The following is a 115,343-nucleotide window of genomic DNA, read 5'->3' as shown; positions in this document are numbered from 1 at the left end:
ACATCATGTTCATCATGTCTTTCTGGATCTTATGTAAGCGTGGTTGCCATTCGTGTTCTGGTCCAAGTTTAGCTCGCAACAGGCCGATGGTAGAATTTACTTCATCCAGTGTACCGTAGCTTTCTACTCTTACATCGTCTTTATCTACACGGCTTCCGCCGAATAAGGCGGTCGTACCCCGGTCTCCTTTTTTAGTATAGATCTTCATAATAAGTTGAATGTATAAATTCCTCCGTAATTAATTTTTTCTGACATGATTTCGTTGAGTGGCCGGGCTTCCAGCAGATGTCGTGCTGCACGGATTACGCCTGCATGGGTTACAATAACGATGCGATCCGCGAAGGGAATTGTTCTTAAAAAAGCATCTAGTCTTGCTACCAGTTGTTGTAATGATTCACCTCCCGGAGGGCCCGAAGTGATGTAATTAGCTCCCCAGTGATCCATCAATTGACGATCAATGTCATTCCATTTCATTCCTTCCCATTCGCCAAAATTCAATTCCTTCAGTCGTTCATCCGGGACAAAGTTTGCTGAAAGGGTTTGAGCCAATAACTGACATCTTTGTAAAGGACTGGTATATACTTTGTCGAAACGACCCAGGCCAGCGATGATCTCACTATGCAGGGTTTCATATCCTGCCGGCAAAGGTACATCCAGTTGCCCATAACAAATTCCAGCTTCAATCGCCGGTTGTACATGTCTTACAAAGTATAATTCCATATCGCCAGTAAACACAGGTAAAAAATAAGCTCATTCAATTGTTGTGTAGCCCCCAAACAATCTCCTGTATACCCATCTATCCACTTCTGGAAATACCATCCTAAATACAATGTCATCGTAGCACAAGGAATTACACTGATCCATGCAGCTTCCACACCAAGTATAGTCAGTGGTACGAATCCGGTAACCGTCGCAAATACCAAAGCGCCGATACCGACCGGGGTGATCACGGCACCCACCTTACTGGTTCCATCCAGGCGGGCATACTCCAAAAAACGCATCATAAACAGTGGTGGAACCCTGCTGATTGTATGCCCGCATACATAGATCAAAAAGAACTGATCGGGCAGCAACGTTCCTAGTTTCGCGAGTACGAATATTTTTAATCCAATACTACATACCAGCGCCATCACACCATAAGCTCCAGTGCGGGGATCCTTCATAATCTCCAGGATCTTTTCCTTTGTCCAACCACCACCAAAGCCATCTGCCACGTCTGCCAGTCCGTCTTCATGAAAGCCACCTGTCATCAGCAGTGTGGCTACAATCGAGAGTACAGATGCTACATACGGGTCTTTGAATAGCAAATGCCCCAGATAATATACCGTGGCACCAGTAGCACCTACCAGAATACCTATCAGTGGCAAATACCTGGCGGCACTTTGTAATCCGACAATGGTGTGATGTCCCGCCGGCAAACGGGTGAAAAACATCAAAGCGGCCCTGAAGTACAGGATTTCCCTTTTGATCATGTTAGTCTTTATTAGTTACACCCGCAGATGCAAAGCTGGCCATTTCATTCAGGAATGCTACGGCTGACTGTACCAGCGGATATGCTACAGCTGCACCGGTGCCTTCTCCTAAACGCATACCCAGTTGCAATAACGGATCTGCATGTAAATAATTTAATAATTGCTGATGTCCCTGCTCGTTTGATTGATGTGCAAATACACAGTAATCCAGTATTGCAGGATGTAATGCAGCTGCAACCAGCAAGGCAGCTGTAGTAATAAAGCCATCTACCAGAACAACCATTTTCAATTCAGCGGCTTTCAGCATGGCACCGCAGATCATGGCTACTTCAAAGCCGCCAAAGGTCCTTAGTATTTCCAGCGGAGATTTGATAGCAGGCGTTTGTGTACGCAGGGCTTCGCCCAGGATTGTTTTCTTCTTTTCCAATCCTTTATCATCCAGGCCCGTACCTCTGCCTATGCATTGTTCCAGTGGCAGGTTACATAAAAGACTCATCAGCAATGCAGCAGCCGAAGTATTGCCGATACCCATTTCACCAAATCCGATCACATTACAACCGTCTGCATGTAATTGGCTTACCAGTGATGCTGCACGACTGATGGCGGTGTTACATTCTTCTACACTCATGGCAGGTGCATGGAGATAGCTTTGAGTACCTGGAGCTACTTTTAAGTCAATCAGATCCGGATGGGGAGGAAAGGTATAATTCACACCGGCATCGACAACTTTGATGGTGATCTGGTGCTGGCGGGCAAAAACATTGATACCTGCGCCACCCTGGAGGAAGTTGTATACCATCTGCCAGGTCACTTCCTGGGGGAAAGGGCTTACGCCTTCTTTAGCAATGCCATGGTCACCTGCGAATACAACGATGGTAGGTTTTGTTAATGTTGGCGAAAGGGTGTTTTGAATTTTCCCGATCTGTAAGGCGAGTTTTTCAAGTTTGCCTAAGGAGCCTGGTGGTTTGGTTTTTAAATTGATTTTTTCGGTGAGGGCAGCGTCAAGGTGGCTGTCAGGTGGTGTGATGTTAAATTCGGTCATGTCTGTTTAATTATAATGGGTGGTGCGGAGATTATCAGGGTGGCCTTGTCAGTTTTGTTACTGAGGTGGAGGTGCTGAGATGTCAGGGTTGCCTTGTCAGTTTTGTTACCGAGGTGGTGGTGCTGAGATGTCAGGGTTGCCTTGTCAGTTTTGTTACTGAGGTGGTGGTGCTGAGATTGTCAGGGTGGCCTTGTCAGTTTTGTTACTGTAATGGTAGTTCTGATAATATCAGTGCTGCCAGTTTTATTTAACTGTAATGGCTAGTCCTGATACCATCAGCGTTGCCTTATCCGCTTTTTGTGCGATGTATTGGTTCATCCATCCCTGCAGGTCGACGAACTTCCTGCCGATTTCAGTATCAGCGTGTACGCCCATACCGATTTCGTTGGAGATGATGATGAGATTAAATTCCTGAGCAGCAAAGAGGTCAAATTCTGCTTTGGCCTCCCTGAGTGCGATGTCTATGTTATAATGTGCATCGGTAAAGAAGTTGGTCAGCCACAGGGTGACGCAGTCAAAAACCACGGTTCTGTTGGGCAGTAATAGTTTACTGACTTCTTTCTCTTCTTCTATATTTTCCCATTGATGATCACGTTCCTGTTTATGCAACTCAATCCTTGCCTGGTGTTCTGTATCCCAGATGCGGCTGGTAGCCAGGTAAACAGGGTTTGGGGTCAGCTGCGAGGCTGTCTGCATAGCAAATTTTGTTTTGCCGGACCTTTGTCCGCCTGAAATGTAATGGATCATCTGTTATAAGTTTAAGTAAGTAGCACCAATTCCTTTTGCCAGCTCGGCCGCCCTGCCCAGTTTCACAAAACCACTTTCAATGTTAACGACAGTGGTTGCAGACAAAGTCCGGAGGTGTTGTTTGAAATAAAGGGCCGCGTCCTGCAAACTACCGCCGGTATTGATCTTCCCATCTGTGAAGATGTAAAGTTGTGTCCTGTCGGATGTTTTCATTTGTTGTATAAGTTGCAACCCTGCTTTCAGATTGGTCTTGCCGCCTGACCGCAATTGGGCGATCCTTTCGATAAAACTGGTCGTGTCTGTTGTATAATGTGATACCAGTTGTGCATCGCCCTGTGCAAGGGCAACTGCGCCATAGCGCAGCCGTTTGTGTTGATGCTGCGCAATAGTTTGAGCAATGACTCCCTTAATATAAGCGATCTGCCTGTCTTTGATCATTGAGCCGCTGCTGTCAATTAAAAATAACAAAGACAGGGCAGCTTTTGAAGATTTACGCTGGTATTTTATTTCAGGCTGGCCGGTGAGTAAGTAATTTTTTACTGTGCCGAGCAGATCGCGTGTCTGATGATCATTGCCGATAACGGGAGTGGTCATTACAGGCATTGGCAGGCCCTTTTTACGGCCTTTCGGCCCACCTTTGAGATTTAACCTCTTTTCAGTGCCAGCTGCCTGTAAAAGGTAATTATTTAAATCGTTCTGACCTTTTTCGGCTCCCCCTCCTTATCGCCCGAAGGCTTGCTTTCGCGGGAAGAGCTTTGAGGCGGCGGTGTTTGACGTGAACGGTGGGAGAGGACAAAGTTTTGAACTACATGCACATCTTCTTCCCTTATAGTATTTTGTCCATGAAACGCGGCATGTGCCCTGGCTGCTTTCATCAATAATATATCTGCACGCATCCCTTCCACCTGGTGCCGGATACAAAGGTCAGTGACTACATCATAGGTCTTTGTTGGAATCGTAACCGCGGGTAAAAAATTCTGAGCAGCTACGATCTGCGCTTCAAGCATCTTTTCATGGTCACTATATTTTTTAATAAACTTTGCTGCGTCTGTATCAAAAGCTATCCTGCGCTGTACAATCTCCATGCGCAGCGCTTTATCTGTAGGTGTACTGATATGTACACTTAATCCAAAGCGATCTAACAACTGCGGACGCAGATTCCCTTCTTCCGGGTTCATCGTGCCTACCAGGCAAAAGCGGCTTTCCATCCATTGGGAGATGGTATCTCTTTCCAGATAATAGCCACCGCTTGCCGCCGCATCCAGTAATACATCCATGAGATAATCACTCAGGAGGTTTATTTCGTCTATATAGAGAATACCATGATGTGCTGCTGCCAGCAAACCGGGTTGTATTTCCAGCCGCTTTTCGTTCAGGAGCACATCCAATTTTACATTGCCCAGCACACGATCTTCTGTTGCACCTATTGGCAGGTTTACAAAAGGAATATCCTGCAGGAGATGACTTAGCCCTCTTACAGTGGTGGTTTTACCAGTGCCTTTGTCACCCAGTGCCAGTACGCCTCCCAATCCGGGATCGATCATACACAGTGTCAGCGCTAGTTTAAATTCTTCCTGTCCGCAAATGGCAGTAAAAGGATACGTGATCATACAAAACAATTATATACCCATACACAGCCTACTCCAATTGAGAAGAGGCCGACGATGGCGTTCATTGATTTGAACGCCACCTGATTTCTTTCAATAAAACGGGATACGGAAAATGCCAGTACACAACTATAAGTGGTCATGGCAATAACGATCCCCAAACTTTGCAATACGATAATCCACATGGCCGTACCTGCATCTTTTGATGCCAGTATAAGGGCGATGGCACAGGCGCCGCCTGTACCTGCCAGGCCATGAAGCATGCCTACCCAAAAGCTACGGCTCAGGGGATTCATGGCGATTTCCTGCCCTTGTTTGCCATGGATGTGCAGGGCATTGTTCAGGTGGTCGTGCGCTGCAAATTCCTTGTGGGTAGCCATCAGTTTTTTCAACTGGTGGTTGCGGCGGATGGCGGAAATTCCCAGCCATATCATGACGGGGCCTACCGCCATTTCAGCATAGGCGGATATATTCACAGGCAAAGCCGATTTCAATAATAAAGCGAAAAAGCTGAAGAGGATCAAAGAAACGGAGTGACCTAATGCCCATTGGGAAGATCGCCAGATGAGTTTGCGGAGACTTAGTTTGTTGTTCGCTTTTTCAGATGCCAATACTGATACGGCGGCCATATGGTCCGGTTCAAAAGAATGTTGTACGCCTAATAAAATAGAATCTGTTAATAAAAATCCAATCATATTATATTGTCATTCGCATCAATCAATAGTATTTCAAAACCTCGCTGGCAGGCAATTAAATTTTCATATGCATCAATCAACAAAATTTCCAATCATCACTACCAGCTAATTATATTGTCATTCGCATCAATCAATAGTATTTCAAAACCTCGCTGGCAGGAAATTAAATTTTCATATGCATCAATCAACAAAATTTCCAATCATCACTACCAGCTAATTATATTATCATATGCATCAATCAATAATATTTCCAAGCCTCGCTGGCAGGCAATTAAATTTTCATATGCATCAATAACAAAATTTCCAATCATCACTACCAGCTAATTATATTGTCATTCGCATCAATCAATAATATTTCCAGTCTTACAGCAGGGATGATCGCTTTACATACCGCATAGCAGCGTGCTGCCAATGCTTTGTAGAAAGCCTCTTCTGCATTAAAAGGAAACAATTCCGTCAGTCTGCGTGCCAGATTCAGATCCAGAATGGGCTGACATTGTTCCGGAGGATACCCGCAACCCATAGCCAGTTCATAAATGAATTGTTTATCCCAGCTGGATTTACCACTATGTGTGTCCAGCTCTCCCTGTGCCAGTTTGCAGGCCTTGCCCAGCATAATACCCATTTTCACTTTCCGCAGGGGAGTCGTTTTTTATTTTATCCAATGTTTCACCAATCCAGTTACCATATTGCACAAAGGCAAATTCCGGCAGAAGCGCGAAGCGCTTTCTTAATATATTTTCAGACCGACCGCCTGAATTGATCACGACGGTATCGCAACCATTAGCAATCGATACATCAATGCCCTGTGTAATACTGGCAATATAAGCAGAGGCACTGAATGGTTTTACAATGCCAGTGGTACCTAATATTGATATACCACCAAGAATACCGATACGTGCATTCAACGTCTTCTTTGCGATCTCTTCTCCATTCACTACGAACACCTGTATGTCTACACCTTGTGTAAGCTGGTACTGATGCCGGATAAAATTCACTGCATCGCGCATCATTTTTCTTGGAACGGGATTGATCGCAGGCTCGCCTACTCCAATGGCCAGGCCGGGTAATGTGACTACACCTACACCTTCGCCTCTGAGAAAAACAATATCATCTCCTGTATTTAATGAAACCCTGCTTCCGATGGTGGCTCCATGTGTTGCATCCGGATCATCGCCACCGTCTTTGATCGTGGTGCAGGTTGCACTTAAATTATTAAATGAACAGGTTACTTTGAATAATACCTTTTGACCGAGTGGTAATGTGATCTCAATTTCTTCAACAGGAGCCTGAGTCAACAGGGCTATCAGGGCTGCCTTGGTACAGGCAGTTGCACAGGCGCCGGTGGTATATCCTGTTCTTAGAGACATGCCACATAAACTTTTAAATGATCTAATAAATCATCTTCTTTTACGGATATAAACCCTGCCGGCATAACAGGCCTGGAAATGATAAAAATGGGAATGTTAGCTGCCAGTGCTTCATTGATCTTGACAGATAATAAACCTGATTCACCACTTTCTTTTGTCAGTATACCTGTAATGTTGTGCAAAGCAATCAGTGCCGCTTCATTGCCCGGCATTTCCATGATCAGTTTTTCTTTTGGAAAACCTGCTGCCAATGCCTGTTCCAATGAACTATCCCTTGGCAGGATCCTGAAAACTGTTTCATTATGCTGCCAATACCTGGTTAGTTGACGGATTGTCTGTACACCAGTTAAGGCTAATAGCTTTTTTACAGGATGTACGGACAAATAGTCCATTGCTGCATCATAACTTTCAAAGTAATTCACCAGCGGATGTACTGTACGTGCCGGATATTCTCTTTCAAAGCGTAAAACAGGCAAGCCTGCTTCCGCAATTGCCTGGTGTAATACGGTTGCAAACGGATGACTGGCATGAACTATTACACGTACCCCCTGATCTTTACAGAAAGCCTGTAGTGCAGCAGGGGTGAGTGCTCCATGCCTGTATGTGCCATAAGTCTGCGATGGCATGTCGATTTCCGATTTGGTAGAATAGCAATAAGGTAAGCCTGCCTGTTCCAGCAGGGCCATGGTTTTTCTTCCTTCTGTCGTTCCACCAAATACGAGTATCATGAATATGCTTTTATAGTTTTACCTGTTCTGATCGTCATTTTGTCCTTCCATCAAATACAAGTATCATTATTATACATTTAATGTTTTACCTGTTCTGAATGTGTGTTTCCATTCAGGACTATATAAATGTGATCTGTTCTTTCTTGCACCAATTGCATCACCGACAATGACCAGGGTAGTGAGGGTTAGTTTATTATCCCTGATGATCTGAGCAAGATCTTTTAACTGACCGGTAAATACTGCTTCATCTTTCCATGTCACCCTGTACAATACTGCCACCGGTGTGTCAGGTGCGTAATGTTCCAGTAGTTGTGCCTGTACTGATTTCGCAATAGTCGCACTCAGGAAGATACACATGGTTGCCTTGTGCTTTGCCATCTCATTCAGTTTCTCATTTTCCGGTAACGGGGTCTTACCGGCACCACGTGTTAAGATGATGCTTTGCACGACTTCCGGGATGGTAAACTCAGATTTCAGATAAGCTGCTGCCGCCTGGAACGAAGAGATGCCTGGTACGATGGAGTAGTCCATGTCTTTCTCATCAAAGATGGTCATCTGCTCCTGTATCGCGCCATATATGGAAGGATCGCCGGATTGTAAACGCACGATCAAATGCCCTTTCGCATAATGCGTTTCCATAAGACTGATCTGATCTTCCAGCGTCATACTGGCGGAGTTACGTACTACTGCGCCTGTTTTCGCATAATAGGTGAGTTCTTCCGGAACCAGGCTACCTGCATACAAGATCAGGTCCGCAGTCTCTAATAACTGCTTTCCTTTGATACTGATCAATTCAGCATCTCCCGGTCCTGCCCCTACGATTACCACTTCTGCTTTGCGCACCGCGCTTTTATCAATGGCAATTGCCAGGGTATGTTTTTTGCCGGAGGCTACAGTTATCTTTTGCTTTTCAAGAAGTAAACCGTTATTACCGGATAGCAGCATGGCAGCCGCTTCAGATACACTGTGTACGCCCAATTTAGACAGGACTACTTCAGATGCATTTGGGACTACCTGTGTATTTAATTCATCGGCAGTAAAGGTGATAAAGGGTATACCTAATGTTTGTGCTAAGGCAATGAAAGCAGTTTCGTCTCCTTTGATATCAATAGACCCGATTGCATTTAAAGCGGATAAAGCCAGTCCCTGTGTGTGAAACTGCTCACGGAGTGATGCTTCCAGCAGGTCAGTTTCAATATCTCTTGAACATCCCATACCTATATTTAATACAGGTGCATGGTAATGCAATACCGGAATGGGGGCCTCATAGTTTTTATAAGTAACCGCAATCAGCAATTCATATTTCGAAAAGTCGATCTCGTCATAAGCGTAATAAATATCAGCAAAGGCAGGCTTCGTTCTTTCCAGGTGCTGTGTACCTTTGTCTTTGATATCTAATAAAACTGCTGTGGGTTTGTTATTGACAAATAAAGCAATTAATGCATTATTTGTAGCGGCTTTCCAGTTAAACTGCGCAGCCAATGTATCCAGTGCCCATAACTGTTGCAGGTCGCTACTGGTCGTGATCACGGCCTGTCCGGCTGTAGCACGTGCCAGTTTCGTGGCTAATGCGTTTGCGCCGCCTTCATGGCCGGATACGACTGCCTGCACATAATACCCATGGTCATCCATATTGATGACTGCGGGGTCTGTATGTTTGTTTTGTAAATAAGGCGCAATACTTCTTACACAAATACCTAATGCGCCAATGAATACCAGGGTATCGAACTTATCGTAACTGGTCTGTAAGAAATCTGCTATAGCAGGGATGTTGGTTACCTGCTCATGTGTGCGCGTACTTACCACTACAGCATGAGGAAATTCCTGCCTGATGCGCAAACCTAATTCCACGCCTCTGTCTGTACTGGCTATGATCGCTGTTTTGTTCATGTTTATATTTTTTCTGCCGTGAGGACAGTGATCGGATTATGATCGTCAATTGTAATATCTACAGGGGCATGCAGGTGATAGCCTAAGGTCGTCATGGTCTGCGTAAATTGTGCCCTGCTTTCGGGTTTGACCGCATTCATGACAATGCGAGCGTCTTTTTTTATATGCAAATGCAGGAAGTGGATTAAGGCATCTAACCTGTTTCCGTGCCCGCCGATAAATATCGCATCGGGTAGGGGATAGCCAGATAAGTCCTGTTCGAAAATATCACCCATCACCTTTATAATTCCGGGTACTCCAAATTTGCAGGCATTTATATCCAGCAATGCATCACATGCTTCTCTCTTTTCAAAAGCGACTACCTGTAAATGAGGGAAATTATTCCTGGCTTCAATGGCTACTGAGCCTGTACAAAAGCCGATATCCCATAATACACTTCGCTGAAACAAATCCAATTGGGTCAAACTCAATAGCCTTATTGGCATCTTGGTGATCATGTTTGGCCTGTTCGGTAGTCCTTCGAATAATGCATCTGGAATGCCTGAATATTTTTTGCGCGGCGTGGTTTGTATTAATAATACACAATTCAAGGAGTGAAATAAGCCGTTTGTGGCTTCTGGTAATGAGTGTGTTGTGATTTTTTCCTCCACACCCTCCAACGCTTCACCTGTTATCATTGTGTAGTTGTTATACCCAAATGATAAAAGTCTTTTTGCTATAGTACCAGGTGTCTTTACGCCATCTGTCAATACGCCGATCAGCTTTTCTCTTTTGATCAGTGCTGTATCTAATTCATCCCATCCACGCCCGTGAACAGATGTGTTATACAATCCGGCATAAGCAATATTGCATTTCTGACATAATAACTGTAAGCTATTAAAATAAGGATAGACCTTCATGGCTGCCTTTGGATCATACTTCCGGATGCTATTTGCAAATCCATAAAATAATGGATCGCCTGAAGCAAAGATCACTACTGTGCCATCCAGCTGGCGATACTGTTCTATCAAGCCGGGAATATCAACTGTAATATTGATCCATTCGTATTTTTCCGGCAGATATGGCTGTATCCGTTCAAGGTGTCGCCTGCCTCCTGAAAAATACCGGTGTTGTGGTAATAGGGTCCGTACTTCATCCCCTAAGGTGAAGTGTGCATGATCTGAAATCCCTATGACCACGTATTTATTCATAAGAAAATGCTGCATTTACAATACTTGCTGCCACATTGCTACCTCCCTTGTGACCTTTTATTATCACATAAGGAATATGCTTCATGGCCTGCAATTTCAATTTTGATTCCACCACATTCACAAAGCCTACCGGTGCACCAATGATGCCTGCAGGTTTAAAACTACCATATCCCAAATGGTCGCATAACTCAAACAACGCTGTCGGTGCATTTCCTACCACAAACAATGCCTCCGGGTGTTTCTCTATCGCCAGCCGCATGCCGGCCTGACTTCTTGTCAAGCCTTCCTTTGCCGCGAGTTCAAGCACGCCTTCTGCATTTAAGTAACAATGTACCTGGGACTGGTATTTTTCCAGGAAAGAACGGGTAATACCGGATTGCACCATTGTCACATCCGTTACAATCGTACCGCCTTGTTGCAGGTATTCCTGCCAGCGGCCAATAGCGTTATCGTTAGAATGATACAGATTCTCATATTCAAAATCAGCCGTTGTGTGTATACAACGCATTACCGCCCACTTATCGGCAGGTGATAAATCAGTACGTTGCATTTGCGCGGCGATCTGTCTGAAACTTTCATCCTGGATCTCCTGTCCGCTTTGTGGCTTTCTATCTAAATAACCACGGGGCGTTACTAAGAAGTTTTTGAACTGGTATGTTTGTGAATTGCCCACCATTACCAGCGAGAACATATCTACTGCTTCTACAGGCAATTCTTTTAGTGTGGTAATGAGGATGTTTTCTTCAGGGCGTGTTACCTGACGTATTATTGCCACAGGAGTATCTGGCGAACGATGTTCTAAAAAGATCTCTTTAAAGCGTTCCAGTTGCCAGAAGCGTTTTTTGCTTCTTGGATTATATAATGAGGTGACGAAGTCACCAAAGGCAGCCGCTTTGATACGTTGCTCTATGGTGGTCCATGGTGTCATTAAATCGGATAGGGAGATGCAGCAGAAGTCATGACCGAGTGGCGCACCAAGTTTACCTGCAGCGGCTATGAATGCGCTGATACCCGGAATGGTCTGCAATGCAATATCATTTTCCGGGTGTCTGCCTGCGTACTGGTATACCAGTGATGCCATGGCATAAATACCGGCATCGCCAGAACTGATTACAACTACATGCTTACCGGGGGCACAGCTATCTACTGCCAGTTCTGCACGTGCTTCTTCTTCAGCAAGGTCTTTGCCAATACATTCGCAGGTGGGTTTTAGCAAATGACTGATGAACTGGAAATAGTAACTATACCCAATCACGATATCTGCACTTGATAATACCTGTTGTGCGACTGGCAAAATGTAATCAGCGCCGCCGGGACCTATGCCCACTACACTTAATCTCATAATTTCTTTAAAATAATCAGCGAAAAATAAGGTAGCTCCCTATCTTTAATAGCCTGTATATCTGTTGTGATAAACTGATCGGGAGTACCCAGTCTCTCGCAATACATCATCCGCAATGCCCTGTTGTGCATCACCGGCAACAAGGTTTTGATCACACTCCGCACCTTAATCAGTACTACGGTATCAAAGGAATCTAATAAATGGTTCAGTTGTTTAGCATCCTGCATGCGTGGCAGAATGGCAATTTTCTCATTCAGTACACCTAATGGAGACTGGTGTGCGGCCGCTCCATTCAGGAAAGATGGTACCCCTGCTATGATCTCCACATCTAACTTATATTGCTGAATATGTTCCATCAGGTAAGCAAATGTGCTGTAAAAGGAAATATCCCCTTCGCTTACAAACGCTACCTGTAACCCCATCTGGTAATCCTCCCACATCTGCAGGAACGTATTGGCATATGTGCCCGCAACCTCGCTTCTGTTGTTACTCATTTTCAGGAACATGCCCCTGAATTTGCGCTCATCCAGTTGATGGTATTGCAATATGCCCAGGGAGTAACTGATGGTACTGCCATCCTCGAGCAAAGAGCCCGGATAATAAATTTTATCTACCTGCTGCAACACCTGCAGGCCCTTCACGGTTATCAATAAAGGATCGCCGGGGCCAAGAGATATGCCATAAATTTTACCATGTTTTGCCATAACTCAGATCCCCAATATCTTTTTAAATTTACTGATCACCTTATTCCCCGATTCAATCTTCTCATCTTCTTCAAACAATATCCCTTTCACTGCCAAATGGTGTCCCACCTGCTCTTTGCCCACTTCCTCCTCAAATCCAATTATCTGAGTTCTATACTTACAAAGCTGGCAATTCATCTCCGGTCTTCCAACCTCCACCTCCCTGATCCGTTCATCGATCGTGTCTAACAATAGGTCATCACATTCGAAACCTGAAGTGTATAGTATTGTTTTATCAGTCTGAGCCTTGTATTCGTCCAGTTGCGTATATATCTTTTTCAATAACACGCCTGTAAACAAAAATACCGGCACTGCAATGATCCGCTTATAGGGCAGGAGATTCACCAGTGGTAAGGCCTCCTGCAGCAAAGGTTTTGTCACCCCGATATAGGCTGTTGTTGCAAAGCCAAATCCCATTCCTTCCCACAGCATCCGGGTCATCTTCGCCACATCAGCATTGGCATCAGGATCGGAAGTTCCTCTGCCAACTACCAGCAGACAGGTATCAGAAAGATCTCCTGTACCACCTGCTTCCCGTATAAGTTTCTGTGCGAGTTTTAAAATAGATGGTGTAATACCTATGTGCCTGCCCAGTCGTATCGTCAATCCTTCATACTGGCTTTGCAGGGTATTCATCTCATAAGGAATATCGTTCTTGGCATGCGCGCCGGCAAAGAGAATTGCAGGAATCGCCAGAATTTCACGCACTCCCGCCAGATACATGCGTTCTACCGCCGCTGCATACACGGGATGTGAAAATTCCAGAAAGCCATAATCGACTATATAGTCCGGGTACTTCTCTTTGAGCAACGCGACCAGCTCTTTAAATCCCCGTACTCCTTCCGGGTCCCTGCTGCCATGTCCGCATATTAATATCCCTTTCATAATAATGCCAGTGGATTAGGGTGTTTGAATGTATAACCCAGGCGGCGCTTGATCTTATCAGAATTGATAATCTTAAAACACAACGGCTTGCCTTCGGCAAAGGTAGGAACTTCCAGTCCTGCTTTTTCAGCTGCCAGTGTGTAATAAACTTTGCGGGTCGGGTGTTCATCGGCGGCAGCATGGAAAATGTCTTCCCAGACCTCCTGTTCAATGAGCGCACTGATCAGTCCCAGGCAATCATCCTGGTGAATCACATTGATAGGGGCATCCCCGTTTTCCACGTCCTTTTTGCCAGCCAGGAAGCGCGCCGGCATACGGTCGTACCCGATCAAGCCTCCTAGTCTAAGTATGGTAGTAGTAAATTTCGCTTGTGAAAGGAGCAGGTTCTCTGCATGCAACAGGGCTTGTCCGCTACCTTTGGTAGGGGGTACGCTATCTTTTTCCGTTATTTCCCTGTTCAGGTCAGGGTATACGGAGGTGGAGCTGATAAACAGCACGTGCCTGACGGGGCTTGGCTCAATTGCCTGAATCAGTAAGGCAATCTGGGCAGGGTGATAAGTGGTAATATCCGGCCTGCGACCGGGGGGAAAATTGATGATCAGGATATCGCTATCCAGGAATCCCGGCAGGTCATTACAATCAATGGCCTGGTCGGTGATGGTGACCTTGTAGGGGAGTACCCCTTTTTCAGACAGCGTTTCCAGCTTTTCTTCACTGGTCACAGACCCCTTAACCTGGTATCCCTGCTGAACAAAAAGTTCGGCTAATGGTAAGCCGAGCCAGCCACAGCCCAGGATGCTGATGGATCTGTTCTTTGTATATTCATTCTGTTCCATTGCCTGATTTACTGAATTTGTGCCTCAAATATAAATCAGCATACAATGAAATGATGATACTTATGAAAATTATTCCCACAATATTGTTCTGCGTGTCGCTCAATTCCAGGGAAGTATTCCATGTACTGAGTATTTTGTAGATGGGAATAGCGAAACACATGATTGTGATCAGTACATTCAATTTGAACCGGTGGTTCTGGATCTTCTTCTGGTCAAAGGTCTTGAGTAGTTTGCTGAGCAGCATGGAATCGCAGGTGCCCGTAAGGATTAATCCTATAGAAAATACAACGCCACCGAGGATCGCGTAGATCCATTGGTTTGATACTGCTACAGCATAGCCAAAGGCTGCAATCTGCGAAGAGGTATCGAAGATGAATCCGAAGATGATGCCTGTGAGTATTACAGTAAAAGGATTCAGGCTTTTGTTGAATGCATCCGGGATTAATTTCTGTCGGATACCGGTCATTTGTACCTGACCTCTCTTCAAATAGATCAGGTTCGAAATACCCATAAATAACAACATCAGCGAGGCAGTCCATTCTACTACGATATCCAGCAGTGGCGGGATATTGAAATTGTTCTTCAGTATACAAAGGAACAATGCGATGGCGGTGACCATAATACCATGTCCAAATGTAAAGAGGGTACCTACCCATTTGCTCCACATACTTTTGTTCATGTGGAGTCGGTAAGTATAACCATCGATCACAGTAATGTGGTCCGGGTCCAGTCCATGGCGAAGGCCAAGAACGGCCAATACGATAAATCCTGAAATATTGGTTCCCATGATTTTAAAAATATACGCTCAAACTTCCTTTATGAAAAGGGCGTGCCTGGTGTGATGTGATTCAACATTTTCGTAGATGGCGATGCAGTGGTTTATTCTGCTTTCGCGGTGCTAAACTTTACAGGCTGTAATTCCATGGCATCTGCTTCCGGAAAGCAGAGTTGGGGTTTCAGTAAAGTATTTTGTAAGAGGTGCTGAGTTACAATATCACGCGCAACCTCTGGGTTTACGCTACCATACCAGGCTCCTTCGGGGTGAATGAATACAATAGGTCCGCTGGTACATTGCCCCATACATTTGGTGCGTATGGTATGAATTTCGTCATCCATGCCATGTTTGGTGAGGTGTGCCCTCAAAGCTAAAGTGTTTTCGTCTGCACCGCCTTTAGCACAGGTTCCACCATTGCAAATAAAAACCATCTTCTGAACCCTGGTCAGATCTTTAATAGCCATACCTTTAAAACATTTAATGCAGTTAATTACCCGTTAACGATTAAACAAGCAGACAGGAGAAAAGGCGGCAGGAGCAAACACTGCGTAAGTTGTTTGCCATCCCTGTACTTTTTTCCCGAAAGCATTGGATAAGTAGTTATAGTTTTTGGCAGGTCTTCTGACTTGTTCCACTTTTAACGCCTTCCCGTTCCGGTTGGAACAGTGGCTTTGCAGATGTTAAAAGCGATTGATGGAACTTACAGCAGCGGGAACTGTTCCGGATTTACACCGGATTCCCTTTTAATTTTATCAGCCTGGGAGGCAGATAAAAACCATAAACCGGGGTAAAAGTAGTAAATAAAATTAACTTTGCGGAAGTTAAGAACAATAAACCCACCCTATGAAGTATGACTATATGAATAGTGGAGGGATGAGTGAGGTAACGGATGCGTTAGATTTGTTGGGGGATAACAAATTGGTCTTTGGTACAGGTTTCAGTGTGCCCATTTATTATTTTGAATACAATGCATGCAATAATACTATCAGTACCACCACCACGAAAGTTACTGCGTGATTTATAAACATCACTTTTCGTAACTCTTCATGTTGAATTTCCCGCTGGTACTCACCGATATAAGGCTTCTCTACCACCACACCATGATACACATTCGGGCCGCCGAACCTGCAATTCATAATCCCTGCCAGCGCCGACTCCGGGTAACCTGAATTTGGACTGGCGTGCTGATGGCCGAATTTAAATATATACTGCCATCCCCGTTTACTGAAGGAGACCAGCACCATCAAAAACGCCGTCACCCTCGCGGGGATATAGTTTGCCACATCATCCAGTCTGGCGGCAAACCGCCCAAAATATAAATAGCGCTCGCTTTTATATCCAATCATAGAATCCAGGGTATTGATCATCTTATACAGCATCATAGCCGGTACACCACCTACTGCATAAAAGAGCAGGGGGGCAATTACCCCATCACTTAGGTTCTCTGACAAGGTCTCCAATACCGCAATCCGGACCTGGTTCTCCTGCAGCTTTAAAGTATCCCTCCCTACGATCCAGGAAAGACGTTTTCTGCCCGCTTCCAGCCCCTGATGGTATAAAGCATCATAAACAGCTGCGCCCTCCTGTAAAAGGCTCTTATTGGCCAAACCGTAAAAAACAAAAATACTGTTGAAAATATACCTTGCCCAAAGCGGAAGAATTTCCTGCATGTAATAGAAGAAAGCATACACCCCGAGGCACAATACCACGGTTAATATAGCTCCTTTCAGAAAACGTTTGTATCCATTATTGAGTTTCTTTTCACCGAATGTGATCAGGTTCCCAAATAACCGCACCGGATGGGGCAACCACCGTGGGTCGCCCAGCAGCAAATCTAACACATACCCCACCACCAAAGGAATCCATATTATTTTTCCATCCATGCATTGATGCCTTTAATCAATAAAGCATTTTTCTCTGGCGTCTGTGTCGCCACCCTGAAATGTTTCGGACTTAGACTTTTGAAATTGCTGGCATCCCTGATGAGTAAACTATGTTCCTCTACCAGATATGCCTTTAAATCAGCAGCAGTACCATTTATTAACTCACATAAAAAGAAGTTCGTCCGGGTAGGCATCACATTCACATGAATACTCAATGCTGCCATTAAGTTAGCCGTATCCTGCAATAAATCTACTGCATTAAATGTCAGCTGTTCTTTATTCGCCACGATATACAAGCCCGCTTCAATGGCCAGTGCATTCACAGACCATGGCATTTTGGAGAATGTAATTTTAGCAATCGTATCCCTGCTACTTAATAAATACCCTAGCCTCAAACCTGGTATTGCATAAGTTTTGGTGAGTGATTTGATGATAATTAAATTCGGTAAGTCATGCAGTGAGGTAACCAGGGATTTTCTTTCATGGGTAAAGTCTACATATGCTTCATCGATCACAAACGTCACTGTAGTATTGCTTAGCAACAATGCCTGTAGAAATTCAACTGATAACAACGCCCCGGTAGGATTATTAGGATTACCTAAGAATACCAGCGCTGTCGTAAAGATAGTATCCTGTTGCAGAGAAGACCATTCAAGATGCGATACTGAAATATCATTCACCCTGCAGGCATCTTCATACTCTGCAAATGCAGGAATGACAACCGTAGCCGACTGGCCTCTCCATGCATGGGCTACCAGGTAAAAAGCTTCTGTTGCGCCATTGGTGGCTAAGACCTGTGATGGCGTAATCTCATGCCATTGGGCCAATGCCTCCTGCAAACTTTGTGCGTTTGCCTGCGGATAATTTTTTAATCTGAAAAGCTGCGTGCTCAGGTGTTGTACCAAACCAATGGAAAGTCCTTTGTAATAAACGTTAGAACTAAAGTCAGCAAGAATTTCCCGGGAATACAGATACCTGTCATCTCCATGACCTAATATCATTGTTCACTTTTTAATTGACTGTAAATGTAGGCAATATCGACATGTTCGCGCAGATGTTGTGCCAGTTTATCGTACTGCTCGTGTTTATAATTGTTGTAATCGAAAGGGGCGGAAGCTTCCAGGCTGAAGGGAGAAAGCAGGTCGTCCACGACTACAGGGTTATCCAAAATGCCATGTACATACGTGCCCCAGCAGCGGTCGTTCAATAAATACCCATCACCGTGGCCATGGAGCATTGTATTCAATGGGGTGCTGCTGGCGGTAATCCCCATATGAATCTCATATCCTTCACAGGTAGCAGCACTATTTTTATATTGAAAGGTACATTGCTGCGTGGTCTTTACTTCTGTAAGTACTGTTGTAACCGGCAGCAACCCCAGCCCGGGCATAAAGGAAACAGTGCCTTCCACACCCGCAGGATCTTCCACACTCTGCCCCATCATCTGGTAACCACCACAGATACCAATCACTGTCCTGCCGCCTTTGAATGCCTGTGTGATGGCGGTCGCCACACCATTATTTTTAATGTCTACCAGGTCTGCTATGGTATTTTTACTACCGGGTAGTATCACAATGTCTGCCTGTGCAATTTCAGCCGGGTTATTGCTATAATAGAGGTGTACGCGCTCATCTTTTTCCAGTACGGTAAAGTCTGTGAAGTTGGACAAACGGTTTAGTAAAACTACTACTACATTAACTTTGCCACTACCTGCCTGTTGTTGCTTATGGGCCAGTGCCACAGAGTCTTCTTCCTCTACATAGATATCTTTGCGAAAAGGGATGATGCCAACTACAGGTACACCGCACAGCTCTTCCAGCAAGGTTTTGCCGGTTTCAAAGAGACGGGCGTCGCCACGGAATTTATTGACGATGATGCCTTTCAGCAATGCTTTTTCTTCAGGTGGTAAAAGGGCGATCGTGCCATATACACTCCCAAAGATGCCGCCTTTGTCAATGTCTGCTACGAGGTAAACATCGGCCTTTGCGTGCAGTGCCATCCGCATGTTTGTAATATCCCTGTGTTTCAGGTTTAGTTCACTGATACTACCTGCACCTTCCATTACGACAGGGTTGTACTGTGCCTGCAACCTGTCAAAGGCAGCTTTGGCAGCATTCAACAATTCCTGTTTGTTATTTCCCATGAAGTAATCATAGGCCGACTGGCTCCCAACAGGTTTACCCATCAATACGACCTGAGAGGTCTTGTCATTCGTAGGTTTCAGCAATACAGGATTCATATCGGCACTACAGGGCAACCCACAGGCTTCCGCCTGCACTGCCTGAGCACGGCCTATTTCAAGTCCGTCGGGAGTAACAAAGCTGTTGAGCGACATGTTCTGTGCCTTAAACGGAGCTGGTTGGTAACCATCCTGTTTGAAGATGCGGCAGAAACCGGTATTAATAAAACTTTTCCCGACGTCTGAAGCGGTACCTACAAACATGATGGGTTTTAATTGCTGCATAGCGTTGGGCGAATAGATAATTTTGCAAATGTACTATCTTTGACCAAATGAAGAAGCCTCAGTTTTTAATCGCAGCACCATCCAGCCATTCAGGCAAGACCACCCTCACTTTGGGGTTGTTGCGGGCATTGCATAACAGGGGCTTGCAGGTACAGCCTTTTAAATGTGGCCCTGATTATATTGATACAACCCATCATACCCGGGCCGCCCGCAGGCAGAGCATCAATCTCGATACGTTTATGATGAGTGAGGCACATGTGCAGGAGCTATATAGTCACTACAGCAGTGATGCAGATGTGGTGGTCACAGAAGGAGTGATGGGGTTGTATGACGGAGCCGTGAAATGGGAGGGGAGCAGTGCGGCAATCGCATTGTTGCTGGATATACCTGTGATACTGGTGGTGAATGCCAAGGCAATGGCGTATTCAGTGGCGCCGTTGTTGTATGGGTTGAAGAATTTTAATACTGATGTAAAGATTGCCGGGGTTATTTTCAATTTTGTCAACACAGAGAGTCATTATCAGTTCCTGAAGGATGCGTGCCATGATGTAGGTATTATGCCATTGGGGTATATTCCTGTGAACGAAGAGATAAAGATCCCTTCCAGGCACCTGGGGTTGGCATTGTCAGGGGAAAATGATTATGAGGCGATTGTAGAGCTGGCAGCTGCTCATATAAGTAGGTCCGTGGATATTGATGGGTTATTGGCATTGACGGACACACACAAACCATCATCCAATATTAATCATTCCTTTCCTGAAAAAAAATACAGGATCGCTATTGCCAAAGATGAAGCCTTTAATTTTATCTATGAAGAAAATATTCGCCAGCTAACGCAACAGGGAGACGTTGTGTTTTTTAGCCCATTGCATGATAGCTCCTTACCTGAAGCAGATTTACTATACCTCGCCGGCGGATATCCTGAATTATACCTGTCCGTCTTAGAGAAGAATGAAGCTATGCGTATGGCAATCCGCGACTATTCCAGACAAGGCGGACGTGTGATGGCAGAATGCGGGGGGATGATGTACCTTGGCAACGTTATTACTGACCAGGAAGGCAACCGCCACCACATGTGTGGTGTACTTGACCTTGAGACCAGCATGGTTGATAGTCGCTTATCACTGGGTTATCGCAAAGTACAAATTTCAGATGCAGTTTTGAAAGGGCACGAATTCCATTACTCTCACGCCACCTCCAATCTTACCACCATCGGCGAAGTACAGAACGCCCGTGGTAAAGCCGTACCGACACCTATTTACAGGCAACAAAATGTGATCGCCTCCTACATTCATTTTTACTGGGGCGAAGACGTCGCAATACTATTATCATTATGGAACAAGTAAAGCTTTTTATGATCCTTGCAGGATGTAAGCCTGCAGGCAGACACACAGAACAACATGATGTATTCTTTACTATCGCTCCTTCACTGAAAGAGGTCATACCTGCGCTGGAAGCCTTCTGGCCTGAAGCAAAAGGGAATCTTCACCTTGATGCTTTCCGGGAAGTGACGCTTGTAGATGATATGCACGTAAAAGTGATACCCCGTGCAGAAAAGGAAGCTGGTGGTACACAACTGTACTTTATCAACCTTGGAGGATACAAAGAGAATGAAATGGAGGAATTCCATTACAAATTGCTTTCTACAGGTAAGGAAAAGAACGAAGCGCTACGAAAAGCAAAAGCTACTGCATTTTTCAAGCATACCACATTCCCCGGTGCTACATCCCACATCGATGACAAGTATGGTGTAGATATCGATGATTTTGCACTGATAGAAGAAATACTCCCTGTTACTATCAGGGCGCAATATGCTTTGCAATTAACTCCTGCTGGTCCAGATGCAAAGCCAGATCATTTGCACCTGGGATATTTTAAACTGGACCGCATACTGAAAGGAGAATATACTTCCGAATAACCCCTCTTCAATTATTTTTCAGCTTTTAAATCCATCTGAATTTATTTCCCGTATCTGAATATGTAGCAAAACTACATCGTCAGATACGGAAGCTCGTCTCTATAATTTACACTCTATTTTATGATAAGGAAAGCTCTGAAAATCCTGCCATGGGCGGGTGGTATACTCGTGTGCCTTGTACTCGTACTGGCCGTACATATTTACCTTGTAACCCGGCCAAAGCCAGCGGATGCGCATACACGAATCATGGCCAGAATGGACATTCAGCAATCACTTACTGCCAAAGAAGGAGAACAGGTACAGGCCTGGCTCTATGCACAGCCCGGCGTAGATCATGTATTGGTAAATGCCGGAACACGTATCGCTATATTTACTTATTCTCCATTGCTGGCCGATGCCAACGACATCATCAGCAGGTGTGGTCAGTCACTACATTATACGGCTACACGATTTGTGCCCAGCGCCGCCGATATGCAGAAAGGCTGTCCGGCTATGGCACAGTCATTCTCCGGGAAAATTTTAAACTTATTCATCAGTAAAAAATAGAAAATGAAAAGTAACGCAGCACTGTTATTATTAGCTGGTATCTTTGGCACAGGCCTGTTCCTCACCTCGTGCAAGAAAGATTCAGACAAAACGGAAACAACAAAAACATTGTACGATTCACTCGGAGGATCCACTATGGTGAATGATCCTGCCAATCCAGGTACTATGATTCAACAGGGCCGTCTTGGCATTCGTTCTGTCGTAGACAGTACTATCTTCGTGATTGCAGCAGATACTGCTATCAATGGATTTTTCCAGGCGCTGCTGGCTGAGGTTACCGCCGGCAATACCAGCGGTTTTGAAGTCCTTAGCAAGAACCTCACTGATTTTGTATGCGTAGGTACGGGTGCTACCAGTTATACTTATGGTGGTAAAAGCATGACCGCTGCACATGATCCGGCACAGAATTCCCGCATGAATGGAAAGGCTGCCAATGATGATTTCGATGCATTTGTTGCAGACCTCGTAAAAGGTGCAAAGAAAAATGGCTTGTCTGATCAGTTGATCGGAAGGGTAGGTGCACTAGTAGAAACATTGCGTACACAGGTCGTACAAAAATAATCTGTTTAAAAAAAGAACAGGTGTCTCAACATTGGTTGGGACATTTGTCGTTAGGGTCTTACGGCTCGCAGCATTTCTCTTTTTCCCGGAGGGCCTGCTAATTTTTCTACCTTGAAACCTGCTGCCTGCATTGCTCTTCTTACATCTCCTTTACTACAATAGGTAACCAGCATTCCTCCCGGTTCCAATAAGCTATATAATTTTTCAAAGACAGCTACCGACCATAATTCCGGTTGGGATGCAGGTGCAAAGGCATCGTAATAAATCAAATGAAAGGGTTGGACAACAGGGGTTACATCTAATAAAGATGCATGGGCTTTGTGCAAGGTAAATTTTTCTGAAATTTTTACATCTTTATTCCAGGGGTATTGATGTAGATCGGTACCATAATTTAATCCTTCTATTTCCTGTGCCGTCAGGGGAAATTGTTCTACTGCATAGTAATACACAGGTATAGTAGCATACTGTAAAGTGAGCAAAGCATTCAGTCCGGTACCAAATCCCATTTCAAAGATGCGGATGGCAGGTGCCTGTATAGCCTGTAAGCCCGCATGGATAAATACATGCATACTTTCCTGTATCGCTCCGTGTGTGCTATGATATGTTACGTTCATGTCCGGAATAGCTATTGTATGGGAGCCATCAGCCGTGACCAGTAATTCCCTTTTCATAATACAAAGGAACTTAAAAACAACTTAAAAACCTCCCCCTGCTATGTCCCCGCATCCATACAAGGTAACTTTAAGAACATCCCCATAATAACCAGAAAACCCGATCACGCATGAAACACACCTATGTTGGCGGTCTGATACTCATCAGCGCCCTCTTCTTTGCTGCATGCAGCAAAGAAACGACCAAATCTGCTCCTGACACTACCCCCGTTTCCACCACTACCGTTGCCACTGACAACTCAGCCCAGGCAGGTATGGTACTAACTCCCGGTGGTTGGCGCCCAGCTGACAAAGTCAGCAAAATCGAACAAGGACAACACCTGGATGTACAGGGTGGCCGTTTAAGAGCCATCGATGATGCTACCGGCAAAGTAGCCAAAGACTTCGGCGCTATCCATGCCGATGCCGGCTCGCTTCCAGATTATCCAGGTAATGTAAACAGCGCTGCTCCTTTAGCGCGGAAAGTAAAACCCCTCAGCTCCGGTTGGATTGCTTACACTTACTGGAGTAACCCGGTGTCTACACCGATTTCTTATTTCTCTACCACCTGGACGGTACCCCCTGCACCTTCTACTTCCAATGGGCAGACCATCTTTATGTTCAATGGTCTCCAAAACAGTTCCTACATCCTGCAACCCGTTTTACAATGGGGCCCTTCTGCAGCAGGTGGTGGTAACTACTGGGCCATTGCCAACTGGTATGTAGATGGTTCCAGCGGAACTGCTATCTTCAGTAACCTCGTCAGGGTGAGTGCCGGTACGAGTCTTACAGGTATCATGACCCTCACTGGCAGCAGTGGCAGCTCCTATAGCTACACTTCTGCTTTCACCGGCTATTCTTCTATCAATCTTTCAGTGAGTAATATCCAGAAGCTCTATTGGGCGGCTGAGTCGCTGGAAGTATACTATCCTGTAGTATGTACTGATTATCCGAATACTACTAAGACGAGATTCAGTAATATTCAGATACAGTTACAGGGTGGTTCGCAATCAGCATTGTCCTGGACAGTGGCGAATGCGGTGACAGATTGCGGACAGCATGCAACTGTGGTGACGAATGGTACCCCGAATGGTGTGGTAGATATCTATTATTGAAAAAAGCAAATGTTAAAAAGCGCATCTGTCTCCTGGCAGGTGCGCTTTTTTATTTTAATAAGTACAGCAGGCGTAATAGCTCTGCCCACCTGCGCCAGGTGTTCATCAATTACAGATCTGCCGATATGGTGGAATATGAACGGGTAGGAGGATTCGATCATACGGGGAAAGGACAGGGAAAAACATAAAGGCAAAAGATTAGCGTCATACAACGCGGCTGTTTAATTGTTTATATTTGTTATAGCTAATAATATTATGAAGAAAGATAATAGCAAAGCAGCCGCAGGAGTAAAAGAAATTGCAAGGCTTGCACAGGTATCTATAGCAACGGTAGACAGGGTAATTCACAACAGGGAAGGAGTATCTGAGAAGACAAAGGCCAGGATCCGGGAGATAATGAAAAAGCTGAATTACCAACCCAATGTGCTGGCCCGGCGCCTGGCACTGGCCAGCAGGGGAAATCTGCGGCTGGTCACGCTATTGCCTGTCACCTCGCCAGAAACAGCTTTCTGGGAAGCACCAAAGGAAGGGATTGACCAGGCCGAAAATGAAATCAGGCAGTATGGAATAAAGGTAGAGCGGCTTTTCTTTGACCAGAACAATGAAGCCACTTTTAAAAAGCAGGTAAAAAAAATCATACGCTCTGCCCCGGATGGGATCCTGCTAACACCCACATTTTCTGATACGGCCTTAGAGCTCATTGATTACTGCAAGGAGTCTGGTATTCCCTATGTGCTGATCAATACAGATATTCCCGGCTTTAACGCCATGTGCTATATAGGACCTGAAAACTTTCATAGTGGCTACGTGGCCGCTCAGCTTGTAAATTATGGCATCCGGGAAGGGCAGAAAATTGTTATTACGAAAATCGCGCAGGAGATAGATACTAACTATTCCATTTTGAGAAAGGAAGAAGGCTTCAGGACATATTTCAAAGACAATCAGCTGCCTTATGAGCTGATTACATTCGATTCTAAGGATACGGATTATGAAATAGTGGCGCGCCATCTGACAAAGCTCCTTAAAAATGATAATGCCATCGGCGCTATTTTTGTCACTAACTCCAGGGTATCACTGGTGGCCCGTTGTCTTGAAAAGGCTGGCCTGAAACACCTGATCCTGCTGGGATATGATTTTATTCCTGATAATGTAAGCTATCTCCAGTCCGGAACTATAAACTTTCTGATCTGTGAGAAGCCGCGTGAGCAAGGATACCGAGGTATCATCACTTTGTTCCAGCACCTCGTTTATGACCAACCCGTAGAGCCTGAATACCTAATGCCAATTGAGATTGTCACAAAAGAAAATTGCCGGTACTATCGGAATTAAAAAAAGCACAATGTTTTGTAGCCAGCACTTAAATCTTTAATTGCCAGGATCCATACTTCTTTGCCCTACTGGCAGTGAGCAGGAGCTTTATCCCCCATTGAAAGCATACCTTCTGGAGTTGATTTTACCGTCATTGGAAGACCAGCTGATTCTTAGTTTACTTATAGCTTTTCGTTTGATAAATTATCTCAATCAAAAAAAATAATGAAAAAAACGGGTACGTACCCGTTTTTTTCATTATTTTAGTTAAACGATAGCAGTTGTTGTTACATCACACGTAAAATGAGAAACTATGATAAGGCATTGCATATGGCTTTGTTGCTTATTATTTACTATGGAAGCCCGCAGCCAATGGTTCGATGTAACCAGCTATGGAGCCATTGGAGACAGCACCACTGATAATACAGCTGCTATTCAAAAAGCAGTGGATGCTTGTGCTGCCAAAGGAGGAAAGGTGTATTTTCCAGCGGGGAAATACCTGAGTGCAACCGTTTACCTGAAAAGTAATGTCACCTTATATATAGCAGGAGGAGCCACCATCCTGGGACAGAAGGATACAAAATTATACCCGCATCAGCAGGCCGGTATTAGATTTTATGGAGATGAATGGGCACAGCAGGCACTCTTCTTCTGCAAAGGCCAGGAAAACGTGCACATTGAAGGAAATGGTATCATAGATGGACAGGGTGCAGCATTTGTGACCAATACACTAAAGAAGCCGGACCGATACCGCAATCGTCCATACCTTTTGTGGTTCATAGGGTGTAAAAATATCTCTGTGCGGGACATTACACTACGTAATTCAGCCTTCTGGATGCAACACTACCTTGACTGTGACGATGTAAAAATTCAGGATATAAGAATCTGGAACCATTCCAACAAGAATAATGATATGATGGATATTGATGGCTGTCGTAATGTAGTCATATCTGGCATCAATGGGGACAGCGATGATGATGGAATTACGATCAAGAGCACATCGCCACGTATTTCTGAAAATATTACTATCAGCAATTGTGTGATTAGCAGCCACTGCAATGCGTTGAAGTTTGGTACAGAATCCACCGGTGGTTTCAGGAATATTGCCGTCACCAATTGTGTGATACGGCCATCGGCGCAATTAATTACCATTTACGGCAAACCTGCAGGAAACAGCGGTATTTCACTGGAAATGGCGGATGGCGGCATCATGGAAAATGTATCCATTAATAATATAGTAATAGATGGACCACAAGTGCCATTGTTCATTCGCCTGTGCAACAGGGGCAGGAAATATAAGGAAGGCGGCGCAACACCAGCTCCCGGAATAATAAGAAATATACATTTGTCAGATATTCATGCTACAGGTGCCGACGTTACAGGATGCTCCATCACAGGTATTGCAGGTACTCCCTTGCAGGCGGTCTCTCTGTCTCATATTACTATCGAAACAGCTGGTGGTGGCAAAGCCTCCGGCCAGCCAGTGCCGGAGCTGGAAAAGGATTATCCTGAAGCTACCATGTTTGGCATATTACCAGCCTATGGCCTGTTTATAAGATATGCAAAGGATATAAGATTATCTGATATTACATTCCGTGCCAAAGAAAAGGACAGCAGGCCAGGCCTGATGATCAGCCATACACAACAATTTGCCTGTACTGATCTGGATGTAGGAGGAGTAAGCATACAGGATAGCAGCAATGGGTTTACACAGGAGAAAGGTGCAAAAAAGAAATTAATTGAATAATTGCGGGTACGTTACCGGAAAAATTCTTATATTGTATTAGAGGTATTTCATTTTCATGTAAATGTTCGTTTAAACGCACTATAGGTAAGTAGGAGCTAATTTATCAGGGGGGACAATTCTTTTATTCCAGTGGATATTCATAAACTATGACAGCATATAGAAATCTATTTCTATTAATGGGGATGTTTTTGCCCATGGTATTCACGCACGCAGCTGTTCTACCAGTAATTCCTTATCCGCAGCTTGTAAAGGTGGGGAAAGACAATGTCAGCATGCCTGGAAAGTTACTGCTGACCGGAAAGGACAGTGCTATGCAGGCACGTCTCCTTCGCCACTGGCAGCTGCCGGCAGCATCCGGCCCGCAGGAAGGCGTTAGCTTATATATCATTAGTGGTAATTCATCCATCTATGAGCTTGTCCGGCATTATGCACAAAATAATATTGAGAAAATTGGAAAAGAGGGATATATACTAGTCATCAATCGCCAACATCGGTTCATAGCTGCTAACGATGAAGTTGGACTGTTTTACGGTTTACAAACGCTCATACAGCTTACACGGGCACATTGGCAAACAGCAGTCACCATTATTGACTGGCCTGATTTTCCCGCCCGGATAGTGTTTGACGACATCAGCCGCGGTCCCATATCGACAGTCGATTATATAAAAAAGCAAATTCAACGCCTGGCAGCGTTAAAGGTCAATTATCTCTCGTTTTATATAGAGCATGTAGTACAGCCATTATCTCATCCCGATTTTGCCCCGGCAGATGGAAAGCTGACTATCCGGCAAATCCGTGAACTAAGCGATTATGCAGCAGATTATCACATGCAGCTGATAGGAAATTTTCAATCGTTCGGCCACTTTGAGAAGATCCTGGCATTACCTCAATACAGACACATGGGAGAATCAGCTACGCTCATCTCACCACTTGACGACAGTGCACGCAGATTCCTGACGGATGTAATAGGAGAGCTGTGCGATGCTTTCAGCGCACCCTGGTTTAATGTAAACTGTGATGAAACATTTGGAATTGATAAAGGACGATCAGCAAAATATGTTGACAGCGTAGGCATCCCTAAGTTTTATGCCGGCTTTATCCAGTTATTGTATGATGTAGTGAAACAACATGGTAAAAAAATGATGATGTGGGGAGATATGGCCTTAAAGCATACTGAAATTCTGGACCTCCTCCCCAGAGACATTATGTACCTCTCCTGGGAATATGGGGACCAGGCGAACTTTGATCAGTGGATAAAACCTTTTGCCCGGCGGGGATTACAGTATATGGTATGCCCGGGTATTGTCAATTCTTACCGCATGTTTCCTGATATGATCATGGCGAAAAAAAATATAGGCGGATTTGTTAAACAGGGCAGGGAGAGCGGTGCCGCTGGTGTGTTTACTACGGTGTGGGATGATGGCGGCACCTACCTTTTCGATGCGGACTGGTATGGGGTTTACCTTGCTGCAGACAAAAGCTGGAATACGGGGGCTGATGGGTTTGATCACCGCTTTGAAAACGTTACATATGGTACGGATAATGGTAACTATGTAAATGCTCTTTTTACCCTGATGCAGTTGCGTGAACTGCCAGTTACCTATAACCTGAATGATCAGCTGTGGAAACAGCAGATTGTACCGGACAGCGGCAAACAAATGATCCTGAACAATAACAGTATAGCCGGGGCATTACATATTGTGAGAATAGCCGATAGCCTTTGCCACCGGGCAGCACCTGTGCTTCATCCGGAAGATCTTGCAGCGATGCAGCTGGTCATCCATCAATATGAGCTGATGTTGCGAACCAGGCAGGCTATGGTAGATCCTGATATGAGCACAGACAGTCTCGTAGCAGCCTATAAGGCGACTGCCGAAACCTTCAGAAAACTGTGGTTGAATGAAAATCAACCGTACTGGCTGGATACGGTGTTACGATCCTGGTCACAAAAGGTGAAGGAATTACAGAAGCTGCCTGCGCGTAGAAAAGATATCATTCCAACAAACTCCTTTTACTTCACCAATTGGTTGCTGTGCGGTAACCTGCCGTCAACAGATGGAATGGATAAGGCGTTGCAGCCTTCGCCTGGCGATGTATACATTTATGATGGTAATAAGTATCGCTGGCAGAAGTTTGCAGCCACCAACGGAGGTATTATCGATCTGGAAGAAAAATACCTGCCATCTGTTATATATGCCTATTGCCAGCTACAAACAGACAGCGCCAGGGTAGCAGATGCATGGCTGACATCAGGAGACAGCACGGTGTTGTATTGTAATGGCCGTGAAGTAAAAACTGTGCAAAACCGGATTCAACTACCATTACATGCAGGGATAAACCACCTCCTCATCCGGAGCACTGGAATTTGCCGCAGCTTTACCTTCCGACTACAGGATGACCTTGTAATCACTAATCATAAGCACAAATACCAGATAAATTCAAAAACCAACCGTTATGAAGTGGATTAAAACAGTTTTAATGTGCCTGCTTACGATATCAGCCCCGGCGCAGCTGAAAAAGAAAGATGTCGTCAGGGCCATCGATCAGACTGCACGGTATGTGGCAGATGTATTGATCGATTCCGCAGGTAAGTCCCGCTGTGATTATAATGTGCTGGAAGGGAAATGGTATCCCTACGAAGTGCCCTGGCATACTGGACAGGCCGTAAATGCACTACTGGCGGCTTATAAGGTAACAGGCAATAAACATTATCTCGATGCGGCGAAAAGAGGGGGCAATTACTGGATCAATATGGAAATAAAGGACGATCCCAAACTGAATGGCATGGTGAGCGCTATCCATGGCGATGTGCTGGGACAGGACTATTATGTATTTGCTACTGTTTCTGATGGAACGCCGGGTATCTATGAGTTGTCCAGGGTCACCAAAGATCCTGTATATGCAAAAGTGGCTACCGGTGCAGCGAAGTGGATGCTGAAAAACATGTATTACCCGCAGATGGGCGTGTGCTACGACCTGATAGATGTAAAAACAGGGGAGGTGGTGAAAGAGAACAGCCCTTTCTGGAAAGGCAAAAAGAAGCAGGAGCTGTATGACGTATCAAGGCCAAACACAGAGGGCTCCCTGTTTAAGGATGCATATGAGTTTTCAGGAGATACAGCCTTTCGCAATGCATTCATCCTCCTATGCAACAGCCTGATTGAAAAACAGGGGCCTGAAGGCTTGTGGATGCGGTTTACACCCAATTCAATGGAAGCACATTCCTTTCATCCCCGTTTTTCTTTGTGGTATGCTGAATCGCTGATAGAAGCGTTTTATCTCACAAAGGATAAAAAATACCTGGAGGCAGCTGCCCGCACAGCGCGGCTTTTTGCAAACGCCCAAACGGAAGAAGGAACTATCTATTATGATAACTATATAAATGGACGGGCGCCCGATAAAGGTTCAGCCACCGGTTCGGCAGTATCGCTTGCCGGCATTGTCTGGATCAAGCTGGCAGAACAGGGATACACAGCGTTTAATGAGAATATAGAAAAGTCGGCAGTATGGCTTATGAAAAACAGGTTCGCCGAAAATCATCCTGATCCAAACCTCCGGGGGGCCGTACTTGAAACACGCACAAGATTTAAGAAAGGGAAAATATGGCTCACTAACAGGGATATCGGAACTTCATTTGCAGTCCGGTTTCTTTCGGATTATCTGAATTATAAGTTTAAGTAGGGTCTATTAATTATTCAACCAAAATTATCTCTACATGAAAGCAGGTATTCACCTGTTACGGACGCTATTTTTCTTTACAGCGTCACTGATATGCCTTATATCGGATGTAACAGCACAACAGTCGCCGGGCAATATAAAAGGCCTGATTACAGATACGGAAGGTAATGCCCTGCCGGGAGCTTCCGTGAAAATTAAAGGAACTACAAAAGGGGTATCTTCCGGTACCGCCGGCACCTTTGAGTTGCAAGGTGTAAAAGAAGGCTCCTATACCCTTCAGATCAACTATATGGGGTACGCCCCGATGGAAACAGAGGTGAAGGTAAAAGGTGGTAGCACAGTAGTGAAGGATATAAAGATGTCGTCAAATGTTCACAGCCTTTCCACTATCCAGGTATCCAGCGTAATGGAAGGCCAGCAGAAAGCCCTGAACCAGCAGCGGAATGCCGACAACATTAAGCAGGTGGTCTCTGCTGACGTGATGGGCCGTTTTCCTGATCTGAACGTGGCCGAATCTATGCAACGCCTGCCGGGTGTCACCATTGGCCGCAATACCAGTGGAGAGGGCGCCACAGTACAGCTGAGGGGTACGCCGGGGAACTTTACCAACATCAATGTAAATGGAGAGCAGATCATGGGTTCTTCTGAGGACGGTGAACGTAATGCTACCCTGGATCTCATCCCTGTCAATGTACTTTCTTCCATGGAAGTGATCAAAACGCTTACCCCGGACCTGGACGGAGACGCTATCGCGGGGGTCGTGAATATGAAATCTCCTACCGCCATCTCCCTGAAACCCAGGCTTGCCCTTGACGCAGGACTTGGCTATAACCAACTGAGAAGTAAATCCAACGGGATTGGCAACATTTCATACGGCCAGCGTTTCTTCCAGAACGAGAACAATCCAAACGGGAAGCTTGGTGTGATACTCACTGGCAGCTATTACCGTACTACTAACGGTTATGATGAAGTAAATGCACAGGTATGGGAGCTAAAGGACTTTGGAGACGGGAAAGACTCTATCTATTTCCCTACTGATATCAGGTATCTCTACATGGAAAATCAGCGAACAAGGGTAGGAGCTTCTGCTACAATCGACTATAACTTTTCTCCGGTAACTAATCTTGTGCTGAACGTGATGTACAGCGACAGGGATAATAACATGACTAGATACAGGAAACGCACCCGCATGCAGACAAAGAATACCTCTGTTGATGCAGACGGCAATTATGTGACAAGTAAGGGTCGTTCATACAACGAAATAAAAGATGCATCAGAAGATAATGGGAACCTGAATTTTAATCTCCAGGGAGAAACCCAGATCGGAAGAGTAAAGCTGGATGGAGGCGCATTCTATAGCATCTCTAAACTGAAAAGCAGGAACAACACATTTAACTTTATTACAGGAAATATACCTCTGACCATCAGTAAACTGAACGAAGATTATCTAATGGCTACAGGTACTGACTGGCGGAATGATGCTTCCCTTTTTACCTACAACACCATTGAACGTGATTACTTTAATACTGAAGGCAAAAATTTTGTTGCTAAAATCAATGCCACAGTGCCCTATAAAATAGGTAACAACTCAGCCATCTTTAAAGCAGGCGTGAAGGTGAAGTCCATGCACAATAAGCGGTATAAGCTACCCAATACGCTGGTAGCTAACTTTAGCGGTGATGCCGCAGATGGTAAGCTCACTAACTTCGCAGGCCTCACCAATGTTGATGATGAGCTGCTGGACGGAAATTTTGACTTTGGTCTGGGTGTCGATAAAGCCTCCACCATCAACTACTTTAACAAGCATTATGCTGCCAGCGATGGCACTTTTACCACGGATGAATCCAGTACACGCGTAAGCAAAGACGCTTATTTTTATGATGCTGTAGAAACCATAACAGCAGGATATGTCATGAACCGGATACAGTTCAACCGGTTTATGTTACTGGGCGGCCTTCGTGTAGAACGCACAGACGTAGACTACAAAGGCAACATCATTACCCAGGACGAGGATGAACAGTGGGCTTCTACCACCCTGGCAAAGAAAACAAACAGCTATGTGCGATTCCTGCCCAACATCCAGGGTAAATATGATCTTACAAAGTCATCTCTGATCCGTGGTGGTGTGACCTTTGGCTATTCCCGTCCGAATTTCGCAGACCTCGTGCCTGGGCGAATTATCAATATCCTCAGCGAAACCGTGACCGATGGTAATCCTGAGCTGAAGCCGGCATTCTCTACCAATGTAGACCTGATGGCAGAAAAATACCTGTCTAACCTGGGTATCCTTTCCGGAGGCATCTTCTATAAGAAGATCGACAAGTTTCAATACAATAGCGTGATCAACCTGGCCGGAGATGAATTTGACGGGGCAGATCAATATACAGGCTGGAGATATTACCAGACGCTGAATGGTAACTCTGCTAATGTATACGGACTGGAGTTGAATGCACAGGCAAATATGACCTTCCTTCCGGGATTTCTGAAAGGATTCACCATTTTTGCTAACTATACCTACAGCCACTCTGATGCTGATGCACAGTTCCGCAAGAACTTGCGTCTGCCTGGTCAGGCCACCCACAGTGCCAACGGATCGCTGGCATATTCTTTAAAAGGTTTCACTATCCAGGGTAATCTTAACTACAACGGATCTTACGTCGTAAGCCTGGGTGATAATGCGGATAAAGATGTGATCAGGGATGCACGCATACAGGTGGATGCCAATGCATCGTACCAACTCAGCAAATACTTTACTGTATATGTGGAAGCACAAAATCTTACAAATGCTCCCCAGCGCTCTTATTTCGGTAACAAGCAGCGCATTTACGAAAAGCAATTTTATTCTTATTGGGGACGTGCCGGCCTCAAATTCAGATTTTAAACAAGGTGGAAAATAAAATAAGCATGACAGCAATTACAGCAGGACAGTTAGCCGTTAATATTTATGAAAATCGCCAGGCGCTTGGACAAGCTGCAGCTACGATGGCTGCACAGCAGATAAAAGAGCTGCTGCAGCAGCAGCCTGTGGTCAATATCATCTTTGCCGCTGCCGGTTCGCAGCTGGAGTTCCTGGCTGCTTTGATCAGGGAAGACCTTGAATGGAACAGGGTTCAGGCATTCCATATGGACGAATACATGGGGCTGCCGGATGGACACCCACAGCTGTTCAGTAATTTTCTAAGAGAAAAGATTTTCGGCAAAGTATCGTTTAAAAATATTTTTTACATTAACGGACAGGCCACTGACATTCATACTGAATGTAGCAGGTATGCGGCTTTGCTGAAAACCAATCCTGTAGATATCACCTTCATGGGCATTGGTGAAAATGCCCACCTGGCCTTTAACGATCCGCATGTGGCTTTGTTTAACGACAGCAAGCTGGTGAAAATAGTAGACCTGGACGAAGCCTGCAAGCAGCAGCAGGTAAACGAAGGTTGCTTTTCACAACCCGCTGATGTACCTCCATATGCTTATACACTCACTATTCCTGCTCTGCTTAACGCGAAGTATATTTACTGTATGGTGCCAGGAGCCACCAAGGCACAGGCCGTATATCATACATTAAAAAATGATATCTCAGAAAAATATCCTTCCACCATCTTAAGGGAACATGAAAACACAACCATGTTCCTTGACAAGGAAAGTGCGGCACTGATCATCTGAATCCATCTACCTCCGGCTGCTGGGTTTTACGGGGGGCAGTATTGTGCCTTATTTCCAATCATCTGGCCACAGGTTCTCATGAGTTGCAGCGCAAAGCTTTGGCAATAGGATCGGCTGTACTTATTAGGGATATTACTGGAGGCGCTTTAATACCCCAGCTTTATGGCTGGTTGTCAGGTCTCATTCATCATCAGTATGCATATATCATTTTATTGCCAGCCTTATACATGGCTGGTTTATTATAGTTTTTCGGGAAAACCAAATAAGTTAAATTATAAGTCATGAGAAATTATCGCTGGGTCATTTGCGGCATGCTGTTTTTTGCAACCACCATCAATTACCTGGACAGGCAGGTAGTCGGCTATCTGAAACCCATACTTGAAAAGCAATTTAACTGGACAGAAACTGACTATAGCCATATTGTAATGGCTTTTACCGCTTCCTATGCCATCGGACTGCTAGTATTCGGCCGCATTATCGATAAGATTGGCAGCAAGATGGGATATACCATCTCCATCGCAGTATGGAGCCTGGCAGCCATTTTACATGCCGTAGTAAGATCTACACTTGGATTTGGCATAATCAGGGCATTCCTGGGCCTTGGAGAATCCGGTAACTTCCCGTCTGCTATTAAAACTGTTGTAGAATGGTTCCCTAAAAATGAAAGAGCCATGGCAACGGGCATCTTTGATTCCGGCTCCAATATCGGTGCAGTAGCAGCACCGCTGGTTATTCCGTGGTTGCTAGGCGCCTTTGGCTGGCAGGCTGCATTTATCATTACCGGTAGCCTGGGAGGCTTATGGCTCATCGGCTGGGTGCTTACCTACGACAAACCAGAAAATCATAAAAAAGTATCTGCAGCCGAATTGGCGCTGATAAAAAGCGATAACGAGCCTTTGTTGAATGGGACCGTGTCCTGGAGCTGGTTATTTGGGCTGAAGCAGACCTGGGTGTTCATCATCGGAAAGTTTTTTACTGACCCGATCTGGTACTTTTTTATGTACTGGCTGCCGTCATATTTTTCCAGTGCGTTTCATCTGGACCTGAAGAAACCTTCTCCTCCGCTGATTATAATATATACTGCCGCTACCCTGGGTGCGCTGGGTGGTGGTTACTTGTCTTCCTTCCTCCTTAAACGAGGCTGGCCGGTGTATAAGGCCCGTAAGATGGCCCTCCTGATATCTGCACTTGTGGTATTGCCAATCTTTGCTTCCCGTTATACTGAGAACATCTGGATAGTAGTAAGTCTCATTAGTCTTTCCATCGCAGGGAATGCTGCCTGGAGCGCCAATATCTATACGGTGGTATCCGACATTTTGCCCTCGGGAGCAGTCAGCTCCGTAATAGGCATAGGCGGCATGGCGGGAGCCGTAGGCGGCGTGCTTTTCCCAATTGCTATAGGATTAGTATTGGACCATTACAAGGCCTTAAACCAAATCACAGCCGGCTACAATATTATTTTCATTTACTGCAGCCTGTCTTTCCTGTTGGCATGGTTGCTGATCCATTTTTTATTACCTAAGATGACGCCTGTTACTAAGGTCTCATAAAGCATTTCCTTTCCCTCCATTCCCAGAACGACCATATCCCAATTGGAAATAAGGATAGCAGGACCAATCAGGTTTTATTAGGATAAGCGCTTATGCAAAAGGAAACTACAATGCATTATATTATCCCTGTTATGGGTCAGAAAGCTGCTATCCGGAAACAAAGGGCAAAACCGGGACAATAAATAAAATTAGTTACTGACTCTACAAATAAAGGTTCATTAAGCCAAATTATTAAATTTTTCCCACTACGATTAAAACTTTTCCTTTTTGCGTAAACCCTTACGCCTTTGTGTGGGTTAGTTTTGCAAGCCAAAAACCAAGGACATATAAACTGGACCTTTTATGAACCAAAACGTCACCCGTTACACTTTTACCACAACGCTGCTTTTTACATTACTACTTAGTTCCCTTTGGAACATCGCCAAAGCTGACGAGTTCCTTTCCGCTATCAGGGGGAAAGTTATTACTTCCGATGGTCAGCCTGCCCCTTACGTAACCGTACAGGTCAAAGGCACCGGTAGAGGAATTGTTACAGATCAAAATGGTGAATTCATTTTCAAAAAGATAAAACCCGGTACATATACATTGCAGGTTTCCCTGATTGGATATGAATCCGTAGAGGAGGTGGTAACCGTGGAAGAAGATAAGGTCGCTCATGTAACCATCCAGCTCAGTGCTACCAACCAGCAAATGAAAGAGGTGGTAGTTGTGGCCGATGGAAACAAATACAAGTTAGATGCGCCATCGACCTCCCTCCGTATTGCTACCCCTATCAAAGATGTGCCGCAAAGCATCGAAGTACTCACCCACGAAGTATTGCAGGATCAGCAGATCTTTGATATGCAGGAAGATGTATCCAGGAATATCTCTGGCGCTATGCGTATCGGTCACTGGGATATTTATACTAAAATTCAGGCCCGAGGCTCCCAGCTCTCTGCTTTCAGAAACGGTATGAACGTAGTAAGTAGCCCATGGAGCCCGCTTACCGAAGATATGAGCATGGTAGACCGTATCGAAATTGTGAAAGGCCCTGCGGGCTTTATGCTTTCCAGCGGGGAACCTTCCGGCTTCTATAACGTAGTGACCAAGAAGCCTACTGGGTTGAGTAATAATAATGAAATTGCGCTGACCGTAGGTAGTTTCAATACTTACCGTGGTACACTGGACCTGGATGGCAAGCTCTCCAAAAACGGCCGCCTGCTGTACCGCCTGAATGTAATGGGTACACAGCGTGATTCCTGGCGTAATTATGAATTCAATAACCGTTACTCTATTGCACCGGTATTGAAATACCTGATTGACGACAGAACATCTGTTACATTGGAATATAACCGTCAGTTTGTGCAGGAGCAGGTAATTGGCAGCAACTATGCCTTTTCCCGCAAAGGGTATGCTGATCTGCCTATCAACTTCACCACTGCCGATCCAAAACTGGATCCTACTAAGATCACAGATCAGAGTCTGACGGGTACTTTCGAGCACAACTTCAACAACAACTGGAAATTTACTGCACAGGTGGCCTACCTGCAATATGACCAGAGAGGTCAGAGCATGTGGCCTTCTTATTTCTCTTCTTACAATGATAGTCTGTTGCAAAGAAATATCGGTATCTGGGATGCACTGGCCATCAACCGTACCGGCCAGTTCTTTGTAAATGGTAAATTCAAAACCGGTCCTGTGACCCACACCGTACTGGGTGGTCTGGATATGAAACGTAGCCAGTACTGGGCTGACTGGAATCAATCACATGCCCTGGGTGATACTACCTTCAACATTTATAAACCCACTTACAGCAACGTAACACAACCTACCTGGGATCGTTCTCAAAACATTCGCGTAAGAGGTGTGGAATATGACTATGGTTATACCACCGAATACCTGCAGGATGAACTCGGTTTCCTGAATAATACCCTGCGCCTGACAATTGCCGGCCGCTATACTACCAATATTTATAATAACCCTTACTCCACTACTAAAAATGAAAGTAAGTTCACTCCACGTGTAGGTCTGAGTTACTCTGTAAACAGCAGTCTGAGTGCTTACTTCGTATACGATGAAGTGTTTATGCAGAATGGTGGTACTGATTGGGAAGGAAAAACTTTCAAACCGCTCACCGGGTCTAACACGGAACTGGGTGTGAAGAAGGAATGGTTCGGTGGTCGCTTTAGCACCAATGTAGCTATCTATCAGATCGTGAAGAACAATGTACTGGCTACAGACCTGGAACATGAATCACCTACCGCTGGGTTCATCTATAGCCGTACTAACGGACAGCAGAAAATAAAAGGTGTGGAAGTGGATGTAAAGGGTGAGCTGGCGCGTGGTCTGAGCGTAGTAGCCAACTATGCTTACACCGATGGTCAGGTAACGAAAGACTCTTATGCCAGCCTGGTGGGTAACTACATATCCGGTACTGCGAAGCATATCCAGAATAGCTGGGTTACTTACCGTGTGCCGGCAGGTGTGCTGAATGGGTTGCGCATCTTTGCCGGTTACCAGTGGCAGATAGGCCGTATTGCTGGCCAGGTATATGATAAGTCTGAAAACTTCCTGCCTGATTACTTCAGACTGGATGGTGGTGTTGGTTACAACATTAACAAATTCAGCTTTAACGTGAATGTAAATAATGTACTGAATAAATACCTGTACACAGGGGCACCTTCTTACGACAACAACGGCAACCATATTTATTACTGGCAGGCCGAAGCCGGAAGAAATTTACGCGTGTCTACAAGCTATCGTTTCTAAGCATCCTATTCAATGACTAAGGGGTGCATGGCACCCCTTAGTCTTCTATTTAAAGCAAACTTATGACCTTTAAACAGATCACTGGAAAATTACATTTATGGCTCGGGCTTTGTTCCGGGCTTGTTGTTTTAATACTGGGCATCACCGGTTGTTTGTATGCTTTTATTGAAGAAATAAAACCGGTGGTCTATCATCACCGCATGTATGTAACTGTTCCGCCCAATGCAGTTCGTTTGCCCCTGGCCACTTTACAGGCCAATGCACAAAAGGCTGTCGGTGCAGATAAACCATTGCAGGTAGCGGAGGTGGTGACCGCACCGGATCGTACGGTATATTTCCGTACTGTGAAGGTGAATGAAGAGAAGATTTTTTACAACGGTTACCTTGAATACTTTTACAAGGTATACGTGAATCCCTATACGGGAGCAGTTGTAAAAGTAGAAAATACAAAATGGGAATTCTTTAACCTGGTTATTAACCTTCATGTCAACCTGTTTATGGGGCCTGTGGTAGGTAATAAGATCATTTCGTGGAGTGTGGTGATTTTCGTTGTGATGCTTATCTCAGGACTTATACTCTGGTGGCCGAAGAACAAGAGTGCTATGAAACAACGGGTATGGTTCAGATGGAAAAAGGATACCAGGTGGAAGCGCAAGAACTACGACCTGCACAACATTGCCGGTTTTTACGCCATGTTCATCTTACTGGTGATTGCGCTGACAGGTCTGGTATGGAGTTTTGAATGGTTTAATAAAGCTGTACAATGGACGGCCAATGGTGGCAAAACTGCGGCGGAGCTGCATGCCGTTACCTCTGACACACTTGACCTGCGCCCGTACTCCATGGATAGAATTCTACATACAGCCCTGAAACAGGATCCTGCTGCTACTTCTCTGTTCGTGACCATACCTAAAAATAACAAAGCGGCGGTTTCAGTATATGCCCGGAACGCCCGCAGGCCTTACTTTACCAGCACCAGTACGTTCTATGACCAGCATAGCGGTAAACTGCTGAGAAGAAGTGAATTGAGTAACCGGAACAATGGAGAAAAGGTGATCTCATTTAACTATGATTTGCATGTGGGCAGCATATTAGGTCTGCCCGGAAAAATGCTGGCATTCTTTGCTTCCCTCATTGCTGCTTCTCTGCCTGTGACCGGTGTATATATCTGGTGGGGCAGAAAAAATAAAAAGACGACAAAAAATAAAAAACAGGCATCACGCAAACCTGCAGTCAGCATACCTGTGTAAACTATTTATTATTATGATTTTTGTTAACTTATTCCCTTACTATTAAGGGCGGCACTGCTGTATACAGACTATTTTCCCGTCATATCTTTATCGGTTCAATAAGGTCATTATTTAACGTAACCAAAATAATGAACAAGACAGACACAATCCGTATCCTATTGGCGGATGCACAGCCTGTGTATAGAGAAGGAGTCAGAAGTCTGCTCGTTAGTCAGGAGAACCCTTATGTAATACAGGAAGCGGGGAACACAGATGAGTTCAAACAAGTGTTAAAAACATACTATCCTGATATATTGATCCTCGATTATAACCCGGCATTCTTCAGTCCCGATGTAGTAAGCGCTGTGCCCACCCTGATTCCCTCGTGTAAAGTAATCATTATTTCCAGTCAGCAGACGAAAGCGCACATACTTCGCTCCCTGGAACTGAATGTATACTGCTATCTCACAAAAGAATGTGAAAAGCAGGAATTGCAGGAAGCCATTACCGGCGCTTTGCAGGGGCGAAAAAAATATGCACCGTTTATTGTAGATCTACTGCTGGATGATAGACGTAATACCTCTTATAGTACTACTATCCTGACTGGTAAGGAAACTGCTATCATTCAGCAGATAGCCTCCGGCAAAGCCAACAAAGAGATTGCCGCAGCGTTAAATTTAAGTCCGCACACGGTACATACGCATAGAAAGAACATAATGAAAAAATTGAATGTCCATTCGGCAGTCGGGCTTGCAAGTTTTGCAATAGAGAATGGTCTCGTTACTTAATGTGCCTGCCGCAGGCTACCTCCCCACAAAAAAGGGTGTGCCATAAATAAATGAAAATCCTGCTTTATCAGGTATCCGAATGCAAAGAGGGTGTATCTAATTTCAGATACACCCTCTTTTTTGTGTGAGAATATACCCTTTATAGGGTAGGCTTTTACCACTTGTGTCTACCCTCTTTTTACCCCAATCAGGCGATTGCCATTCTATTATGGTATACCTAGTTTTACATCAATGAAAAACTGCCCTTAACCCATCAACAATAACAATTTTATGAATACTGAAAAGGTTTACGACTTCGCGGCTATTGGTGCAGGTCCCTTCAATATCAGCCTCGCTGCCATGACACAACCCATTAAAACACTCAATGGTATTTTTCTGGATCAGCGCGAAGGTTTCAACTGGCACCCTGGTATGCTGCTCCAGGACACCACTTTACAAGTTCCTTTCATGGCGGATCTCGTCACCATGGCAGATCCTACCAGTCCGTTCAGTTTTCTGAACTACCTGAAAGAAGAAGGACGTATCTATTCTTTTTACATCAGGGAAAATTTTAAAATACTGCGCCATGAGTATAACAGGTACTGCCAGTGGGCGGTAAAAAAGTTAGATAATCTGCATTGGAACACACGGGTAGATGATATCGTATGGGATGATAACAGAACGCACTATACGCTTACCTGCAATAACAGAGTTATTCATGCAAAAAGATTGGTATTGGGAACCGGCACTGTTCCTTATGTACCAGCTATGTGCAGGGAACATATGAAAAATGCCATCCATTCATCTTCCTATCTTGAAAATAAAGATAACTTACAAAGTAAGCGTAGTATTACCATTGTAGGTAGTGGACAGAGTGCTGCGGAGATCTATTATGATCTGCTGGGAGATATAGACACCTACGGATACCAATTGCATTGGATCACCCGTTCTCCCCGGTTCTTTCCGCTTGAATACAGTAAGCTTACACTGGAAATGACCTCTCCTGAATACGTAGATTATTTTCATGCATTGCCGATGGAAAAGAGAGACCAACTGAGCCGCAACCAACGGCATTTGTACAAAGGGATTAATAACGACCTCATTGGCAATATCTTCGATCTGCTGTATACAAAAAGACTCCAACACGATATTACCGTATCGCTGCGTACAAATTCCGCATTGAAGAAGGTCGCTTATGACGATGGCTTCACGCTGGACTTTTTTCAGGAAGAAGTGGAAAAGCATTACAGGCATCATACAGAAGGCCTGATCCTATGCACTGGTTATCACTACAGCATGCCGGCTTTTTTAAATAATATCAAAGACAGGATTGCCTTTGATGAGAAAGGCCGGTTCGATGTAAGCCGTAACTACAGTATTGGGCAAAACATCTATGTACAAAACGCGGAGTTACACACCCATGGATTATCTACACCAGATCTGGGGATGGGCTGTTATCGCAATGCCATCCTGATCCGCGAGATGACCGGTACCGACTACTATGCGATAGAGAAGCGAATTGCCTTCCAGCAATTTATGGTGACCGATGAAGAACAAATCTTACAAAACATACCCGAACTGATATAAGTATGAAGGTGAGGAATTTCTTGATCATCATGACGCTGGTAGCGGTGGTGAGTGACTATTTATTGCATCCTTTTTACCCTCATTTCTTCAAATCCCAGTTTGGGATCACGGATCCGAAAGCCGTGGGTTTTTATTTCAGTACGGTATGTGCGACAGTGATGATCGCCTTCCCGATTTGGGCATGGATTTCAAAAGGTAAGTCGGAACTGCGTATTCTCGTATATACACAGCTGATAGCCGGTGCATTGGCCGCCAGTTGTTTCTTTATCACGAGCTATATACACTTCTGGATCGTTTCCTTATCGATTATCGTCTTTAAAGGGAGCTACCTGTTGGTGTATCCTTTTATCCTGCGCATTACAAAGAAAGAAGAACATACCAATATCATCGGGTTGCTTGCTGTGATCATTCATTGTGGCAGTGTACTCGGTGCTGTGTTTGGAGGTATGCTGATCGACTGGCTGTCTCCGGCATGGATCTTTATAGGCATGGCTGCAGGCGATCTTATACAGGCTGGTATGAGTTTTTATTTGTTGCAAACCGCTGGCTCTGATCAAGTGCCTACTGTGGAAAATCCACAAAAGATTAAAACCAGTATCTGGCCACAGGGCATGGTATTGAAACTCGGCATTATTACAATGATCCTTTATTTCAGTGATTTCATCATCCGGCCATTTTTTGTGCGGTACTGGGAGAGCCTTACGAATAGTAATAGCAAAATTTTGTCCGGCACTGTATATGCCATTCCTGCCGTGGTGGCTATGGTTGGCCTATATGTAAATAAGAAACGGCATAGGCAGCGCAATGTATACCAGGGTATTATCTCTGCATTGCTGTTTGGACTGGCAGGTTTGTTATTACAGGGGTATCCGTTGGCCGGCGCTGTATTTATTGGTCGTTGTATTTATGGTTGGGCTTTCTTTCAGGCGGCAGTCCGCTTCGATGCTTTGCTCTTTCATGTGAGCGATCCGGTAGCATATGCCATTGAATATAGTAAGATCCATTTCTTTCAGAATATGGGCGTGTTGATAGCCAGCACAATGGCTGGGGTGCTGGTAGATCAGTTTAGTCTGCGCATGCCCTTTATGGTAGCCCTTTCGGGTTTCGCCGTTGTAACCGCCCTTTATTATTATGTAATCAGAACACAGACTTCCCAAACGTCAAAATTGATAGTATGAAACAAGCCGCACATGTAGTATCCAATTTACAACCCCTGCTATGGGCTCGTGCCAACCAGTTGCACGTATGTAAGATCATTAGTGAGTTTGCCCATGAGCTCTTGCTTGCACCCATTTTGCAATATGAAGAGAACGGATGGGGGCATTATAATCTGGTAAGTGAAGATATCGTTTATAGTTTTCGTGCCAGGATACTAAGCCTGCAGCACTGGTATATAGACAAAGATTCGCTGAAGAAATTCCGGAACGGTGAACAAGTACCTTTAGACAGCCTGCACTTTATACTGGAATTCAAAGACCAGTTGAATATTTCTACAGAACAATTGCCCAGTTATCTGGAGGAGATCACCAGTACTTTATACGGCAGTACTTATATGATGGCCAATCATACACTGAGTGCAGCAGACCTGGTGAATGCAGATTACCAGACTATCGAACACGCCATGACCAGCGGACACCCCTGTTTTGTAGCTAATAATGGCCGCATCGGGTTTGATGCACTGGATTACAAGGCTTATGCGCCGGAAGCAGATACAAAGATCCGGCTGATCTGGTTAGCAGGCCATAAAAGCCGTGCGGCTTATGCTGCGGTAGATAGCCTGCCTTACCAGTTATTGATGGAAAAAGAACTGGGCGAACGCACGCTGGAGGCTTTCAACAAAGTCCTGAAAGAGAAAGGCGTAGACCCGGCTGATTACTTCTTTATTCCCGTACACCCTTGGCAGTGGTACAATAAATTAGCAATTGTGTTTGCACCTGATATCGCTAATAACTTATTGGTTTGCCTGGGTGAAGGACCGGATGATTTCAGTGCACAACAATCCATTCGTACCTTCTATAATCTCAGTCATCCGGATAAGCATTACACCAAGACCGCTATTGGGGTGCTCAATATGGGGTTTGTAAGAGGACTCACGCCGTATTACATGGATAGTACACCTCCCATTACAGAGTGGATTAAGTCAGCCATTGCGGGTGATCCTTATATTCAAAAATCAGGATTTACATTATTATGTGAAGTAGCGACAGTCGGTTACCGGAACTTTTATTATGAGCCATTTGGAAAAACGAGTTCTTATAATAAAATGCTTGCTGCACTGTGGCGTGAAAGCCCGGCCACTATATTGAAACCGGGAGAGAGACTCATGACAATGGCTGGTTTACTACACATCGATTTCAATGGTAACTCCTTATTACATGAGTTGATCAAGGCATCTGGCTTCTCAACAACAGACTGGTTACGAAAGTATTTACAGAGTTATCTCACGCCTTTGTTGCATTGTTTTTATGAGCATGACCTGGTATTTATGCCACATGGAGAGAACCTGATATTGGTATTGGAAAATCATGTCCCTGTCAGGGCGATTATGAAAGACATTACAGAGGAGATAGGGGTATTTAGTTACAAAGAAGAGATCCCTGAAAAGGGTAGAAGGATCTGTGTAGAAGTGCCGGAAGAATTACGTGTATTGAGTATCCTCACAGATGTGTTTGATTGTTTCTTCCGTTTTGTAGCCCAGATACTGGTAGAACATTGTGACTATGCAGAAGACAAATTCTGGCAGCTGGTGGCAGCCACTATTCATGCCTACCAGGAAGAGCATCCGGAACATGCAGAGAAGTTTGAACAGTATGATCTGTTTGCAGAAGAATTCATTTTGTCTTGTCTGAACAGACTGCAATTAAGAAATAATAAGCAAATGGTGGATCTGGCCGATCCGGCGGGTAGTTTGCAGTTGGCCGGTATGCTAAAGAACCCGGTCGCAGTATTCAAAAAAGCAAATGTCTCCCTGCTGGATGTATGATGACGAAAGGTGAAATGATTACGGATATCATCCGGAATCGCAGGAGCATTTTTGCGGATTATTATATAGATAAGCCTGTTCCCAAACCGGTTATAGAAGAAGTATTGACAAATGCAATTTGGGCGCCAAATTATAAAATGACCCAACCCTGGCGGTTTATTGTATTGCAGGGCGCACAGCTGATAAAGTTCGGATCGTATCTGGCGGATTACTACAGCACACAGTATGAACGGTTGTTACATTATCCTGCCAGAGCAGGATGTGTGATCGTGATCATCATGACGCGGAGTATGAAGGTAGTCATAGAAGAGTGGGAAGAACTGGCAGCAGTGGCCTGTGCCGTGCAGAACATGGCGCTGACCTGCACCGCCTATGATATAGGTGGATATTGGGATAGCTGCGCTGCCTGTATAGAATATGCCGCACGGTTTGAACTGGCACCAAATGAAAGATGCCTGGGATTTTTCTACATGGGTTATTATGATATGGCTGAATATACTTCCAGTAAACGGCGGACAGGGATTGAGAAAAAAGTGACCTGGTTAACATGAATACATATCTCCCCATCTTACTTGGAAAACTACAAGGCGTATTTGGCTACGTGGTCCTTGGCCTTGTTGTAATAGAATGGCTCTTACTGGTGATCAGTAAAAAAATGGAAAGCAACAGAGAAGGCTGGGTGAATGTATTATCTTATGTATTGGATAGCATTCCATATTTCTTCCTGGGCAAGGTGGTGATCTTTGGCACGATGATGTGGTTGTACCAATACAGGATCACCACACTGGGCGATGCCTGGTACATATGGATCCTCACTTATCTGGTGTACGATTTTATGTTTTGGCTGGTACACCTGTTAGGCCACCAGGTGCGCTTCTTCTGGTGTATACATGGTGTGCACCATACGGCCGAAGAGATGAAACTCACAGTGGCCGTGCGGGGATCCTTCCTGGGATTCCTGCATATCCCACTCACAATTATCTGGCTACCCATTTTAGGTTTTGATCCATTCATGATATTTATCTGTGAGTCTATTGCCAGACTTTATGGTTTGTATGAACATGTCAATGATCACTTTGACCGCTATGTCGGGAAACAACGATTCCTTGAATTCCTGTTTATCACACCATCTGTACACAGGGTACATCATGCAAAGAATTATATCTACCTGGATCGCAATTATGGTGAGACCTTCTCTATATGGGATAAATTGTTTCGCACGTTTCAGACAGAACTGGATGATATCAAACCCGTGTATGGCATCCTGAGTGAAAAGATTAACCCCAAAAGCCTCTGGCAGGTACAACTACTACTCTGGCGGGATCTATGGATGGATATCCGGTCTGCCCCCCGCCTGATTGATAAAATACGCTATGTCCTCAAACCTCCTGGATGGAATCATATAGACGGTGGCAAAATGGCTGCTACATACAGGGATGAAGCCTGGAAGGAATATCAATATCCACTTTCTAAAAAGAAAAAATATGGAACCCAATACAGCGAACATGCCACTGATGGAACCCATGCATGATGTGTTGCTCTCCGTAACACGCGCCTATCCGCCAATGGCCCCACTCGTTATAGACATTACACCACGTGAAAGGGCTGCACTGACAAAACTGGGCGATATGCTGGCATTGGCATTTGGTAGCTATGAAAATCCGGCATTCATTGCCGAGTTGCATTTACATGCATTTCAGTTATTGCCAGAAAGAATATCACGTATCCTCAGCAGTTTTGGCACTGACTTCTCAGCTTCTCAATATGGGGCGATCGTACTGAGAGGGTTGGTGAATGTAGATCAGGATCAGCTGGGTCCTACACCCCCTTCTTATAAACAGATGGATTATACGAAGATCAACCGATATGGTTTTATCTGTGCGTTGTTGCATGGAGCGGTGCCTTCCAAGCCGGTACAGTACTATGCCCAGCGCAAGGGAGGTGGGTTATTGCATGCGATAATTCCCGATGAGAAAATGAATTTTACCCAGACAGGGTCCGGGTCAAGAACGGATTTGTTTGTACATACGGAAGATGCTTTTCTCTTTAATGCGGCGGATTTTTTGAGCTTTTTGTTTTTAAGGAATGAAGAAAATGTACCGAGTTCCCTGTATAGTATTCGTTCGCATGGAATGCTGGGACCGGAAATGGAAGCATTGTTCCAACCTATTTATAAATGCCCGAAAGATGCGAATTATGATGCTGATATGGCGAAGGGAGAGGAAGTGACTACACCGGTTTTGTATGGAAACAGGGAGAATCCTTTCATTCGATTTGATGCGGCAGAGCAAATATACAATGAAGCGGCCGGGCAAACTCCGGAGGCAATGGCTCACCTGAAGCATTTCTGGGAGGAGGCGAGGCAGCTGATATACAATGATTATATACCGGAGTCAGGTGATCTCATTTTTGTGAACAATCATTTGTGTGCCCATGGCAGAAATGCATTTGTGGCAGGATATCGGAAAGAGAATGACAGGATGGTGAAGTGTGAGCGGCGAATGATGTTGAGAATGATGAGTAAGACCAGTCTCATTGGCATCAGGGGAGTAACGCACGCGGACGACCCTTATTTAATTATGGAAGAACATTATGGCAGTCTATTTAAATAAATCAAACATGAATCAACCAACCCTGGTTGCTGCACCTGTAAAAGATCTCTTTTATGAGGGGGCAGCGGCAGAATACAATGCTGCTATCACGGCTGCTGCAGAGCGGGTGACGGCTTTTCTGGAAAATAATAAGCGACCATTTAGCGGGATAAAGCCCGCAGCTTTGCTGGCGCAGTTCAGGGAAGTGGATTTCGACACCCCGCTTCCTGATTATGAGCGATTGTTTGAAGAGGTGGATCGGTTGTATATTCAGCATGCAACGGCCTTTCATTTGCCTAAGTATATTGCACACCTGAATTGTCCGGTAGTAATACCGGCGCTGGCGGCAGAGGTGATCATCAGTGCGATCAATAGTAGCCAGGATACCTACGATCAGAGTGCGGGTGGAACATTTATGGAGCGGAAACTGATAGACTGGACGGGTGCGCAGATCGGGTATGATGATCAGTGTGATGGCGTGTTTACAGCAGGTGGGTCCCAGAGTAATATGATGGGGTTGTTGTTGGCAAGGGATTATTATGCGCTGAACTTCCTGCATCATAATATTAAGCTGGATGGGCATCCGGTAGAAGCCAACCGCTTCAGGATATTTGTATCTGAGAAGGCACATTTTAGTAATCAGAAGAATGCTTCGCTGATGGGGTTGGGAGAGCAGGCGGTGATAAAAGTGGCGACTGATGAACGGTTTAGGATGGATGTGGGTGCGCTGGAAGCCGCGATTCAGAAAGAAAGAGAATTGGGGAATATTCCAATAGCAGTGATAGCGACGGCTGGTACCACGGATTTCGGGAATGTAGATCCGTTATCGGGTATAGCAGGGGTGGCAAAGCGCAATCAGTTGTGGTATCATGTGGATGCGGCTTATGGTTGTGGGTTGTTATTGACGGATAAGTATCGTTATTTGCTGGATGGGATTGAGTTAGCAGATTCGGTGACGATTGATTATCATAAGTCGTTTTTTCAGCCGATCAGCGCTAGTGCATTTATTGTGAGGAACAGGGTACACCTGAATATTATCAGGCATCATGCAGATTATCTGAATCCGAAGGAGCAGGATTATGATGCGCTACCAGCTCAGATCAATAAATCGGTGACGCAGAGTACCAGGCGGTTTGATGCATTGAAATTATGGTTTACTTTAAGGCTCATGGGCAGGCAGCAGCTGGGGGCGTATACCGATACGATTATAGAAACGGCAGAAGCGGCGGCGTGTTTGATAGAGGAGCAGGAGGATTTCCAATTATTGAGTCATAGTGATCTGGGAGTGTTGGTATTTAGGTATTATCCGGCCGGCTTAAATGTATCGCCCTGTGAGTTGAATAAAAAGATAAAAGAGCGGTTGTTTTTTAGCGGGGAAGCATTGATAGCAAGTACGAAAGTAGATGGGAAGTTTTATCTGAAGTTTACTATTTTGAATCCTTTAACTACGATTGAGGATATCAAAGAAATATTAAAAGCAATCAGAGAAATTTAATATAACATACCGCCCCCTTTTGTAGGGGGCGGTATAGAAATTATAGGTGCTTGGGATAATTTAATAGTTTTACACTATATATCTTAAACCCTTGCTGATCCTGAATATAATTCGCGGCAAAACCAACTGTAACTTTAGTTTCTTCCGTCAGCGTAAACGTAATCTTTGGATCACTGAACAGCGTATAATGAATCGTCGTATTCCCGCTTATATCCCCATAATCCGGAATCGTATCCAACCCCGGGGCTACTACAATATAAGTCGGATCCTTTGTTCCCTGCCAGTCCAGATCAGATACATCAAAAGTATAGGTACCCGCAGGCAGCGCACTGCCGGTAGTCTGCCAGATCTTGCCATTATGAATAGCCGGAGATCCCCAGCCACTTTCCATATCTATGGTGCCTCCTTCATCTGTTGCATACCCACCATACCCGTCATGGCTTTTTGCCGCCGTATTGGCAATCCAGTCCGTCAGTGTACCCCAGCGGCCACCTGAGTGCAGACCTGCGATCGTGAATGGGGTGGAGGTATTCTTCAGATATTGGGAGGAAATATCTTTGGATGGGCCAATGACCAGCGCATCTACATCTACAATCACAATTGTTACCGCGGCATTGGAAGCTATTTCATACTGCCCTGTACTTTTCAGTCTTACTGCCAGCGCGAGCTTCTTACCTTCGTAATCAGATGATTTTAACTGATCGATATCGAGTGATAGAAAAAAGGTCCCCTCACTTTTTCCGGCAGGAACACTGACAGAAGTTGGAAGGGTATAGAGCAATTCCGGCATTAGTATAGTATTCGCGTCCAGGATATTGTTGAACTTTAAGAGATCAATAGTATCAGCATCGGTTGTAACATTGACAGTATAACCTGCTGGTTTGTACGTACTTGCCTGGGCAACACCCAGGATGATATTGAGTTTATTGGCAGCCGCATCAATGGTGTAATTATAGGTGGAAGAATCCGTACCGGTTGGCACAGGATAATTAGCACTGATACCACCAGAGATATTGAGCGCCTGAGGCATGTAAATATCAGGAATGCCATAACTGTCGGCGTCCTTTTTACAAGCCCAGAGCGATAAAAGAAATATGAAAATGATTGATTGTTTCATAGATTGAATTTTTTAAATGAATTACCAACCCGGGTTTTGCACCAGCACTCCTTTGGAAATACTGATCTCCGTCTGCGGAAATGGATAATAATACATCTTACTGGCATCAAAAACGCGCTCTTCTACGCTGAAGGTGGTATATACTCCATTATTCACTTTTACGCCTAAAAGAGGCTTATTTAAGGCCGTTGCAGCATCCTTCCACCTGAGCAGGTCCCAGTATCTATAATCCTCAAATGCTAATTCAATTCTTCTTTCATGCTTTACAGCAGTTCTGAATTCGTCCTGACTGGTGGCTGTCACCGCCGGCATATTTACCCCTGTTCGTGCACGCACCATATTGATCGCGGCCCTGGCTGTTAATCCATAACCATTATCATTATCCGGACCATAGGCTTCATTCATCGCCTCTGCATATTCCAGCAATACTTCTCCATATCGCATCACCACCCAATGGTGTGTGGCAGTACCTCCCTGCACAAGATTCAATCCATCATTCAGGAATTTTTTCAGATAATACCCCGTCTTACTTGCATTTGTATTTGCCATATCATCCGTACCACCCGGGGCTTCGTTGATCACCCTGCTATTCCAGGTACTTCCATTTGTTACAACACTCATCCCCAGTCTTGGATCACGGTTGGTATAAGGGTTCGCGGGATCCGGCGTACCTGTATATTCATAATCTGATACAAGATTTTCAGAAGGTGTTACCCCGCTCTGACCACCGGAAGTACTGATGGGATAGTTCAGGGTTTCCATGTAATGATTCGCTGCCTGCCTGACTGCCAGAATCGTTTCGCCGCTGCTTAACGTATTACTTTGTAAAAAGTAATTCCTGTAATCAGCCGATAAACTATATATTCCTAACGCAATCACATCATGGGCAGCAGCAGCAGCCTGCTGCCATCTCACCACATCTCCGCCTGTATTGTGCAATGGACTGGCCCAAAATAGTAATGCTCTTGCCTTTAATGCCAGTGCCACCCCCTTTGTAAACCGGCCATCATAATTGGAAAAAGAAGAGGTTTTCCAGTTCACCTGCAAACTGTCCTGATAGGATGTTACCTCATCAACTATAAAACTCATCACACTATCATAAGGCGTAGCCGGCATAATCGTATTCTCATCTGCATTCAGCACCCTCGTCAGCAGCGGTACACCTCCATATCTTTTTGATAATTCAAAATAGAAGTATGCTCTTAGAATGTGTGCTTCCGCCCTGTACCATGCCACATTCGTCACATCATTTTTGTAACTGATAGCCCCGGCAGCGGAGATCGTGTCCCTGTTAGCACCTAAGATATCTTTGTAATTCACGGAGTGTTCAAGGAAGTAATTCGCCGCCCTGATACCCCTATAATAGCTAGTGTAGTAGTTATCCGGGTTCGTCGTTGCATTCCAGCTTCCCTGGTTAAACAGCTGTGCATTGGAAATACCTGAAGTTTGTTCCGCCTCGTCTGTGGCCGCTGCAAAAAGATTATCATCCACAGATAAAAAGCCATTCCTGATATATGCATATGGCGCATTGCCCAGGGAGATCAGGGTACTGTAATCCGAATTGAGCGTCTCGTCTGTTTCGGATGAATCGATCTTTGTATTTAGGAAGTCTTTTGAGCAGGCACTCAGCACCAGCAAAATGACTATATAGATTGTTAGTTTCTGCATGAGGGTCATTTTATTAGTTAAATGAAACACTGAGTCCACCGATGTACGACTTCAGTCCAGGGTATCCTGTTGGGGTCTCCGGATCAAAGTTGTAATCCCTTAAGAGCTTGCTGATGGTGACAGGATTCGTCGCACTCATAAACAGGCGCAAACGGCTCAGGTGTGCTCTTTTCAGGAATGCCTCAGGCAAAGAATAGCCTACTTCTATATTCCTGATGCGCAGGTAATTGTTTTTCTTTATCCAGAAAGTTGAATTCCGGTAATTATTGGTATTTGACTGGGTCGTGAGCCTTGGATAGGTAGCCGTGTTCCTTGTGTCAATACCTTCTGACGGATAATAGGCCCAGGCACCTTTGGCCATTGGGAAGGCATTGTTATTACTTACGAATGCCAGGGTCTGCGTGGCTGCATTTAGCAGATTGAAATCAGCACCAGCACCTCCCTGAAATAGGATCGCCACATCAAAACCTTTGTAATCCAGTGATGCATTAAAAGAATAATACAGAGATGGATAGGCCGGATGCCCGATTTTAGTCACGTCATTCTGATCCACGAATCCGCTATTGTCTAGGTCTTTGTATTTCAGATCTCCGGGCTGTACTGCACCAAAAACTGGTACTGGTTGTCCTGACTTTAATGTACCATCTGCATTGAAATCGTCTGTCTGGTAAAACCCTTCTGATATTAACCCCGTGGGCGTATTGACAGATAACCCTGTCGTTTTGCTAAAACTATTCACAGGCGCAATTTCAGCTTTATAGTCTACTGTGTTCTTATGATACAGCATGCTGCCCCCTACATGGTAACCCAACCCTTTCCATGTATCATGGTAGTTCATCGTGAGTTCAAATCCTTTATTCGTCATCTTCCCGATGTTCTTATACATCAGTGCCGTGCCAATAGTAGCGGCATAACTGGCCTGATCGTAGGTGATTATACCCCCACGTTTATCCATGTATGCATCTGCTATAATATCCAGTTTCTTAATCAGGGTCATATCAAAGCCGACATTATACTTCATGCTGTGCTCTGCAAAGATATCAGGGTTGGCTATATAGGTAGGTGCGATGGCTGTGTTAGAATTCAAACTGGTCACCCCCGTATAGAATGCGGTGGAGGTGCCATAATACTGCTGGTAAAGATACCTGCCCTGGGCAGAATTTTCATTTCCTGATTTGCCAGCAGAAGCTCTCACTTTCAGGTAACGAGGCGCTGTCAGTGCGATCCATCCCGCAGAGATGGCCGGATAGAAACCATGGTTCTGCCCTATAGCATAGTTGTCTGAACCGCTATATCCAAAACCAAAGCCCAACATATACTTTTCACGGTATGTATAGTTAATGGTGCCGCCTAAGTTCGTATAGTGATGGAAGATATTATTGCCTGTATTATATCCTGAACCATTGAAATTGCCATTCCAGTCTTCTATATAGTTGCTGGCAAAGTAATTCACCAGTGCATGTACAGCATGGGAACCAAAAGTACGGTCATACCCTGCACTCAGGTTCGCTTGTTTCCAGTCGTACTGGTTAGTCGGTGAACTGGCACTGGCTACAAGATCTGAAGTAACATCTGTTGTCGTTTGCACGCCATTATAATAACGTGCATAAGTAGCTGTTTTGCTGGCAGCGCTTCTGGTCCATGTATTGAAACTCACTGCTTCATTCAGGTATAACCCGGGAGTAATGAAATCCAGTTTTTCTTTCAGGTTAAAATTCGCCTGTAATGTTCTGTCATGTGTCGATGTCCAACCCAGTGCTTTCAGCGATGCCACAGGGTTATTTGAATAAACGGTCGTACCTGACCAGTTGCCCGTTTCATCTTTCACCGGGTACACATTGGAAGGGTATACTGCCATATTATTCCATAAGCTCGGACCGTTGAAGTTCGGATATCGCCTGTCTTCAATACGGCCACCCAGGTCTACCCTGGCTTCGAATATTTTGAAGAAGCTAAAATCCAGGTTGGCCCGCAGGTTAAAGCGCTGGATCTGTGCATTTGAAGTAGTGGAATTTGTTTCCACATTATACAAACCCTGGTTCTTCATGTAATCTACGATGAGTGCATACCGGGTAGTCGTGTCACCGCCACTGAAAGTAATATTTGCATCTCTGAATACGGCGTTCTTTTTCAGAACCTCATCAAACCAGTCTATATCTGTACCAGTACCATTTTTATACGCCTCCAGTTGTGTGGTGGTATACTTTGGCGTGTAAATATATTGATGGTTGTTTACTGCGTACAGGTCATTGCTCACTGCCTGATTATAGAGCCGTGCATAGTCATAAGACCGCAATGGTTTATTGATATTTTCCGCCTGTTGTACGCCATTCCTCACCTGCACCTGTACGGTGGGTTTGCCTGCATGGCCTCTTTTTGTAGTGATCCATAGTACGCCGTTTGCGCCACGCATACCAAAGGCAGCAAGTGCAGCGGCGTCTTTATATAATTTAACTTCCGCAATTTCTATGGCAGATAAATACTGGAAGTAGGTATTGTTCACCTGAAATCCATCTACAAATATGGCGAGGTCATTATTATCGTAAGTGCCCATGCCGCGAATTACAAAGCTGGCATTGTCATAGCCCGGCTCGCCGCTGGCCTGTTCGGTAATGATACCTGGCAGACGGCCATAGAAGGTATTGGTGATATTTGCAGCCGGTGTCTTGTATAATTCCTCCCCGGATACCTTTGACACGGAAGCCGTAGGTATCGAATCCGGAACGGATTGCGCCAGCACTTTACCGGAAAAGGCCAGCATATATAGTAGCGTTCTGTAGCGCATGTTCAATAATTTTTAAAGCGTGATTAGTAGCCGGGATTCTGAATCAGGGTACCCTTGTTGATTTCCGTTTGCGGGAAAGGATTTAGGAACTGGCGGGGTGCCCAGAAGCCCTGGTACATTTTGCCATCATGATAGTCTGTATTACCTGTCATTTTTGAGCCTACATCACTGTTAAAATGCAGGGTACGAATCACGCCGCCAATCAGGCCATCGCCGATGTCAGTTCTTTTCCAGTGTTTGATATCATGCAGCCAATAGTTCTCATCGAAGAACTCTGCCGCCCATTCTCTCTGGATAATCTTTCTCAATTTTGCCTGATCGGTTTCAGTAATAGCTGGTAGGCCGGCACGCTGATGAATGATGTTGAGTTTAGCCAGTGCATTGGCAGATTGTCCCAATTCATTATACGCTTCTGCAGCAGATAAGTAATAAGCTGCGAGGCGGAAGATAGGGAACTCAAACCAGTTACGGGTGCCTGCTTTGTAATAGAACTTTACAGGTACTGCGGCTACGTTCATCGCCCATTGAAAGAGGTTGGAATTCGCCCAGTTATTATCATTCGGGTTGTTCCAGGTGTCAATTTCCCATGCTTTAAAGCTCGCTTTAAAACGGGGTTCCATCGCCTGCATACGGGTGGTGTAGTCAGAGAAGGCCGTGGTGGATGTTGGCCATACCTGGTCGGTTCCATCTGCTTTGTAGTAGTTCTCAAGATAACTGGTGGTGAGGCCGTTCCCATATGCCTGCCAGTTATGCATGTTGTAAAACGTGTTCATGCCACTACCACCGGCATCGTATTTAAATGCCAGTATGATCTCGGCATTGGCAGGGGTGGAGGTCGCTGTTCCATAATCATCCAGCGGATTGCCGGTATTGATGATCTTAATACCTGCATTGTTCTCTGCTTCTTTGATCACAGCTTCGGCAGCGGTGGCAGCCGTTTGCCAGCGGGAAGCATCTTCATTGCCCATGCAAATGAGGTTATTATTTGCTCCCAGATCCAGGTAAGGCGTAGCCGTATTAAAGAGTGGACGTGCCGCGTATAACAGCGCTTTTGCTTTGATGGACAAGGCGGCGGACTTCGTCATCCGGCCGGTCCAGGTAGCAGACCATACGGCTGGCAATACAGCTGCTGCTGCATCACACCAGCTACTGATAGAATCTATTACTTCCGCTACAGGAGCACGGGGAATATTCAGATCATCGTTTACCGTCAGTGATTTGGTCACGATAGGAACCCCTCCGTACATGATCACCATTTGTTCATAGTCGTAAGCGATCAGTGCCAGCATTTCTGCTTTCACAATGGCTTTGTCAGCGGCCGTCATGTCGGTAACCTTGTCGATGTTTTCCCTGACCAGGTAGGCTTGTCTGATGGCGGTGAAATTATAGGCGTAGCCATCCATGTCTTCCGTATTGCCTGTTGCTGTGAGGCCGGTACTGGTGGCAATACCATAGCCCCATGTCCAGGAGAAGCCATAGGTAAGGGCACCGGATATATTGTCCTGGATGAGTGAGTTCCAGTAAGCCTGGTAGGGCAGACCCTGGCACAGCACTTTCTTATAGGCGTTGGCGATAGCTCCCTGCGCTTTGATAGTTGTAGAGAATATCGAATCTGTCGTTGTTGTATTGGAGATGGGCATTTGCAGAAAGTCCTTCTGGCAGGCAAACAGCAACAGCACCATGCATATAATATAGTAAGGTTTCATCTCAAATGTTTTTAGTGGATCAGAACTGGATATTGGTACCAAAGTTGAACGTGCGGGTCAGCGGGTACATATATCCCATACTGTTCTTGCCATCGTCCGCCAGCTCAGGGTCAATGCCTTTCATCACTTCTTTGCTCCAGGTAATGAGGTTATTACCATTGGCATAGAAACGGATACTGCGAATATGCGCACGCGTGAGTAATGCCCTGTCCTGGATGCTGTAACCTATTTCAAGGTTCTTAAGACGCTTGAAGTTATTAGACTTGAGCCAGAAGTCGCTGAACAGGTTATTGGGTCCGGAACCACTGAAAGAGAAGGAGGGATAGGTGATCTTTTCACCTTTCTCATACTTTTCCTGTGTCCAGTGACCATCGTAGTAAGGCTGGAATACAGCGCCAACGTTCTTGGCAAACGGGGTACTCAGCACATAGCCGGATTGTGGGAAAGAACCCTGTGCTGTACCGATAAACAGTGCAGAGATATCAAAACCTTTATAAGAGAAACCGATAGTCAGGTTGTAGGCTATGCGTGGCAGGTTGGAGTAACCGATAGGCACCTGGTCTTTGGTATCAATGATGCCATCGCCGTTGATATCCTTGTAACGGATATTGCCCAGTCTTGCCTGGTTGCCGTTCGTATTATACGGGCGGTTATTCAGTTCTTCGGTCGTGTTGAAGAAACCATCCCATACATAACCTTTGTACTGCCCAATGCTGTAGCCAGTCTCGTTCATCCATGGGTACTGGTAAGACGGTTCTGCCATGTATTCAATCTTATTGCGCGCATAGGAGAAATTGCCACGGAGGAAATAACTGAGTTTACCAATATTATCATTGTACCCTAGCTCTATCTCATAACCCTGGTTGCTGACGCGGCCAATATTCGCAGGAGGTACAATAGAAGAAGACACCCCATAGGTAGCCGGTATGGTTTGCAGGTTCACGAGGATGTTATTCCTTTTTTCCCTGAAGAGGGTAGCAGAGAGGGTGATCTTATCCTTCCACAAACGTAGGTCAGCGGCAAGGTTTAGTTTCTTTGCACGTTCCCAGGTCACATCAGGATTACCCAAAGTGGTTTCGCTGGCGCCGGAGAAATAAGGGTTTGCACTGCTGCCATTGCTATTGCCAAAATAGTAACCGCTTGAACTGGATGACCAGCCATTGGGCAGGTAGAGATAGCGGCGAGTTCCCAGCCTGTCGCTACCCACTTCTCCATAGGAGCCGCGAAGTTTGAGCCAGGTAAGCACATCGTTCTTAGGATAGAATGGTTCTTTTGTTACGACCCAACCTGCAGATACAGCGGGGAAATAACCAAAGCGGCGCTTAGGTGCGAAGTTTTCAGTACCATTCAGGCCCATGTTGAATTCCAGCAGGTAGCGTTCACTAAAATTGTATGTAACACGGCCTACCAGACCCATTAAACCGGAGGGGGTGTTATATGCCAGGTCGTGTGCCGTGTACTTCTGGGCATTGCCAAGGAATAACGCGGACACGTTGTGGTTGCCAAAGCTGTGGGCGTAGTCGATAGAAGCTTCCAGGTATACTTTGCGCCAGGCACCATTACCCCAGTTGTCGGAGGTGTAGTCAGGGTTTAACTGACCACCGGCAAGCACAATGTTGTTAGGATTGTTGGGATCGCGCATGGCTTTGTAAAGCGGAATACTGGTAGTTTCGTAGAAGCCTTTCGTATAACTGTCATCGTAGGCGATCTTTCCATTCAGATTCAGTCCCGGGGTGATGTAGTCCATCTGGTGCTTCAGGTTCACAGTACTGGTGAGGGTAGTGATATACTGGTTCAGCGTACCGGCACTGAGGAAGTCACTGATGGGCGAAACACCACTGCCACCTTTATCTACAAGGGGATTGATGCCATCGCCGGAGGTGCCGATAAACCCATTCACCAGTTTACCATTAACGAAGTTGGGCCCTACGAACGGACTACTTTCAAAGATCTTCTGGATGATGAGCTGGTAGCGATCGCCCTGGTCCGAAGAGCTATAGCCGCCGGAAGGCACATGTCCAACGGTTGATTGCCCTGCCAGGTTCACACTGATCTGGAAGTTTTTGAATACGTCGATGTCGAAGTTGGATCGGAAGTTATAACGTTTGAAGTTCGAATTCGTATTAGCACCACCGTAGTTGTAGTCGTTGAGAATACCTTGCTGGTGATAGTAACCCAGCGAAGCAAAGTACCTTACTTTTTCAACCCCGCCGGATATATTCATGTTGTATTGTTGTTGCTGGCCCTTACCTCCGAAGATTTCCTTGAAATAGTTATGGGAAGTGTAGTACAGGGCGGGGCTGTTGGCCAGTGCCTGTCTGTCGCTGCTCCCTATTTCAAGGCTGTTGATTTCGTCCGTCGTATAATCCCTGTTATTTTTGAATTTCCACAATTCATTGTCGGTGAAGAGCAGGTTATCGAAGCTGCTGTTGCCGGCGGCTTCCGCGTTGCGGACACCTTCATTGCGGAAGAGGGCATATTGGTAGGAATTGAGAATGGGCAGGAGGGAGGTCGCGTTTGTAAAACCTCCATTGGCGGTGAAACCGAAGGTAGGTTTATTGAGTTTCCCTCTTTTGGTGGTGACGATGATAACACCGTTCGCACCCCGGATACCATATACAGCGGTAGCAGAAGCATCTTTCAGGATAGAGATGCCTTCGATTTCGTTCGCATCCATGGCATTGAGCACCACGTAAGGTTGCTCTGCCGGTTGCTGTATACCATCGATTACGATGAGCGGATCCTGACCGTTTAAAGTTGCAATACCACGAATGTGGATGGTTGCAGCATTCTGCCCGGGTTCACCGCTGGACTGTACGGCACTGATACCGGAGGCACGGCCCACAAGCATATTGGTGATGTTGGACACGGGGGTAGAGACGAGCTCTTTGCCGCCAACAGTAGAAATAGCCCCTGTCACGGTAGGCGCTTTTTGTTTGCCGTAGCCTACAACCACCACTTCGCCCAGTGCTTTATCTTCCGTGACGAGGTTGATGTTGAGAATAGGACGTGCGTTGACATTCACTTCCTGCCGGTGGTAACCGATGAAGGAGAAGATCAGGGTAGCATTGTCTGGTACAGTAAGTTTGAAGTGACCGTTTTCGTCTGTTTTGGTAGCGATGTTGATATTGTTCTTTTGGTAGACGCTCACGCCGATGAGCACTTCATTGCCGGAGCGTACCGTACCGCTTACAGTAAGGGTGCTTTGCCCGTAGGTGGTGGGTGATCCTATTAGTTGAAGAAATAGGAGGGCTACCGACCATTGTAAGAGTAGTCGTTTTATCATGATGTAGAAATTGTTTTTACAAAATGGAATCCCCGATTAGTGGTTGTTTGCAAACGTTTGCATCATTCGATATAAAAAGGTAGCGAACGTAATCGTTTACAATTCGTTTCATAATAAAACAGTTTTTCGCGTAGATGTAATAAAGGATATTGTCCCTTGGTTGAATTAAAGTAATCGTTTACAATTGTTTTCATAACTACAGTTGGATGATGCTGGATGGAAAAGTATTATGAAAAATGGAGAGGGTATTTGCGGGAATTAACAAAGAATAGCAGGATTTTAGCCGATGGGGTTGCTAAAATGATTTAGTTTTTCCTTAGATTGCTTTTTATGTCCAAAACTGTATTGATCCTCGGCGCCAATTCTGATGTGGCGAAAGAAGCTACTTTATTATATCTCGTAAAAGGATATCAGGTGATAGCAGCATCCCGTAGTACTGCAGCGATAAAATCGTTTATGGAAGCAAAGCATGTTTCCAATAGCCGCCTGACCATCTGTTATTTTGATGCCATTGCTTTTGAAACACATGCGGCTTTCTACGCTGCATTACCTGCAAAACCCCATATCGTTGTATATGCAGCCGGTTTTCAGGTCGTGAATGAACAGGCCCTGACAGATTGGGAAGGAAGTTATCGGATGATGCAGGTACACTATGCCGGCGCTGTATCCATCATTAATATCATTGTAAATGACAAGGGAAATGATCATCTGGAACGGATCATCGGGTTATCTTCATTATCTGGTGTGCGGGGACGAAAAAGTAACTTTATTTACGGTAGTACAAAAGCGGCATTTACGCAATACCTGGCAGGGATGAGACAATATTTGTTTGCCAGAAAGATAGTGGTCAATGTAATAGTAGCAGGTTATATACGCAGTAAGATGACGGCCGGACTTGACCTCCCGGCGTCTTTATTGATGGAACCTCCGTTTATTGCGCGTGAAATTGTAAATGCCGGTAATGGGTTTACGATTGTACCGGGCATAAAATGGAAACTTATATATCAGGTATTGAGATGGATGCCTGAAAAGTTGGTGGCAAAATTGCCATAGTTTTAAAAGGTCTTTCTTTCTATATCCTCCTTACACCCCCAAAATCCGCCCTTACGTCAAACTAATTTCCCCCTCCCTGCCTCCAACGCTAATTTGCCTGTATAAACTCAAACTTATGCAATTAACTCCCCGTCAGGCATGGTTAGACTGGCTCCGGATCCTCGCTATCTTTGGCGTGCTTATCTTTCATTAATAAGATATCAATTGTATGACCAGCAACTAACGGTACCTGTCAGACAGGAATTGAATTACCTGGAGAGTTTTATCAGCCTGCAAAAATTACGTGCCTCTGAAAAGCTATCATTGAGTGTGTATATTGAGAAGATAGATTTTCTTGATCTGAAAGGCGAGTGTGAAAATGCCATAGAATTGAACTCGTTGCTAAAACAACAACAGGTAGATGTTTTATTCCTGGATATTGAGATGCCTTATATGACAGGTATTGAATTATTAAAAAACCTAACTCGTCCGCCAAAGGTTGTATTCACAACTGCATACGAAAAATACGCTGTGCACGGGTATGAACTGGAAGTACTGGATTATTTACTAAAACCTATTTCTTTTGAACGCTTTCTCAAAACCGCCAATAAGATCTATGATCATTTCCAAACCCAACCATCCACAAGCGATTACTTGTTTGTAAAAGTAGATAGCAAGCTGGAAAAGATCAGCGTGAATGACATTCTCTTTGTCGAAGCCATGGAGAATTATGTTGCTATTCACGTACCTGACAGAAAGATCATTACGCACCTTACATTAAAGATGTTGCAGGAGCACCTGCCCGCAACATCCTTTGTACAACCACACAAGTCTTACCTGGTGGCCATCGGCAAGATCAATAGTATTGAAGGCAATACGCTGTATGTAGGTGCTTTTCAGATCACTGTTTCAAAATATCAGAAGGAAGAAACACTACAACGCATTTTACATAACCGTTTCCTAAAGCGATAAGGCCGTAGCCACATTTACCACACCCCAGCCAAAAGAACTATTGCGGGTCACAGGGTAGGAGCCTGCTCTCCGCATCTTGCTGATAATGCTATCCCTTGGATACCCCGGGTTTTTACTCCATATCAATGCTGCGATGGCCGAACAGCTGGCCGTCGCTACTGATGACCCGCCTACTGTGGAAGGTACATCGCCGCTCATCGCAATACTCAATGGATGCAAACCGTTACTGGCTTTTTCCATCACTATTGTAAAATCTACTTTGCTCCCTACATGACAGTCATCACAACGTGTGGTCAGGTTATCTTTTACCCCCGTTACTGCATGTACCTGTGGCTGATTAGCCGGGAAGATCACGCCCACAAAACTTGCAAAGAATGAAAAAGAAGTACCTGCTGCACAGAACATCAATTTTTGTTTGCTATCAGCATAGGCAATCGCATCTTTGATCTGGCCATAGCTAAAAATAGTACCCAAACTCATACTGATGATCTTTACATCCGGATCATCTGCACCTAGTACATAAGCATCAGTTACACCATTCACGGAATTTGAAGAGAGGATCACCACATTTTCAGCCGCATGTACCATGAGCAGATTACAATTGTAGGCAATACCTGCCGTATTGCCATCTGTGCCGCGTGGCCCTGCCAGTACACCCGCCATACTGGTTCCATGCCCGCAATCGTCATTGGTGGTCGCTCCGGAATAAGTCACCGCACGGGTAATGCTTCTTCCCGAAGAGTATCCCTGGTTGAATGTGGAGCCTAAGTTTTCCTGCGCATCACTGATACCTGTATCAATGATCATAACCTTGATATTCGCCCCGGTAGATTGTGACCATGCCTCAGGAATGTGGTGATAGGTGTAATTCCAGGATTGTTTAGCTGCGGGGAGTATCGAAGTATAATCAATATTTGTTTGGGCTGTATTACTCCCGCAGCCGAAATTTAATAGGCTACTGGCTGGCCTTGCATTAGCCTGACTATAAGCGCCATAGCCAATAGGATCTGCATAACGAACAAATCCACGCAGTGCTTTGATGGTAGCATAATTACCTACTTTCAGATTAAGAAATGGCAATTTCCCTTCTTTGAATGGATAAATAAGCGCGCCTTCATGTTCCCGTACCACTTTTAATACTTTCTCCTTATCGCCGGTATTATAGCCTATGCTTAATACACTATCTGACTGGATCAATGCACTCCACAACATACTATCATTGGCCATGGTCCAGTCGAAATGATCCTCCTCTTTAAGCCGTTGTTCAATAAAATCATTGATAGCAGATTTCGGAATTATAGTGTCAGGATTTGAATTGTTGATAGTAGGAAGCATATCCTTCCGGGAACAGGCGCTGAGTGCCAGCAGGCACAGAATAGGGTAGATGGGTTTCATAACAAAGGATTTATTCAGAAGTTACGAAAGTTTTATGGAAAATTTCTGTTTGCAACAAAGTTGCATATCTTTGCTGCAAACAACACATATCATCATGACAGACCGTTTGCCTGTAACGGTACTCAGTGGTTTCCTGGGTGCCGGTAAGACTTCTTTGCTCAATCATATCCTGCATAATAAAGAAGGCCTGAAAGTGGCCGTTATTGTCAACGATATGAGTGAGGTGAACATAGATGCCCAACTCGTAAAGAATGAAAATACCCTCAACCGAACAGAAGAAAAACTCGTAGAGATGAGCAACGGCTGCATCTGCTGCACCCTGCGCGAAGACCTACTCATTGAAGTAGAAAAGCTGGCCAATGAAAAGCGGTTCGACTATTTATTAATAGAAAGTTCCGGTATCAGCGAACCTCTTCCCGTAGCGCAAACATTTACCTACGGCACGCTCGATGAATTGTCCAGACTCGATACCTTAGTTACTGTTGTGGACTCTTTCAACTTCCTCCAGGACTATGGCAGCACCCGTATTCATGAAGAGCGGACTGTGGTGAACCTGCTTACTGACCAATTGGAATTTGCGAATGTCATTATATTAAATAAAACAGACCTGGTCACACCAGAGATGTTAGGCACTTTAAAAGCCATGGTTAAAAAACTCAATCCCGGTGCAAAGATCATCACCAGCGAATTTGGAAAAATTGCCCCTGCTGACATACTGAATACTCACTTATTTGATTTCGACACCACCAGTCAACAAGCCGGCTGGATGGAAGAACTCAACAAAGAATACCACACACCGGAAACTGAAGAATACGGCATCAGCAGCTTTGTCTTCCGCAGTCGTGAACCCTTTCACCCAGGCCGCTTCTGGCGATATTTAAACGAGGAATGGCACTCCGGCATTATTCGCAGTAAAGGTCTCTTCTGGCTCGCTTCCCGGCAGGATGACGCTATTAACTGGAGTCAGGCCGGTGGTAGTCTCCGCGCTGAAAAAGCCGGTGTATGGTGGTGCAGTATGCCCTACAAAGACCGCATCCGCTACGCCAGCTTCCTCGATTACAAGGAAGAAATAGAAAGCAGGTGGGATAAAAATTTTGGAGACCGATACAATGAACTGGTTATCATAGGCAAGGATATGGACAAGGATCTAATTACCATAGAACTTGAAAACTGTTTATGCACACCTGTGGAAATCGCAGCAATGCAAAGAGGACAAAGGTTTTCAGATGAGTTTCCCTTGTAGTTAACTTAAACATAACATACAACCATTTTTTTCGATAATAATTTCGCATCGCTTTAGAGCTCCGTCTTATATGAAGAATTTGACCGATGCGGAATTATTATCCTTAGTTCAGCAGGAGAATGATGAGAAAGCTTTTGCCATACTTGTATTACGTTACAATGTAGCGTTGTATAAGTATATCTATGCCCGCGTGCGATCGGAAGATGACTCCAAAGATATACTGCAGGAAGTACTGATCTCCTGCTGGAATAACCGGTACAACATTCAAAACCCCGAAAAAATCTTCAACTACTTGTGCCGTGCCGCCTACTATTCTGTAATAGACTGGCAGATAGCACATAAAAAAATATTAGCGCGGCAAACTATCTTATTAGAAAAAGACGAACCCAGTACTTTCCCTGTCGAGAACCAGTTGATAGCCGGCGAAATGCGGGAAAAGGTGGATACTGAAGTCGCAAAGATGAATGATACCATGCGGAAAGTTTTTATTTCCAGCCGCTGGGAATCCAAGTCTATCCGCGAAATAGCCCAGGAATACGGACTCTCAGAGCAAACCGTAAAGAATACCATATCCCTTGCCCTCAAAAGGATCCGCCTCCGTTTACAAACAGACCATTGGCTCTCCGTTTACATTCTGTTAACATTGTGTTCACAATTCCTTAACGGTACCGCTTATATGATTTAGAGACTATACTGATGAATGCACACATCATCAGACAAAGCAGAGATATTATCGCTTTTAAAAAAGTACAGAGCCGGTGAAGCTACACCGGAGGAAGCTGCCCGTATCAGGGAGTGGTTTGATTCTTTCGAAGAATTACAAGACGATCCGGCATTTACCGATGCTGCTAATGACGCTGCCCTGGAGGCTTTGGAGCGCATGTTCCATCCTAAAGTGAAGGTGCACGTATTGCCCCGCATCCTGAAAGTTGCCGCCGTATTTATATTAGTATGTACGTCTGTCCTATTTATATATAAACAATTACACCAGCCTCCTGCTCCCATTACATATGCATTGTTGCAGGCAGGAAAAGCTGAGCGTAAAAAAATCACCTTGCCTGATGGTAGCATCGTGACCATCAATGCGAATACACAACTCCGCATCCCGTCTGACTTTGGCGTACATGATCGTGTACTCGAACTGACAGGTGAAGCCGTGTTTGATGTAGCGCACCAGACTGCAAAACCATTTATTGTTCGTAGTGGAAACCTGCAAACAGTAGTATTGGGTACTTCCTTTAACGTGAAAGCCTATCCCGGTGAAAAAAATGTTGAGATTGCGGTATTGACCGGTAAGGTAAGGATCGAGAAAAAGGCAGCCGCCCAAACTACTGTACTCTCTGCAGGTTTGACCCAGGACCAGGTACTAACCTACAATGAAGAACACGACTCCTTAAGTATAGGTACAGGAAAGTCAAATGAAATTGCCGCATGGCAGAACAATGTTTTCTACTTCGAACAAGCCAGTATTCAGGAAATAGCCGCTGTTTTAGAACGACAATACAATATCCATATCACACTGACAGGACAAGCCAGACACAATTGTAAATACACACTACAGTTGAAGAATGAAACGGTAGAGAATGCCATGAGATTGCTGTCTCAGTTATCCGGCATTACCTATCAGATTAATCATAATGAAATTAAAATCAATACAGCATCATGCGAATAAGATGTAAAATGCCAACAAATATGACGCGCCGGTCTTACCTGCTGCTCATATTATTGACTTGTCATGTAATGGCCTTTGCGACAGAACTCCGCAACCAGATCACGATACAGGTTCGTGATACCCGCATTAATTTAGACGTTAAAAACACACCACTCAGAAAAGTATTTTTACTCATTGAATCTCAGACTGGTCTTTCCATTGGTTACAACGCTACGCATGTTGCAGACAATCAGCTTGTGAGCTACAAAGCTGCTGGGGCCCCGCTGGCTTCCGTTTTGCAGGATTTACTGAAAGGGTACGAAGGTGCGGTGAAACAGGTAGATGAACGTCACATCTTCCTGAAGATTGAAAAAATAAAAGCTGCACCAGTTGTAGTAGCACAAACTGCCGATGCAGCAACTGTGACCATCTCTGGTATGGTTACTGACGAAAGCAACATGCCTATTCCAGGTGTGAGCATTCACGAAAAAACTTCTAAGGTAAACACGACTACCGATGTAAATGGTAAGTACTCCATCAAAGTAAATATCGGTGATGTACTGGTATTTAACTTCATCGGTTACGCACCACAGGAAGTACCGGTTACTTCAGAGAACATGCTGAACGTACGGCTGAAAAGCCAGCACAGCCAGCTGCAGGAAGTGGTAGCCATCGGTTACCAGTCAGTAAGAAAGAGCGACCTGACCGGTGCCGTATCCAGCGTGAAATCCAGCGAAATGAACCTCACAGCGCCTACCGTAGGTCAGGCCATCGTAGGTAAAGTAGCTGGTGTACAGGTATCGCAGGTGAGCGGTGCACCTTACAAGAGCACAAAGATTCGTGTGCGTGGTATCGGCTCCTTCAATGCGAGCTCTGATCCATTGTACGTAGTAGATGGTTATCCTGTAGACGCAGACGTTTTCATTAACCCTGAAGATATCGAAACCATCGACATCCTCAAGGATGCGGCTTCTGCAGCCATCTATGGTTCCCGCGCTTCCGGCGGTGTGGTGATGATCACTACCAAAAGAGGAAAATCCGGCAGCAAAGGTAAACTCGAATATAGCTATACTACTGGTGTAAACCAGGTGTCTAAGAAAGTGAAGCTGTTAGACAGCAACCAGTTCCTGCAACTGTTGGTAGACGGTCGTAATGGTACTTATAGGAACCTGATAGAAAACAATACCTCTCTGACATGGAATGATGGTATGATGAGTGATAACAATGCGACCCGTGTGGCAAATGTGGGGAATGCAAACGCTGTGCAGATCGATCCCCGCTATTATGACTTCGCCAATCAAAAGGTCATTCCTTCCAAATATAATACTGACTGGCAGGACCTGATCTACAGGAATGCTTTCTTTGGTCGTCACAATGTTTCCTTCTCTGGTGGTACTGACAATATCAGGTATTATATGAGCGGCGGTTACCAGAATCAGGATGGTGTGGTACTGAATACAAGTGTAAAAAAGATCAACCTGAGAATGAACCTGGATGCAACGATCAATCCAAGATTAAAGGCGGGTGTAAACATTTCTTACACCAACAACCAGAACAGGGAATTGAGTGAAGGCCGCTGGGATCACAACCCGATCATGACAGCGCTGTTGATGCCTCCAAGTGCACAGCCATACGATTCTAATGGTAATCCACTGAAGAATGAAATTGCTGCACTATCTGCAACCTATGGTTACAACAGCTTCGAAAACCCGATTGCGCTGGCAAAGGAAATTAACATTACCCGCAAAGGTAACCGTAGTAACTACAACGCTTATGCTATTTATACCATCCTGCCGGCACTGACCGTGAAGGCCAACGTAGGTATGATGAGTTATTCCGAGAAGTATAACTATTATTACCCTACCAGCTTAAGTAGTGGGGTAAGTGCACCTTATTCTGACAATGCAAAGGCTGCTGCAAATGGTGTTGCTCAAAACCAGAACGTTGTAGACCAGCTGGCTGAGTTCACGTTGAACTATAACAAGCGTTTTGGTAATCATAGTATTACTGGTCTGGCAGGTTATTCTGCCCAGATAAATACCACTGACCTGGTAAAAGTGACTGCAAAAGGTTTTGAAGATGACCGTATCCAGGAAATCACCGCAAAAGGTGCTGATGGAACGGATTTCCAACTGACGGATGCCTACAAATCTACCTGGACGATGATGTCTTATTTTGGTCGTGCAAGTTATAATTACAATGAAAAATATTTCCTGACAGGATCTATACGTACAGATGGTTCTTCCCGTTTTGGCCCTCAGAACAAGTGGGGTGTATTCCCTTCTGTATCTGCAGGCTGGAATATTTCAAGCGAATCTTTCTACCATGACTGGCTGGGTCAGTTCTCTACATTGAAACTGCGTGCCAGCTGGGGTTTAAGTGGTAACAATAATATTGGCAACTACAATACGATGACTACTATGGCCACAGCCACCGGTACCGTATTTGGTTCCGGTACTGTGAACTCTGCCTATTATCCGGGAGACCTGAAAGACCAGAAACTGGGTTGGGAATCTACTTCACAGTTTAATACAGGTCTTGACATTGGCATCCTGAAAGGTCGTTTGAATTTCATTGCTAACTATTACCTTTCTTATTCCTACAACCTGTTGTTCCAACAAACTATCTCTGCTATCTCAGGTTCTACTTCCATCCTCACTAACCTGCGTGATTCAAAGATCCGTAATAGTGGCATAGACCTGCAGGTAGATGCCAGGGTTATTGATGGTAAAGATTTTCACCTGGGTGTAGCGGGTAATATCTCTATCAATAAAAATAAGGTTTTGGATTTAGGTGGCGGTAGCACTATTATCAAGGCCGGTGCTGAGCGTTCTTACAAGACACACATTACACAGGAAGGCCAGCCGGTGGGTATGTTCTATGGTTTCAAGGTATTGGGTGTGGCCAAACCAGGTGATGTGGGTAAGGTGGCTGAATCTTCTGCTAACAGCTCTCCATTGAAAGCAGGCGATTTATACTTTGAAGATGTAAATAAGGATGGTGTTGTAAATGATAATGATAAAAGGGTGATCGGTTCTCCATATGCTAAATTTACTTATGGTTTCGCACTGAATGCCAGTTATAAGAATTTCACTTTCTCTTCTTCTTTCAATGGTTCTTATGGCAACAAAGTACTGGATGGTCAGGATTATTACCTGTACAACATGGAAGGTTCAGGAAACCAATATGCGGATGCAGCAGGCCACTATGTGAGCGAAGCTAATCCAGGTAACGGTCATGTATTCCGTGCATCCAGAAGTGGTACACAGAGTAACAGTACCCGTCTGTCTACTTTCTACCTGCAGGATGGTTCTTTCTTCCGTTGTACAAATGCCACACTGGGTTATGACATTAAGTCAAGAGTGCTGAAAAACCGCCTTGGCCTGAGCAGCGCAAGAGTCTATGCAAGTGTAGACAACCTGTTCACTATTTCTAAATACAAAGGTTACAATCCTGAAGTAGATTATAATGATGGAAATAACCTGACACCAGGTGTAGATTATGGTAAGTATCCATTGGTACGTGCATATAATTTAGGTGTTAAGGTAGGCTTCTAATCCTTTTATTTTCAAAATTATTCAACATGAAACGTATCTTATTAGCAATAGCAGCCACTGTGGTACTGGCATCCTGTAGTAAGGATTTTCTGAACCAGTCTAACCCCAATGCGCTCAGTGTATCTGATTATTTTGCATCAGAAAATGATGTCCTTTTAGCAGTAAACGGTATTTACCAATCCCTGAGAAGTTCTAACTGTATCGGTGAAAACAGTGGCCTGTACCTGGAAGAGCGATCAGACAATACCGGTCGTAATGACTATTCCAACTCTGGTGAGCCGTTCCAGTTTAATGATTTCTCAGTATTAGTCGGTAACTCTTATTTATTGTCTCACTGGGCAGCCTTATATGAAACTGTTTCCCGTGCGAATGTGGTATTATCCAACATTGATGGTGTAAGCTATTCCAGCAATGATACGAAGCTGGGTTACGCTGCTGAAGCTAAATTCCTGCGGGCATTGATGTACTTCCACCTGGTACGCCAGTGGGGGGCTGTACCTTTGGTAACAAAGCAGTTGACTACTTCCGACGAGGTAACTGCTTATACCTATCGCGCAGCTGATACAGCTGTATATGCGCAAATCATTACTGACCTGAAAGATGTATTGGAAAGTCCACTGCCCAACTTCCAGACCGGCGATAAAATTGGCCGCGCATCCAAGGCAGCTGCCAATGGTCTGCTGGGTCAGGTGTACCTGACTATGTCTCAGACAATTGAAGACGGTCAAAGCACAGCTCACTTACAGGATGCAAAAACATACCTCGAGGCTTGTTACAATATGCGCAACTTCGGTCAGCTGAGCGAAATCCCTTATTCAGATGTGTTTAGCGTGGATAAAAAGTCCAGTTGCCCTGAGCTGATCATGCAGATTGTGTATAAACAAGGTGATGCTACTTATTCCTCTTCTATAGCTGCAAATAACCAGGCTGCCGGTGAAACCATCAACTCACAAAAAGAAGCAACAGGTGTAGGTGGCAACGTTTTAGGTGATCTGATCGATGATTATGAAACCGGTGATCCAAGAATGGATTTCTCTGTGAAATATGCGAATGCTTCCAATGTAAAGGATTACTTCATTACCAAGTTCCGCGATGCTTCGGATGCTGCCGGCGTGAATGGTTATGGGGGTAACGACTGGATCCTGATGCGCTATGCAGACATCATCCTGAACCTGGCTGAGGTAAATAATTTGCTGGGCGACCAGACGACTGCGATCTCTTTCCTGGACCAGGTGAGAACAAGGGCAGGTATGTCTGATTATGCAACTGCCTCAAAGGATGCTAACTATGCGGCTAAGTACCCAACACTGAAACTGGCTATCCTGCACGAAAGAAGAATTGAACTGGCATTCGAAAACCACAGATGGTATGACCTGCTGAGAACATTCACTACTGACGAACTGGTAAGCTACTTCCAGGCAAAAGATCCGGCAAGATATGGAATCGCAATTCCGCAACACTTTACCACCAAGGACAGGTATTATCCTATTCCTTCTGATGAGGTCAAGCTGAACCCAACCGGTATGTACCAAAATCCGGGCTACTAATATTTTACATTTTCCCCCTTATATTTGAGCATGGGGCCAGCTGTAATGGCTGGCCCCTTTTTTAATAATATATGTTAAGTATAAACGCTTTTTGTTTGCTGGCAGGTGGCAGACAGCTCTACGCGCCTCGTCAGTAAATATCCTGATAAGGCCAGAGAATTACTGGATTTATTGGAAAAGTATCCTGATTAAGATCATCGGATCGTTTATGCTTAACAGGCATAAACGATTTTTTATATAATAATATTTATATACCTTCGCCCCCGTTGTTAAACCTTAACTCTTAAAATTCTCTTAATGGGACAAGCGAACTTACCTAAATTCTTCAATCACCACGATTATTTCATTGACGAAAAAATCGGGCTTTTCAAATTCTCTAATGCCTATAAAGTGTACGATGATCAGGGACAGCAAATCGGAAATATTCAACAAACCGTACCTGTCTGGCACAAGCTCCTGCGTTTATTCCTGAGCAAAGCCGTATTCCCTTTTACCCTCGACATTAAGGAAATGGACAACACCGTAGTCGCCTCCATTCACCGTGGCTGGACTTTCTGGATGTCGAAAATCACTATCCTCGATGGGAATGGTAATCAAATCGGTGGCATCAAACACAAGTTCAAACTTTTCAAGCCTTTATTCCATATCACTGATCAATATGGTGCTGTGATTGCCGAGATCAAAGGCGACTGGAAGGCATGGAATTTCACAATTGTGGATGCAAGTGGGAATGAATTGGGACAAATTACTAAAAAGTGGGCAGGTGTGATGAAAGAAGTATTCACCACAGCTGATAAATACCGTGTGATCATAGGTAAAGAATGCCCTGAAGATCTGAAAAAGATCGCCATCGTAGCTGGTGCCATCACCATCGACATGGTGTTAAAGGAATCAAAATAATGTGGAGGCCGGGTAACACCGGCCTTCTTGAATCCCCCGTTGCCCCTCTATTTCTACAAATTGTGTTAAAATAGTACCACCCCTGCACACTCTGGCATTTTCTTTGAATTTAATGGCTGAACCCGTCCTCGAATCAGAGGCATCTTTATTGTGAAACCGTTAATTAGATGTGACCATGAGTAATGTTGTTAAATTCCCTTCTTTGTGCATTGGCATTGGCTGTTCCGCAGGTGGCCTGGAACCCGTTTGTGAATTTTTTCAGCACTTCAGAGAAAAAACAGGCGCAGCTTTTGTGGTGATACCGCATTTATCAGCCGATTATCCAAGCCGTTTCAGCCACATTCTGCAACGGTTTACAGAAATGCCGGTTCATCGTGTGACCGATACCGTGAATCTGCAACCCGATAATGTGTATGTATTGGTAGAAGGTAAGATGATGATTGTTGAAGATCATATATTGCGGGTGCGGAAACGCTATTCCCGCGAAGTCATCAACAAGTCAATTGATATCTTCTTCAAATCAATGGCCAAATGTTATGCTGAGAACGCGGTGGGAATCATCCTGTCCGGTATGGGCACGGATGGTATTGATGGTATTAAAGCGATAGAGGACAGGCATGGCCTCGTACTTGTGCAGGATCCGGATACCACCGACTTCAATATCCTGCCCCTGACAGCCATCAATAGAGATGATCCGCATGCGGTACTGCCGCCACCGGAAATTGCCAAGTTCCTGCAGCGATACCTGATAACTGATAAGCGAATGATTTGATGCTATTTTTATATATCTTTATCGATTTATATAGACACAAGTCAAAAAAGTTTGTATGCCTGACATGCATCAAGATGCTGAGAGTAACCGGAAACGAATCGGTGCGGGGCCTAATGCTGCATTAAAAAGTATCCTATCTATCCTGTCAGAATTTTCAGGTGTAGATTTCTTGCAGTACAAGCTTTCCACCATTACAAGACGGTTACAACGCAGGATGTCGTTAATGAACATTCCAGGTTTTGAAGAGTACCTAACTTTAATAAAAGATAATGAGAACGAACAGAATGTAGTATTTGCTGAACTTTTAATTCATGTATCGTCGTTTTTTCGGGACCCCGGCAGTTTTGAATATCTCTTCAGAACCATCTTGCCAATGGTTACCCGGCAGGCGGTTGATGGGGACGACCAGGTACGTATCTGGGTGGCCGGTTGCGCCACCGGAGAAGAAGCCTATTCTATTGCCATCTGTCTCTATGAAATCATGGGGCACGACAACTTCACCGAAAAGGTAAAAATCTTTGCCACTGATCTCTCTGATGCTGTGATAGCCACAGCCAGGAAAGCCGTGTATGCTAAAACGCAGATGGGAGGCGTTTCTGATGCAAGGCTGGAAAAGTTTTTCAGAGAAGTAGAACAGGGATACGAAGTAGTCAGTTATATCCGCGACGTCTGCGTATTTGCATCCCACAATATGCTCACTGATCCGCCATTTGCTAAACTGAATCTGATCAGTTGCCGCAATGTATTGATATACATGCAACCCATACTACAAAAGAAAATGCTTAGCATTTTCAACTACGCACTGAAAGATAAAGGCTACCTCTGGCTGGGCAAATCCGAAACCAACCGCTCGCCCGACCTGTTTGAAATGCCTTCGAAAAAGACGAAGATCTATTTAAAAAAGAACGTAGATAAGTGGACGCTGAGAAGTGCGTTCCCCACTAATAAAAAAATCAAGCACATGACACCCAGCTTCGACCAGGAAAGAGATGAAAATGTTGATGCACAGAAGGCCGCTGATAGTATTATACTTTCCATGTTTGCTCCGTCAGCTGTATTACTCAATGAACAATTTGACATTATCGAATTCCGGGGTGTAACCCTGCAGTTTTTTGAGCACGGACCGGGTAAAGCCAGTCTGAATATCCTGAAACTAGCTCACAGAGATCTGGTACATAGCCTGCGCAGTGCCCTGAACCAGGCTCAAACAGGCAAAAGAAATGTAAAGAAAGAAGGGATCACCATCTCGGTGGTTTCCGGCCAACTCACCGTTGGCTTTGAGATTGTGCCTATCGTCAACCTGCACGAGACTTACTACCTGGTCATCTTTAATCACCAATCTCCTGACCCATACGCCGCCGATACGAAGAGAACAGAACCTGTCACCGAAAGCACTGATGATAAGACACTGCGCGTATTGCAAATGGAAAAGGAAGTGCAACGCTTCAAAGACGAACTGCGCGCTGTAGCCGAAGCATACGAGGCGACCAACGAAGAACTGCAATCTGCCAATGAAGAGCTGAAAAGTCTGAATGAGGAACTGGAAGTTTCGCAGGAAGAACTACAGGTGATCAACGATGAACTGAGTACCCGCAACAACGACCTGCTGGAACGAAATAACCAGTTGAATAACGCGCGATTGTATGCAGAAGCCATCGTAAATACCGTACATGAATCACTCGTCATCCTGGATGCAAATATCCGCGTAGTAAGTGCCAACGCTTCTTTCTATCGCGTCTTCAAAATTGACAGAAAGGAAACCGAAGGCAAGATCTTCTACGAACTGGGTAATAAACAATGGAACAATTCCGACCTGCGTTCCCTGCTGGAAAACCTGCATTCTTCCAGAACACCGTTTATCAATTACGAACTCACGCATAAATTCAATACAATAGGGGAGCGTACCATGTTGCTGAATGGTCAGCTCATTACCTCCCAGGATCTTAAGGAAGACCTGATCCTGCTGGCAATCGAAGATATCTCCGAAGTCAGGGAAGCCCGTGAACGGATCGCCCGTAAGCAGGAACAGGTGCGTAACAACGAAGAGCGTTTGCGCCTGGCGCTGGATGGTACCAAAACCGGTACCTGGGAGTTCAATCCCGCTACCAGGGAAATATTATTATCCGACAGAAGCCGCGAATTGTTCAATATCAGCAGTGATGCCCCTGTAGAATATGATACCTTCATCAAAGCAATCCATCCATTGGATGTAGAAGGAGTAAAGGGCGCTGTTCAGGCCGCACTGGCAGGCATTGACAATGGACAGATCAATATCGATTTCCGTATTACAGCCAGCGAAGACAGGATCAAATGGATCTCCTGCAAGGCGCAGGTATTCTTTGAAGAACGCATCGCCAACCGCATTTTAGGCGTGGTGACAGATGTTACGGAATCAAAACAATACCAGCGTCATTTACAGGACGTGAACAACCGCCTGAACTTTGCCCTGGAAACGGGCAAATTAGGCTCATGGGAGCTCAATGTCGAAACAGGCATACTGGAGTGCAATGAACTGTGCAAGGCAAATTATGGCCTGCCTGCAAACGCTGTAGTGACCATCGACAAACTCCTGCAGGCTATCCATGCCGAAGACCGCACCCGGGTCAGGGAGGCTTTGGATATTGCACTGGCAAACCAAACACCGTTTTCAGAAGAATACAGGATCAAAGGCCATGACCCTGTTATACGCTGGGTAATGGCCCGGGGACAATCTGTAACCGACGAACAAACCGGTGTGAAACACATGATCGGCATCACCCAGGATATTACGGAACGCAAACAGGCTCAATTACACCTGCAACAAAGCGAAGCCTACTTCAGGATGATTGCCGATACCGCTCCTGCCATGATCTGGATCGCGGAAAAAGACGGCTCCTTCTCCTTCTTCAACAAGGCGTGGCAAAAATACACAGGTCGCTCCATGGACCAGGATAAGGACAAAGGCTGGTACGACATTATGCATCAGGATGATATCGATAAATGGAAGATCAACTTTAGCCGTTCCTCCCGCGACAGACGGAATTTCTATGCTGAGTTCCGCCTGAAAAGACAGGATGGCAGCTATCATTGGTTATCCTGCTCCGGTATTCCCCGCTTTATAGGGCAGGATGAATTCGTAGGTTTTATTGGAGCCTGTGTAGACATCGATGATCAGAAAATGGTGGAAGATGCGCTGGAAAGAAAAGTGCGCGAGCGTACCATCGCCCTCGAAGAGGCCAATGCAAACCTCTCCAAACGCAACCACGAATTGGAACAATTTGTATTCATCACCAGTCATGACCTGCAGGAACCGCTGAGAAAGATCCGCCTCTTTGCAGACATGCTCGAAAGTGTAAAGCCTGACAACAATAAAATTGATACCAGGTTGTACCTGGGTAAGGTCAAACAATCTGCCATCCGCATGTCGGACCTGATCCGTGACCTGATTGCATATTCCCGCCTGGAACTGGGCGAAAATGCCTTCCTGCCTGTGGACCTGAACCAGATAGTTGCCAATGTGACGGAAGATTTTGAGCTCCTGATCAGGGAAAAACAGGCACAAATGGAAATCAGCGAACTGCCCGTACTGGATGCCGTGCCATTGCAAATGAACCAGTTGTTCTACAACCTGATCGGCAATGCCCTGAAATTCTCGAATCCAAACGATTCCTGCCGTATCACCATCAGTGCCAAAAAGCTGACAGCCACAGACATGAACGATTACCCACACCTGAGTAAAAATACATCCTGGTACCGTATCGTGGTGGCAGATAATGGCATCGGATTTAACCAGTCTTATGCCGATAAATTATTTGTGATCTTCCAACGCCTGAACCAGAAGGAAAAATTCGAAGGTACGGGTATCGGACTAGCCTTATGCCGCAAGATAATGGATATCCATAACGGTGATATTCAGGCATTTGGGGTAGAACATCAGGGCGCCGCCTTCCACATCATTATACCAGAATTACAACAATAAGCGCTTTTGCCCGAAGGTAAAAGCGTATATAATAAAAAGATAACATATCCACATTCGTCGATTTTATCCCCACAGATACAATAAATCCCCGTCGCAGTACGTAAAATAAAGGAGGAGTTCAAATATTATTAACAAACCCTTGGTAATCATTATATATTATTATTGTAAAATTTAATATAATTTTGCGTAAATTTCGTTCTGATTACAAAATTTGACACTGGTTGGGCAATAGTGATCGAAAATGACTATGAGCCAGACCTACCCATATAGCTATGAGGCCTATCCTATGTCTATTTTTTATTATCGCGCAGTTGATTGTCAGGGGACAATCACAATCGTCGCCTCCGGCTGCTTCACCGCCACCGGCAGCAACGCCTTTAGCAACGGCACCTCCTGCAAGTGGTGGACCGGGCAACACGCCTCCGCCTCCAACTACTCCTGCGCCAGTAGTAAGAAAAGGAAACTTTGAAACTGAATTTAAAATGAAATCAGGGAGCTACCTTGGTTTTGGACAAGTAAATCTCGGGCTGGGGGAAGTAGCAGTCAGAGTGACTGTCTTTTGTGAAAATAAACAATCAAAAGGTTCCAGACTCGAATTTAGAATTAACAGCCCTAAAGGAAAGAAAAGTCGTCGTATAGGTACCCTGAAGATCCCATATACCGGAGACACAACATATGCCCTCAAAATGACAGGCAATTCCAAATACTCATTTGGTGTACATGACCTCTACCTCGTAGCGAGGGGAAGCCAGTTCAGTATTACTGCTATCTCGTTCGAGACGGATTATTAACCCGTGATTGTCAAAGAAATTATTCTTCCTTGATTATTTTTTCTATTTTAGGATTGTGTTTAACAACCCGGACTTTTCATTTGTGTAATTGTAGCTAAAACCTGATTCATCAGCCAGATTCATGGCGCCTTATTTTCATCATTCATTAAAAACAAAACCACGTTGTGATGATCATCCGAAATAAAAGCGTTTAACCAAACGGCCATTTTCGTTTATTAAACTCGTTGAAAACCAAAATCTTCAGTAACACCCGTTACTGCTGGCTTCGTATTCTGTAACTATCAAATCTCGCGTATGAAAAATTTGCTCCTCTTCCGGGGCTGGCTTTGCCATGCCCTGACCCTGCTTTTTTATTGTAGCGTTATACAGGCACAAGATCTCCCTCTCAAAGGGCGTGTCGTAGACAAAACCAATGCGCCTGTCATCGGGGCCACCATCAAAATAGACGGCACCTCAAAAGGTACTACCACAAACCCCGAAGGCTCTTTTACCCTGCCCGTAGCCAAAGGGGCGAAGATCACTGTCAGCGCTATCGGCTACCTGCCCCAGACACTCACCGTCAATGGTCCGGTTATCGATGTCTCCCTCGAAGCTGATACCAAAGGCCTGAGTGAAGTAGTCGTAGTAGGTTACGGCGTCCAGAAAAAAGAAGCCATTTCCGGTGCTATCACCAGTGTAAAAGGTGCGGACCTCATCAAGTCGCCCGCTACGAATTTATCCAATTCCATTTCCGGCCGCATGCCAGGTGTCACTGCTATGCAGAACAGCGGTGAACCAGGGTATGATGGTTCTACTCTCCGCATTCGCGGTTCCAACACCCTGGGCAATAATGATCCCCTCGTTGTGATCGATGGTGTGGCCAACCGTGTAGGTGGATTGGAAAGAATCAACCCCGTGGATATCGAAAGTATCTCCGTTTTAAAAGATGCCTCGGCTGCCATCTATGGCGCCCGCGCAGCAAATGGTGTCATCCTTGTTACAACCAAAAGAGGGAAGTCAGGCAAGCCCCAGCTGGCCTATTCATTCAACCAGGGATGGTCTCAGCCTACCCACATTCCCGATATGTCCAATGCCCCTGAGTATGCACAGTTGCGTGATGAACTCAGTCTGTACAGGGATGTTCCGGCTACAGAATGGAACAATGCATGGAGTGTATACCAACAGCATGGCACTTACACTTCTCCTTCTACCAGCAAGACCTGGGATGTAGCCTTTGGCCTGGATGAAATTCAGAAATACAAGGATGGATCCGACCCCTGGTTATACCCGAATACCAACTGGTATAAGTCTACTTTCAAAACCTGGTCTCCACAATCCAATCACAGCCTGCAAATGTCCGGTGGTTCTGAAAATGTAAAGTACCTCACCTCGTTTGGCTACCAGTCACAGGACGCTTATTACAAAAACTCTGCTACCGGTTATAATCAGTACAGCCTCCGCGTAAATCTCGATGCGAAGGTCAATAAGTACATGAATGTAGCTGTAGACCTGATGGGCAGGGAAGAAAACCGTCATTTCCCCACACGTAGCGCCAGCGACATTTTTCGTATGCTCATGCGTGGAAAGCCTACAGAGCCTGCTTTCTGGCCAAATGGTCTGCCCGGTCCTGATATTGAATATGGTAACAACCCTGTTGTGATCACCACCGACCAAACCGGTTATGACAAAGATCGTCGTTACTATGTACAGAGCAATGCACGACTCGACATCATCATTCCATGGGTAGAAGGATTGAAGCTGAGCGGCAACATCGCTTACGATAAATACCTGAAGCGGACCAAAGACTGGATGACGCCCTGGTACCTGTATACCTGGGATAAGAAAACTTATGAAGACGATGGTAAAACACCCCTGCTCATCAAAAGCAAAAGAGGGACAGACCAGGCCAGCCTTTCACAGGGTGCTGAAGACCAGACGAATCTCTTATTAAGAGGCTTGCTCACTTATGACCATACTTTCAATAAAGATCATACAGTAAACCTGGTATTTGGTATAGAAAAAGAAACTGTCAGCTTCGACGATTTCGGTGCTTCCCGCAAATACTTTATTTCCAGCCTGATTGACCAGCTAAGTGCAGGTGGTGATGCCGAAAAAGATAACTATGGAGGTGCATGGGATCGTGCACGCTTAAATTATTTTGGTCGTGCTGCATACAATTACAAAGAAAAATACCTCGCTGAATTTGTATGGCGATATGATGGTTCGTATATGTTCCCTGCTTCTTCCCGTTTCGGTTTCTTCCCCGGTATCATGGCAGGGTGGCGCATTTCAGAAGAGAATTTCTGGAAGAACAATGTGAAATTCATCAATTACCTCAAACTTCGTGCTTCGTGGGGTAAACTGGGTAATGACCAGATCTATTTTGATGATAATGGAGATGGTACGCTTACGCTGCAGGAATATCAATACTACGCTTCTTATGGTTTCAATAGTTATATTCTCGGTGGCAATGTGGTGAAATCACTCTATGAAGCACGTATGCCTAACCCCTTCATAACCTGGGAAGTAGCGAATAATTACAACATCGGTTTAGATGGTGCATTATTGAACAGCCGACTCTACTTCGAACTGGATGCATTCATGAATAAACGTACCGGTATCCTCGTAAGAAGGAATGCTTCTGTGCCACAAACCACGGGCATGACACTACCTGCGGAAAACATTGGTAAGGTCGATAACAAAGGATTTGAATTCCGCATTGGTTATACCGACAAGATCGGTCCTGATTTCAGGTACGACGTCAGTGTAAATGGTGGTTATTCAAAAAATAAGATCATCTTCTGGGATGAAGCACCCGGCGCACCCAGCTGGCAAAGGTCTACAGGCCGTCCTATGAACACAGCGCTCTACTATGAATATGATGGCGTATTCAAAGATTTTGATGATATAAACAAAAATACAATCGATTACAGCGCTCTGACCAATAACCTCAAACCGGGCGATATGAAGTTTAAAGACATAGATGGCAATGGTAAAATTGATGGCGACGACAAGGTAAGGAATGATAAGAGCACCCAGCCGACATTTACAGGTGGTGTCAACATTAGTCTACAATACAAAGGCTTTGATATGGCCGTGTTGATACAAGGCGCTACCGGTGGTGCACTGGCCATCAACACAGAATCTGGTGAGATCGGCAACTTCACTAAAGATTATTACGACCATCGCTGGAGTCCTGATCACCCCAGTTCTGTTGATCCACGTGTCAATGACAGAAACGATACCTATTGGGCTACCGGTAATACCTACTGGTTCAGAAAAACTAATTATATCCGGTTGAAAAATCTTGAAATCGGTTACAGTTTATCTGACTTAATAAAGAAACGTTCAGGCATAAATGGACTGCGCATTTATGCGAATTGCCTGAACCTGTTTACGCTGGATAAATTAGGTATCCTGGATCCTGAATCCGTGAATGGAAATGGCCAGTATTATCCACAGGCCAGAGTGATCAATGCCGGTTTTACATTAACGCTTTAATACAATCCTTGTATGAAATATATATGCTTATTATTGTTGCTGACAACAGCTGCCTGTAATACTGACTTCCTGAATACCAGACCTTTGGGAGAGGCTACTTCAGATGATGTGTGGACTGATCCTGCGCTGGCAGAAGCGTATGTCAATGATATTTATAATGGCCTGGGAAATGGTGGTTTTCCCGAAACAATGTTGTCTTCTGCTACAGATGAAACCATGTTTACGCATAACTATGGTATGAAGAATATGGTCGAGTCTACCATTAGCCCTACTGATGCAGAATATGTAAATTCCCGTGGTGCATTCCAGTGGGGAACCATGTATCTGCGTATACGTGCGTGCAATAATTTCTTTGCGAATATATCGAAGGTGAACTTTGATAAACAATTGCAGGCAGCCCGTTTGAGGGGAGAAGTGTTCTTCCTGCGTGCATGGTTCTACCAGCAGCTGGTGCGGAGTTTTGGAGGCGTACCTTTGGTCGATCAGGTGTATAGTTTAGCAGATGCCGACTATAGTATAGCCAGAAATACATTTGAAGAATGTGTGGATCACATCGTGAAAGATTGTGACTCCGCTGCATATTATCTGCATGGTACTGAAACAGTGTCGGTAAAAGGTCGTGCTACGGAAGGTGCGGCGCTGGCACTCAAATCCCGTATCTTATTGTATGCAGCGAGTGATCTGCATGATATACCGACAGCGAAAAGTAAGTCCGCTACCATTGCAGCTGCTGCTCAACCTGAGTTATTAGGTTATACATCCGGTGATCGTAACAGCCGCTGGCAGAAAGCACTGGATGCTGCAAAGGCTGTAATGGATCTAGGTACATATTCCTTAGCTTCTCCTGATCCTGCTTCTGCAGAGGAAGCCACTACTAACTATCAGGCCATGTTCCTGAAGGATAATACAGAAAGTATCTTCTCCCGTTATTTTGTGAATGCCAAGTCAGAAGCTGGTGGACAGATTGGTTTATACAATGGATTAAATGGCTATCATAACTGGTCAGGAAATACACCTACTCAGTTATTGATTGATGATTACGAAATGAGTGATGGTAGCTCTTTTGACTGGAACAATGCGACACATAAGGCAAACCCATACGTGAATCGTGATCCCCGTTTTTATGCATCTATTTTGTATGATGGTGCTAACTGGCGCCAGCGCCCTACAGATGTGGCGGATATGGATCCGGCCAATCAGGTGCAGACCGGTACCTATGAGGTATGGGATGGATCGAAGGCTATTGCTAATCCAGGCCTGGATACCCGCCAGGGTCCGGTAGAAGACTGGAATGGTAGTTTCACCGGGTATTATTTAAAGAAATTCATCGACCCTGCCATAGATGCACAATATTTCAGACAGGAAGTGCCCTGGCCATTTTTCAGGTATACAGAGATCATTCTCAACTATGCAGAAGCTCTGATGGAATTAGGACAGGAAGGAGAGGCGCGTACTTACCTGAACATGATCAGGAAAAGAGCAGCCATGCCTGATATCACCTCTTCTGGTGCGGTGCTGAAAGCAGATTACCAGCATGAACGTGAAATAGAAATGGCGTTTGAAGAACAACGTTTTTTTGATGTAAGGCGTTGGATGATTGCACCGGCTACTATCGGTCGGGCGCTGAGAGGGATCAATGTACAGGGAAAACTTAAGGCGGGGAGCCAGGTGACTTTGTATAAGTATGATCCGACTAATTATGATTATACCTATACCCCGGTTACAATGGTAAATGAGAACAGGTTGTGGCTGGATAAGATGTATTTTATGCCGATACAAAGGGATGAGATCAATAGAAATAGCAAATTGGTACAGAACCCGGGTTTTTAATGGCCAATTAACCTCATAAATTACCACTCATTTAAAAAATAGCTACCCTCGCTCCGCAGGAGCGGGGGTATTTTGTAATTTCATCCCGGCTTTAAAAAAACTCAAAACCACGCAACCCAAATGAACAAAGCATTCACACTGGCTACTGTAGCACTTACCAGCCTCCTCACCAGCTTCGGCCCCGGTGTGCCTGGTACTACCGTAACCCCTGATGCAGACAATGCAGGTCTGAAACTCCCTTCCGGTTTCGGCGCCCTGGTAGCAGCTGAAGGCCTCGGCCACGCTCGCCACCTGACCGTCACTCCCGAAGGCGACCTCTATGTAAAAGTAGAAGGTACCCGCAATAAAGGAAATACTATCTGGTATCTGCAAGACACCAACGGCGATGGTAAAATTGATAACAAAACCGGCTTCTTCAAATACGACGGCACTGGTATCGAAGTAAAAGGCAACTACTTATATGCCTCTTCCAACACGGATGTGTACCGTTTCAAACTGGGTAACAAACACCAGGTGATAGATACCTCCAAAGCGGAAGTCATCGTTACAGGCCTTATCAACCGTCACCAGCACGAAGCAAAAGCATTCAAGCTGGACAACGATGGCAACCTGTACGTGAACATCGGTGCTTACTCCAACTCCTGCCAGATAAAAGACCGTACCAAGGGTTCACTCGGTATGCAACCTTGTCCCATCCTGGATTCTGCCGGTGGTATCTGGCAGTTCAAAGCTGACAAACTGAACCAGACCTACGGCGATGGCGTTCGCTATGCTACCGGTCTGCGCAACGTGGTGGGCCTTGACTGGAACACGCAGCTGAACCAGCTGTTTGTAATGCAGCATGGCCGTGACCAGCTGCATGACCTTTTCCCTGACCTGTACGACGAAAAGAAATCTGCCGAACTCCCTGCTGAGTGTATGTATGCGCTACACAAAGGTGCTGACTGCGGTTGGCCATATATCTACTACGACCAGTTCCAGCACAAAAAGATCCTTGCACCTGAATACGGTGGCGATGGCAAAAAAACAGGTGGAGACCATATTCTGGATCCCGCTGCTGCCTATCCGGGTCACATGGCGCCGAATGATATGCTTTTCTACACAGGCACCATGTTCCCTGAAAAGTATCGCAACGGTGCCTTCATCGCCTTCCATGGCTCCTGGAACCGTGCCCCTGAACCTCAGAAAGGTTATTTCGTAGTATTCCAGCCATTCAAAGATGGCAAGCCTGCCGGCGATTGGGAAATCTTTGCAGAAGGATTTGCTGGTCCTGGTGAAATCAAATCCCCAGGTCAGGCGCAACACCGTCCATGCGGACTGGCACAGGGCCCTGATGGCTCCCTGTACGTATCTGACGATGTGAAAGGAACCGTGTACCGGATTATATATAAAAAGTAGTATGATAAGATGGATAATGGCAGCCATGCTGCTAATGAGTGTTGCTGGTGTTGGTATGGCACAGACTAAAAGCAAGACGGCTGGTAAGGCTGGGGGTAATACAACAGGCAAAGCCACCGGCAGTACTGCTGTCAACACCGGTTCGATAGCCCGCGGAAAAGTGCTGTACCAGAATATATGTTTAGCCTGTCACCAGGCAGACGGCAGCGGGGTACCCCGCATGAACCCGCCCCTGATCAGGACAAGTTTCGTACTGGGCGATAAAACAAAATTGATCACCATCGTCCTGAATGGGCTGAATGACGATGTGGAAATAGAAGGGGAGTATTACTCCAATCCTATGCCGCCACAGGCACAACTCAAGGACGAGGAAATAGCCGATGTGCTCACCTTTGTACGAAACAGTTTCGGGAATAAGGCCAGCGCCATAAAACCCGCAGAGGTCAAAGCCGTTAGGGCAAAAATTAAGTAATAAATAAGGCCAGCTGAAATGTGGCCGGCCTTTTTTATTATTCCCTCGCCCTTCATTTTCAACATATTTGCATATTATAAAACTGATTTATATTTTTGTACAAATTCAATGGGACATGTCATCGAATCTTGAAGTGGTACAGGAGATCAGTGAGTTTAACAGATACTATACCAGTTTGTCGGAAACCTTGAACCGACACGTATCAGAAAACAACCTTACCTTGACGGCCTTAAGGGTACTCCACACCTTAACAGCTGAAGACCAATGCACCGCTGGCAAACTAGTGGATAATCTTGGAATAGACGGCGGCTACCTAAGCCGTATGCTCAAAGCTTTTGAAAGCGAACAACTGCTTTCCCGCAAGAAATCTGCGCTGGATGGCCGTACCTGGTTCCTGCAGATCACTGCCAAAGGACGAAAACTGCTGGAGATGATGGAGGAGACAGCGGGTGAACAGATCCGTCAGTTGCTGGACCCAATTCCTGACGAGCAACAGTTAGCGCTGGCTGCCGCCATGAAGACCATCCGCCACATCCTGTCCGAAGAAAGCCGGATCACCGCCGACGATATTACATGGAGATACCAGTTGCTCCCCGGAGACCCGGGTTACCTCATGTATATGCACGGCACCCTGTATGCCAAAGAACTGGGATATAACCTGGAATTCGATACCAGCGTATGTAAGAACTTCGCCGAGTTCCTGGAAGCGTACAATCCTTCCAAGGACCAGGTGTACCTCGCACTACATGGTAACCAGATCGTGGCTTCAATCGCCGTCGTTTGGCATTCCCGCTATGCCGCACAGCTCAAATGGTTCCTGGTACATCCTGATTTCAGGGGGATGGGGCTGGGCCGCAAGTTACTGGCAGATGCCATTATCAATTGCAGGGAGAAAGGGTATCATAAAATTTACCTTTTTTCAACCAACCTGGCCGAAACGGCTAATAACATGTTCAGAAAAACTGGCTTCCGCAAGACAGGCGAAAAACCGGTTGGCTTGTACGGAAAGCACATGAACGAAGAGCGTTACGACATGGATCTCGTTTAAAATAAACAAGGATTACACAGCCACAAGCCAAAATGATCCTTTTGAAAAAAAATAGCTTATGCCTAGCGGCATAAGCTATTTTTTTTTACTACCTTAACAATCCACGTTACTGGTTTTTATATCTCTCAAAATAAACCCACGAAAATGAAACCCATTTTTACACTCAGTGTCCTGCTGTTATTCATACAGCTGTGCACCTTCGGCCAGCTTGCTACCTATGGTCCTGTAGCAGAAACTTTACAGACAAGTATGTACAACACATTTGGCGTTCCCACGAATAATTACTGGTGGTGTGCGCATGGTGTAGACGCCCTCAACGACGGTTATTTACGTACCCGCTCCGACACGTACAAGACCCGTATGAAGAACCTCCTGCTGGGTACCAAATCATTTAACGGCAACACCTATATCAACACATTCTATGATGATATGGAGTGGATGGGATTAGCCGCATTGAATGCGTACAAATCAACTGCCGATGCTGATTACTACAGCGTAGCTTCCCTGCTCTGGACGGACATCAACACGGGGTATTCCAATGGTGCGATCGACTGGAACAAGAATTGCTCCGGGTGTAAAAACACCTGTGCCAATACACCTGCGGTGATCCTGGGTGCACGCATCTATCGCTACACCGGCAATGCAGCTGACCTGCAAAGGGCAAAGGATATCTACACCTTTGTAAAAGCTAACCTCGTAGATGCCACTACCGGTGCAGTGTGGGACAACATCAACCTGAACACAGGGGTGACGCAGAAGGACTGGGTCTTCTCTTACAATGTAGGTACGTACATCGGCGCCGCCTGGGAATTGTACAAGGCAACGAATGATGTCACTTACCTGAATGATGCGATCAAGACGGCTGAATATGCTTACAATAGCCGTCGTCCAAACGGGATGTTTTTTGCAGATGAAACAGGGGGAGGAGATGGAGGTTTGTTCAAAGGTATCTTTATTCGCTATCTCTCTATCTTAGCCAGGGAAGGGGTTCTGACAGATGCTGTAAGAGCAAAGTACAATGCCGCTATCCAGTATAATGCAGAAGTACTCCGTACACAGGGCATCAATACTTCTAACAACCTCGTAAGCCCTAACTGGTCAGTGCCCCCTTCATCCTCTACAGATTATTCCACACAACTGAGTGGTGTAATGCTGGAAGAAGCAGCGGCCAATTTAGACCAGGCATTCTTCTACAAAGATATCACTTATGGCGGTTATGCATGGCCTTTACCATTAGGCGCTTACAATACGGCTGCGTTAATGGCAAAAGGTATCAGTAATAATGATATCACCAGTTATGCCATCCCTGCAGGGTACCAGGTAACGCTGTATAAGAATGATAATTTCTCAGGAGAAAATCTCACAATTACAGGATTGAGTACGTGGATCGGTACTGCATGGAATGATAGTGCTTCATCTCTGATTGTCCATCCCGTAGGCGTAGCTACTTTCTATAAGGATTGTAATTATGCAGGTGCGTTCGTGAGCCTGACAGCGGGTACATATACCTTGTCACAGTTACAGGCAAGAGGTATTCTGAATGATGATGTCTCTTCATTGAAAGTGACGAGCGGGTACCAGGTAACACTTTATCTGAATGATAATTTCGGCGGAAGAACAATCGTAAAGACGGCGGATGATGCCTGTCTGGTAGATGATAATTTTAATGATTCAACATCATCTATTAAGATTACGGCAACGGCTGCGGTGATTGCTGCCTCATCACCGGCATCACTCGTATCATCTTCTTCCCGCGTAGCGAACGATCCTTCATTTACTATTTATCCTAACCCGGTAAAAGATGTGTTGACAGTAAAAGCCGGATTTGATTTCTCTAAAGAAATTGTGCGTGTAGTAGATATTTCCGGTAGAGTTGTATTAACTACCTATACCTCAACAGGTAAGATAGATGTATCCCGTTTACCATCCGGCGTATATACACTCGTGTTACTACATGGGAATCAACAATATGTACGTAAATTCATAAAATAAGCCAGCCAGCGGGTATTCTCCCCTCAGGCTGGCCACTGGCCACCAGCCCCTGAAAATACCCTGTGACTGCTTCGCAATCACAGGGTATTTTCTCATAATTTATTATACCTTTACATACTGTGCAGTTTGTATCGTAGGCGGACAATAGTGAATCATTCCCCATCAATATATGTTGAATTTGAATCGTTCAAAAAGCGGTAAACTGCTATTTTCATTCAATGGCATTTTACTGATTGTGTTAGCCCAATTACTACTCGGAGGTCTGGATACCAATACATCCACCCCCCGAAAACCTGTGTTGCTCAAAGCGACAGTACCCGTTACAAGGTTACATGGACCTGGCATTGCCGATACTGTCAGTTTCTCGATAGTAGGAGATCTCATGATCGGTTCCAGCTATCCCTCCACCTATTATCTTCCAAAATATGATAGTGGAACCATCCTGCAGGAGGCGCTGCCCGTGTTATCACAAACCGATCTCCGCATTGGAAACCTGGAAAGCTGTGTATCCGACTCGGCCCCTGTGTTCAAAAGCTGTGGCACTAACCAGTGCTTCGCTTTCCGTACGCCCACGAAATTTGCCCAGTGGTACAAAGACGCCGGTTTCGAATACCTCAACCTGGCTAACAATCACAGTTTTGATTTCGGTCTCACAGGGGTCACTAACACCCTCGCCTGGTTGCAGGAGAATAATATCCGCACCAGTGGTACCCCGCAGCACCCTACAGACAGCATCACGGTCAGGAATACCCGCATCGGGTTCGTATCCTTTGCCCCACACAGTAACTGCCTGGATCTCAATGACGATTCGTTGGTGACTGCCATGATAGCCGAACTAAAGCCCCGTTTTGACATCGTAGTCGTATTCTTCCACGGGGGTGCAGAAGGGGCCTCAAAAATGACCACCCCGAAAACAAAAGAGGTCTTTTTTGGGCAAAACAGGGGAAATGTCCGTCATTTTGCACGTCTTTGTGTAGACGCCGGGGCGGATATGGTAATCGGCTCAGGTCCCCATGTAGTGCGGGGAATGGAGATATATAAGGAAAAATTAATCGCTTATAGTTTAGGTAATTTTTCAACTTATCACCAATTCAATTTAAAATATCCGCTAAATATTGCACCTTTGTTGCAGGTAACAATCACAAAAGAGGGGAGAATGCTGGACAATAAAATCTTCTCTTTCAAGCAAGAAGGAGAAGGTATCCCAAAACCGGACTCGGCTATGAAAGCTTTCAAATTGATCCGTTCATTGTCTGAGAAGGATTTTGGATATACAGATGTGAATGTAGGGACACTGTGATGCAAAACATGTAATTGTGAAGAGGCTAATACTACTGCTACTGCCCCTGGGGGCGACCATAACGACTGCTGCAGCACAGCAGAAAAAGAAAACCAAAGCCACGCCTGCGAAAAAGCAAACGCACGTGGTACATTCCACGCATGCTAAAACCACAGCGCATGCGAATAATTCCCATTCTGGAAAAACGGTTCATCTGCCACATACCAAACCCGGAAAGAAAGGGATTGCTCATCACACTGTAAAGGGGGGGAAACATGCTATGGCGGTAAGACCTGCTTCGGGTGTCAATCCTGATTTACCAGACGAGCCGGTGCACCAGGTGTATGTACCTGACAGTGCAGATCTGGCCAGTATTAAACAGGAGGAAGTGCGCAATATGCTGCTTACCCTTGTATCGGAACTGGGCAAACCTTATGTTCGTGGTGCAATTGGTCCCATCGGGTTTGATTGTAGCGGGTTGATCAACTATGGTTTTAATGCCATCGGTATGACCATCCCAAGAACGGCGGCGAGTATTTCCGTATTAGGGCAGGTGGTGAGTCCGGAAAATTTCAGTCCTGGTGATCTGTTGTTCTTTACAGGAAGGAAGAATGTAAAAGGAAAGAAAGTAGGTCACGTAGGAATGGTCTATAAGGTGGAAGGTGGTAAGGTGATGATGATTCACTCATCCAACCAGGGGGTGAATATCGTTGACATCACGAACAGTACTTATTACAAAAAGAGATTAGTCGCTGCAAAACGTATATTCTCGCCAATGCCGGTAGATTCCTGTCAGGAGCCACTGCCAATGAATGAGAGCAAAAAATAAAGAAATTATAGAAATAAAAACGCTTCTGTCCTGCAGAAGCGTTTTTATTTGGCCCCAATCCCTTATTTTTAAGAAGAATCATCCCCGAACACAAAACAATCGTTATGGAAGAACAGCAACTGGATAAGAACAGGAATGAAGATGCCATGCGCAGATCGCTCAGTACCCTGAAACAACGCCTCGCCATTGTAGAACAGGGCGGAGGTAAAAAGAACCTCGAAAAAGTCCGCCAGCGCGGCAAATTGACTCCCCGTGAACGTATCGCATATCTCTGTGACAAGGACACGACCTTTACAGAAATAGGGGCTTTTGCTGCCTATGGAATGTATGAAGAACATGGTGGGTGTCCGGCGGCAGGCACTGTCGGTGGTATCGGCTACATTGCCGGGCGGCAGTGTATGATCGTGGCCAATGATATGACCGTGAAAGCGGGGGCCTGGTTCCCTATGACGGGGAAGAAAAATCTTCGCCTGCAGGAGATCGCGATGGAGAATCATTTGCCCATTATTTACCTGGTAGATAGTGCGGGAGTATACCTGCCCATGCAGGATGAGATCTTCCCGGATAAGGAGCATTTTGGCCGTATATTTCGCAATAATGCGCGTATGAGTGCCATGGGTATTACCCAGATAGCGGCGGTGATGGGTAGTTGTGTGGCAGGAGGTGCGTATCTGCCTATCATGAGTGATGAAGTGCTGATGGTAGAAGGCAATGGTTCTATCTTTCTCGCAGGGCCATATTTAGTAAAAGCAGCTATTGGTGAAACCATCGATGCCGAGACCCTGGGTGGCGCCGTAACACATACAGAGATTTCTGGTATTGCTGATTATAAATTCAAATCAGATGAGGAATGTCTGGACCATATAAAGAAAATAGTCAACAAGCTGGGGCACCCGGCCAATGCGGGTTTCGACAGGATCGAAGCAGTTGCTCCGGCAAAAGATCCTTCGGAATTATATAGCCTTATTCCTGAAGATAGTACCCGTCCTTATGATATGGTGGACGTAATTTCACGAATAGTAGATAATTCAGAATTTGATCAATACAAAGAAGATTATGGTAAAAGCATTCTGTGTGGCTATGCCCGTATAGATGGTTGGGCAGTGGGTATAGTAGCGAATCAGCGGAAGATCGTAAAAAGCAGGAAAGGTGAAATGCAGATGGGGGGTGTGATCTACAATGATAGTGCGGATAAGGCTGCCCGTTTTATCATGAATTGTAATCAGAAGAAAATACCGCTGGTGTTTTTACAGGATGTAACCGGGTTTATGGTGGGTAGCCGTAGTGAACATGCGGGTATCATTAAGGATGGTGCAAAGCTGGTGAATGCAGTGGCGAATTCTATCGTTCCAAAAATTACAGTAATCGTGGGTAACTCTTATGGTGCCGGCAACTACGCGATGTGTGGGAAGGCATATGATCCACGTTTTATCTATGCATGGCCCAATGCAAAAATTGCGGTAATGGGAGGGGAGCAGGCGGCAAAGACATTGTTGCAGATCCAGGTGGCTTCGCTCAAAGCAAAAGGGGAGGAGATTACGCCTGAGGATGAAAATAAATTGCTGTCTGAAATCACAGCGAAGTATAATAGTCAGACCACGCCTTACTATGCGGCGGCCAGGTTATGGGTAGATGAAATAATAGACCCGTTGGATACACGAAGAATAATTTCTGAGAGTATAAAGGCCGCGAACCAGGCGCCGGTGGAGAATAATTTTAGTTTGGGCGTTTTTCAGGTGTAGAAAGACCTTCCTATCATGCTGTACGTTGATCACAATCTTCCGCTACGCTAAGAAAAAACAAGATCTTTCTTTCTTGCTGTGGCAGGCCCAAACCAAATTCCCTATCTTTGCCCGCTATGTCCGAAGTAATAATCTACACAGACGGTTCATCCCGCGGCAATCCAGGCCCAGGTGGCTACGGCGTCATCCTCATGTGGAACTCAGTTCGCAAAGAACTCTCCCAGGGATATCGTAAAACCACCAACAACCGCATGGAACTCCTCGCGGTAATCGTCGCGCTCGAATCGCTCAAAAAGGACGGCTTGCCAGTCCGCATCTTCACCGACAGTGAATACGTAGTCAATTCTATTGAAAAAGGTTGGCTCTGGAACTGGGTAAAGATCGGCTTCAAAGACAAAAAGAATAAAGACCTGTGGCAGCGGTTCATTCCTGCTTACAAAAGACAGCAGGTGAAATTTACCTGGGTAAAAGGGCACGCTACCAACCCACTCAATAACCGCTGTGATGAATTGGCTACTGCCGCTGCTGATAGTGGACAATGGTTGATAGATCAGGGTTTTGAAGCGGGAAATTAAATGGCATTTCGAACATTCATGAAAGTTCTGGTATAACATTCAATAAAACCTGGTATAACATTCAATAAAAACCTGGTATAACATTCAATAAAAAGAGGGTCGCTACCAGCGACCCTCTTTTTATTGAATATGATTTAATACATAATGCCAGTAAATGCCTAAACTAATAGAATGCATTAAATCATTCATTACATTCATCTGTTCATCACTTTAAAAACCCGCATAATGCTTCATCACAATATTCGTTATCTCCCCATAAGACTTCCCCACTGCCGCCTGAAACAATTCCCCCACCGTAGGTGAAGGCAAATCCTGCCCGCCAATCAACTTCCTATCCTCCGGTGTCAACACCCTTTCATCTCCCTTAAAATAACAAAACGAATTACTCCATCCCGCATCCGCAGGCAACACAATCTTCTCCATATCATCATCATTCGCCCCATCTATGAGATAACACACAATATTCCCCCCAGTCACCACACTCACCGTAGTAAAATACAACACCCCTTTATATGTCTCCTTCCTCACCTTATCCGCTTGTCTCGGCCGCTTAGTTGTATCCGCAGGCTCTATAATCTCCACTGTCTTAACCAGCTCCCTGTAATTCTTCTGTATATTCGGCTTACTCACCAGGAAATCTTCTACCCTGATATCCACCACATAATCTGCATGGATCTTATTTTTCACTACTTCACTTTCCGGCAATATCTGCACAAAACTATTATTGTTCTTCGCCCGCAGGTTATTCAACACATTATCTCTGAAGATCGCTGCCCCCGGCTCCAGGGCTCTCTGGTCATACTGTGATATCAATGCCACATCGCGTACTTCCACAAAAGCCAGTCCCATCTGGTACGCCTGATCCATCATCTCCTTCGCATTCTTATAATCCGGCACCAGCGACAAAGCCGCCTGGAAATTACTATATGCTTTCCGTGCGCTAAATCGATCTCCATTCCTCAATAAGGCCATCCCACGATCATATCTCGTAGCTGCTGCCGTATCCCGGGATGCTGATATCGCATTCCGGTAATCCTTTGGTGTCACCACCGTGAGGCATGCCGGACACGCTTCAATATTATTATAGAGGTTTTGCAGTACCTGGTACTCCCTCAATGCTGCTTCAAATTTTAAATTTGCAGTGGTGCCCAATGCAGCCGATGCATTTTTTTCATGCAACTGTACTGATTGCGCATATGCCTGTGGCAATAAAGTCAGTGACGACTGGTGTGTGGGAGTTTTGCGGAGTTTCTTTACAAATGCAATAACGGCTTCGTCATAACGACCCTTATTGTACAATTTCTCTCCTGATTTGCAGGACAATGCAAAAATAAGTGGTGCTATCAGCCACCAGCGACAGTTAGGTTTGTTTATCATGATATAGGTATAGTCCCCAGTGTATAAAAAGATCTTACTTCAGATACCGCTTAATCTCTCTCTGCGTATCTCTCTCCTTAATTGACTCACGCTTATCATGCAGTTTCTTTCCTCTGCCAAGCCCTATCTCCATCTTCGCCAACCCCTTCTCACTCAAAAAAATACGTAATGGAACGATGGTAAACCCTTTCTCCTTAATCTTCCCTTCCATCTTGCGCAGTTCCCGTTTTGTCAACAGCAACTTACGCTCGCGTAATGGGTCATGATTCGCGTAGGCGCCATGCGAATATTCGGTGATATGCAGGCTTCTAACAAACAATTCTCCTTTAGAAAAATAGCAGAATGAGTCATTAAAACTAACCCGGCTCTGTCGGATAGATTTAATCTCAGTACCTGTCAATACCATCCCTGCAATAAATTTATCCTCTATTGCGTACTCATAAAATGCCGATCTGTTCCTCAGTTCTGCCACTTTAAATTGGGATTTACAAATTGCGGATTACAATGGCATGAATTCACACCAGCTGTAATCCGCAGTTATTTTGAAAAATTAATTTTTAAACAATTCGAGCAACTGTGCCAGTTTGGCCTTCATTTCTTTACGGTCAATGATCAGGTCCAAAAAGCCATGCTCCAGCAGGAACTCAGCACTCTGGAAGCCCTCAGGCAAGTCTTTCTTGATCGTTTCCTTAATGATACGTGGACCAGCAAAACCGATCAGGGCCTTAGGCTCTGCAATGTTCAGGTCACCCAGCATTGCGAATGAAGCCGTTACACCACCCGTGGTCGGATCTGTTGCCAGCGAGATGAAAGGCAGCTTCGCATCTGCCAACTGCGTCAGCTTGGCAGAAGTTTTTGCCATTTGCATCAGGGAAAAAGCACTTTCCATCATACGGGCACCACCAGATTTGGAGATGATCATCAATGGCATTTTGTGTGCAATACAATAATCAATGGAACGGGCGATTTTCTCACCTACCACTGAACCCATAGAACCGCCAATAAAAGCAAAGTCCATGCAGGAAACCACCAGGTCGTTTCCAAATACTTTACCCACACCTACACGCATCGCGTCTTTCAGGCCGGATTTCTTCTGAGCATCTACCAACCTTGCACCATACGGCTTTAAGTCCTTGAAGCCCAAAAAGTCCTTTGGATAAATATTAGGAAACAGCTCTTCGAACTGATTGTTATCGAATAAGATCTCGAAATATTCAGCAGAATCAATGCGATTATGATAATTACACTTATCGCACACGTAAAAGTGGTCCTTCAGGTCTTTGACCGTAACTGTTTTTTTGCAGCTAGGGCATTTGTGCCACAAACCATCCGGCGCTTCTTTCTTCTCACTTGTAGACGTTTGAATGCCTTGTTTAATTCGCTTAAACCAGCTTGACATATTGAACTATTAGGTTACAAAATAGTTGTGCAAGATACAAATTAAATTAACTTCAAAAGTATCTCGTTTGCAATATTATAACAAAACAGGTTGGCGGTCAGGATTTTCTTTGAGAACGGGCAGGCTGGGAGCTGATTTATTCAAAAGTGGCTGGTTTTCAATTCTTCCGGATCCCGCCTTAAAAGAAAAAGCCGGTAATCTTTACAATTACCGGCCTCCCTGAAGTATATCTCCCTCAATATTAAGCATTTCTGCCGATGCAGTTCAGATCTTTGAACGCCTCTTCCAGGCGTTTTACAAAAGTCTCTTCACCTTTACGCAGCCATACACGAGGATCATAGAATTTCTTATTTGGCTTATCAGCACCCTCTGGGTTACCCAGCTGAGCCTGCAGATAATCTTTCTTAGCTTCGTAGAAATCATGAACACCTTCCCAGAATGCCCACTGCATATCTGTATCCAGGTTCATCTTGATCACACCATAACCCAGTGCTTCTGTAATCTGGTGCTTAGGAGAACCTGAACCACCATGGAATACATAATAAACTGGTTTAGCAGCAGTTTTGTGCTTAGCCTGGATGTAGTCCTGGCAATTCTGCAGGATCTCAGGACGCAGTGCTACGTTACCTGGTGAATATACACCATGTACGTTACCAAAAGCAGCAGCTACTGTGAAACGGGAACCTACCTGAGACAGTTGCTCATAAGCAAAGTTTACATCTTCAGGCTGAGTATACAGCTTGGAGTTGTCTACGCCGGAGTTATCAACACCGTCTTCTTCACCACCAGTTACGCCCAGCTCGATTTCGATGGACATTCCCAGCTTGTTCATACGCTCGAAATATTTTTTAGAGATCTCGATGTTCTCATGGATTGGCTCTTCAGAAAGATCCAGCATGTGGGAACTGTACAGTGGCTGACCGGTTTGTTTCTTAAATTCTTCACCCGCATCCAGCAGACCGTCGATCCATGGCAACCATTTTTTAGCAGCATGGTCTGTGTGCAATACAACCGGTACACCGTAGTATTTCGCTACTTCATGTACGTGTTTTGCACCGGAAATGCCACCTGCAATGTTTGCCTGCAACTTATCATTCGGCATTCCTTTACCTGCAAAGAACTGTGCACCACCGTTAGAAAACTGAATAATAACAGGTGAGTTAACTTTTGCAGCAGTTTCCAGTACAGCATTTACTGTATTGGTACCTACCACGTTTACCGCAGGCATTGCCCATGCATTGTTCTTGGCATCATTGTACAGCGCTTCCAGCTCTTCGCCGAATAATACGCCAGCTCTGTATTTTCCCATAGCTTTCGGATTGTTTTACATTTAAGGACAGCAAATATAAGTACTAAATAACAAGTTTTATAGTGTTAGAATCATGTTTTCTAGTGATTTATATGATATTCGTCAAAAAAAAGCCTGATTTTGATAGAAATTATCCCGAAAATAAGCCGCAGCGCACAAGATTCTACTGCCATACCAGCTAAACATTTCTCCATCTACCAGCTGAACAGGGAGAGATTTAAAAAAAGATAAATGGGCCTCTTTGAAAGGAAAAGGTTCAGAAGATAATAGAACTAGTTGACAATCAGTATCCTGTAATTCATCAAGGGTGATAACGGGGTAACGGGTCCTTTTTTTAAAAACGTTCTCAAACCCACATTGCTCCAGTATGGCAGATATAAATGTGTCTCCACCGGCTACCATCCAGGGATCTTTCCAAATGAAATAGGCCACTTTTTTACGAGGTGGACCATTTTTAGAAAAAAAGGCCAACTGCGCAAAGGCTGTTTTTATCTCCGAACAAATTTGCGCCCCCTTTGCTGCCCGGTCTGTAATCGCACTAATTTGTGAAATCATTTCCAATGCACTCTCCAAATCATGCACATCCGTCACCCAAACAGGAAAATCGGCCATTAAGGATAAGACCTGCTCCCGTTCATTCTCCTCTTTATTAGCAATAATCAGGTCCGGTTTTAACTCCTTAATCTGGTCTATATGTAATTTCTTCGTTCCCCCAATATGAGGTTTATCATTCACCGGGTGGATACAAAATTTTGTCACCCCCACAATCTCATCACAAAGTCCAAGATCAAATAATAACTCTGTTTGCGAAGGAACTAATGATACAATCCGGTGAGGCGGAAAGGACAACCTCACCGGATGGCCGGTTTGATCTTTAAGCGGTAAATCAGAAAAGGTAGTATCCATCTTTCCGCTATTTAAAACTTAGTTGCCAAGTGCCTGAATAATATCGTATTTGGTAATGATGTGTGCCTTTCCACTTTCATCGCGTGTCAGCACCGCACCATTTTCTTTATTGATATAAGAGGACAATTTCTCTATCGGCGTATCCATTTTTACCTCCGGAAATGCTGCCTGCATCACCTGTTTGATCTGCGCATCTTTCAGGTTCACATCATCAATCAGCCTGTTGAAAAGCCCATTTTCAGATATAGAGCCTACTATTTCCTGCTGATGTAAAACCGGGATATGTTCGATATCATATTTCTTCATTTTATTGATCGCCTCACTCACTTTCTCTTCCTGCTCTATCGTCACCAATGGCTGGTTGCGGCGACCATTCACCACATCTTTCACAGTCTTCACATCGAGGAAACCTCTTTCCATCATCCACTGATCATTGTACACTTTACCTACATAGCGGCTACCGGAATCATGGAAGATCACTACCACTACATCCGTTGGTTTCAACGACGCTTTCAGTTGTAATAGCCCTGCAATCGCAGAACCGGCGGAGTAACCCACAAAGATGCCTTCTTCTTTGGTAATACGTCTGGCCATCACCGCGCCGTCTTTGTCCGTTACTTTTGTAAAAGCATCAATCACATTCATGTCGTAGTTCTGCGGTACAAAGTCTTCGCCGATACCTTCTGTGATGTAAGGATAAACTTCCGACATATCCAGTTCACCTGTTTCAAAGTATTTCTTCAGCAGGGAGCCGTAGCTGTCTATGGCCCAAACTTTTATATCCGGATTCTTTTCTTTCAGGAACTTGCCCGTACCGGTAATGGTACCGCCAGTACCCGTGGCCACAACCAGGTGCGTCACCTTTCCATCTGTCTGTTCCCATATTTCAGGACCCGTTTGTTCGTAGTGTGCATCACGATTGGCAAGGTTATCATATTGGTTTACATAGAAACTGTTCGGCACCTCAGTAGCCAGGCGTTTGGATACGGAGTAGTAGGAGCGGGGATCTTCAGGCTCTACGTTTGTAGGGCATACGATCACCTCGGCGCCTACGGCTTTGAGGATGTCTACTTTTTCTTTGGACTGTTTATCGGTGGTGGTAAATATACATTTGTAACCCTTGATCACAGCGGCCAGCGCAAGCCCCATACCTGTGTTGCCGGAGGTGCCTTCTATGATGGTGCCGCCTGGTTTTAGTAAACCTTGTTTTTCTGCGACTTCTACCATTTTGATTGCCATACGGTCTTTGATAGAGTTACCAGGGTTAAAAAATTCTACTTTGGCAAAGACAGGGCAGGGAAGGCCTGCGGTAACGCGGTGGAGTTTTACCAATGGGGTGTTTCCTATGGTTTCAAGGATGCTGTTACAAAACTTCATATCTATATTGAATTGATCGGAGCGAAAATAAGGTAAATGAATGATTTGCCCCAAATCACTCAATATCCACTATATAATTAATATACAATATCTTTGCACAATTATGACAAACCGCATCTTCATCACCGGCATTGGCACGGGCGTAGGCAAAACCATCACCTCCGCCTGCATCACCGAGTCTCTCCAGGCCGATTACTGGAAACCTGTCCAAACCGGTCTGACAGAAGGTACCGATACTGATACCATAAAAAATCTACTCACAAATCCAGTTTCAAGATGCCATAAAGAGGCCTATCGCCTCCAGGAACCAGCCTCCCCGCACCTTGCTGCAAGGCTCGAAAACGTAACCATTAATGTAAAAAGAATAATAGAAATAGCTGAGACTTACCAACCGGCCAACCGCCCCCTCATTATCGAAGGCGCCGGCGGCCTCATGGTACCTATCACCGAAACCACCTTTACCATCGACCTGATCCAACAACTCAAAGCCAAAGTCATTATTGTAGCAGGCAACTACCTCGGCTCCATCAACCATTCTTTGCTCACCGCAAAAGTCCTCCAGCAGGCTCAGATCCCCGTTCTGGGCTGGATCTTCAGCGGCGAAACACATACTAATGAAGACGAAGTTGTCTCCTGGTCCGGGTTCCCCAAACTGGGCAGAATTCCTCAAACCAGCCATATTGACAAGGCTTTTGTAAAGGAACAGGCAGAAAAGCTATCTTTACAGTTAAAATAACTCAGCGTATCATATTGTTAACAAAAAAGGATATACGCCGGGAGTTTCTTGAAAAAAGAATGAATACTCCCTCCGACCAGATTACCACGCTCAATGGGCAGTTGCTCGCACAATGCAGGCTACTGGATTTCAGCCCTTACAAGCTGGCACACATTTTTCTACCTATCAGGGAAAAAAAGGAAGTGGATACACTTGCCCTTGTAGACTATACCCGGATCCATTTTCCGGACCTCCAATGGGTAATTTCCCGTTCCAATATGGCTGATAGCACCATGTTGCATTACCTTTGGGATCAAAACACCGTACTGGAAAAGAACAACTACGGCATTCCCGAACCCACGTCAGGTACGCTCATTGCGCCATCTGAGCTGGACATGGTATTTGTACCACTGCTGGCATTCGATACCGCCGGCCACCGCGTAGGTTATGGAAAAGGGATGTACGACCGCTTCCTGGAACAATGCCGCCCGGACGTTACCACCATCGGACTGTCATTGTTCGACCCGGTAACCGGCATCGCCGACATCGGCGCCTGGGATGTTCCACTGCATATCGTGGTCACACCCAATACGACTTATCATTTCACAAAAAGCTGATGCATGCTTCAATATCTTAAGATCTTATTATATCCTTTCTCACTTTTGTACGGTTTGGTAATGTGGACCCGCAACAGGATGTACGACAATAAAGTACTCAATGCTGTGGAATTCGACCTGCCCGTGATAGCAGTGGGCAACCTTTCTGTAGGAGGCACCGGCAAGACTCCCCATGTCGAACATCTCATCCGCCTGCTCAAAGACCGCGTACACACCGCCACCCTGAGCCGAGGTTACAACCGCCGTACCAGGGGCTACCTGCTGGCAGATGAAAACAGCACCGCCTCACAGCTGGGTGATGAACCTATGCAGTTTCACCAAAAGTACCCGGACATCAGCGTTTGCGTGGGCGAAGAGAGAATGCTCGCCATTCCCCAACTGCTCGGAGAGCGCCCTGAAACTCAGGTGATCCTCCTGGACGATGCCTTCCAGCACCGCTCTGTAAAACCAGGTATGAACATCATGATCACCGACTACAGCCGCCGGTTTACCAAAGATCATGTGGTACCCTTTGGCCGCCTCCGGGAAGGACGCAAAGGATACGAAAGGGCCAATTGTATCATCGTATCCAAATGTCCGCCCCACCTTTCTGAAACTGAAAAAAACGCTATCTGGCAGGAAATCAATCCATTGCCTGGGCAACATGTATATTTTACCACCTTGCAATATGGTCAGCTGTACGACCTGTTCAGCGGTGCACCCACTACCATACCGGCCGATACAACGCTGTTGCTGGTAGCAGGTATCGCCCGTCCTGAACCACTCCTGCAGCACTTGAAAAGCAGCCACCGGGAGGTCTTCCTGCTGCCTTTTCCCGATCATTATTACTATGGGGTGCACGACCTTGATAAGATACAACGTGAACTCGGGAACCTGCCCGGGGAGAATAAAATGGTGATCACCACAGAAAAAGATGCCGTAAGGCTACAGCTCCTGGCCCCGCAACTCCGGGAGCGAAACATAACCATCGCCGTTATGCCGGTGGAAATATCTTTCCTGTTTGGGGAAGGAGATTCATTTAATAATTATATTTTTGATTACGTGGAACGGTTTGGAAGTAACCATGATTAAATGTTACGAGAATGACTAAAAAGAAAAAACCTCAAAAAGAAAAAGGCGCTCACAGCAGAGAAAAAGGCAGTAGCAGCCAAAAGAAAACCTACAAGGGAACAATAGAAATCACCCGTTCCGGCATGGCCTTCGTCATCGTCGAGGGGCAGGAAAAAGATGTACTTGTAAGGCAGAAAAACCTGAATACCGCTTTAGACGGAGATGAAGTAACCGTTGATGTTATCAAACCAGCTAAGAACCAGGGACGAATGGAAGGGGTGATAACGGCGATTACTAAACGTAAAAAGACAGAGTTTACCGGCACCCTGCAGGTGAATAAGGGATTCGCATTCCTTATACCTGACAAAGGTATCTTCATGCCGGATATATATATTCCAGCGAACGAGGTAAAAGACATGAAGAGCGGCGATAAGGCCGTAGTGAGGATTGTACAGTGGGGCGAAAAGACCCGCAAACCCGTTGGCGAGATTGTAGAACTACTGGATGCCAGCGATGCCAACGACCTGGCTATGAAGGAGATCCTTATCGAAGCGGGCTTCCCGCTTAGCTTCCCGGCGGATGTGATGGAGGAACTACAGGCTGTCAAAGAAGACATCGGCAGTGCTGAAGTAAACAAACGTAAGGACTTTCGCAAGACCCTCACCTTTACCATCGACCCTGTGGATGCCAAGGACTTTGACGATGCCCTCTCTATCAAAAAGACCCGTGGTGGCTGGTACGAAATCGGTGTGCACATTGCAGACGTGAGTCATTATGTACTGCCGGATACCGCGCTGGATAAGGAAGCAGACAAACGTGCTACTTCTGTATACCTGCCGGATCGTGTACTGCCTATGCTGCCGGAAAAGATCTCGAACGAGCTCTGTTCCCTGCGTCCGCACGAAGATAAACTGACCTTCTCTGCCGTGTTTAAGATCAATGAGCAAGGCGAGATCAGGGAGCAATGGATAGGCAGAACCGTGATCCATTCCGATCATCGCTTTACCTACGAAGAGGTACAGGAGATCATCGAAAAGGGAGACGGACCTTACAAAGACGAATTGCTGTTGTTGAATACCATCGCACAGACTATGCGCAAAACACGTATTCAACATGGCGCTATCAACTTCTCTTCGCAGGAAGTTCGCTTCCAGCTGGATGAACATGCAAAGCCGATCGGCATCATGATCAAGGAGAGCAAGGAAGCCCACCAGTTGATCGAAGAATTTATGCTGCTTGCCAATAGAAAGGTAGCAGAGTATGTATACAATATCCGCATCGGCAATAACCAACAGGTGCCATTCCCATATCGTACCCACGATACGCCGGATGAAGAGAAGCTGAAAGTGTTCTCTGGTTTCGCAAGCAAGTTCGGTCACAAGCTGGATCTTTCTAATCCTGAAGCACTGGCGAATAGCTTCAATGCGATGTTGCAGATGGCGAAGGGCAAGCCAGAACAGCATGTACTCGAAACCCTCGGTATCCGTACCATGGCCAAAGCCGTTTACCAGACGGAAGATATCGGCCACTATGGATTGGGTTTTGATCACTACTGTCACTTTACATCTCCCATCCGTCGTTACCCCGATGTATTGGTACATCGTGTGGTAGCGCAGTGTCTCGCAAATGATATTCATCCTGATAAAAGGATGGATGCGATGTGTAAACACTCTTCAGAGATGGAGCGCAAGGCGATGGAAGCAGAAAGAGCTGCGAACAAATACAAGCAGGTGGAATACATGCAGCAGTTCCTGGGCGAGACCTTCGCTGGTGTGGTGAGTGGGGTCGCTCATTTTGGTTTCTGGGTAGAGACTGTGGATACCAAGTGTGAAGGACTGGTGAGTTTGCAGAGCATGATGACGAAGGATGATTTTAAGTATGATGAAAATGAATATTCACTGGTGGGGATGAATACGGGTCGGAAGATTCGTATTGGAGATAAAGTGAAGGTGCAGGTAGCTGCGGCAAACCTGGTAAAGAGACAGCTGGATTATGAGCTGATAGAAGATGAGGATGCAGGTTTTCCTCCGCAGGGTAGAGTGGTACGGGGTCGTGGTGGAGAAGCTCCACGCGGCAGAAGAGACCAGGATACTGATTTTAATCGCCCTCACCGCGGCAAAAAGCAACCTTCCGAAAGGAGTGGTGGTCCTGCCAAAAGTAAATCAGCTAAAGGAGACAGATCTGCCACTGATAAGAAGAAATCATCCGCTGCAAAGAAGGGTGGCGGTGCTTCCCGTAAAAAGGCATAATTTCGACCCGATTCATAATTATTGACAAGATACCATGCATTCATTTCAGGAATTAACGATCCAGTTTGGAGAACACTTTGCAAAGGAACATTTTCCGGAAAAACCTAAGAAATTGTACGATGCTGCCAGCCATATACTCAAAATAGGTGGAAAGCGTATACGCCCTATACTGGCACTGATGGGCAATGAATTGTTTGATGATATTCACCCCGACTCGTTCCAGGTAGGCACCGCGGTGGAGCTATTTCACAATTTCACCCTCGTACATGACGATTTGATGGACAAGGCCCCCCTTCGCAGAAACCAGCCGACCGTACACACCCTGTATGGCGATACCGCTGCGATCCTGGCCGGAGATGTGATGCTGATCAATGTATACGAATACCTGAACAAGGTACAGCCTCAGTATAAACAAAAACTGTTAGCCGCTTTTAACAAAGCTGCGATCCAGGTGTGCGAAGGTCAGCAGATAGATATGGACTTTGAAGAGATGGAACCGGAGCATGTACAATTCGACGATTATGTGCACATGATCGCACTCAAAACCTCCGTATTGCTGGCAGCCAGTCTGAAGATGGGTGCTATCATCGGCGGAGGAAGTGAATACAACCAGGATCACCTGTATCAGTTTGGTAAGAACGTAGGGATTGCCTTCCAGATCCAGGATGACTTCCTGGATGCCTTCGGAGACCCGGAGAAATTTGGGAAACAACAGGGGGGAGATATCCTGGTGAATAAAAAGACCTTCCTGTTGCTCAAAGCACTGGAACTTTGTAATAGTACACAGCGGACCAGGCTAAAGGAGTTGTTGGCGACTAATCCGGAGGATAAGGTTGCGCAGGTACTGCAATTATTCCATGACTGCCAGATTGATCAGTGGGCAGAAAAGGAGAAGGAAAGGTTCCATGACCTGGCATTGGAGCACCTCGAAAAGATCGCGGTATTATCTGCCAGGAAACAACCTTTGATCGAACTGGCCGATTTTCTATTAAAAAGGGAACATTAATGCAAATGCAGGACAACCAGCTGCCATAAGATCCGAACTGGCTGGTTTTCTGCTAAAAAGAGAATATTAATGCATAAAGGAGACCACTCACTAACGAATTGGTTTGGTTTCCTTTTAAAACATAAAAGAATTTCAGGCAACAAAGATCCGAACTTCCTGATTTTCTGCTCTAAAGCGGGCATTAATTAAATTTCAATATATTCGCATCATCGCTAAACCTAAGGAAGGTCAACAACAAAATATCACCACCAGATGTCTAAATCGCTGTTCCGAAAGAAATCTATTACTACTATTCTGAAAGATGCACAAGATGGTTTATCAGATGACGCACATGGTGGCGGGTTACATAAAGTTCTGAAAGTAAAAGACCTGACAGCAATGGGCATTGCTGCCGTTATTGGCGCTGGTATCTTTTCAACCATTGGCGAAGCGTCGTTTCATGGCGGTCCCGGGGTTTCCCTGTTATTTATTATCACAGCAGTGACCTGTGGTTTTTCGGCCCTTTGTTACGCCGAATTTGCCAGCAGGGTACCCGTGTCGGGAAGTGCATATACCTACTCGTATGTGACCTTCGGAGAACTGGCAGCCTGGGTGATTGGCTGGGCGCTGATCCTGGAATACGCCATCGGGAACATTGCCGTCGCTATATCGTGGAGCGGCTATTTCAACAACCTGCTCGCCGGTGTCGGAAAGGCCTTTGGAATGAACTTATCCCTGCCGGTGTGGCTGACGAGTAATTATGATAGTGCTACGCCTGAAATTTATGCAGCGGCACCACACATTGGTGGCCTGCCTGTTATACTGAATCTACCTGCTTTTATTATAGTAATATTGGTGACTTACCTCGCATATGTAGGTATCCGGGAGAGTAAAAAGAGCGCCAACTTCATGGTAGGACTCAAGATCGCAGTGATCCTTTTTGTAATTATAGTCGGTTCATTTTATGTACATCCTGACAACTGGTCGCCGTTTATGCCAAATGGTTTTTCAGGGGTATTAAAAGGGGTGTCTGCCGTATTCTTTGCCTACATAGGTTTTGATGCGATCAGTACCACGGCCGAGGAGTGTTCAGATCCACAGCGCGACCTGCCCAAGGGCATGATCTATTCATTGATCATCTGTACCGTATTATATATCCTGATTGCATTTGTATTGACCGGGATGGTATCTTATTCACAGCTGAAAGTAGAGGATCCATTAGCATTCGTATTCAATGCGGTCAACCTTCACAAAGTGAGTTTCCTGATCTCTGTAAGTGCCGTAGTAGCCACCACGAGTGTGCTGCTTGTATTCCAGATCGGTCAGCCACGTATCTGGATGAGTATGAGTCGTGACGGGTTGTTGCCAAAGAAATTCAGTAAGATCCATCCGAAGTTCAAAACACCTTCATTTGCAACAATTATCACAGGTGTGATCGTAGGTGTACCTGCGCTCTTTTTGAACCTGACAGTAGTGACAGACCTGACCAGTATCGGAACATTATTTGCATTCATCCTGGTATGTGGTGGGGTATTATTACTGCCGCCACAGGAGAAGAATGATGGTAGCAAACGATTCCGTTTACCATACATCAATGGGCAGTATCTCATACCAGCGGTCGTGCTGCTCTTCATTTTTATCTTTAGAAAAGAATTACCAGGCCGTTTCTCATTTGAGGGTGGCTGGGATGTATGGAAACATAATATTCCATTCTTCTTCTTTGCCATAGCAGCCGTGATCTTTGTAGTGTTGTCATTTGTAAAGAAACTGTCGGCGATACCTGTACTTGGTTTGCTCAGTTGTTTTTACCTGATGACGGAAATTGGTTTCAGGAACTGGGTAGTGTTCACGATCTGGCTCATCATCGGTTTGACTATTTATTTTGGTTATAGTTACAGGAAGAGCAAGCTGAATCAGGATATACCAAAGCATACTTTCTAAAGAATTGCATTTAAAAAAAGCGCTTGTGCCTTTTGGTACAAGCGCTTTTTTATTTAACTACCTCATCTTTAACAACTTGTAGCACATATCTAATTTGGGAAATCCATAAAAAAATCATATATTTAAGTAGTTCTTTGATCCTAAACACATATTTTATGAACCTGCTACAGCGAATTGACCATTGGGGCGAATCGCATCATCCAAAATGGGTTGATGGCATTCGCGTCCTTCTTGGAATATTTTTGTTCTGGAAAGGAGTTGTATTCATTCAAAATATTGATGTTCTCAAAGCCGTGATAAACCAGAGCCCGTTTATTACCGTATTATCATTCTGGCTTGCTCATTACATTGTCTTTGCTCATCTCCTGGGCGGGGTCCTTATTGCATTTGGTCTCCTCACCCGAGTTGCTGTCGTCGCACAGATCCCCATTCTTCTCGGCGCCCTCATCTTTGTACATACCCCTACAGGGTTATTCAATGTACATAGTGAATCCGGCCTTTCCATCCTTGTACTACTATTACTGTTAGTTTTTCTTATAGAAGGTAGTGGCCCCATTTCTTATGATGGTTATATGCGCCGGCATCCTGCATGACCGGCTGCAAAAAGTAAGAGTCCCATAATTTATGTAGTTTTGCTGCACTGCGATACAGGTAGCAGGGGTTCCTGCTATCTGTCATTGTTATTTAGAGACGCAGTGTAGTAATCATGAAGTACGAAATTGGAGATAAGATATTATTGCTTCATTCAAAAGAAGAAGGTACTGTTGTTGACATTATCAATAACGATATGGTGATGGTAGAGATTGGCAAAGTAACCTTCCCCGTGTACCTGGATCAAATCGATTTCCCTTATTTTCACCGGTTTACAACCACGCCCAAAAATGGCAACCCACCTGCCAGAAAATCCGGTTTTGACATTAAGCCTGAAAAGAAACAGGATACTTTTAAAATGGACAAAGGGGTATTCCTCTCTGTACTGCCGGTATTCCGTGTAGAGGGATATGAGGAAAATGTAGAACAACTCAAGTTTCACCTGGCGAACGAGACCAATACAGCCTGGAAGTTCCATTTCCAGGTATACCTCAAAAATCAGCTGGAACTGGAGATGAAAAACGAAATCCAGCCATTTACAAATTTCTATCTCAGCGACCTTCCTTTCGAAGCGCTGAACGATAGTCCAAGAATAGAATTCACCTTCTATCCCAAAGAACCGGATCCAAAACTGGCGCCGAGTTTCCAGAAGACCTGGAAGATGAAGACAAAGCAGATCTTCCAGCAACTGAGTGATTTACAGGCCAGGAGAAACGCTACATTAAGTTATTTGCTGTTCGATAAGTTTCCGCCAAAACCGGAAAAGTCGGCCAGTCATTTCGATACGCCTGCTATCGGTAAATTCGCGGCGTCTAATACGACCACCCCGACCAATACCCTTCCTGAAGTACCCCTTACCCCCAAGTACGAACTGGACCTGCACATCGAAACGCTGACAGACGACTGGAAAGGGATGAAGAACATTGAAATTCTTGCAATACAGCTCAATGAATTCGTGCGCTACCTGGAACTGGCCATTTCCCACCATCAACATAATATGTTCGTGATCCATGGGGTAGGGAAGGGCAGACTCAGGGATGAAATCCATAAGATATTAAAGGATACGCCTGAAGTAGATAAATTCTCAAATGAATATCACCCCAGGTACGGATTTGGTGCAACTGAGATATTTTTTAAGTAACCTTTTTACTATTTTTGCAAAAACTACAAATCGTGCTATCGTTCCAGGCAACTGGTAAGGAAAGTCCGGACAGCATAGAGCAACGCACCACCTAACTGGTGGGGACCTGTTCCCTTCGTCTCTGACGGTGTGCACAGGTCACAGAAAGTGCCACAGAAAATGACCGCCTTGTCTTGTACAGGGTAAGGGTGAAAATGTAGGGTAAGAGCCTACGTTCTGGAATGGCAACATACTAGAAGGGTAAACCTTGCGTGCTGAAATGCCATGTATACGGTCGATTAAGGGCGGCTCGTCCAATGACCGAGGGTAGGCAGATACAGATAACGTGCGAACGTTGTCGCAGATAAATGATAGCATCAGTCGTCGCAAGACGATTGAACAGAATCCGGCTTATAGGTTTGTAGTTTTTGTTTTTATCTTCACATGGACTAGCTTACACCCAAATCTATTATACCCAATGACTCAAAAAGACGAAAGAACCTGGGCGATATTTATCAGCCTTGCCGGCATTATAGGAATGACAATAGGGCTTATTTCTCCTGTCGGTAACATTATTGCTGTGCTTGTACTTTGGCTGATCAAGAGAGAGCAGTCTACTTTCCTGGACACTGAAGGGAAGGAAGCACTGAACTTCCAGATCACCATGAGCCTCGCAGCGCTGATAGTAAATATGATTTTCTTCTTTATTGGTACTCTCTGGACTCTCTCGACTTTCTGGTGGATGTCTTACTCACCTAATTTCAGTTTTAGGTTCGTAAGCGGCCGTAATGGGATTGTATGGTTGATCAATGTGATATTTTCTATTATCGCTACGATCAAAGCGAGTAATGGAGAGGTATATAGATATCCAATCAACCTGAGACTCGTTAAATAATTAAAAAGGGCTTTTGCTACCAGCAAAAGCCCTTTTTTTCTCTGAAAATGGTATTCATACCTGTTGATGAATTCCCTTTTCCACGAATATTGTTATATGGATATTTTATCCTTTTTTGATCTTCATTACTTTCGGTTTCTTCCCCAGTTTCTCCACCTTCATAGTACTTGCTACCTTCAGTGCATTGTAAGCATTTACCAAACCACCCGTTGCAGACAAATCAGCAAAGGCGACCATCTGACCCGGCGCACCTGGTTTATTTACTTCCTTCGTACCGTCCGGCAAAGGTACCGCCGATTTCAGCAATACATATTTCAACTGCTCTGCAGTCAGATCAGGGTAGTAAGACAATACCAGCGCTGCTACACCGGCTACTACCGGACAAGCCATACTGGTACCACTCAGGCTGCCATATTTATTACCACCTGGCAGGGTTGCATAAATAGATACACCTGGAGCAAACAGATCTACCGTACGCTTACCGTAGTTAGAAAAGCTTGCAACCTTAGCACCTGTTTTACCATTGCTGCTGGCGCCTACAGTCACAACATTTCCAGCCACACCACCATTCAGGAAATCGGCATTTGGGAAGTTGTCCGTACTGTCTACATTCTTACCATCATTACCCGCTGCATGGATCAATAATACATTATGGTCTGCTGCATATTTAAAAGCTGCATCTACCCAATCCTTATGTGGAGAGAATGATTTACCAAAGCTCATATTAATAATACGTGCACCATTGTCTACTGCATAACGTATAGCCAGTGCTACGTCTTTATCGCGCTCATCACCATCTGGTACTGCTTTTACAGCCATGATCCTTACATTGTCTGCCACACCATCCATACCTACACCATTGTTTCTTGCAGCTGCAATGATACCGGATACGTGAGTACCATGGAACCCAAATTGTCCCATTACATCATTATTACCGTAGTATTTATCGTTGATATCATTGATATCATCGCCTACTATTTCCTGGCGTTTTGCATTGGGGGTATAGTTGTCAGAGATCTCTGCTTTCTTCTTCAGGTCTTCGATGTACTCTTCGAACTCAGGTTTGAAATCAGTGTAAGTAATAGCAGAATCGCCGGTGCTGTTGAACAGGCGGATCATGAAATTCTTTGCCACCATTACATCTTCGTCCCTGGTCTGGATGCTGTCGAGTTTGGGTACATTGAAGTCGCTGGTACGTAGGAAGGTGGTGAGAATGCCGCCGGCTTTATTCACGTTATCCTGCAGTTTCAGCATGGCTTTATAAGTCGTTTTGCTTTCAGTAGAAGGCCTGGCAATTTTGCCGGATACCTTTAACCAGTAAGCATATTCTTTTGAGTCGTGGTTGAGTGCGGAATCAGGATTTACATATTTATCCTTTAACCGTACGTATTCCCTGGTTGCTTCGTCAGAATCATCTTTTAAGCTACGGCCGTCCTTACCACCTAAAAAATTCCATCCATGTACATCGTCCACATAGCCGTTCCTGTCATCGTCAATTCCATTCCCGGGAATTTCTTTTGGATTCGTCCATAAAATAGACTTCAGATCTTCGTGTAATGTATCGATACCTGAATCGATCACGGCAACGATCACAGGGGTACTCTTTCTCCCCTTTAACAGTTCAGTGTAGGCGCGCTGCACGCTGGTGCCATAAACGCTGTCAGCTGCGTAGTCCAGCAGGTGCCAGTTTTTGGGTACTGCATTACCCTGTGCATAGGCTGTATTAGTTGTAAGTGCAGTCATCATCGCAACACATCCTGCCATGACTGCTATTGCTCCGCTAGATTTCATTAGTCTGTATTTTTTCACAATAAGCATATCAATACAAATACCATAAATGGTTAAAGGTTATATAAAGTGTAACGTGCCAAGATAAGACGAATTGATGAAGAGGGGAAATAGAATATTATGATCAGTTGAATGCTGTGGTAGATGGGGGGAAATACCTATTCGTAGATTGAAATTATTGAATATTATAAAATATTTCCCATTATGCAGCGCTGAACGCTTTTGTTTGAAAAGTGGCTACGGGCAAAACAATAGTACGTTTTATAGGCTAAACTGCTGGTAAATAGGTAGGGAAGTAGCACGAAAGTAGAATATGAAATTCCGGAAAAAAGTGTAATATTTAGAGCTGGAAGAATAATTAGGAGACTCTCCAATTATTTTTCTCATAAGCATGGTTTCCGTTTAACGAAAAAGCGAGGTTCTCTAACCTCGCTATTTTTTTACCTATTTGTCGCTCATTAAATGTGGCATGTTCCAGATGCCTGGGTTTTGGATGTTGATTGGTTTAGGTATAAAACGAGGTTATTATAATTTTATTGTATACGTCTGGGTATAAAAAGGCAATAAATTATTGCTGCTGCAATAATTTCATCATTGCACATAACAAGTCAGGCATGTGTGTGTCACGCCAACGGCTATGCAGAATTATTTTACTGGTTCCTCCAGGTATTTATTCCAGTTTCAACTCCCTGAGTGTTTCATTTCCCGGTAAATCTACCGCCACTATGACTACTTTGCCGCCTGATGGCAAACGACCTGCCTTATAGTACCAATCCACGCCATTTCGGCCTAAAACAGCCTTTCCTCTTTCCAGCATAGCACCCGCCGCATCATGTACCCGTACGTCCACTTCTGCTATCCTGAATTCATCCTTTGCTGTTACTACTACCGTTTCCTCTTCCAGGCGGATATTCTGAATCTCCGGCGATTTGTATGCATCCTTTACGGCCATATTATAGGCATTCTGCCCGGGGCCTGCCAGTGACTTATAATATGCCTTCAGTTCAGGGTCCTTCAGGATTGCCTTTGCATAAGCTGCTGCAATAGTCATCTTATACCTGGCTTCCAGCTGCTTTTTTGTTGGTTTGTTCTTTGACGGGCCGCGTTTTTTAGCCATTATAATCTGCCCGTTCCTTTCGTAGATCGTGAGTTGCTTGCCGAGGGTGCCCCTGACAAGTTGGAGGAGTATGTTGTCTTTTACAAGCGCCATAACAAACAATTTTGAGGTTACAGGAACAATATTAAAAACTTCGTCTGAACTATAGTGCAACTTCGTTACCAAATGAGTACTAATACTTCACTATAAGTGCACCTCAATATCGATTAGATATACAAATGTACTTATAATGTACTTGTGGTATACTAATGGTGCACTTATAGCATTAAGGCTATGCTATAGCTTACCCGGCCATTCGGCAATAAAACATTCATGAAAGAGGGGGCGGCACAAACAGGCATGATACCCATTTTTAAAGAAAACATTCATGAAAGAGGGGGTTCACCAACAGGCATGATACCCATTTTTAGAAATAAAAAAGCGCATTTACCCGGAGGCAAATGCGCTTTATACAATCACGTATTATAAACTTACAGATCGAACTTAATCCCCTGTGCCAGCGGCAACTGCGTTGAATAGTTAATCGTATTCGTTTGTCTCCGCATATATGCTTTCCATGCCTCTGAACCACTTTCTCTACCACCACCGGTTTCCTTTTCACCACCAAATGCACCGCCAATTTCTGCACCTGAAGTACCGATATTGACATTCGCAATGCCGCAATCAGATCCGGCCTGGGAGAGGAAAGCCTCTGCCTCACGCAGGTTCAATGTCATGATTGAAGAAGACAAGCCCTGTGGCACCCCATTCTGTAATGCGATCGCCTCATCCAGCGTCTTGTACTTCATCACATACAGAATAGGAGCGAATGTTTCATGCTGTACGATCTTGTAATGGTTCTCTACTTCCGCAATACAAGGCTTTACATAACAACCGGAAGCATAATCGCCACCGCTCAGTACACCGCCTTCTACCAGAATTTTACCCCCTTCTTTCTGTACTTCTACAATCGCCTGCTCATACATCTTCACCGCATCTTTATCAATCAATGGGCCTACATGGTTATTTTCATCCAGCGGATTACCAATCTTTAACTGTCCATATGCTTTCACCAGCTTAGCCGTAAATGCATCATACACACTCTCATGAATAATCAGTCTGCGTGTAGATGTACAACGCTGTCCGGCTGTACCCACCGCGCCAAATACACAACCGATCAATGACATATCCAGGTCTGCATCTTTTGAAATAATAATGGCATTGTTACCACCTAATTCTAATAATGATCGACCTAAACGCGCACCTACCACTGCGGATACCGCCTTACCCATACGGGTAGAGCCAGTCGCTGATACCAATGGTACACGGGTATCTTCCGCCAGCCATTCACCGGCGTCGCGGTTACCGGCCAACAAACAGCATACCCCTTCAGGCACCTTGTTCGCCTTCAATACATCCTGGATAATCTGTTGACATGCAATCGCAGACAACGGTGTTTTTTCTGATGGTTTCCAGATACATACATCGCCGCATACCCATGCCAGCATAGCGTTCCAACTCCACACTGCTACAGGGAAATTGAATGCGGAGATAATACCTGTAATGCCTAACGGATGCCACTGCTCATACATACGGTGACCCGGACGCTCAGAGTGCATGGTCAAACCGTGCAACTGACGGGAGAGACCTACTGCAAAGTCACAGATGTCGATCATTTCCTGTACTTCGCCATAGCCTTCCTGCAGGCTTTTACCCATTTCGTAAGACACCAGTTTACCCAGTGCTTCCTTATTTTTACGCAGTGCTTCACCCACTTGCCTTACTACTTCACCACGGCGTGGCGCTGGCCACAACCGCCATTCTTTGAAAGCAGCCGCAGCTGTCTCTACTACTTTATCATAATTAGCACGACTGGCAGCAGTCACCTGTGCAATGTGTTTACCATCTACCGGGGAATTGGCGTCGATTACAGCGCCATCGGCTTTCAACCACACGGTACCTGTACTGACACCGCTGTTTTGGGGCGCGATATGGAACTGGTTCAGAATATCTTGTATCATGGTGCAAATATATGTTTTTAACAAGCTGTGCGAACTTGCTTAAAATATGTCTTTAACGAGGGGGACGAATTTTTGAAAATCCCGTCTGTGCGTACTTATAAATGTTTGTAACGAGTAGCGCAAACTTTTGAAAGCCTTGTTATAAATATTCCCTTATCGTTGCGTTTGTGAGCTATAAGTACTTTCAAAAATCCTGTCTGCATTCCCCGCTTCAAACCCTTCTCTTCTATGCTCACGCTTAATATCCTTAGGATCCAGGTGCGCAAATTCCGGCAGCACCCTTCTTTCTGCAAACTCCACATAAGAGCCCGATATCTCCTGCGTTTTATGATCTCCAAATGTAGCAACAATCATCTTCGCCACTGTACTACTCTGCAATAACAAATGATCCGGACTTTCTTTTATCTTCCCGCCTGCGTCATTCAAATTAAATCCATTCTTCTCCAAAAAATTGTTGAAATCCGCCACCGTATTATATCCTACAGGCAGGTTCTGCAAACTGACTGTGAAATGATTCAGGTAATACCTGTTATAAATTACCCACGCCGCATACTCACTTTCCGCTGCCAGTGTCTGGTAATCCGCCAGGGTAGGGGTTCTCCAAAGCGAACTATGCAAAAACACATCTACATCCGGCCCATTATCCAGGTCTAATTTTGATACCGGGTCCACCTTCACTTCATCGGTATAACTGGTGATGATCCGTTGTGCCTCTGCACTCAGATCCTGTACCCGCAGCTCACTGATAAAGATGCGTGGATACTTCGGCGCCGGCGGTGCATACCAATAAGCATCCAGTTTTTTTTCCCTGAAATGATAAGGTTCTTTCTTCGTGTAACCATAATGCAGGAAGATCTTTTCCAGCGATTGAATGCCCAGTTGCGGCACGCCTATCGTTCTGAAAGCAATATGGTCATTTTCAATATCATCTGCGATCTGAATAACATCTTCATTGATCATGGCCGCAATAATAGCAGCGACGTCAGGAACACGCTCCTGATAACGTTGCATCAGGCCGTTCAGTACATAGTCTAACATAACAAAGATTTAGTTTGTGGAAGTGGGGTAAAGGTAGGC

General features: G+C 45.1%; 92 protein-coding genes, 1 other RNA gene and 1 riboswitch (1 of these 94 cut by a window edge). Of the genes, 54 read left to right on the top strand and 39 right to left on the bottom strand.

Features of this window, described 5'->3' with window-relative positions; all coding sequences use genetic code 11:
* The 22 genes from SIO70_RS22200 to SIO70_RS22095 form a co-directional block, all read right to left on the bottom strand.
* On the bottom strand, positions 1–208 hold the 5' end (the start) of the coding sequence (locus tag SIO70_RS22200) for a cob(I)yrinic acid a,c-diamide adenosyltransferase (protein WP_083726373.1). The gene continues 371 nt to the left of window position 1, outside the view; 208 of the gene's 579 nt are visible here — the first part of the coding sequence; its start codon is at positions 206–208; the stop codon falls past the left edge of the window.
* Positions 205–720 (bottom strand): histidine phosphatase family protein, encoded by a 516-nt coding sequence (locus SIO70_RS22195; RefSeq protein WP_320574421.1) that lies wholly within the window; start codon positions 718–720, stop codon positions 205–207. The genes SIO70_RS22200 and SIO70_RS22195 overlap by 4 nt, the downstream gene beginning before the upstream one ends.
* Positions 702–1,472, bottom strand: a complete 771-nt coding sequence (locus SIO70_RS22190; RefSeq protein WP_320574420.1) for an adenosylcobinamide-GDP ribazoletransferase — start codon at positions 1,470–1,472, stop codon at positions 702–704. The genes SIO70_RS22195 and SIO70_RS22190 overlap by 19 nt, the downstream gene beginning before the upstream one ends.
* Before the next feature lies 1 nt (position 1,473).
* Complete coding sequence (cobT, locus tag SIO70_RS22185) at positions 1,474–2,514, bottom strand: nicotinate-nucleotide--dimethylbenzimidazole phosphoribosyltransferase (protein WP_320574418.1); 1,041 nt, start codon at positions 2,512–2,514, stop codon at positions 1,474–1,476.
* 243 nt (positions 2,515–2,757) lie between these two features.
* On the bottom strand, positions 2,758–3,261 hold the full coding sequence (locus tag SIO70_RS22180; RefSeq protein ID WP_320574416.1) for a bifunctional adenosylcobinamide kinase/adenosylcobinamide-phosphate guanylyltransferase: 504 nt from the start codon (positions 3,259–3,261) through the stop codon (positions 2,758–2,760).
* 3 nt (positions 3,262–3,264) lie between these two features.
* Complete coding sequence (locus SIO70_RS22175) at positions 3,265–3,864, bottom strand: vWA domain-containing protein (protein ID WP_320574415.1); 600 nt, start codon at positions 3,862–3,864, stop codon at positions 3,265–3,267.
* Between the two features lie 83 nt (positions 3,865–3,947).
* Entirely contained in the window at positions 3,948–4,871 is a 924-nt protein-coding gene (locus SIO70_RS22170) for an ATP-binding protein (RefSeq protein WP_320574413.1), read from the bottom strand.
* Complete coding sequence (locus SIO70_RS22165) at positions 4,868–5,563, bottom strand: hypothetical protein (protein WP_320574411.1); 696 nt, start codon at positions 5,561–5,563, stop codon at positions 4,868–4,870. The genes SIO70_RS22170 and SIO70_RS22165 overlap by 4 nt, the downstream gene beginning before the upstream one ends.
* 313 nt (positions 5,564–5,876) lie before the next feature.
* Entirely contained in the window at positions 5,877–6,179 is a 303-nt protein-coding gene (locus tag SIO70_RS22160) for a hypothetical protein (RefSeq protein WP_320574409.1), read from the bottom strand.
* Entirely contained in the window at positions 6,130–6,933 is an 804-nt protein-coding gene (cbiD, locus tag SIO70_RS22155; protein ID WP_320574407.1) for a cobalt-precorrin-5B (C(1))-methyltransferase CbiD, read from the bottom strand. The genes SIO70_RS22160 and cbiD overlap by 50 nt, the downstream gene beginning before the upstream one ends.
* Positions 6,924–7,661 (bottom strand): precorrin-6A/cobalt-precorrin-6A reductase, encoded by a 738-nt coding sequence (locus SIO70_RS22150; protein ID WP_320574405.1) that lies wholly within the window; start codon positions 7,659–7,661, stop codon positions 6,924–6,926. The genes cbiD and SIO70_RS22150 overlap by 10 nt, the downstream gene beginning before the upstream one ends.
* A 69-nt stretch (positions 7,662–7,730) precedes the next feature.
* Entirely contained in the window at positions 7,731–9,551 is a 1,821-nt protein-coding gene (cobM, locus tag SIO70_RS22145) for a precorrin-4 C(11)-methyltransferase (RefSeq protein ID WP_320574403.1), read from the bottom strand.
* Between the two features lie 2 nt (positions 9,552–9,553).
* Positions 9,554–10,741 carry a precorrin-6y C5,15-methyltransferase (decarboxylating) subunit CbiE gene (gene cbiE / locus SIO70_RS22140; RefSeq protein WP_320574402.1) on the bottom strand — a complete coding sequence of 396 codons (1,188 nt, stop codon included), beginning with the start codon at positions 10,739–10,741 and terminating at the stop codon, positions 9,554–9,556.
* Positions 10,734–12,083, bottom strand: a complete 1,350-nt coding sequence (cobJ, locus tag SIO70_RS22135) for a precorrin-3B C(17)-methyltransferase (RefSeq protein ID WP_320574401.1) — start codon at positions 12,081–12,083, stop codon at positions 10,734–10,736. Before cobJ ends, cbiE begins: the two co-directional genes overlap by 8 nt.
* Entirely contained in the window at positions 12,080–12,787 is a 708-nt protein-coding gene (cobI, locus tag SIO70_RS22130; protein WP_320574400.1) for a precorrin-2 C(20)-methyltransferase, read from the bottom strand. Before cobI ends, cobJ begins: the two co-directional genes overlap by 4 nt.
* Positions 12,788–12,790: 3 nt before the next feature.
* Positions 12,791–13,711, bottom strand: coding sequence for a sirohydrochlorin chelatase (locus tag SIO70_RS22125; protein WP_320574399.1), 921 nt, complete (start codon positions 13,709–13,711; stop codon positions 12,791–12,793).
* Positions 13,708–14,547, bottom strand: coding sequence for an SDR family oxidoreductase (locus tag SIO70_RS22120; protein ID WP_320574398.1), 840 nt, complete (start codon positions 14,545–14,547; stop codon positions 13,708–13,710). The genes SIO70_RS22125 and SIO70_RS22120 overlap by 4 nt, the downstream gene beginning before the upstream one ends.
* Positions 14,534–15,334 (bottom strand): NAD+ synthetase, encoded by an 801-nt coding sequence (locus SIO70_RS22115; protein ID WP_320574396.1) that lies wholly within the window; start codon positions 15,332–15,334, stop codon positions 14,534–14,536. The genes SIO70_RS22120 and SIO70_RS22115 overlap by 14 nt, the downstream gene beginning before the upstream one ends.
* Positions 15,335–15,426: 92 nt before the next feature.
* Positions 15,427–15,786 (bottom strand): (2Fe-2S) ferredoxin domain-containing protein, encoded by a 360-nt coding sequence (locus SIO70_RS22110; RefSeq protein ID WP_320574395.1) that lies wholly within the window; start codon positions 15,784–15,786, stop codon positions 15,427–15,429.
* Positions 15,787–15,915: 129 nt separating this feature from the next.
* A riboswitch (cobalamin riboswitch) is annotated at positions 15,916–16,117 on the bottom strand.
* A 158-nt stretch (positions 16,118–16,275) separates the two neighbouring features.
* Positions 16,276–17,205: an adenosylcobinamide-phosphate synthase CbiB gene (cbiB, locus tag SIO70_RS22105; protein WP_320574393.1), complete on the bottom strand. Its 930-nt coding sequence runs from the start codon at positions 17,203–17,205 to the stop codon at positions 16,276–16,278.
* Positions 17,190–18,206 carry an aminotransferase class I/II-fold pyridoxal phosphate-dependent enzyme gene (locus tag SIO70_RS22100; protein ID WP_320574392.1) on the bottom strand — a complete coding sequence of 339 codons (1,017 nt, stop codon included), beginning with the start codon at positions 18,204–18,206 and terminating at the stop codon, positions 17,190–17,192. Before SIO70_RS22100 ends, cbiB begins: the two co-directional genes overlap by 16 nt.
* On the bottom strand, positions 18,203–19,669 hold the full coding sequence (locus tag SIO70_RS22095; protein WP_320574390.1) for a cobyric acid synthase: 1,467 nt from the start codon (positions 19,667–19,669) through the stop codon (positions 18,203–18,205). Before SIO70_RS22095 ends, SIO70_RS22100 begins: the two co-directional genes overlap by 4 nt.
* Positions 19,670–19,716: 47 nt before the next feature.
* On the opposite strand from SIO70_RS22095, the gene SIO70_RS22090 reads away from it, so the two are divergent.
* The 4 genes from SIO70_RS22090 (at position 19,717) to SIO70_RS22075 (ending at position 22,694) form a co-directional block, all read left to right on the top strand.
* On the top strand, positions 19,717–21,015 hold the full coding sequence (locus SIO70_RS22090) for a cobyrinate a,c-diamide synthase (protein ID WP_320574388.1): 1,299 nt from the start codon (positions 19,717–19,719) through the stop codon (positions 21,013–21,015).
* Positions 21,003–21,587, top strand: a complete 585-nt coding sequence (locus tag SIO70_RS22085) for a DUF1543 domain-containing protein (RefSeq protein WP_320574386.1) — start codon at positions 21,003–21,005, stop codon at positions 21,585–21,587. Before SIO70_RS22090 ends, SIO70_RS22085 begins: the two co-directional genes overlap by 13 nt.
* A 120-nt stretch (positions 21,588–21,707) precedes the next feature.
* Positions 21,708–22,133, top strand: coding sequence for a hypothetical protein (locus SIO70_RS22080; protein ID WP_320574384.1), 426 nt, complete (start codon positions 21,708–21,710; stop codon positions 22,131–22,133).
* Between the two features lie 3 nt (positions 22,134–22,136).
* Positions 22,137–22,694 (top strand): group 1 truncated hemoglobin, encoded by a 558-nt coding sequence (locus SIO70_RS22075; RefSeq protein ID WP_320574383.1) that lies wholly within the window; start codon positions 22,137–22,139, stop codon positions 22,692–22,694.
* Between the two features lie 50 nt (positions 22,695–22,744).
* Here SIO70_RS22075 and mnmD read toward each other — a convergent pair whose 3' ends face one another.
* The gene (gene mnmD, locus SIO70_RS22070; protein ID WP_320574381.1) at positions 22,745–23,365 is read right to left on the bottom strand and encodes a tRNA (5-methylaminomethyl-2-thiouridine)(34)-methyltransferase MnmD; all 621 of its coding nucleotides are present in this window, start codon (positions 23,363–23,365) and stop codon (positions 22,745–22,747) included.
* 110 nt (positions 23,366–23,475) lie between these two features.
* Here mnmD and SIO70_RS22065 point away from each other — a divergent pair, with 110 nt between their 5' ends.
* From SIO70_RS22065 to SIO70_RS21975, 19 genes are all read left to right on the top strand, one after another.
* The gene (locus SIO70_RS22065; RefSeq protein ID WP_320574379.1) at positions 23,476–24,459 is read left to right on the top strand and encodes a hypothetical protein; all 984 of its coding nucleotides are present in this window, start codon (positions 23,476–23,478) and stop codon (positions 24,457–24,459) included.
* Positions 24,456–24,647, top strand: coding sequence for a hypothetical protein (locus SIO70_RS22060; RefSeq protein ID WP_320574377.1), 192 nt, complete (start codon positions 24,456–24,458; stop codon positions 24,645–24,647). Before SIO70_RS22065 ends, SIO70_RS22060 begins: the two co-directional genes overlap by 4 nt.
* 67 nt (positions 24,648–24,714) lie before the next feature.
* Positions 24,715–25,788, top strand: coding sequence for a LacI family DNA-binding transcriptional regulator (locus SIO70_RS22055; RefSeq protein WP_320574375.1), 1,074 nt, complete (start codon positions 24,715–24,717; stop codon positions 25,786–25,788).
* A 334-nt stretch (positions 25,789–26,122) separates the two neighbouring features.
* Complete coding sequence (locus SIO70_RS22050; RefSeq protein ID WP_320574373.1) at positions 26,123–27,514, top strand: glycoside hydrolase family 28 protein; 1,392 nt, start codon at positions 26,123–26,125, stop codon at positions 27,512–27,514.
* 146 nt (positions 27,515–27,660) lie between these two features.
* A complete protein-coding gene (locus SIO70_RS22045) occupies positions 27,661–29,982 on the top strand; it encodes a glycoside hydrolase family 20 zincin-like fold domain-containing protein (RefSeq protein WP_320574371.1) in 2,322 nt (773 codons plus the stop codon).
* Positions 29,969–31,195, top strand: a complete 1,227-nt coding sequence (locus tag SIO70_RS22040) for a hypothetical protein (protein WP_320574370.1) — start codon at positions 29,969–29,971, stop codon at positions 31,193–31,195. The genes SIO70_RS22045 and SIO70_RS22040 overlap by 14 nt, the downstream gene beginning before the upstream one ends.
* Positions 31,196–31,229: 34 nt before the next feature.
* Positions 31,230–34,073 carry a TonB-dependent receptor gene (locus SIO70_RS22035; protein WP_320574368.1) on the top strand — a complete coding sequence of 948 codons (2,844 nt, stop codon included), beginning with the start codon at positions 31,230–31,232 and terminating at the stop codon, positions 34,071–34,073.
* Between the two features lie 23 nt (positions 34,074–34,096).
* On the top strand, positions 34,097–34,855 hold the full coding sequence (locus tag SIO70_RS22030; protein WP_320574365.1) for a 6-phosphogluconolactonase: 759 nt from the start codon (positions 34,097–34,099) through the stop codon (positions 34,853–34,855).
* A gap of 281 nt (positions 34,856–35,136) precedes the next feature.
* Entirely contained in the window at positions 35,137–36,405 is a 1,269-nt protein-coding gene (locus tag SIO70_RS22025) for an MFS transporter (RefSeq protein WP_320574363.1), read from the top strand.
* A 342-nt stretch (positions 36,406–36,747) separates the two neighbouring features.
* Positions 36,748–39,153, top strand: a complete 2,406-nt coding sequence (locus tag SIO70_RS22020) for a TonB-dependent siderophore receptor (protein ID WP_320574361.1) — start codon at positions 36,748–36,750, stop codon at positions 39,151–39,153.
* Between the two features lie 62 nt (positions 39,154–39,215).
* Positions 39,216–40,403: a PepSY-associated TM helix domain-containing protein gene (locus tag SIO70_RS22015; RefSeq protein ID WP_320574359.1), complete on the top strand. Its 1,188-nt coding sequence runs from the start codon at positions 39,216–39,218 to the stop codon at positions 40,401–40,403.
* 128 nt (positions 40,404–40,531) lie between these two features.
* On the top strand, positions 40,532–41,170 hold the full coding sequence (locus SIO70_RS22010; protein WP_320574357.1) for a response regulator transcription factor: 639 nt from the start codon (positions 40,532–40,534) through the stop codon (positions 41,168–41,170).
* A 270-nt stretch (positions 41,171–41,440) separates the two neighbouring features.
* Positions 41,441–42,736, top strand: coding sequence for a lysine N(6)-hydroxylase/L-ornithine N(5)-oxygenase family protein (locus SIO70_RS22005; RefSeq protein ID WP_320574356.1), 1,296 nt, complete (start codon positions 41,441–41,443; stop codon positions 42,734–42,736).
* Between the two features lie 8 nt (positions 42,737–42,744).
* Positions 42,745–43,914: an MFS transporter gene (locus tag SIO70_RS22000; RefSeq protein WP_320574354.1), complete on the top strand. Its 1,170-nt coding sequence runs from the start codon at positions 42,745–42,747 to the stop codon at positions 43,912–43,914.
* On the top strand, positions 43,911–45,719 hold the full coding sequence (locus SIO70_RS21995) for an IucA/IucC family siderophore biosynthesis protein (RefSeq protein WP_320574352.1): 1,809 nt from the start codon (positions 43,911–43,913) through the stop codon (positions 45,717–45,719). The genes SIO70_RS22000 and SIO70_RS21995 overlap by 4 nt, the downstream gene beginning before the upstream one ends.
* The gene (locus tag SIO70_RS21990; protein WP_320574350.1) at positions 45,716–46,270 is read left to right on the top strand and encodes a nitroreductase; all 555 of its coding nucleotides are present in this window, start codon (positions 45,716–45,718) and stop codon (positions 46,268–46,270) included. The genes SIO70_RS21995 and SIO70_RS21990 overlap by 4 nt, the downstream gene beginning before the upstream one ends.
* Positions 46,267–47,250 carry a sterol desaturase family protein gene (locus tag SIO70_RS21985; RefSeq protein WP_320574348.1) on the top strand — a complete coding sequence of 328 codons (984 nt, stop codon included), beginning with the start codon at positions 46,267–46,269 and terminating at the stop codon, positions 47,248–47,250. Before SIO70_RS21990 ends, SIO70_RS21985 begins: the two co-directional genes overlap by 4 nt.
* Positions 47,204–48,331 carry a taurine catabolism dioxygenase TauD gene (locus tag SIO70_RS21980; RefSeq protein ID WP_320574346.1) on the top strand — a complete coding sequence of 376 codons (1,128 nt, stop codon included), beginning with the start codon at positions 47,204–47,206 and terminating at the stop codon, positions 48,329–48,331. Before SIO70_RS21985 ends, SIO70_RS21980 begins: the two co-directional genes overlap by 47 nt.
* Positions 48,332–48,338: 7 nt before the next feature.
* Positions 48,339–49,805 (top strand): aspartate aminotransferase family protein, encoded by a 1,467-nt coding sequence (locus SIO70_RS21975; protein WP_320574344.1) that lies wholly within the window; start codon positions 48,339–48,341, stop codon positions 49,803–49,805.
* 40 nt (positions 49,806–49,845) lie between these two features.
* Here the strand turns inward: SIO70_RS21975 and SIO70_RS21970 are convergent, their stop codons facing one another.
* From SIO70_RS21970 to SIO70_RS21950, 5 genes are read right to left on the bottom strand one after another with little or no spacing between them, the layout of a single operon-like run.
* Positions 49,846–50,922, bottom strand: a complete 1,077-nt coding sequence (locus SIO70_RS21970) for a DUF5013 domain-containing protein (RefSeq protein ID WP_320574341.1) — start codon at positions 50,920–50,922, stop codon at positions 49,846–49,848.
* Positions 50,923–50,943: 21 nt separating this feature from the next.
* Positions 50,944–52,590, bottom strand: coding sequence for a RagB/SusD family nutrient uptake outer membrane protein (locus tag SIO70_RS21965; protein WP_320574340.1), 1,647 nt, complete (start codon positions 52,588–52,590; stop codon positions 50,944–50,946).
* 13 nt (positions 52,591–52,603) lie between these two features.
* Positions 52,604–55,375, bottom strand: coding sequence for a SusC/RagA family TonB-linked outer membrane protein (locus tag SIO70_RS21960; protein ID WP_320574338.1), 2,772 nt, complete (start codon positions 55,373–55,375; stop codon positions 52,604–52,606).
* 23 nt (positions 55,376–55,398) lie between these two features.
* Positions 55,399–57,081, bottom strand: coding sequence for a RagB/SusD family nutrient uptake outer membrane protein (locus SIO70_RS21955; protein WP_320574336.1), 1,683 nt, complete (start codon positions 57,079–57,081; stop codon positions 55,399–55,401).
* 19 nt (positions 57,082–57,100) lie between these two features.
* Positions 57,101–60,367: a TonB-dependent receptor gene (locus tag SIO70_RS21950; RefSeq protein WP_320574334.1), complete on the bottom strand. Its 3,267-nt coding sequence runs from the start codon at positions 60,365–60,367 to the stop codon at positions 57,101–57,103.
* A gap of 330 nt (positions 60,368–60,697) precedes the next feature.
* Here SIO70_RS21950 and SIO70_RS21945 point away from each other — a divergent pair, with 330 nt between their 5' ends.
* Complete coding sequence (locus SIO70_RS21945) at positions 60,698–61,420, top strand: SDR family NAD(P)-dependent oxidoreductase (RefSeq protein WP_320574332.1); 723 nt, start codon at positions 60,698–60,700, stop codon at positions 61,418–61,420.
* Between the two features lie 138 nt (positions 61,421–61,558).
* Positions 61,559–62,371, top strand: a complete 813-nt coding sequence (locus tag SIO70_RS21940; RefSeq protein WP_320574330.1) for a LytTR family transcriptional regulator DNA-binding domain-containing protein — start codon at positions 61,559–61,561, stop codon at positions 62,369–62,371.
* Here SIO70_RS21940 and SIO70_RS21935 read toward each other — a convergent pair.
* Complete coding sequence (locus SIO70_RS21935) at positions 62,360–63,766, bottom strand: S8/S53 family peptidase (protein WP_320574328.1); 1,407 nt, start codon at positions 63,764–63,766, stop codon at positions 62,360–62,362. The two genes, SIO70_RS21940 and SIO70_RS21935, sit on opposite strands and share 12 nt — an antisense overlap.
* Before the next feature lie 94 nt (positions 63,767–63,860).
* On the opposite strand from SIO70_RS21935, the gene SIO70_RS21930 reads away from it, so the two are divergent.
* The 19 genes from SIO70_RS21930 to rnhA all read left to right on the top strand — a co-directional run bounded on the left by SIO70_RS21930 (position 63,861) and on the right by rnhA (position 92,830).
* The gene (locus tag SIO70_RS21930) at positions 63,861–65,009 is read left to right on the top strand and encodes a GTP-binding protein (protein ID WP_320574327.1); all 1,149 of its coding nucleotides are present in this window, start codon (positions 63,861–63,863) and stop codon (positions 65,007–65,009) included.
* Between the two features lie 70 nt (positions 65,010–65,079).
* Complete coding sequence (locus tag SIO70_RS21925; protein ID WP_320574325.1) at positions 65,080–65,694, top strand: RNA polymerase sigma factor; 615 nt, start codon at positions 65,080–65,082, stop codon at positions 65,692–65,694.
* Between the two features lie 15 nt (positions 65,695–65,709).
* Entirely contained in the window at positions 65,710–66,681 is a 972-nt protein-coding gene (locus SIO70_RS21920; protein ID WP_320574323.1) for a FecR family protein, read from the top strand.
* A gap of 20 nt (positions 66,682–66,701) precedes the next feature.
* Positions 66,702–70,217: a TonB-dependent receptor gene (locus SIO70_RS21915; RefSeq protein WP_320574321.1), complete on the top strand. Its 3,516-nt coding sequence runs from the start codon at positions 66,702–66,704 to the stop codon at positions 70,215–70,217.
* Between the two features lie 26 nt (positions 70,218–70,243).
* Positions 70,244–71,764, top strand: coding sequence for a RagB/SusD family nutrient uptake outer membrane protein (locus SIO70_RS21910; protein WP_320574319.1), 1,521 nt, complete (start codon positions 70,244–70,246; stop codon positions 71,762–71,764).
* A 297-nt stretch (positions 71,765–72,061) separates the two neighbouring features.
* The gene (locus SIO70_RS21905) at positions 72,062–72,664 is read left to right on the top strand and encodes an LURP-one-related/scramblase family protein (RefSeq protein WP_320574317.1); all 603 of its coding nucleotides are present in this window, start codon (positions 72,062–72,064) and stop codon (positions 72,662–72,664) included.
* A 175-nt stretch (positions 72,665–72,839) separates the two neighbouring features.
* Positions 72,840–73,436, top strand: coding sequence for a chemotaxis protein CheB (locus SIO70_RS21900; protein WP_320574315.1), 597 nt, complete (start codon positions 72,840–72,842; stop codon positions 73,434–73,436).
* A 55-nt stretch (positions 73,437–73,491) separates the two neighbouring features.
* Complete coding sequence (locus SIO70_RS21895; protein WP_320574313.1) at positions 73,492–77,394, top strand: CheR family methyltransferase; 3,903 nt, start codon at positions 73,492–73,494, stop codon at positions 77,392–77,394.
* A 272-nt stretch (positions 77,395–77,666) separates the two neighbouring features.
* Positions 77,667–78,185 carry a carbohydrate-binding protein gene (locus SIO70_RS21890; RefSeq protein WP_320574311.1) on the top strand — a complete coding sequence of 173 codons (519 nt, stop codon included), beginning with the start codon at positions 77,667–77,669 and terminating at the stop codon, positions 78,183–78,185.
* A 294-nt stretch (positions 78,186–78,479) separates the two neighbouring features.
* Positions 78,480–81,665 (top strand): TonB-dependent receptor, encoded by a 3,186-nt coding sequence (locus SIO70_RS21885; protein ID WP_320574309.1) that lies wholly within the window; start codon positions 78,480–78,482, stop codon positions 81,663–81,665.
* Positions 81,666–81,677: 12 nt separating this feature from the next.
* Complete coding sequence (locus SIO70_RS21880) at positions 81,678–83,495, top strand: RagB/SusD family nutrient uptake outer membrane protein (protein ID WP_320574307.1); 1,818 nt, start codon at positions 81,678–81,680, stop codon at positions 83,493–83,495.
* A gap of 120 nt (positions 83,496–83,615) precedes the next feature.
* The gene (locus SIO70_RS21875) at positions 83,616–84,893 is read left to right on the top strand and encodes a PQQ-dependent sugar dehydrogenase (RefSeq protein WP_320574305.1); all 1,278 of its coding nucleotides are present in this window, start codon (positions 83,616–83,618) and stop codon (positions 84,891–84,893) included.
* Position 84,894: 1 nt separating this feature from the next.
* On the top strand, positions 84,895–85,365 hold the full coding sequence (locus tag SIO70_RS21870) for a cytochrome c (RefSeq protein ID WP_320574303.1): 471 nt from the start codon (positions 84,895–84,897) through the stop codon (positions 85,363–85,365).
* 115 nt (positions 85,366–85,480) lie between these two features.
* Positions 85,481–86,413, top strand: coding sequence for a bifunctional helix-turn-helix transcriptional regulator/GNAT family N-acetyltransferase (locus SIO70_RS21865; RefSeq protein ID WP_320574301.1), 933 nt, complete (start codon positions 85,481–85,483; stop codon positions 86,411–86,413).
* 144 nt (positions 86,414–86,557) lie between these two features.
* A complete protein-coding gene (locus SIO70_RS21860) occupies positions 86,558–88,405 on the top strand; it encodes a glycoside hydrolase family 76 protein (protein WP_320574299.1) in 1,848 nt (615 codons plus the stop codon).
* Positions 88,406–88,583: 178 nt separating this feature from the next.
* Complete coding sequence (locus SIO70_RS21855; RefSeq protein ID WP_320574297.1) at positions 88,584–89,705, top strand: CapA family protein; 1,122 nt, start codon at positions 88,584–88,586, stop codon at positions 89,703–89,705.
* 16 nt (positions 89,706–89,721) lie between these two features.
* On the top strand, positions 89,722–90,513 hold the full coding sequence (locus SIO70_RS21850; protein ID WP_320574295.1) for a C40 family peptidase: 792 nt from the start codon (positions 89,722–89,724) through the stop codon (positions 90,511–90,513).
* Between the two features lie 104 nt (positions 90,514–90,617).
* The gene (locus SIO70_RS21845) at positions 90,618–92,255 is read left to right on the top strand and encodes an acyl-CoA carboxylase subunit beta (RefSeq protein WP_320574294.1); all 1,638 of its coding nucleotides are present in this window, start codon (positions 90,618–90,620) and stop codon (positions 92,253–92,255) included.
* A gap of 116 nt (positions 92,256–92,371) precedes the next feature.
* Complete coding sequence (gene rnhA / locus SIO70_RS21840; RefSeq protein ID WP_320574292.1) at positions 92,372–92,830, top strand: ribonuclease HI; 459 nt, start codon at positions 92,372–92,374, stop codon at positions 92,828–92,830.
* A 210-nt stretch (positions 92,831–93,040) separates the two neighbouring features.
* Here rnhA and SIO70_RS21835 read toward each other — a convergent pair whose 3' ends face one another.
* From SIO70_RS21835 to SIO70_RS21810, 6 genes are all read right to left on the bottom strand, one after another.
* Positions 93,041–94,207, bottom strand: coding sequence for a hypothetical protein (locus SIO70_RS21835; RefSeq protein WP_320574290.1), 1,167 nt, complete (start codon positions 94,205–94,207; stop codon positions 93,041–93,043).
* Between the two features lie 34 nt (positions 94,208–94,241).
* Positions 94,242–94,679 carry an SsrA-binding protein SmpB gene (smpB, locus tag SIO70_RS21830; RefSeq protein WP_320574288.1) on the bottom strand — a complete coding sequence of 146 codons (438 nt, stop codon included), beginning with the start codon at positions 94,677–94,679 and terminating at the stop codon, positions 94,242–94,244.
* Positions 94,680–94,757: 78 nt separating this feature from the next.
* Positions 94,758–95,606: an acetyl-CoA carboxylase, carboxyltransferase subunit beta gene (gene accD, locus SIO70_RS21825; protein WP_320574286.1), complete on the bottom strand. Its 849-nt coding sequence runs from the start codon at positions 95,604–95,606 to the stop codon at positions 94,758–94,760.
* Between the two features lie 241 nt (positions 95,607–95,847).
* Entirely contained in the window at positions 95,848–96,915 is a 1,068-nt protein-coding gene (gene fbaA / locus SIO70_RS21820; protein WP_320574284.1) for a class II fructose-bisphosphate aldolase, read from the bottom strand.
* Between the two features lie 102 nt (positions 96,916–97,017).
* A complete protein-coding gene (locus SIO70_RS21815; RefSeq protein WP_320574282.1) occupies positions 97,018–97,821 on the bottom strand; it encodes a helical backbone metal receptor in 804 nt (267 codons plus the stop codon).
* 18 nt (positions 97,822–97,839) lie between these two features.
* Complete coding sequence (locus SIO70_RS21810) at positions 97,840–99,198, bottom strand: pyridoxal-phosphate dependent enzyme (protein WP_320574280.1); 1,359 nt, start codon at positions 99,196–99,198, stop codon at positions 97,840–97,842.
* Between the two features lie 103 nt (positions 99,199–99,301).
* Between SIO70_RS21810 and bioD the strand changes: the two genes are divergently transcribed.
* The 10 genes from bioD (at position 99,302) to SIO70_RS21760 (ending at position 109,361) form a co-directional block, all read left to right on the top strand.
* Entirely contained in the window at positions 99,302–99,934 is a 633-nt protein-coding gene (gene bioD / locus SIO70_RS21805) for a dethiobiotin synthase (protein WP_320574279.1), read from the top strand.
* Positions 99,935–99,993: 59 nt separating this feature from the next.
* On the top strand, positions 99,994–100,530 hold the full coding sequence (locus SIO70_RS21800) for a 5-formyltetrahydrofolate cyclo-ligase (protein ID WP_320574276.1): 537 nt from the start codon (positions 99,994–99,996) through the stop codon (positions 100,528–100,530).
* A gap of 3 nt (positions 100,531–100,533) precedes the next feature.
* Complete coding sequence (gene lpxK / locus SIO70_RS21795; RefSeq protein ID WP_320574274.1) at positions 100,534–101,601, top strand: tetraacyldisaccharide 4'-kinase; 1,068 nt, start codon at positions 100,534–100,536, stop codon at positions 101,599–101,601.
* Positions 101,602–101,612: 11 nt separating this feature from the next.
* Positions 101,613–103,829, top strand: coding sequence for a ribonuclease R (gene rnr, locus SIO70_RS21790; RefSeq protein ID WP_320574273.1), 2,217 nt, complete (start codon positions 101,613–101,615; stop codon positions 103,827–103,829).
* 34 nt (positions 103,830–103,863) lie between these two features.
* A complete protein-coding gene (locus tag SIO70_RS21785; RefSeq protein ID WP_320574271.1) occupies positions 103,864–104,835 on the top strand; it encodes a polyprenyl synthetase family protein in 972 nt (323 codons plus the stop codon).
* 252 nt (positions 104,836–105,087) lie between these two features.
* Positions 105,088–106,755, top strand: coding sequence for an amino acid permease (locus SIO70_RS21780; RefSeq protein WP_320574269.1), 1,668 nt, complete (start codon positions 105,088–105,090; stop codon positions 106,753–106,755).
* A gap of 155 nt (positions 106,756–106,910) precedes the next feature.
* Positions 106,911–107,348 carry a DoxX family protein gene (locus SIO70_RS21775; protein ID WP_320574267.1) on the top strand — a complete coding sequence of 146 codons (438 nt, stop codon included), beginning with the start codon at positions 106,911–106,913 and terminating at the stop codon, positions 107,346–107,348.
* Between the two features lie 113 nt (positions 107,349–107,461).
* Positions 107,462–108,487 (top strand): Smr/MutS family protein, encoded by a 1,026-nt coding sequence (locus SIO70_RS21770; protein WP_320574265.1) that lies wholly within the window; start codon positions 107,462–107,464, stop codon positions 108,485–108,487.
* Between the two features lie 22 nt (positions 108,488–108,509).
* Positions 108,510–108,896: RNase P RNA component class A (gene rnpB / locus SIO70_RS21765), an RNA gene on the top strand.
* A 48-nt stretch (positions 108,897–108,944) separates the two neighbouring features.
* Positions 108,945–109,361: a DUF4870 domain-containing protein gene (locus SIO70_RS21760; RefSeq protein ID WP_320574263.1), complete on the top strand. Its 417-nt coding sequence runs from the start codon at positions 108,945–108,947 to the stop codon at positions 109,359–109,361.
* A 105-nt stretch (positions 109,362–109,466) separates the two neighbouring features.
* Here the strand turns inward: SIO70_RS21760 and SIO70_RS21755 are convergent, their stop codons facing one another.
* The 4 genes from SIO70_RS21755 to SIO70_RS21740 form a co-directional block, all read right to left on the bottom strand.
* A complete protein-coding gene (locus tag SIO70_RS21755; RefSeq protein ID WP_320574261.1) occupies positions 109,467–111,152 on the bottom strand; it encodes a S8 family peptidase in 1,686 nt (561 codons plus the stop codon).
* A gap of 667 nt (positions 111,153–111,819) precedes the next feature.
* A complete protein-coding gene (locus tag SIO70_RS21750) occupies positions 111,820–112,359 on the bottom strand; it encodes a hypothetical protein (protein ID WP_320574259.1) in 540 nt (179 codons plus the stop codon).
* Between the two features lie 377 nt (positions 112,360–112,736).
* Positions 112,737–114,266: an aldehyde dehydrogenase family protein gene (locus SIO70_RS21745; protein WP_320574257.1), complete on the bottom strand. Its 1,530-nt coding sequence runs from the start codon at positions 114,264–114,266 to the stop codon at positions 112,737–112,739.
* 153 nt (positions 114,267–114,419) lie between these two features.
* Positions 114,420–115,304, bottom strand: coding sequence for a DUF1338 domain-containing protein (locus tag SIO70_RS21740; RefSeq protein WP_320574255.1), 885 nt, complete (start codon positions 115,302–115,304; stop codon positions 114,420–114,422).
* Positions 115,305–115,343 lie beyond the last annotated feature (39 nt).

Source organism: Chitinophaga sancti (genome assembly GCF_034087045.1).
In the GTDB taxonomy this organism is placed as follows: domain Bacteria; phylum Bacteroidota; class Bacteroidia; order Chitinophagales; family Chitinophagaceae; genus Chitinophaga; species Chitinophaga sancti_B.
Note: the sequence above shows the minus strand (reverse complement) of the source record. Positions and strands in the feature narration are given on the sequence as shown.

Bases quoted from the DNA above. Each gene is read 5' to 3' on its own strand.
- SIO70_RS22195 (WP_320574421.1), bottom strand. From the start codon at position 720: ATGGAATTATACTTTGTAAGACATGTACAACCGGCGATTGAAGCTGGA.
- SIO70_RS22190 (WP_320574420.1), bottom strand. From the start codon at position 1,472: ATGATCAAAAGGGAAATCCTGTACTTCAGGGCCGCTTTGATGTTTTTC.
- cobT (WP_320574418.1), bottom strand. From the start codon at position 2,514: ATGACCGAATTTAACATCACACCACCTGACAGCCACCTTGACGCTGCC.
- SIO70_RS22180 (WP_320574416.1), bottom strand. From the start codon at position 3,261: ATGATCCATTACATTTCAGGCGGACAAAGGTCCGGCAAAACAAAATTT.
- SIO70_RS22175 (WP_320574415.1), bottom strand. From the start codon at position 3,864: ATGCCTGTAATGACCACTCCCGTTATCGGCAATGATCATCAGACACGC.
- SIO70_RS22170 (WP_320574413.1), bottom strand. From the start codon at position 4,871: ATGATCACGTATCCTTTTACTGCCATTTGCGGACAGGAAGAATTTAAA.
- SIO70_RS22165 (WP_320574411.1), bottom strand. From the start codon at position 5,563: ATGATTGGATTTTTATTAACAGATTCTATTTTATTAGGCGTACAACAT.
- SIO70_RS22160 (WP_320574409.1), bottom strand. From the start codon at position 6,179: ATGCTGGGCAAGGCCTGCAAACTGGCACAGGGAGAGCTGGACACACAT.
- cbiD (WP_320574407.1), bottom strand. From the start codon at position 6,933: ATGTCTCTAAGAACAGGATATACCACCGGCGCCTGTGCAACTGCCTGT.
- SIO70_RS22150 (WP_320574405.1), bottom strand. From the start codon at position 7,661: ATGATACTCGTATTTGGTGGAACGACAGAAGGAAGAAAAACCATGGCC.
- cobM (WP_320574403.1), bottom strand. From the start codon at position 9,551: ATGAACAAAACAGCGATCATAGCCAGTACAGACAGAGGCGTGGAATTA.
- cbiE (WP_320574402.1), bottom strand. From the start codon at position 10,741: ATGAATAAATACGTGGTCATAGGGATTTCAGATCATGCACACTTCACC.
- cobJ (WP_320574401.1), bottom strand. From the start codon at position 12,083: ATGAGATTAAGTGTAGTGGGCATAGGTCCCGGCGGCGCTGATTACATT.
- cobI (WP_320574400.1), bottom strand. From the start codon at position 12,787: ATGGCAAAACATGGTAAAATTTATGGCATATCTCTTGGCCCCGGCGAT.
- SIO70_RS22125 (WP_320574399.1), bottom strand. From the start codon at position 13,711: ATGAAAGGGATATTAATATGCGGACATGGCAGCAGGGACCCGGAAGGA.
- SIO70_RS22120 (WP_320574398.1), bottom strand. From the start codon at position 14,547: ATGGAACAGAATGAATATACAAAGAACAGATCCATCAGCATCCTGGGC.
- SIO70_RS22115 (WP_320574396.1), bottom strand. From the start codon at position 15,334: ATGGGAACCAATATTTCAGGATTTATCGTATTGGCCGTTCTTGGCCTT.
- SIO70_RS22110 (WP_320574395.1), bottom strand. From the start codon at position 15,786: ATGGCTATTAAAGATCTGACCAGGGTTCAGAAGATGGTTTTTATTTGC.
- cbiB (WP_320574393.1), bottom strand. From the start codon at position 17,205: ATGGATGGAAAAATAATATGGATTCCTTTGGTGGTGGGGTATGTGTTA.
- SIO70_RS22100 (WP_320574392.1), bottom strand. From the start codon at position 18,206: ATGATATTAGGTCATGGAGATGACAGGTATCTGTATTCCCGGGAAATT.
- SIO70_RS22095 (WP_320574390.1), bottom strand. From the start codon at position 19,669: ATGCAGCAATTAAAACCCATCATGTTTGTAGGTACCGCTTCAGACGTC.
- SIO70_RS22090 (WP_320574388.1), top strand. From the start codon at position 19,717: ATGAAGAAGCCTCAGTTTTTAATCGCAGCACCATCCAGCCATTCAGGC.
- SIO70_RS22085 (WP_320574386.1), top strand. From the start codon at position 21,003: ATGGAACAAGTAAAGCTTTTTATGATCCTTGCAGGATGTAAGCCTGCA.
- SIO70_RS22080 (WP_320574384.1), top strand. From the start codon at position 21,708: ATGATAAGGAAAGCTCTGAAAATCCTGCCATGGGCGGGTGGTATACTC.
- SIO70_RS22075 (WP_320574383.1), top strand. From the start codon at position 22,137: ATGAAAAGTAACGCAGCACTGTTATTATTAGCTGGTATCTTTGGCACA.
- mnmD (WP_320574381.1), bottom strand. From the start codon at position 23,365: ATGAAAAGGGAATTACTGGTCACGGCTGATGGCTCCCATACAATAGCT.
- SIO70_RS22065 (WP_320574379.1), top strand. From the start codon at position 23,476: ATGAAACACACCTATGTTGGCGGTCTGATACTCATCAGCGCCCTCTTC.
- SIO70_RS22055 (WP_320574375.1), top strand. From the start codon at position 24,715: ATGAAGAAAGATAATAGCAAAGCAGCCGCAGGAGTAAAAGAAATTGCA.
- SIO70_RS22050 (WP_320574373.1), top strand. From the start codon at position 26,123: ATGGAAGCCCGCAGCCAATGGTTCGATGTAACCAGCTATGGAGCCATT.
- SIO70_RS22045 (WP_320574371.1), top strand. From the start codon at position 27,661: ATGACAGCATATAGAAATCTATTTCTATTAATGGGGATGTTTTTGCCC.
- SIO70_RS22040 (WP_320574370.1), top strand. From the start codon at position 29,969: ATGAAGTGGATTAAAACAGTTTTAATGTGCCTGCTTACGATATCAGCC.
- SIO70_RS22035 (WP_320574368.1), top strand. From the start codon at position 31,230: ATGAAAGCAGGTATTCACCTGTTACGGACGCTATTTTTCTTTACAGCG.
- SIO70_RS22030 (WP_320574365.1), top strand. From the start codon at position 34,097: ATGACAGCAATTACAGCAGGACAGTTAGCCGTTAATATTTATGAAAAT.
- SIO70_RS22025 (WP_320574363.1), top strand. From the start codon at position 35,137: ATGAGAAATTATCGCTGGGTCATTTGCGGCATGCTGTTTTTTGCAACC.
- SIO70_RS22020 (WP_320574361.1), top strand. From the start codon at position 36,748: ATGAACCAAAACGTCACCCGTTACACTTTTACCACAACGCTGCTTTTT.
- SIO70_RS22015 (WP_320574359.1), top strand. From the start codon at position 39,216: ATGACCTTTAAACAGATCACTGGAAAATTACATTTATGGCTCGGGCTT.
- SIO70_RS22010 (WP_320574357.1), top strand. From the start codon at position 40,532: ATGAACAAGACAGACACAATCCGTATCCTATTGGCGGATGCACAGCCT.
- SIO70_RS22005 (WP_320574356.1), top strand. From the start codon at position 41,441: ATGAATACTGAAAAGGTTTACGACTTCGCGGCTATTGGTGCAGGTCCC.
- SIO70_RS21995 (WP_320574352.1), top strand. From the start codon at position 43,911: ATGAAACAAGCCGCACATGTAGTATCCAATTTACAACCCCTGCTATGG.
- SIO70_RS21990 (WP_320574350.1), top strand. From the start codon at position 45,716: ATGATGACGAAAGGTGAAATGATTACGGATATCATCCGGAATCGCAGG.
- SIO70_RS21985 (WP_320574348.1), top strand. From the start codon at position 46,267: ATGAATACATATCTCCCCATCTTACTTGGAAAACTACAAGGCGTATTT.
- SIO70_RS21980 (WP_320574346.1), top strand. From the start codon at position 47,204: ATGGAACCCAATACAGCGAACATGCCACTGATGGAACCCATGCATGAT.
- SIO70_RS21975 (WP_320574344.1), top strand. From the start codon at position 48,339: ATGAATCAACCAACCCTGGTTGCTGCACCTGTAAAAGATCTCTTTTAT.
- SIO70_RS21970 (WP_320574341.1), bottom strand. From the start codon at position 50,922: ATGAAACAATCAATCATTTTCATATTTCTTTTATCGCTCTGGGCTTGT.
- SIO70_RS21965 (WP_320574340.1), bottom strand. From the start codon at position 52,590: ATGCAGAAACTAACAATCTATATAGTCATTTTGCTGGTGCTGAGTGCC.
- SIO70_RS21960 (WP_320574338.1), bottom strand. From the start codon at position 55,375: ATGCGCTACAGAACGCTACTATATATGCTGGCCTTTTCCGGTAAAGTG.
- SIO70_RS21955 (WP_320574336.1), bottom strand. From the start codon at position 57,081: ATGAAACCTTACTATATTATATGCATGGTGCTGTTGCTGTTTGCCTGC.
- SIO70_RS21950 (WP_320574334.1), bottom strand. From the start codon at position 60,367: ATGATAAAACGACTACTCTTACAATGGTCGGTAGCCCTCCTATTTCTT.
- SIO70_RS21945 (WP_320574332.1), top strand. From the start codon at position 60,698: ATGTCCAAAACTGTATTGATCCTCGGCGCCAATTCTGATGTGGCGAAA.
- SIO70_RS21940 (WP_320574330.1), top strand. From the start codon at position 61,559: ATGGTTAGACTGGCTCCGGATCCTCGCTATCTTTGGCGTGCTTATCTT.
- SIO70_RS21935 (WP_320574328.1), bottom strand. From the start codon at position 63,766: ATGAAACCCATCTACCCTATTCTGTGCCTGCTGGCACTCAGCGCCTGT.
- SIO70_RS21930 (WP_320574327.1), top strand. From the start codon at position 63,861: ATGACAGACCGTTTGCCTGTAACGGTACTCAGTGGTTTCCTGGGTGCC.
- SIO70_RS21925 (WP_320574325.1), top strand. From the start codon at position 65,080: ATGAAGAATTTGACCGATGCGGAATTATTATCCTTAGTTCAGCAGGAG.
- SIO70_RS21920 (WP_320574323.1), top strand. From the start codon at position 65,710: ATGCACACATCATCAGACAAAGCAGAGATATTATCGCTTTTAAAAAAG.
- SIO70_RS21915 (WP_320574321.1), top strand. From the start codon at position 66,702: ATGACGCGCCGGTCTTACCTGCTGCTCATATTATTGACTTGTCATGTA.
- SIO70_RS21910 (WP_320574319.1), top strand. From the start codon at position 70,244: ATGAAACGTATCTTATTAGCAATAGCAGCCACTGTGGTACTGGCATCC.
- SIO70_RS21905 (WP_320574317.1), top strand. From the start codon at position 72,062: ATGGGACAAGCGAACTTACCTAAATTCTTCAATCACCACGATTATTTC.
- SIO70_RS21900 (WP_320574315.1), top strand. From the start codon at position 72,840: ATGAGTAATGTTGTTAAATTCCCTTCTTTGTGCATTGGCATTGGCTGT.
- SIO70_RS21895 (WP_320574313.1), top strand. From the start codon at position 73,492: ATGCCTGACATGCATCAAGATGCTGAGAGTAACCGGAAACGAATCGGT.
- SIO70_RS21890 (WP_320574311.1), top strand. From the start codon at position 77,667: ATGAGGCCTATCCTATGTCTATTTTTTATTATCGCGCAGTTGATTGTC.
- SIO70_RS21885 (WP_320574309.1), top strand. From the start codon at position 78,480: ATGAAAAATTTGCTCCTCTTCCGGGGCTGGCTTTGCCATGCCCTGACC.
- SIO70_RS21880 (WP_320574307.1), top strand. From the start codon at position 81,678: ATGAAATATATATGCTTATTATTGTTGCTGACAACAGCTGCCTGTAAT.
- SIO70_RS21875 (WP_320574305.1), top strand. From the start codon at position 83,616: ATGAACAAAGCATTCACACTGGCTACTGTAGCACTTACCAGCCTCCTC.
- SIO70_RS21870 (WP_320574303.1), top strand. From the start codon at position 84,895: ATGATAAGATGGATAATGGCAGCCATGCTGCTAATGAGTGTTGCTGGT.
- SIO70_RS21865 (WP_320574301.1), top strand. From the start codon at position 85,481: ATGTCATCGAATCTTGAAGTGGTACAGGAGATCAGTGAGTTTAACAGA.
- SIO70_RS21860 (WP_320574299.1), top strand. From the start codon at position 86,558: ATGAAACCCATTTTTACACTCAGTGTCCTGCTGTTATTCATACAGCTG.
- SIO70_RS21845 (WP_320574294.1), top strand. From the start codon at position 90,618: ATGGAAGAACAGCAACTGGATAAGAACAGGAATGAAGATGCCATGCGC.
- rnhA (WP_320574292.1), top strand. From the start codon at position 92,372: ATGTCCGAAGTAATAATCTACACAGACGGTTCATCCCGCGGCAATCCA.
- SIO70_RS21835 (WP_320574290.1), bottom strand. From the start codon at position 94,207: ATGATAAACAAACCTAACTGTCGCTGGTGGCTGATAGCACCACTTATT.
- accD (WP_320574286.1), bottom strand. From the start codon at position 95,606: ATGTCAAGCTGGTTTAAGCGAATTAAACAAGGCATTCAAACGTCTACA.
- fbaA (WP_320574284.1), bottom strand. From the start codon at position 96,915: ATGGGAAAATACAGAGCTGGCGTATTATTCGGCGAAGAGCTGGAAGCG.
- SIO70_RS21815 (WP_320574282.1), bottom strand. From the start codon at position 97,821: ATGGATACTACCTTTTCTGATTTACCGCTTAAAGATCAAACCGGCCAT.
- SIO70_RS21810 (WP_320574280.1), bottom strand. From the start codon at position 99,198: ATGAAGTTTTGTAACAGCATCCTTGAAACCATAGGAAACACCCCATTG.
- bioD (WP_320574279.1), top strand. From the start codon at position 99,302: ATGACAAACCGCATCTTCATCACCGGCATTGGCACGGGCGTAGGCAAA.
- SIO70_RS21800 (WP_320574276.1), top strand. From the start codon at position 99,994: ATGAATACTCCCTCCGACCAGATTACCACGCTCAATGGGCAGTTGCTC.
- lpxK (WP_320574274.1), top strand. From the start codon at position 100,534: ATGCTTCAATATCTTAAGATCTTATTATATCCTTTCTCACTTTTGTAC.
- rnr (WP_320574273.1), top strand. From the start codon at position 101,613: ATGACTAAAAAGAAAAAACCTCAAAAAGAAAAAGGCGCTCACAGCAGA.
- SIO70_RS21785 (WP_320574271.1), top strand. From the start codon at position 103,864: ATGCATTCATTTCAGGAATTAACGATCCAGTTTGGAGAACACTTTGCA.
- SIO70_RS21780 (WP_320574269.1), top strand. From the start codon at position 105,088: ATGTCTAAATCGCTGTTCCGAAAGAAATCTATTACTACTATTCTGAAA.
- SIO70_RS21775 (WP_320574267.1), top strand. From the start codon at position 106,911: ATGAACCTGCTACAGCGAATTGACCATTGGGGCGAATCGCATCATCCA.
- SIO70_RS21770 (WP_320574265.1), top strand. From the start codon at position 107,462: ATGAAGTACGAAATTGGAGATAAGATATTATTGCTTCATTCAAAAGAA.
- SIO70_RS21760 (WP_320574263.1), top strand. From the start codon at position 108,945: ATGACTCAAAAAGACGAAAGAACCTGGGCGATATTTATCAGCCTTGCC.
- SIO70_RS21755 (WP_320574261.1), bottom strand. From the start codon at position 111,152: ATGAAATCTAGCGGAGCAATAGCAGTCATGGCAGGATGTGTTGCGATG.
- SIO70_RS21750 (WP_320574259.1), bottom strand. From the start codon at position 112,359: ATGGCGCTTGTAAAAGACAACATACTCCTCCAACTTGTCAGGGGCACC.
- SIO70_RS21745 (WP_320574257.1), bottom strand. From the start codon at position 114,266: ATGATACAAGATATTCTGAACCAGTTCCATATCGCGCCCCAAAACAGC.
- SIO70_RS21740 (WP_320574255.1), bottom strand. From the start codon at position 115,304: ATGTTAGACTATGTACTGAACGGCCTGATGCAACGTTATCAGGAGCGT.